107 protein-coding genes, 1 tRNA gene and 1 pseudogene (2 of these 109 only partly in view) are annotated in these 112,281 nt (G+C 59.0%); 67 read left to right on the top strand and 42 right to left on the bottom strand.

What is annotated here, in order from left to right; translation table 11 throughout:
* Window positions 1–446 carry the start of an alkaline phosphatase D family protein gene (locus ACYZUC_RS15130; protein ID WP_461996600.1) on the bottom strand. The gene continues 1,477 nt to the left of window position 1, outside the view, so only the first 446 of its 1,923 coding nucleotides appear in the window; it begins with the start codon at window positions 444–446; its stop codon lies off the left edge, out of view.
* Window positions 447–590: 144 nt separating this feature from the next.
* Between ACYZUC_RS15130 and ACYZUC_RS15125 the strand changes: the two genes are divergently transcribed.
* Window positions 591–1,196 carry a hypothetical protein gene (locus ACYZUC_RS15125; protein ID WP_461996599.1) on the top strand — a complete coding sequence of 202 codons (606 nt, stop codon included), beginning with the start codon at window positions 591–593 and terminating at the stop codon, window positions 1,194–1,196.
* A gap of 64 nt (window positions 1,197–1,260) precedes the next feature.
* Complete coding sequence (locus ACYZUC_RS15120; RefSeq protein WP_461996598.1) at window positions 1,261–1,473, top strand: hypothetical protein; 213 nt, start codon at window positions 1,261–1,263, stop codon at window positions 1,471–1,473.
* 215 nt (window positions 1,474–1,688) lie between these two features.
* Here the strand turns inward: ACYZUC_RS15120 and ACYZUC_RS15115 are convergent, their stop codons facing one another.
* Window positions 1,689–2,480 carry an MlaA family lipoprotein gene (locus tag ACYZUC_RS15115; protein WP_461996597.1) on the bottom strand — a complete coding sequence of 264 codons (792 nt, stop codon included), beginning with the start codon at window positions 2,478–2,480 and terminating at the stop codon, window positions 1,689–1,691.
* Window positions 2,481–2,647: 167 nt separating this feature from the next.
* Between ACYZUC_RS15115 and ACYZUC_RS15110 the strand changes: the two genes are divergently transcribed.
* The 4 genes from ACYZUC_RS15110 to ACYZUC_RS15095 all read left to right on the top strand — a co-directional run bounded on the left by ACYZUC_RS15110 (window position 2,648) and on the right by ACYZUC_RS15095 (window position 5,654).
* Entirely contained in the window at window positions 2,648–3,358 is a 711-nt protein-coding gene (locus ACYZUC_RS15110) for a response regulator (protein ID WP_008025454.1), read from the top strand.
* Window positions 3,355–4,713, top strand: a complete 1,359-nt coding sequence (locus tag ACYZUC_RS15105; RefSeq protein WP_461996596.1) for a sensor histidine kinase — start codon at window positions 3,355–3,357, stop codon at window positions 4,711–4,713. The genes ACYZUC_RS15110 and ACYZUC_RS15105 overlap by 4 nt, the downstream gene beginning before the upstream one ends.
* Before the next feature lie 55 nt (window positions 4,714–4,768).
* Window positions 4,769–5,221: a hypothetical protein gene (locus ACYZUC_RS15100; protein ID WP_461996595.1), complete on the top strand. Its 453-nt coding sequence runs from the start codon at window positions 4,769–4,771 to the stop codon at window positions 5,219–5,221.
* 91 nt (window positions 5,222–5,312) lie between these two features.
* Window positions 5,313–5,654 (top strand): potassium channel family protein, encoded by a 342-nt coding sequence (locus ACYZUC_RS15095; RefSeq protein ID WP_461996594.1) that lies wholly within the window; start codon window positions 5,313–5,315, stop codon window positions 5,652–5,654.
* Between the two features lie 156 nt (window positions 5,655–5,810).
* Here the strand turns inward: ACYZUC_RS15095 and ACYZUC_RS15090 are convergent, their stop codons facing one another.
* The 4 genes from ACYZUC_RS15090 to ACYZUC_RS15075 are packed head-to-tail and all read right to left on the bottom strand — an operon-like array spanning window position 5,811 to window position 10,937.
* Window positions 5,811–6,032, bottom strand: coding sequence for a formate dehydrogenase subunit delta (locus ACYZUC_RS15090; RefSeq protein ID WP_461996593.1), 222 nt, complete (start codon window positions 6,030–6,032; stop codon window positions 5,811–5,813).
* On the bottom strand, window positions 6,029–8,905 hold the full coding sequence (gene fdhF / locus ACYZUC_RS15085; RefSeq protein WP_461996592.1) for a formate dehydrogenase subunit alpha: 2,877 nt from the start codon (window positions 8,903–8,905) through the stop codon (window positions 6,029–6,031). Before fdhF ends, ACYZUC_RS15090 begins: the two co-directional genes overlap by 4 nt.
* Window positions 8,902–10,461, bottom strand: a complete 1,560-nt coding sequence (locus tag ACYZUC_RS15080; protein ID WP_461996591.1) for a formate dehydrogenase beta subunit — start codon at window positions 10,459–10,461, stop codon at window positions 8,902–8,904. The genes fdhF and ACYZUC_RS15080 overlap by 4 nt, the downstream gene beginning before the upstream one ends.
* Window positions 10,461–10,937 carry a formate dehydrogenase subunit gamma gene (locus tag ACYZUC_RS15075; protein WP_207285700.1) on the bottom strand — a complete coding sequence of 159 codons (477 nt, stop codon included), beginning with the start codon at window positions 10,935–10,937 and terminating at the stop codon, window positions 10,461–10,463. Before ACYZUC_RS15075 ends, ACYZUC_RS15080 begins: the two co-directional genes overlap by 1 nt.
* 408 nt (window positions 10,938–11,345) lie before the next feature.
* Here ACYZUC_RS15075 and ACYZUC_RS15070 point away from each other — a divergent pair, with 408 nt between their 5' ends.
* Window positions 11,346–12,095 carry a hypothetical protein gene (locus tag ACYZUC_RS15070; protein ID WP_461996590.1) on the top strand — a complete coding sequence of 250 codons (750 nt, stop codon included), beginning with the start codon at window positions 11,346–11,348 and terminating at the stop codon, window positions 12,093–12,095.
* 36 nt (window positions 12,096–12,131) lie between these two features.
* Window positions 12,132–12,500 carry a PH domain-containing protein gene (locus ACYZUC_RS15065; RefSeq protein WP_084320763.1) on the top strand — a complete coding sequence of 123 codons (369 nt, stop codon included), beginning with the start codon at window positions 12,132–12,134 and terminating at the stop codon, window positions 12,498–12,500.
* 105 nt (window positions 12,501–12,605) lie between these two features.
* Here ACYZUC_RS15065 and ACYZUC_RS15060 read toward each other — a convergent pair whose 3' ends face one another.
* Both ACYZUC_RS15060 and ACYZUC_RS15055 read right to left on the bottom strand, forming a co-directional pair.
* Complete coding sequence (locus ACYZUC_RS15060) at window positions 12,606–12,971, bottom strand: hypothetical protein (protein ID WP_461996589.1); 366 nt, start codon at window positions 12,969–12,971, stop codon at window positions 12,606–12,608.
* Window positions 12,972–13,163: 192 nt separating this feature from the next.
* Window positions 13,164–13,469: a DUF3077 domain-containing protein gene (locus ACYZUC_RS15055; RefSeq protein WP_461996588.1), complete on the bottom strand. Its 306-nt coding sequence runs from the start codon at window positions 13,467–13,469 to the stop codon at window positions 13,164–13,166.
* 732 nt (window positions 13,470–14,201) lie between these two features.
* On the opposite strand from ACYZUC_RS15055, the gene ACYZUC_RS15050 reads away from it, so the two are divergent.
* Both ACYZUC_RS15050 and ACYZUC_RS15045 read left to right on the top strand, forming a co-directional pair.
* Window positions 14,202–15,338 carry an ImmA/IrrE family metallo-endopeptidase gene (locus tag ACYZUC_RS15050; protein ID WP_461996587.1) on the top strand — a complete coding sequence of 379 codons (1,137 nt, stop codon included), beginning with the start codon at window positions 14,202–14,204 and terminating at the stop codon, window positions 15,336–15,338.
* Window positions 15,335–15,832 (top strand): DUF4411 family protein, encoded by a 498-nt coding sequence (locus ACYZUC_RS15045; protein ID WP_461996586.1) that lies wholly within the window; start codon window positions 15,335–15,337, stop codon window positions 15,830–15,832. The genes ACYZUC_RS15050 and ACYZUC_RS15045 overlap by 4 nt, the downstream gene beginning before the upstream one ends.
* Before the next feature lie 282 nt (window positions 15,833–16,114).
* On the opposite strand, the gene ACYZUC_RS15040 is transcribed toward ACYZUC_RS15045, so the two are convergent.
* From ACYZUC_RS15040 to ACYZUC_RS15020, 5 genes and pseudogenes are all read right to left on the bottom strand, one after another.
* Window positions 16,115–18,271, bottom strand: coding sequence for a hypothetical protein (locus tag ACYZUC_RS15040; protein ID WP_461996585.1), 2,157 nt, complete (start codon window positions 18,269–18,271; stop codon window positions 16,115–16,117).
* Window positions 18,272–18,510: 239 nt separating this feature from the next.
* Window positions 18,511–18,718 (bottom strand): annotated as a pseudogene (locus ACYZUC_RS15035) (hypothetical protein).
* Window positions 18,719–18,888: 170 nt separating this feature from the next.
* Complete coding sequence (locus tag ACYZUC_RS15030; protein WP_461996584.1) at window positions 18,889–19,950, bottom strand: S1 family peptidase; 1,062 nt, start codon at window positions 19,948–19,950, stop codon at window positions 18,889–18,891.
* Window positions 19,951–20,322: 372 nt separating this feature from the next.
* A complete protein-coding gene (locus ACYZUC_RS15025; protein WP_461996583.1) occupies window positions 20,323–20,652 on the bottom strand; it encodes a hypothetical protein in 330 nt (109 codons plus the stop codon).
* Between the two features lie 148 nt (window positions 20,653–20,800).
* A tRNA-Leu gene (locus ACYZUC_RS15020) sits at window positions 20,801–20,885 on the bottom strand.
* Between the two features lie 107 nt (window positions 20,886–20,992).
* Between ACYZUC_RS15020 and queA the strand changes: the two genes are divergently transcribed.
* From queA to ACYZUC_RS14990, 6 genes are all read left to right on the top strand, one after another.
* Complete coding sequence (gene queA, locus ACYZUC_RS15015) at window positions 20,993–22,042, top strand: tRNA preQ1(34) S-adenosylmethionine ribosyltransferase-isomerase QueA (RefSeq protein WP_192420785.1); 1,050 nt, start codon at window positions 20,993–20,995, stop codon at window positions 22,040–22,042.
* A gap of 14 nt (window positions 22,043–22,056) precedes the next feature.
* A complete protein-coding gene (gene tgt, locus ACYZUC_RS15010; RefSeq protein ID WP_162130724.1) occupies window positions 22,057–23,172 on the top strand; it encodes a tRNA guanosine(34) transglycosylase Tgt in 1,116 nt (371 codons plus the stop codon).
* Between the two features lie 43 nt (window positions 23,173–23,215).
* Window positions 23,216–23,554 (top strand): preprotein translocase subunit YajC, encoded by a 339-nt coding sequence (yajC, locus tag ACYZUC_RS15005; RefSeq protein ID WP_007916913.1) that lies wholly within the window; start codon window positions 23,216–23,218, stop codon window positions 23,552–23,554.
* Window positions 23,555–23,617: 63 nt separating this feature from the next.
* Window positions 23,618–25,486 (top strand): protein translocase subunit SecD, encoded by a 1,869-nt coding sequence (gene secD / locus ACYZUC_RS15000; protein WP_461996582.1) that lies wholly within the window; start codon window positions 23,618–23,620, stop codon window positions 25,484–25,486.
* A 9-nt stretch (window positions 25,487–25,495) separates the two neighbouring features.
* Window positions 25,496–26,410 (top strand): protein translocase subunit SecF, encoded by a 915-nt coding sequence (gene secF, locus ACYZUC_RS14995; protein ID WP_192228436.1) that lies wholly within the window; start codon window positions 25,496–25,498, stop codon window positions 26,408–26,410.
* A gap of 119 nt (window positions 26,411–26,529) precedes the next feature.
* Window positions 26,530–27,081 carry a glycine zipper 2TM domain-containing protein gene (locus ACYZUC_RS14990; RefSeq protein ID WP_008025488.1) on the top strand — a complete coding sequence of 184 codons (552 nt, stop codon included), beginning with the start codon at window positions 26,530–26,532 and terminating at the stop codon, window positions 27,079–27,081.
* Between the two features lie 357 nt (window positions 27,082–27,438).
* On the opposite strand, the gene suhB is transcribed toward ACYZUC_RS14990, so the two are convergent.
* Window positions 27,439–28,257 (bottom strand): type III secretion system regulator SuhB, encoded by an 819-nt coding sequence (gene suhB / locus ACYZUC_RS14985; protein WP_008014726.1) that lies wholly within the window; start codon window positions 28,255–28,257, stop codon window positions 27,439–27,441.
* Between the two features lie 303 nt (window positions 28,258–28,560).
* Here suhB and trmJ point away from each other — a divergent pair, with 303 nt between their 5' ends.
* The 21 genes from trmJ (at window position 28,561) to ACYZUC_RS14880 (ending at window position 47,489) form a co-directional block, all read left to right on the top strand.
* Window positions 28,561–29,331: a tRNA (cytosine(32)/uridine(32)-2'-O)-methyltransferase TrmJ gene (gene trmJ, locus ACYZUC_RS14980; protein WP_008025492.1), complete on the top strand. Its 771-nt coding sequence runs from the start codon at window positions 28,561–28,563 to the stop codon at window positions 29,329–29,331.
* Between the two features lie 2 nt (window positions 29,332–29,333).
* On the top strand, window positions 29,334–30,110 hold the full coding sequence (gene cysE, locus ACYZUC_RS14975) for a serine O-acetyltransferase (protein ID WP_008025494.1): 777 nt from the start codon (window positions 29,334–29,336) through the stop codon (window positions 30,108–30,110).
* 253 nt (window positions 30,111–30,363) lie between these two features.
* Window positions 30,364–30,855, top strand: coding sequence for a Fe-S cluster assembly transcriptional regulator IscR (iscR, locus tag ACYZUC_RS14970; RefSeq protein ID WP_008042436.1), 492 nt, complete (start codon window positions 30,364–30,366; stop codon window positions 30,853–30,855).
* A gap of 50 nt (window positions 30,856–30,905) precedes the next feature.
* Entirely contained in the window at window positions 30,906–32,120 is a 1,215-nt protein-coding gene (locus ACYZUC_RS14965; protein ID WP_008025496.1) for an IscS subfamily cysteine desulfurase, read from the top strand.
* Between the two features lie 86 nt (window positions 32,121–32,206).
* On the top strand, window positions 32,207–32,593 hold the full coding sequence (iscU, locus tag ACYZUC_RS14960) for a Fe-S cluster assembly scaffold IscU (RefSeq protein WP_003443374.1): 387 nt from the start codon (window positions 32,207–32,209) through the stop codon (window positions 32,591–32,593).
* A gap of 34 nt (window positions 32,594–32,627) precedes the next feature.
* Entirely contained in the window at window positions 32,628–32,951 is a 324-nt protein-coding gene (gene iscA / locus ACYZUC_RS14955) for an iron-sulfur cluster assembly protein IscA (protein ID WP_003227904.1), read from the top strand.
* Between the two features lie 8 nt (window positions 32,952–32,959).
* Window positions 32,960–33,481: a co-chaperone HscB gene (gene hscB / locus ACYZUC_RS14950; protein WP_008025499.1), complete on the top strand. Its 522-nt coding sequence runs from the start codon at window positions 32,960–32,962 to the stop codon at window positions 33,479–33,481.
* Window positions 33,482–33,532: 51 nt separating this feature from the next.
* Window positions 33,533–35,398 (top strand): Fe-S protein assembly chaperone HscA, encoded by a 1,866-nt coding sequence (hscA, locus tag ACYZUC_RS14945; RefSeq protein ID WP_226298660.1) that lies wholly within the window; start codon window positions 33,533–33,535, stop codon window positions 35,396–35,398.
* On the top strand, window positions 35,398–35,739 hold the full coding sequence (fdx, locus tag ACYZUC_RS14940; protein ID WP_192302617.1) for an ISC system 2Fe-2S type ferredoxin: 342 nt from the start codon (window positions 35,398–35,400) through the stop codon (window positions 35,737–35,739). The genes hscA and fdx overlap by 1 nt, the downstream gene beginning before the upstream one ends.
* 14 nt (window positions 35,740–35,753) lie before the next feature.
* A complete protein-coding gene (gene iscX, locus ACYZUC_RS14935) occupies window positions 35,754–35,954 on the top strand; it encodes a Fe-S cluster assembly protein IscX (RefSeq protein WP_008025505.1) in 201 nt (66 codons plus the stop codon).
* Window positions 35,955–36,042: 88 nt separating this feature from the next.
* Window positions 36,043–36,468 (top strand): nucleoside-diphosphate kinase, encoded by a 426-nt coding sequence (ndk, locus tag ACYZUC_RS14930; RefSeq protein WP_007916882.1) that lies wholly within the window; start codon window positions 36,043–36,045, stop codon window positions 36,466–36,468.
* 28 nt (window positions 36,469–36,496) lie between these two features.
* Window positions 36,497–37,639 (top strand): dual-specificity RNA methyltransferase RlmN, encoded by a 1,143-nt coding sequence (gene rlmN / locus ACYZUC_RS14925; protein WP_461996581.1) that lies wholly within the window; start codon window positions 36,497–36,499, stop codon window positions 37,637–37,639.
* A gap of 17 nt (window positions 37,640–37,656) precedes the next feature.
* Window positions 37,657–38,415, top strand: a complete 759-nt coding sequence (gene pilW, locus ACYZUC_RS14920) for a type IV pilus biogenesis/stability protein PilW (protein ID WP_461996580.1) — start codon at window positions 37,657–37,659, stop codon at window positions 38,413–38,415.
* Window positions 38,415–39,473, top strand: coding sequence for a RodZ domain-containing protein (locus ACYZUC_RS14915; RefSeq protein ID WP_461996579.1), 1,059 nt, complete (start codon window positions 38,415–38,417; stop codon window positions 39,471–39,473). Before pilW ends, ACYZUC_RS14915 begins: the two co-directional genes overlap by 1 nt.
* Before the next feature lie 3 nt (window positions 39,474–39,476).
* Window positions 39,477–40,586, top strand: coding sequence for a flavodoxin-dependent (E)-4-hydroxy-3-methylbut-2-enyl-diphosphate synthase (gene ispG / locus ACYZUC_RS14910; protein WP_010457850.1), 1,110 nt, complete (start codon window positions 39,477–39,479; stop codon window positions 40,584–40,586).
* 23 nt (window positions 40,587–40,609) lie between these two features.
* Window positions 40,610–41,899: a histidine--tRNA ligase gene (hisS, locus tag ACYZUC_RS14905; RefSeq protein ID WP_458377852.1), complete on the top strand. Its 1,290-nt coding sequence runs from the start codon at window positions 40,610–40,612 to the stop codon at window positions 41,897–41,899.
* 42 nt (window positions 41,900–41,941) lie between these two features.
* Window positions 41,942–42,583, top strand: coding sequence for a tetratricopeptide repeat protein (locus ACYZUC_RS14900; protein ID WP_461996578.1), 642 nt, complete (start codon window positions 41,942–41,944; stop codon window positions 42,581–42,583).
* A complete protein-coding gene (gene bamB, locus ACYZUC_RS14895; protein WP_461996577.1) occupies window positions 42,576–43,727 on the top strand; it encodes an outer membrane protein assembly factor BamB in 1,152 nt (383 codons plus the stop codon). Before ACYZUC_RS14900 ends, bamB begins: the two co-directional genes overlap by 8 nt.
* A gap of 139 nt (window positions 43,728–43,866) precedes the next feature.
* A complete protein-coding gene (gene der, locus ACYZUC_RS14890; RefSeq protein ID WP_461996576.1) occupies window positions 43,867–45,336 on the top strand; it encodes a ribosome biogenesis GTPase Der in 1,470 nt (489 codons plus the stop codon).
* A 225-nt stretch (window positions 45,337–45,561) separates the two neighbouring features.
* Window positions 45,562–46,710, top strand: a complete 1,149-nt coding sequence (locus ACYZUC_RS14885) for a pyridoxal phosphate-dependent aminotransferase (RefSeq protein ID WP_461996575.1) — start codon at window positions 45,562–45,564, stop codon at window positions 46,708–46,710.
* Complete coding sequence (locus tag ACYZUC_RS14880) at window positions 46,698–47,489, top strand: amidohydrolase (RefSeq protein ID WP_461996574.1); 792 nt, start codon at window positions 46,698–46,700, stop codon at window positions 47,487–47,489. Before ACYZUC_RS14885 ends, ACYZUC_RS14880 begins: the two co-directional genes overlap by 13 nt.
* A gap of 194 nt (window positions 47,490–47,683) precedes the next feature.
* On the opposite strand, the gene leuA is transcribed toward ACYZUC_RS14880, so the two are convergent.
* Window positions 47,684–49,363 carry a 2-isopropylmalate synthase gene (leuA, locus tag ACYZUC_RS14875; protein ID WP_008025530.1) on the bottom strand — a complete coding sequence of 560 codons (1,680 nt, stop codon included), beginning with the start codon at window positions 49,361–49,363 and terminating at the stop codon, window positions 47,684–47,686.
* Between the two features lie 388 nt (window positions 49,364–49,751).
* Between leuA and ACYZUC_RS14870 the strand changes: the two genes are divergently transcribed.
* On the top strand, window positions 49,752–50,108 hold the full coding sequence (locus ACYZUC_RS14870; RefSeq protein WP_461996573.1) for a hypothetical protein: 357 nt from the start codon (window positions 49,752–49,754) through the stop codon (window positions 50,106–50,108).
* A gap of 111 nt (window positions 50,109–50,219) precedes the next feature.
* Here the strand turns inward: ACYZUC_RS14870 and ACYZUC_RS14865 are convergent, their stop codons facing one another.
* The 3 genes from ACYZUC_RS14865 to ACYZUC_RS14855 form a co-directional block, all read right to left on the bottom strand.
* A complete protein-coding gene (locus ACYZUC_RS14865) occupies window positions 50,220–51,041 on the bottom strand; it encodes a peptidoglycan DD-metalloendopeptidase family protein (RefSeq protein WP_461996572.1) in 822 nt (273 codons plus the stop codon).
* A gap of 3 nt (window positions 51,042–51,044) precedes the next feature.
* On the bottom strand, window positions 51,045–52,424 hold the full coding sequence (xseA, locus tag ACYZUC_RS14860) for an exodeoxyribonuclease VII large subunit (RefSeq protein WP_461996571.1): 1,380 nt from the start codon (window positions 52,422–52,424) through the stop codon (window positions 51,045–51,047).
* A 76-nt stretch (window positions 52,425–52,500) separates the two neighbouring features.
* Window positions 52,501–53,448 (bottom strand): LysR family transcriptional regulator, encoded by a 948-nt coding sequence (locus ACYZUC_RS14855; protein ID WP_461996570.1) that lies wholly within the window; start codon window positions 53,446–53,448, stop codon window positions 52,501–52,503.
* Between the two features lie 100 nt (window positions 53,449–53,548).
* Between ACYZUC_RS14855 and ACYZUC_RS14850 the strand changes: the two genes are divergently transcribed.
* The 4 genes from ACYZUC_RS14850 (at window position 53,549) to guaA (ending at window position 58,377) form a co-directional block, all read left to right on the top strand.
* Complete coding sequence (locus tag ACYZUC_RS14850) at window positions 53,549–54,316, top strand: sulfite exporter TauE/SafE family protein (protein WP_461996569.1); 768 nt, start codon at window positions 53,549–53,551, stop codon at window positions 54,314–54,316.
* Between the two features lie 161 nt (window positions 54,317–54,477).
* On the top strand, window positions 54,478–55,026 hold the full coding sequence (locus ACYZUC_RS14845; protein ID WP_461996568.1) for a sugar ABC transporter ATPase: 549 nt from the start codon (window positions 54,478–54,480) through the stop codon (window positions 55,024–55,026).
* A 210-nt stretch (window positions 55,027–55,236) separates the two neighbouring features.
* Window positions 55,237–56,706 carry an IMP dehydrogenase gene (gene guaB / locus ACYZUC_RS14840; protein WP_008042411.1) on the top strand — a complete coding sequence of 490 codons (1,470 nt, stop codon included), beginning with the start codon at window positions 55,237–55,239 and terminating at the stop codon, window positions 56,704–56,706.
* 93 nt (window positions 56,707–56,799) lie between these two features.
* Entirely contained in the window at window positions 56,800–58,377 is a 1,578-nt protein-coding gene (gene guaA / locus ACYZUC_RS14835; RefSeq protein ID WP_008025547.1) for a glutamine-hydrolyzing GMP synthase, read from the top strand.
* A 71-nt stretch (window positions 58,378–58,448) separates the two neighbouring features.
* On the opposite strand, the gene ACYZUC_RS14830 is transcribed toward guaA, so the two are convergent.
* A complete protein-coding gene (locus ACYZUC_RS14830; protein WP_461996567.1) occupies window positions 58,449–61,502 on the bottom strand; it encodes a membrane-targeted effector domain-containing toxin in 3,054 nt (1,017 codons plus the stop codon).
* Window positions 61,503–61,709: 207 nt separating this feature from the next.
* On the opposite strand from ACYZUC_RS14830, the gene ACYZUC_RS14825 reads away from it, so the two are divergent.
* Together ACYZUC_RS14825 and tadA are read left to right on the top strand one after the other, a co-directional pair.
* Window positions 61,710–63,086, top strand: coding sequence for a multicopper oxidase family protein (locus tag ACYZUC_RS14825; RefSeq protein WP_461996566.1), 1,377 nt, complete (start codon window positions 61,710–61,712; stop codon window positions 63,084–63,086).
* A complete protein-coding gene (gene tadA, locus ACYZUC_RS14820; RefSeq protein WP_461996565.1) occupies window positions 63,086–63,583 on the top strand; it encodes a tRNA adenosine(34) deaminase TadA in 498 nt (165 codons plus the stop codon). The genes ACYZUC_RS14825 and tadA overlap by 1 nt, the downstream gene beginning before the upstream one ends.
* A 113-nt stretch (window positions 63,584–63,696) precedes the next feature.
* Here tadA and cmoB read toward each other — a convergent pair whose 3' ends face one another.
* The 7 genes from cmoB to ACYZUC_RS14785 all read right to left on the bottom strand — a co-directional run bounded on the left by cmoB (window position 63,697) and on the right by ACYZUC_RS14785 (window position 70,561).
* Window positions 63,697–64,653 carry a tRNA 5-methoxyuridine(34)/uridine 5-oxyacetic acid(34) synthase CmoB gene (cmoB, locus tag ACYZUC_RS14815; protein ID WP_461996564.1) on the bottom strand — a complete coding sequence of 319 codons (957 nt, stop codon included), beginning with the start codon at window positions 64,651–64,653 and terminating at the stop codon, window positions 63,697–63,699.
* Window positions 64,650–65,429, bottom strand: coding sequence for a carboxy-S-adenosyl-L-methionine synthase CmoA (gene cmoA / locus ACYZUC_RS14810; RefSeq protein ID WP_177318187.1), 780 nt, complete (start codon window positions 65,427–65,429; stop codon window positions 64,650–64,652). The genes cmoB and cmoA overlap by 4 nt, the downstream gene beginning before the upstream one ends.
* A 153-nt stretch (window positions 65,430–65,582) precedes the next feature.
* Entirely contained in the window at window positions 65,583–66,218 is a 636-nt protein-coding gene (locus tag ACYZUC_RS14805) for a lysoplasmalogenase (RefSeq protein ID WP_192228451.1), read from the bottom strand.
* A 2-nt stretch (window positions 66,219–66,220) separates the two neighbouring features.
* The gene (locus ACYZUC_RS14800; RefSeq protein ID WP_223415437.1) at window positions 66,221–66,613 is read right to left on the bottom strand and encodes a protease inhibitor I42 family protein; all 393 of its coding nucleotides are present in this window, start codon (window positions 66,611–66,613) and stop codon (window positions 66,221–66,223) included.
* A 218-nt stretch (window positions 66,614–66,831) separates the two neighbouring features.
* Window positions 66,832–69,249 carry an endopeptidase La gene (gene lon, locus ACYZUC_RS14795; RefSeq protein WP_461996563.1) on the bottom strand — a complete coding sequence of 806 codons (2,418 nt, stop codon included), beginning with the start codon at window positions 69,247–69,249 and terminating at the stop codon, window positions 66,832–66,834.
* A gap of 205 nt (window positions 69,250–69,454) precedes the next feature.
* On the bottom strand, window positions 69,455–69,958 hold the full coding sequence (locus ACYZUC_RS14790) for a L,D-transpeptidase family protein (RefSeq protein ID WP_461996562.1): 504 nt from the start codon (window positions 69,956–69,958) through the stop codon (window positions 69,455–69,457).
* Between the two features lie 51 nt (window positions 69,959–70,009).
* Complete coding sequence (locus ACYZUC_RS14785) at window positions 70,010–70,561, bottom strand: NUDIX hydrolase (RefSeq protein WP_008042386.1); 552 nt, start codon at window positions 70,559–70,561, stop codon at window positions 70,010–70,012.
* Window positions 70,562–70,707: 146 nt separating this feature from the next.
* On the opposite strand from ACYZUC_RS14785, the gene ACYZUC_RS14780 reads away from it, so the two are divergent.
* The 5 genes from ACYZUC_RS14780 (at window position 70,708) to purT (ending at window position 74,018) form a co-directional block, all read left to right on the top strand.
* Window positions 70,708–71,307 carry a CoA pyrophosphatase gene (locus tag ACYZUC_RS14780; protein WP_008025581.1) on the top strand — a complete coding sequence of 200 codons (600 nt, stop codon included), beginning with the start codon at window positions 70,708–70,710 and terminating at the stop codon, window positions 71,305–71,307.
* A gap of 54 nt (window positions 71,308–71,361) precedes the next feature.
* The gene (locus ACYZUC_RS14775; protein WP_008025583.1) at window positions 71,362–71,886 is read left to right on the top strand and encodes a gamma carbonic anhydrase family protein; all 525 of its coding nucleotides are present in this window, start codon (window positions 71,362–71,364) and stop codon (window positions 71,884–71,886) included.
* A complete protein-coding gene (locus tag ACYZUC_RS14770; RefSeq protein WP_461996561.1) occupies window positions 71,883–72,098 on the top strand; it encodes a DUF1289 domain-containing protein in 216 nt (71 codons plus the stop codon). Before ACYZUC_RS14775 ends, ACYZUC_RS14770 begins: the two co-directional genes overlap by 4 nt.
* A 170-nt stretch (window positions 72,099–72,268) precedes the next feature.
* Window positions 72,269–72,736, top strand: coding sequence for a preQ0 transporter (locus ACYZUC_RS14765; protein ID WP_461996560.1), 468 nt, complete (start codon window positions 72,269–72,271; stop codon window positions 72,734–72,736).
* A gap of 100 nt (window positions 72,737–72,836) precedes the next feature.
* On the top strand, window positions 72,837–74,018 hold the full coding sequence (purT, locus tag ACYZUC_RS14760; RefSeq protein WP_008042382.1) for a formate-dependent phosphoribosylglycinamide formyltransferase: 1,182 nt from the start codon (window positions 72,837–72,839) through the stop codon (window positions 74,016–74,018).
* 95 nt (window positions 74,019–74,113) lie between these two features.
* On the opposite strand, the gene ACYZUC_RS14755 is transcribed toward purT, so the two are convergent.
* From ACYZUC_RS14755 to ACYZUC_RS14745, 3 genes are all read right to left on the bottom strand, one after another.
* Entirely contained in the window at window positions 74,114–75,430 is a 1,317-nt protein-coding gene (locus ACYZUC_RS14755) for an MFS transporter (protein WP_008042381.1), read from the bottom strand.
* 237 nt (window positions 75,431–75,667) lie between these two features.
* Window positions 75,668–76,900, bottom strand: coding sequence for a transporter associated domain-containing protein (locus tag ACYZUC_RS14750; protein ID WP_461996559.1), 1,233 nt, complete (start codon window positions 76,898–76,900; stop codon window positions 75,668–75,670).
* Window positions 76,901–76,912: 12 nt separating this feature from the next.
* The gene (locus ACYZUC_RS14745) at window positions 76,913–77,725 is read right to left on the bottom strand and encodes a cytochrome C assembly family protein (protein WP_461996557.1); all 813 of its coding nucleotides are present in this window, start codon (window positions 77,723–77,725) and stop codon (window positions 76,913–76,915) included.
* Window positions 77,726–77,920: 195 nt separating this feature from the next.
* Between ACYZUC_RS14745 and ffh the strand changes: the two genes are divergently transcribed.
* From ffh to ACYZUC_RS14715, 6 genes are all read left to right on the top strand, one after another.
* Window positions 77,921–79,297 (top strand): signal recognition particle protein, encoded by a 1,377-nt coding sequence (ffh, locus tag ACYZUC_RS14740; protein ID WP_461996555.1) that lies wholly within the window; start codon window positions 77,921–77,923, stop codon window positions 79,295–79,297.
* 249 nt (window positions 79,298–79,546) lie between these two features.
* On the top strand, window positions 79,547–79,798 hold the full coding sequence (rpsP, locus tag ACYZUC_RS14735; RefSeq protein WP_007944872.1) for a 30S ribosomal protein S16: 252 nt from the start codon (window positions 79,547–79,549) through the stop codon (window positions 79,796–79,798).
* A 5-nt stretch (window positions 79,799–79,803) separates the two neighbouring features.
* Window positions 79,804–80,340, top strand: coding sequence for a ribosome maturation factor RimM (gene rimM, locus ACYZUC_RS14730; RefSeq protein WP_008025598.1), 537 nt, complete (start codon window positions 79,804–79,806; stop codon window positions 80,338–80,340).
* Between the two features lie 2 nt (window positions 80,341–80,342).
* Window positions 80,343–81,095 carry a tRNA (guanosine(37)-N1)-methyltransferase TrmD gene (gene trmD, locus ACYZUC_RS14725; protein WP_007897583.1) on the top strand — a complete coding sequence of 251 codons (753 nt, stop codon included), beginning with the start codon at window positions 80,343–80,345 and terminating at the stop codon, window positions 81,093–81,095.
* Window positions 81,096–81,140: 45 nt separating this feature from the next.
* Window positions 81,141–81,491 (top strand): 50S ribosomal protein L19, encoded by a 351-nt coding sequence (gene rplS, locus ACYZUC_RS14720; RefSeq protein ID WP_003175895.1) that lies wholly within the window; start codon window positions 81,141–81,143, stop codon window positions 81,489–81,491.
* 91 nt (window positions 81,492–81,582) lie between these two features.
* Window positions 81,583–81,996, top strand: coding sequence for an acyl-CoA thioesterase (locus ACYZUC_RS14715; RefSeq protein ID WP_008025600.1), 414 nt, complete (start codon window positions 81,583–81,585; stop codon window positions 81,994–81,996).
* A gap of 93 nt (window positions 81,997–82,089) precedes the next feature.
* Here the strand turns inward: ACYZUC_RS14715 and ACYZUC_RS14710 are convergent, their stop codons facing one another.
* Complete coding sequence (locus ACYZUC_RS14710; protein ID WP_461996549.1) at window positions 82,090–83,898, bottom strand: cation:proton antiporter; 1,809 nt, start codon at window positions 83,896–83,898, stop codon at window positions 82,090–82,092.
* Window positions 83,899–84,005: 107 nt separating this feature from the next.
* On the opposite strand from ACYZUC_RS14710, the gene xerD reads away from it, so the two are divergent.
* The 5 genes from xerD to ACYZUC_RS14685 all read left to right on the top strand — a co-directional run bounded on the left by xerD (window position 84,006) and on the right by ACYZUC_RS14685 (window position 90,256).
* Window positions 84,006–84,902, top strand: coding sequence for a site-specific tyrosine recombinase XerD (gene xerD, locus ACYZUC_RS14705; RefSeq protein WP_008025604.1), 897 nt, complete (start codon window positions 84,006–84,008; stop codon window positions 84,900–84,902).
* Window positions 84,903–85,192: 290 nt separating this feature from the next.
* On the top strand, window positions 85,193–85,924 hold the full coding sequence (gene dsbC / locus ACYZUC_RS14700) for a bifunctional protein-disulfide isomerase/oxidoreductase DsbC (RefSeq protein WP_461996547.1): 732 nt from the start codon (window positions 85,193–85,195) through the stop codon (window positions 85,922–85,924).
* Between the two features lie 134 nt (window positions 85,925–86,058).
* Complete coding sequence (locus tag ACYZUC_RS14695) at window positions 86,059–87,363, top strand: homoserine dehydrogenase (protein ID WP_027924910.1); 1,305 nt, start codon at window positions 86,059–86,061, stop codon at window positions 87,361–87,363.
* Window positions 87,364–87,429: 66 nt separating this feature from the next.
* The gene (thrC, locus tag ACYZUC_RS14690) at window positions 87,430–88,839 is read left to right on the top strand and encodes a threonine synthase (protein WP_008025609.1); all 1,410 of its coding nucleotides are present in this window, start codon (window positions 87,430–87,432) and stop codon (window positions 88,837–88,839) included.
* A 1,129-nt stretch (window positions 88,840–89,968) separates the two neighbouring features.
* The gene (locus tag ACYZUC_RS14685; protein WP_461996544.1) at window positions 89,969–90,256 is read left to right on the top strand and encodes a DUF3509 domain-containing protein; all 288 of its coding nucleotides are present in this window, start codon (window positions 89,969–89,971) and stop codon (window positions 90,254–90,256) included.
* Between the two features lie 171 nt (window positions 90,257–90,427).
* Here ACYZUC_RS14685 and ACYZUC_RS14680 read toward each other — a convergent pair whose 3' ends face one another.
* The gene (locus ACYZUC_RS14680) at window positions 90,428–91,291 is read right to left on the bottom strand and encodes a TIGR02285 family protein (RefSeq protein WP_461996542.1); all 864 of its coding nucleotides are present in this window, start codon (window positions 91,289–91,291) and stop codon (window positions 90,428–90,430) included.
* Between the two features lie 58 nt (window positions 91,292–91,349).
* Window positions 91,350–92,549: a CaiB/BaiF CoA transferase family protein gene (locus ACYZUC_RS14675; protein ID WP_461996540.1), complete on the bottom strand. Its 1,200-nt coding sequence runs from the start codon at window positions 92,547–92,549 to the stop codon at window positions 91,350–91,352.
* Between the two features lie 137 nt (window positions 92,550–92,686).
* Between ACYZUC_RS14675 and ACYZUC_RS14670 the strand changes: the two genes are divergently transcribed.
* From ACYZUC_RS14670 to ACYZUC_RS14660, 3 genes are all read left to right on the top strand, one after another.
* Window positions 92,687–93,229, top strand: a complete 543-nt coding sequence (locus ACYZUC_RS14670; RefSeq protein ID WP_461996538.1) for a YaeQ family protein — start codon at window positions 92,687–92,689, stop codon at window positions 93,227–93,229.
* A 58-nt stretch (window positions 93,230–93,287) separates the two neighbouring features.
* Window positions 93,288–94,997, top strand: coding sequence for a single-stranded-DNA-specific exonuclease RecJ (gene recJ, locus ACYZUC_RS14665; protein ID WP_008042360.1), 1,710 nt, complete (start codon window positions 93,288–93,290; stop codon window positions 94,995–94,997).
* A 267-nt stretch (window positions 94,998–95,264) separates the two neighbouring features.
* Window positions 95,265–96,371, top strand: coding sequence for an NADH:flavin oxidoreductase/NADH oxidase (locus ACYZUC_RS14660; RefSeq protein ID WP_461996536.1), 1,107 nt, complete (start codon window positions 95,265–95,267; stop codon window positions 96,369–96,371).
* Window positions 96,372–96,561: 190 nt separating this feature from the next.
* On the opposite strand, the gene ACYZUC_RS14655 is transcribed toward ACYZUC_RS14660, so the two are convergent.
* Window positions 96,562–98,187 (bottom strand): glucan biosynthesis protein D, encoded by a 1,626-nt coding sequence (locus ACYZUC_RS14655; RefSeq protein WP_461996534.1) that lies wholly within the window; start codon window positions 98,185–98,187, stop codon window positions 96,562–96,564.
* 415 nt (window positions 98,188–98,602) lie between these two features.
* Between ACYZUC_RS14655 and ACYZUC_RS14650 the strand changes: the two genes are divergently transcribed.
* Window positions 98,603–98,788, top strand: a complete 186-nt coding sequence (locus ACYZUC_RS14650) for a hypothetical protein (RefSeq protein ID WP_008029684.1) — start codon at window positions 98,603–98,605, stop codon at window positions 98,786–98,788.
* Window positions 98,789–99,023: 235 nt separating this feature from the next.
* Here the strand turns inward: ACYZUC_RS14650 and ACYZUC_RS14645 are convergent, their stop codons facing one another.
* Window positions 99,024–99,530 carry a BRO-N domain-containing protein gene (locus ACYZUC_RS14645; protein WP_461996532.1) on the bottom strand — a complete coding sequence of 169 codons (507 nt, stop codon included), beginning with the start codon at window positions 99,528–99,530 and terminating at the stop codon, window positions 99,024–99,026.
* A 300-nt stretch (window positions 99,531–99,830) separates the two neighbouring features.
* On the opposite strand from ACYZUC_RS14645, the gene ACYZUC_RS14640 reads away from it, so the two are divergent.
* Both ACYZUC_RS14640 and ACYZUC_RS14635 read left to right on the top strand, forming a co-directional pair.
* Entirely contained in the window at window positions 99,831–101,081 is a 1,251-nt protein-coding gene (locus ACYZUC_RS14640) for an AAA family ATPase (RefSeq protein ID WP_461996530.1), read from the top strand.
* Window positions 101,082–101,083: 2 nt separating this feature from the next.
* Complete coding sequence (locus ACYZUC_RS14635) at window positions 101,084–101,710, top strand: RloB family protein (protein WP_461996715.1); 627 nt, start codon at window positions 101,084–101,086, stop codon at window positions 101,708–101,710.
* A 56-nt stretch (window positions 101,711–101,766) separates the two neighbouring features.
* On the opposite strand, the gene ACYZUC_RS14630 is transcribed toward ACYZUC_RS14635, so the two are convergent.
* The 8 genes from ACYZUC_RS14630 to ACYZUC_RS14595 form a co-directional block, all read right to left on the bottom strand.
* Entirely contained in the window at window positions 101,767–103,251 is a 1,485-nt protein-coding gene (locus tag ACYZUC_RS14630; RefSeq protein ID WP_461996528.1) for an APC family permease, read from the bottom strand.
* A 253-nt stretch (window positions 103,252–103,504) separates the two neighbouring features.
* A complete protein-coding gene (locus ACYZUC_RS14625) occupies window positions 103,505–104,929 on the bottom strand; it encodes a gamma-aminobutyraldehyde dehydrogenase (RefSeq protein WP_461996526.1) in 1,425 nt (474 codons plus the stop codon).
* Between the two features lie 160 nt (window positions 104,930–105,089).
* Window positions 105,090–105,899, bottom strand: a complete 810-nt coding sequence (locus ACYZUC_RS14620) for an ABC transporter permease (RefSeq protein WP_084321912.1) — start codon at window positions 105,897–105,899, stop codon at window positions 105,090–105,092.
* The gene (locus ACYZUC_RS14615; RefSeq protein WP_461996524.1) at window positions 105,889–106,836 is read right to left on the bottom strand and encodes an ABC transporter permease; all 948 of its coding nucleotides are present in this window, start codon (window positions 106,834–106,836) and stop codon (window positions 105,889–105,891) included. Before ACYZUC_RS14615 ends, ACYZUC_RS14620 begins: the two co-directional genes overlap by 11 nt.
* A 1-nt stretch (window position 106,837) precedes the next feature.
* Window positions 106,838–107,875, bottom strand: coding sequence for an ABC transporter ATP-binding protein (locus ACYZUC_RS14610; protein ID WP_008029734.1), 1,038 nt, complete (start codon window positions 107,873–107,875; stop codon window positions 106,838–106,840).
* Window positions 107,876–107,996: 121 nt separating this feature from the next.
* Window positions 107,997–109,148 carry a putative ABC transporter substrate-binding protein YdcS gene (gene ydcS / locus ACYZUC_RS14605; RefSeq protein ID WP_461996522.1) on the bottom strand — a complete coding sequence of 384 codons (1,152 nt, stop codon included), beginning with the start codon at window positions 109,146–109,148 and terminating at the stop codon, window positions 107,997–107,999.
* Between the two features lie 222 nt (window positions 109,149–109,370).
* Complete coding sequence (locus ACYZUC_RS14600; RefSeq protein ID WP_081501770.1) at window positions 109,371–110,858, bottom strand: gamma-aminobutyraldehyde dehydrogenase; 1,488 nt, start codon at window positions 110,856–110,858, stop codon at window positions 109,371–109,373.
* A 100-nt stretch (window positions 110,859–110,958) separates the two neighbouring features.
* Window positions 110,959–111,873 (bottom strand): LysR family transcriptional regulator, encoded by a 915-nt coding sequence (locus tag ACYZUC_RS14595; RefSeq protein ID WP_008072897.1) that lies wholly within the window; start codon window positions 111,871–111,873, stop codon window positions 110,959–110,961.
* 187 nt (window positions 111,874–112,060) lie between these two features.
* Here ACYZUC_RS14595 and ACYZUC_RS14590 point away from each other — a divergent pair, with 187 nt between their 5' ends.
* Window positions 112,061–112,281 carry the 5' end (the start) of a tellurite resistance TerB family protein gene (locus ACYZUC_RS14590; protein WP_461996521.1) on the top strand. Its footprint extends 502 nt past the window's final position, so 221 of the gene's 723 nt are visible here — the first part of the coding sequence; its start codon is at window positions 112,061–112,063; its stop codon lies off the right edge, out of view.

The raw sequence follows: 112,281 nt of genomic DNA, 5'->3' as shown, positions 1-112,281 counted from the left end.
AAATGATCGACACAGAGCAAGCCGTCGGCGGCGGGATGATGAGGTTTACGGCAAGAGCCATGCAGCAGTTGGTCGATCCGCGAGCGCAAAACAAAATTCGGGCAGCGTGCTTCGCCATACAACAGATGCGGCGCCCATTCGGCGATGCCCGTCATTGCGTCATCAATCAGCAGGTCGTACTCGATCAACGTGTCGCAGGGCAGGGCGTTGTCGAGCGGCACATCGATCAAATGAATGAAGGCATGCGTACCGACGGGAATGATCGTGCATTGCCCGGCATCGAGGCGAATGTCGCCAACATCTTGCAGACGCAACGTCAGCGATAACGGCCGGGTGCCCACGAGCCACAGCACCAGGCGCGTGGGTTCCAGGCGCCGCAGCAACGGGCCGACGAGGACGGGCGGCAGAGCTTCAGGGCCGTCGGTTAATGGCAAAGACATGGGCATGCAGGTTCAACACTCCTGGCGCAAAGAGGCGCGCGATGATAGCGCAGCCAGTGGCCAGGATTGTCTGATGGCCACTGGCTTGCAGCTGAATCTGTAACAAGCGATGATCGCTTCAGCATCACACACTCATCAAAGGATTGAGTAATGACTCAAGGATTGAAGTCGGCAACACTCGCTGTGGTTATATCAGCACTGGCCGGTTGTTCGGCCGTCGGGGTGGTATCCAGTTCCGATCCTCATCAAAAACTGGCCGACGCTGACGCCCTGCTTGATCAGAATCGGCCACTGCCCGCCGAGCGCCTGATCGTCGAAGCGTTGGCCATCTGCAAGACGACCAGCGACCCTCTCTGCTTCGCTGATGCCTACCGCACCTACGGGCTGTTTTTCATGTCGCCAACCTTGCGGCAATGGGAAACCCACTACACCACCAATGCGTTCCTCGAGCCTGACGCCACGTTTGCAACGCGCTACGTGAAATCCAATGAATACTTCGAGAAGTCGCGGGCTATTTATGCACAGGCAGGACAGTTTGAGGTGGTGACCAACATCAACCTCAATCGGGGTTTCGCCTATGAAATGGCAGCCGACACGCGTTTGGCTTGTCAGGCTTACAACGACAGTCTGAACGCCAGCAAGGAAAACTCACGGCTCAAACCCGGGGCGATCATTCAGGTGCCGGCGAAATACGGGACGTTTGAAAACTACATCGCTATACAGAAAAGCCGCGCCGGGTGTGCCGTCGAAGGGTGATGGCGCGGACTGGTGATTCACCCAGGGAGGGCGGTGAGTCGGGATCGTCGTGCCGAGCTTTGTCATGGTTCCGGATCTGCTGCTGGGCTCGGACCTGATTGCGATGTTGCCCAGCCAGTGCCTGTCGATGCCGATGGCCAAGACGCTGCACACCGTGCAACCGCCGATTGAGGTTGAGGGGTTTGCGGTGCATCTGGCCTGGCATAAACGCCGCGATGAGGACGCGGCGGTGCAGTGCGTAGCGCGGGTGTTGGAGGAAGTGATCGCTGCTCACTGACATCCGCCTCACCGTTGGCGACCAGCCAGCGAAACAGCTCGCTCACCGACACCGTGTGACTGCGCTCGATCCAGCGCACCACCGCCGGGCCGTAGTGTTCGGTGTAGCGGCTGAGCACCAGTTGGCGACAGTCTGCGGACAGGCGCAGGGTGATTTCCCGGCAGTGCAGATTCGCCTCATCGTCGCGGGTCACGCGGTGTTGAAGAGTCAGGCCTTCAGAAACCATCGGCCGGTGCTCCTGTGCATTGCGCTTGAGTGTTCTTCGGCGAGCCTTGTTTGCCCTCGACCACGAAAGCGGCGCGATGCTCGGCGACCACGTTGCGCAACGCGCTGTAATAGTCCGGCAGTTTTTGCAGGCTGTCGGTCAGCGGCAGGACTTCGGCTCGACTATCGACGATGTCGCCGACGGTGTTGATCGTTGAGAGCGTGTCCACGGTATCGCTGTTGTCGCCGAACGGATCGACCACGAAACTCAGCACACGCCCGGCCGCATCGCGGCTGTTGGACGTGCCGAGCAACGGCAGTTCGACGATCGGCCCGTCGCCGATGCCCCACACGCCGAAGGTCTGGCCGAAGTCGGCTTTATGACGGGGAATGCCGGCCATGCCGGAGACGTCGACCAACCCCACCACGCCCACCGTGGTATTCAGCGCGAACCGCCCCAGCGTATTGACCGAACGCATCGGATTACCTTGCAGCAGGTCGTTGATAAACACCTTGGGCTCGCCGAAGTTCGCCACGAAGTTATGCACACCCGTCTGGAAAAAGTCCGGCGTGTGGCGATAGCCGCGAGCAACCGGCGCCAGGGCGTAATCATCCACCACCCGGTTAAACGCGAAGACCCCGCGATTGAGCGGTTCCGCCGGGTCGTACACCGAATAGGCGATGTCGGCGCAGCTCACTTCGGCGCTGGACGACGGCTGGCTGCTGCAGCCCGCCAACCCGGCGGCCAGCACGGCAATCGAGGTGTTGCGGGTCAGCCAGGGAGCACATTTGAAAGGCAACATGGACGCGAGTCTCGGGAGGAATTCGCGGCGATGCTGGGCCCCGAGCCTTGCGCAAAGATGTCCGGTTTATTGCGCCGCTGTCGTTTTATTGCAGGATTGAAATATATGACGCGCTGCCGTGAATGGTTTTAGATGACGGTTCCATCCGACCCCTTAAGTGACCTTCGGTGAACAGCCTTTTAATTGTCGACGACGACCTTGAAGTCCTCGATCTGCTGAAAAAATTCTTCGTCCAGCACGGCTACAGCGTCGAGGTCGCCACCGACGGCGCGTCGTTGTGGGCAGCCATCGAGCGCCAGGCGCCGGACCTGATCATTCTCGACGTGATGTTACCCGGCGACAGCGGGCTGATCCTTTGCCAGCAACTGCGCATCCGCCACGCGATCCCGGTGATCATGCTCACCGCCATGGGCGAACTGAGTGATCGGGTGGTCGGCCTCGAACTCGGCGCCGACGATTACCTGACCAAACCCTTCGACGCCCGTGAATTGCTGGCCCGAGTGCGTGCCGTGCTGCGCCGCGTGGAGGACCGTCGACCGCTGGCGCAGGAACGTCCACGGCCGCTGATCGACTTCGCCGACTGGCACCTCGACGTCACCCGCCGGGAACTGCGCTCGCCGGACAACGTGATGATCCCGCTATCGGCCGGTGAGTTCGATTTGTTGCTGGTCTTCGTCGAACACCCGCAACGCATCCTCACCCGCGAGCAATTGCTGGACCTGGCGCGCGGGCATTGTCACGACGCGTTCGACCGCAGCATCGACGTGCAAGTCAGCCGCCTGCGACGCAAACTCGAATCCGACACCAAGCGCCCGGCGATGATCCGCACCGTGCGCAACGGCGGTTACCTGTTCACTCCAAGTGTGACGCGGCGATGAACTGGCTGAAGCGGATTCGCCGGGACACGGTGGCGCGCTGGATCGCCCTGACCATCATTCTTGCCATGCTGATTTCGCTGGCGCTCAACGGGCTGTTTATCCAACTCGCCGGCGTCTGGGCACGGCCGCCGCTGACTGAAACCGGGCTGCTGGAAAAAATGGCCGCGATCACCCGCGTCATCAAGGCTGCCCCGGTACCCCTGCGCAGTCAGTTGGCACAAGCTGTCAGCGATGACGGCTTCACCGTCAGTTGGCACCTTGAACGGCGTGAGCTCAACCTGCCGACGGTGGAAGATCTGGATTACGAAACCGGCTCGACCCTCTTGCAGCCGTTGCTTAAATTCGCAGGTCGAATCCAGGCCTACGAGCCGGCTGACTGGACGGAACCTTCGGCGGACGCGCATTACGCGTTGCTGATCGAGCTGCCCGACTCATCCTGGGTGATGTTCTCTGCGCCCTCACGCAGTTGGGGCCTCGACGAAACGCCGCGTTACCTGATCGTCATCCTGCTGGTGCTGATCTCCACCGCGCTGGTCGCACTGATCGCCACCCGTCGCCTCGCCACTCCCTTGCAGCGCTTCGCCGAAGGTGCCCGACGCTTCGGCATCGATTTCCGCGCCCCGCCCATCGAACCCATCGGCCCGCAGGAAATCCGCCAGGCGATCCTCGCCTTCAACGCCATGCAGGCCCAGTTGCAACACTTCATCCGCGACCGCACGCAAATGCTCGCGGCCATCTCCCACGACCTGCGCGCACCGTTGACACGAATGCGCTTGCGCGGCGAATTCATCGAGGATGCCGAGCAACAGCAGCGGCTGTTTCGTGACGTGGATGAAATGCAGGCGATGATCAATTCGGCGCTGGAATTTTTTCGGGACGATGCGCGGCTTGAACCGGCGACCCAGTTTGATCTGGCGGAACTGCTGCAAACCTTGCGGGATGACTACCGGGATCAGGGTGTCGAGATCGCCTTCAGCGGGCCGCAACGGTTGGTGTATTTCGGGCGGCCGTTGGGGCTTAAGCGGGTGATGACCAATCTGCTGGATAACGCGATCAAGTACGCCAGTGAGCCGGGGATTGAACTGACTGCTGATGCGGGGGAAGTGCGAATCAACGTGCTGGATCGTGGTCCGGGAATTCCGCAGTCCAGTCTTGAGCAGGTGTTTGTGCCGTTCTTTCGCCTGGAAGGCTCGCGGAATAAAAGCACGGGCGGGGTAGGGTTGGGGTTATCGGCTGCGCGGGCGATTGTGTTGGAGCATGGCGGCGAGCTGAAGCTGCGCAATCGGTCGAAGGGCGGGTTGGCAGCGTTAGTGGTTTTGCCGGTGCATCCGGGGACAGGATTCGGACTACAGTGAATGATCCATGCAGTTCGCGGGCGCTGGGGAAGGCGCTGATCAGAGGAGAGGACCTATGAAACGGATCATCCTGCCGGCACTGGCCGCCATGATGTTGGTGCAACTTCCGGCCTATGCCATCAACGACAAGTACCGCAAACAACTTGAGCAATCCGGTTGCACCCAGGTCAGCGAGACTCAGGGCTGCGATATCCACAAGAGCAAAGCGGAAAACGCCAAGGCCGGATTCACCAACCCCGCGGCGGACAGCACAAATACCCAGACGCCTTACGCCGGGCAATGGGTCGCCAAGAGCGATGCCGGCGCGACCGTTGCCACGATTCGTATCGATGCCAAGGAGCAAGTCTGGGTCAACGGCAAGCGGGTCAATGCCAAGCGCACGGATGGCACGCTGCAGTTTCGCCAGGGCAAACTCACCTTCACCATTCAGGGCGATCGGCGGTTGCAGAATGAGGATTACTGGACCGACAGCGATGCCGGGACCAAGGGGCCGATTCAGATCGAGTAGTTATTACATCCTGGGACGCGGCATCGATTCCCAATACTTGTGCCAAGCTGATGAGTGTCAATCCGCCTGCCGCCCTCAGGAAACTCACGACATGAAGCCTGCAAATACGTCGAACATCCGCCGAGAGTTCTACAAAGCTGTCGGCTATTACCTTCGAGTTGTCTGGCCCATCCTTTCCACCATGCTGATCGTCATCGTCACGTGCGGCCTGATCATCAGCTACCTGGAAGGTTGGGATCCTTTCGACGGCATCTATTTCGGCTTCGTGACCGGCTTGACCATCGGCTATGGCGAGCTCGTGCCGAAGTTACCGCTTTCGCGGATATTGGCGATATTGCTCGGGTTCAACGGTGTGCTGCTCACGGCGATCTTTGCGGCGATCAGCGTGCGGGCGATTGAGATCGCGGTGCGGGTGACCGGTGGCGATGAATAAGTCGGAACACTACACACAACCCCTGTAGGAGTGAGCCTGCTCGCGATGGATTCATGGACGCCGCGCTTATCCGGGATTCGCGCGTTATCGTTGACGACCATCGCGAGCAGGCTCGCTCCCACAAGGTTTCACAGCGTTCCAGTTAATAGGCCAGATCTACGCTTCCCAACCCGCTCCGCTGACCGCCTCTTGCGCCAACGGATGCAAATCCGCCCCCTGATGCTCTGTCTGCCAGGCCAGCAACTCCCTGCGCATGCCCGGCGTCCAGTACATCTGCAAATGATTACGCACACCGAGTACGGCCTGTTTCCGGTCCGGTTCGGTGGCGAAGTACTGGGCGATCTGGTTGACCATCTTGATCAGGTTGGCAGTGCTCATCGGCGCACCTCCGCTTTAGCACCTTGACGGCGTTCCTTGAGCAAACGGTGCTGTTCGTCGGTGAATTCCTGGAAGCGTTTTTGCCACTCCGAAGGGTGGTAGACGCGGCTGACTTCCACGGCGGTGACCTTGTATTCCGGACAGTTGGTCGCCCAGTCGGAGTTGTCGGTGGTGATCACGTTGGCCCCCGATTCAGGGAAGTGGAACGTGGTGTACACCACGCCCGGTGCGACCCGTTCGGTGACTCGCGCACGCAGCACGGTTTGCCCGGCGCGGCTGCCGATGCCGACCCAGTCACCTTCGTTAATGCCACGGCTTTCGGCGTCGGTCGGGTGGATTTCCAGCCGGTCTTCGTCGTGCCACGCGACGTTTTCGGTACGCCGGGTCTGGGCGCCGACGTTGTACTGGCTGAGGATGCGTCCGGTGGTCAGCAGCAGCGGATAGCGGTTGTTGACCTTCTCCTCGGTCGGCACATAACCGGTGAGCATGAATCGCCCCTTGCCGCGCACGAATTGATCGATGTGCATGGTCGGCGTGCCGTCCGGTGCGGCGGCGTTGCACGGCCATTGCAGGCTGCCGTGGCGGTCCAGTTCGGCGTAACTGACGTTGGTGAACGTCGGCGTCAGGCTGGCGATTTCATCCATGATTTCCGATGGGTGTTTGTAGTTCATCGGGTAGCCCAAGGCGTTGGCCAAAGCCACGGTGCCTTCCCAGTCGGCCTTGCCGCCCAGAGGGTCCATGACTTTGCGCACCCGCGAGATACGGCGCTCGGCGTTGGTGAAGGTGCCGTCTTTTTCCAGGAACGAAGCGCCCGGCAGGAACACATGGGCGAACTTGGCGGTTTCGTTGAGGAATATGTCCTGCACCACCACGCACTCCATGGCCGACAAGGCCGCGGTGACGTGCTGGGTATTCGGATCGCTCTGGGCGATGTCTTCGCCCTGGCAATACAGGCCCTTGAAACTGCCGGCCAGCGCAGACTCGAACATGTTCGGAATGCGCAGGCCCGGATCGGGTTGCAGGGTTACGTTCCACGCCTGTTCGAACTGCGTACGGACCGTTTCGTTGGAGATGTGCCGGTAGCCGGGCAACTCGTGGGGGAAGGAACCCATGTCGCAGGAACCCTGCACGTTGTTCTGCCCCCGCAGCGGGTTCACGCCCACGCCTTCACGGCCGATGTTGCCGGTGGCCATGGCCAGGTTGGCGATGCCCATGACGGCGGTGCTGCCCTGACTGTGCTCGGTGACGCCCAGGCCGTAGTAGATCGCCGCATTGCCGCCGGTTGCATACAGGCGAGCGGCGGCGCGGATGTCAGCAGCGTCGACGCCGCAGACAGGGGCAAGGGCTTCCGGCGAGTTTTCTGCGCGGCTGACAAACTCGCTCCAGCGGGCGAAGTCATTGCCCTCGCAACGGGCGTCGATGAAGGGCTGGTCTTGCAGGTTTTCGGTGATGATTGTGTGGGCCAAGGCGTTAAGCATGGCGACGTTAGTGCCGGGGCGCAGGGCCAAGTGATATTCGGCGCGGGCGTGCACCGAATCCACCAGATCGATGCGGCGTGGATCGATAACGATCAGCCGTGCGCCTTCACGCAAGCGGCGTTTGAGTTGCGAAGCGAACACCGGGTGAGCGTCGCTCGGGTTGGCGCCCATCACCAGGATCACGTCGGCCTGCATCACCGAGTCGAAACTCTGGGTGCCGGCGGACTCGCCCAAGGTTTGTTTCAGGCCATAACCGGTCGGCGAGTGACAAACCCGCGCACAGGTGTCGACGTTGTTGTTGCCGAACGCGGCGCGTACCAGTTTTTGTACGAGATAGGTTTCTTCGTTGGTGCAACGGCTGGAGGTGATACCACCGATGGAATCGCGACCGTACTTTTGCTGCAACCGACGGAATTCGCTGGCGGCGTAGGTCACCGCTTCATCCCAGCTGACTTCCTGCCAAGGGTCGCTGATGTTCTTGCGAATCATCGGTTTGGTGATGCGATCCGGGTGGGTCGCATAACCCCAGGCAAAGCGCCCTTTGACGCAAGAGTGGCCGTGGTTGGCCTGACCGTTCTTGTCCGGAACCATGCGCACCAGTTGGTCGCCTTTCATCTCGGCGCGGAACGAGCAACCCACGCCGCAATAGGCACAGGTGGTGATCACGCTGCGTTCTGGCTGGCCCATCTCGACGACGCTTTTTTCCATCAGCGTCGCGGTAGGACAGGCCTGCACACAGGCGCCGCAGGACACGCATTCCGAGTCGAGGAAGTTCTCGCCACCAGCAGCGGCCACGCGGGATTCAAAACCACGCCCGGTGATGGTCAGGGCAAAGGTGCCCTGGGTTTCTTCACAGGCACGCACGCAGCGGTTGCAGACGATGCACTTGCTCGGGTCGTAGTCGAAATAAGGGTTGGAGGTGTCTTTCACGTCCTCCAGATGGTTCTCGCCTTCATAGCCGTAACGCACTTCCCGCAGGCCGACCTGACCGGCGACGGTTTGCAGCTCGCAGTTGCCGTTGGCCGAGCAGGTCAGGCAGTCCAGCGGGTGATCAGAGATGTACAGTTCCATGACGTTGCGGCGCAGCGTTGCAAGTTTTGGCGTCTGCGTATGCACGGTCATGCCTTCAGTGACCGGCGTGGTGCAAGACGCCGGATAGCCGCGCATCCCGTCGATTTCCACCAGGCACATGCGACAAGAACCGAAGGCTTCCAGGCTGTCGGTGGCACAGAGTTTCGGAATGGTGGTGCCCATCAGCGCAGCGGCGCGCATCACCGAGGTGCCTTCCGGCACGCTGATGCTGCGGCCGTCGATGTTCAGGGTGACTTGCACCTTGCTTTCGCGGGCTGGCGTGCCCAGATCGATATCGGTTTTCGGGTCGAAGAGAGTAATCATTGCTCGGCCTCCGAAGGCTGCAGACCGAAGTCGGCGGGGAAATACTTGAGGGCGCTGGTGACCGGGAAGGGGGCCATGCCGCCCAAGGCGCACAGCGAACCGTATTGCATCGTGTCGCACAGGTCCTTGAGGATGATCACCTGCGCATCGCGTTCGCTCTGGTCCGGCGCGGCCAGCATCCGGTCGATAACTTCAACGCCCCGGGTCGAGCCGATGCGGCAAGGCGTGCATTTGCCACAGGATTCTTCGGCGCAGAACTGCATGGCGAAACGGGCCATTTGGGCCATGTCCAAGGTGTCGTCAGCCACGACCACACCGCCGTGACCGACCATCGCGCCGATGCCGGCGAAGGCCTCGTAATCCAGCGGTGTATCGAATTGCGACGGCGGTACCCAAGTGCCGAGCGGGCCGCCCACCTGCGCGGCTTTCAGCGGCCGACCACTGGCAGTACCGCCGCCGTAGCCTTCCACCAGTTCCCGCAAGGTTAGGCCAAAGGCTCGTTCCACCAGGCCGCCGTGGCGAATATTGCCCGCCAGTTGGAAAGGCATCGTGCCCAGGGAACGGCCCATGCCGTAATCGCGATAGAACTGCGCACCCTTGGCCAGAATCAGCGGCACCGAGGCCAACGTCAGCACGTTGTGCACAAGCGTCGGCAGGCCGAACAGTCCTTGTAGAGCAGGGATCGGCGGCTTGGCGCGGACGATCCCGCGCTTGCCTTCCAGCGAGTCCAGCAGCGCGGTTTCTTCACCGCAGATGTAAGCGCCAGCACCGACGCGCACTTCCATGTCGAAGGCCAGACCGCTGCCGCCGACATTGGCGCCGAGGTAACCCGCTTCACGAGCAATGTTCAACGCTGCACGCAGAGTGGCCACGGCATCCGGATATTCCGAACGGACATAGATGTAGCCGAAGGTGGCGCCGACGGTAATGCCGGCAATGGCCATGCCTTCGATCAGCAGGAAAGGGTCGCCTTCCATCAACATGCGGTCGGCGAAGGTGCCGGAATCGCCTTCGTCGGCGTTGCACACAATGTATTTCTGCGCCGCCTGAGTGCCGCGCACCGTGCGCCATTTGATCCCGGCGGGGAAGGCCGCGCCGCCACGGCCACGCAGGCCTGAATCGAACACCGCTGTTGCGGTCTCTTCGCCACCAATGGCGACGGCCCTTGTCAGGCCTTCGAAACCGCCGTGGGCCCGGTAATCGTCAAGCGACAGCGGCCGGGTAATACCGGCGCGGGCGAACAGCAGGCGTTGTTGAGATTTGAGATAAGGCAGCTCTTCCACCAGGCCCAGGGCCAGTGGGTGAGCGGATGGGTCGCCTTTCAAGGCATCGAGCACGGACGGCACATCGTCTGCGGTCAGCGGACCGAAGCCGATCCGGCCTTGCGGGCTGTCCACTTCCAGCAGCGGTTCCAGCCAATACAAACCGCGCGAGCTGGTGCGCTGCAACTCCAGCGGCAGATTGCGTTCCTTGGCCTGAGTGATCAGCGCTGTGGAGACTTCATCGGCCCCCACAGCACGGGCAAGGGAATCACAGGGCAAATAAAGAGTCGGCATCACGCGTCCTCCCGGCAAGCGTCGAGCAAGGCATCGAGACGCTCAGCACTGAGCCGCGCATGCACCCGGCCATCCAGTTCCAGAGCCGGCGAACAGGCGCAGGCGCCGAGGCAATAAACGGGGCGCAAACTGATGTTGCCGTCGGCGCTGCTGCCGTGATCGTCCAGTTGCAGGCGGTCGCGCAACTGCGCGGCCAGCTCCTCGGCGCCACGGCTCTTGCAGGACTCGGCGCGGCACAGACGCAGAATATGGCGGGCCGGCGGCGCGGTACGGAAGTCATGGTAAAAACTGATCACCCCGCGAACCTCGGCCTGACTCAGATTGAGGGCATGAGCAATCTCGGGGACGGCCACATCGGGGATGTAACCGATGCGTTCCTGAATATCATGAAGAATGGGCAACAGTGCGCCGGGGGAGCCTTTGTGGCGCTCCAGCAGGCTGTTGACCAAAGGCAGGTGCAAACTCTCATCAGGCATTCAGCAATCCTCACGGTCACGGACAAACCAGGCGGTCGTCGTTCGTCCGAAAGTGTCGGCTGCGGCACTCACACCACGTCACGGTATCGTGGCAATTTCAGGCCGGTGGCCAGGGCACCCTGAATGGGCATCTTGTTGTGCCCGGCACGGTCTTCGCCGCACCTCAGTAAGGGCATAAAAGTCAGATTGCCACGCGGCTGTTGATTTGACTGCACCAATGCGACGTGTCCGGTTCTATCCACGACCTCTTATTGAGTCTAGAAGAACGTAGCCTGCGTGGAGGTTTCAGGATGCATGCACAGCGGCTCGCCGCAGGAAATATCGGCTGTCCCCTTTGCTGCCAGTGGACGGCAAGGCGGCAAAACAGTAGCGTTGCGCCACTTTCATCAACTTTGTAACGGACTACACATGGCCACTGTCACTCGAGTCTCGCGCCTGTTCTGCGCAATCACTTTCGCCGTCGTGATGACCCCGGCGCTCGCCGGCCTGTCGAGTGAAACCCCGCAATACGCCTGGGACGGCTACCTCTCCGATTGCCAGAAATTTCTGCAGGTGGTGGCCGAGGTGCAGGCCGGGCGCCAGACGCCCAAAGAAGCTAATCCCGCTATCAAGATGCGTCTGAGTACCCTTGAGTTCCATCGCTACTACCTATCCCCGTCAAGCCTTGGCTCCCCCGAATACGCTCGTTGTGAGAGCGGCATTCCCATAGCGGAAGAGATCGCGGACAAGGGCGAAATTGAACTCAGCAAAGACGTGGACGAGTATCTCGCGCAGGCCCAGATCAAACACCTGGCCTCCCCGGCATACAAGCGCGCTCGCTCTCTGGGCTTCACCGACGTCGGCGAAATCGGGGAACTCGACCAGCACGCCGAGCTGGATGGTGAAGCAAATCTGAAGACCTTGATGATCAGAGTCGATTCTGGTTGCGGCGAACATTTCCGCGCCGCGAAGTACGTCAAACCTTATGTGATCTACACCGTCGGTCCTGACGATGGCACCTGCGCCATTAACCGGAACGTCGCAGTGTTGGGCGGCAAAGTCGCGGAGTGGGGCGAGTACATTGATGAAGAAGCGATTTTTCAGTACGTGGGATGGAAGAAACTGCCCGGACAGGATGGATTCCCCGTCAACATTCGAGTCGTGAAAGTGGTGAAGTAATCCGCAGGGATTTTTCTTCGAACGGAGGATGGGCAGATGATCGACTTCAACAACAAAGGCTTCTTCAAACTCAAGCAAAACGAAGAATACGCAGAACGTGTCAGTGCACTGCTGCTGGAAGGCGAGCACGTCATCGACTCGTATAAATCCATGCGCGACGGCGTCGTCTTCACCAACAAACGCATCATCGCCGTCAACGTGCAGGGCCTCACCGGCAGCAAAAAAGACTTCACCTCACTGCCCTACAAAAACATCGTCGCGTACTCGGTAGAAACCTCCGGCACGTTCGACCTGGATTCGGAACTGGAGATCTACTTCTCGTCGCTGGGGAAAGTGAAATTCGAATTCACCGGCCGGACATCAATGGTAGAAATCTCCAAACTGATCTCCCAACACCTCCTCTAATCTGAATGCAAAAAAGCCCCGAAACCCCCGGGGCTAACGCCCCTCCTGTAGGAGCCAGCTTGCTGGCGATAGCGCCAAACCAGCCACCACCAACCCCAAAGCCACTCAACCAGAAACCAAATACGACCAAGCCTGCCCAAGCACAACCGCACCAACAAAAACACTCACCGCCCCGGCAAACAAATGGCGCAGAAACAGATCCTCCGGCTGCTCAAGCCTCGCAATAAGCCACATCCACGTCCCAACTAACGTGCCAAACCCAGCCATAATTGAATACAACATAAACGGCGCATCCGGCGACAGAATCCCGCTGGCAGCACGAGTCAACTGCTCCACCACCATCCCGACAATACAGCCACACACAAACCCCGCCAGATTAGCCAGCCACAGATTCAGAGTGCCACGACAGCGCACGATCCAAACCCACACCCCAATCCACGCACCGTAAATAGCCAGCGAATCAAACAACATTACTCACTCCACTCCTTGGTTAAAAAAATTCAGGGCCAACAACCCCCATCAGACAACCACACCCCCTGTAGGAGCCGGCTTGCTGGCGATAGCGCCAAACCAGCCACCACCAGTGGTCGAAATACACCGCCACCACCCCAAGCAACCCGCCCCCACAGACTTCCTACCTTATCGACTGACGGCTAAACCCCCTCAGCCTTCGCCCCCCGCCCGCTTGGACCCCGACAAAGAATCCCGATCCCGCGTCAACACCTTCACCGCATCATCCACCAGCGCCTTACTCATCGACGTCAAATAATGCGCAGCCCAGGCGTGGCGATCGGTGTCTTTGGCATAGGCAGCATCTTCGGTGAGCGTTTTGGCGAGGAACAGGAAATCGGAAGCCATAGATAACGCATCGCCGAGAGGGACGTCGCGGGTGACGTGGAAGAGTGGTTGATCGCGGCAGTAGATAGCGGGGGTTAGGCCGATGGTTTTTAGTTCGGGTTGGTTGGTCATTGGGCACCTCCAGTAACGGAGAGGCGATGGGGGAGGGGTGAAGCGTTACGCGATTGGGAATTGCGTAGAGGGGAAAGCCAAATTTTGTACGGATTGATGCTGCGCATTGCAAAGCTCCTTAATTTGAAGAGCTGCCACAATTCGTTACCAAGCGAATGGGTGGCAGCTGTGCGCAGGTTGGTAAACCGGGAAATCAAGGAAACCGGCACGTCCGAAGACGTCCCACGCACAGCCGCCATAACGCAGATCGCAGGCGAAAAAAAAGCGCCTGCGGACGCATAGCACTGTTGCGCAGTGATTTACCTCGGGTTACCAAGCCCGGTCGCTGAATTTGCAGCGACGGTGGGAGGGTATCGTGGAGACCTCGTTCCTGCAACCTTCAAAGTCACTGGTCATTAATCTGGTCAAACACCGCAAATACGGGTGACAAAGGAGGCAGCCGCGGGACTGGGGGCATGTCATGAAATGCATTGAAACGAAGTGACACCATCCGTCTGCGAGTTACAAATTTACGCTTCGGGTCCATGTCGATTTACCACATAATCCGGCGCTTCTACCGGTCTTCTCATCTCGGTAACTCTGCTTCTCTACTAATCTGTAGCCGCTGCCACCAGATTTTTAATAGCCAAGGAGAAAGGCAATGACAGATAACTGGAACAAGCGTCAGTCGGATGCATCTGCCAAGGATGCTCTTGAACGTTTACCAGCGTTGTCTGAATTGCCTGCGACCCTATGAGCCAAGCCGCCTTAGTAAATCCAAGCCTGCTCACATGGTCTCGTGAACGCGCGGGTCTCTCCACTGAGCAAGTTGCTAAAAAGCTGCCAGTGAAACCTGATCGAGTACAGGAATGGGAGGCTGGCGAGACCAAACCCACATTCCTTCAGGCTCAAAAGTGGGCGAGTGTTGCTCACATCCCGTTTGGCTTCCTGTTTCTTCCGCAGCCGCCCGTCGAACAACTGCCTTTACCTGATCTGCGGACCGTCGGTGGGATTGCGCCTCAACGTCCCAGCCTGGAATTGTTGGACACCGTCAGGGACTCCATACGTAAGCAGGATTGGTACCTGGAGTATCTGCAAAACCAAGAGCATCAGCCTTTGGCATTTGTCGGCCGCTTCAATAGCCGATCTCAAGTCACCGAGGTAGTGGACGACATCCGCCGGACCCTCGGCGTGAACCCTGACGCTGCTCGATTGGATTACGACAAGTACAGCCGTGCCTTGATTGATGCTGCAGAAGCGGCTGGCATTCTGGTTATGCGCAGTGGCATTGCTCTAGGGAATACCCATCGAAAACTTGAAGTTAGCGAGTTTCGGGGTTTTGCCATCAGCAATGCCTATGCCCCCGTTGTATTCGTCAACAGTTCCGACGCACCCACCGCTCGACTCTTCACTTTGCTCCACGAATTGGCCCATATCTGGATTGGCAGCAGCGGAGTGTCTGACGGGAACACCGCGAATGGTCGAGACGAGGAACGATTCTGCAATGCAGTTGCAGGTGAATTTCTGGCTCCCGAAGCCCAGTTCCGCGCCCTGTGGAACGCAGATGTTAACTGGGAAGACAACCTGGCTCCGTTGGCCACTCGGTTCCACATCAGTAAATTGGCGATCGGTCGCCGCGCATTGGATCTTGGCTATCTAAGTCAGGCGCAATACAGCGCTTACTATCGAATGATCCTCAGGGCCTTTCAGGACAAAGAAGGTGGAGCGGGAGACTACTACCGCAACGCCACCGCGAAAAACAGCCCTCGCCTAAGCAAGGCGGTGCTGATTGAAACAATGAGTGGCCGGATGCTGCTACGCGATGCGGGACATTTGCTCGGCGTGCAACCTGCCAAATTAAGGACTCTCGCCAGCAGGATCACGGAATGAATCATTTGCTCGACGCTAACACGCTGATCGAGGCAAAAAATCGTTACTACGGGATGGTTATCTGTCCGGGGTTTTGGCAGTGGTTATTGCTGAAAAATGAAGCATTGGCTTTATCCAGCATCGCCCCCGTTATGGATGAGCTAACCAAAGGGAATGACGGGTTGGCTGATTGGGCGAAGGAGAACGCTGGTTTCTTTCACATCACCAACGATGACGCTACGCAAGAAGCATTCGCGCAAGTGGCAGGGCTTGTGGCCGATCAGGCACCGAGAATGAAGATCGGCGCGATGGAAGAATTTTTAGCGGGAGCAGACCCTTGGCTTATTGCTAAGGCTATGACAACTGGCGCGACTTTAGTGACTCATGAAGTGCTGAATCGCGATGCTAAACGTAAATTCATCATCCCGAATATTTGTGAGCAGCTTAACGTTCCGTTTTTGAATACGTTTGAGTTGTTGCACAAGCTTGAAGCCAGGCTTGTGCTGCTTGTTTAATTGAAGTTCGAACTGAAATGAAAAGTGATTCGGCGTTAATGTGAATTGCCTGGTCCTCAAAACTTACTTCCAAATATTTTACCTGATTGTAGCGACGGACAACCCCGGAAAATTCGGGTCGCCCGCCCCGTCAGTTCATAGCTACAATGTAGGCGCGAGCTGGCTCGCGTAAAATTCAAGCCGGCCACCACAACGCTGCAAAGAAGGGGGCGGATTTAGTATTGGACCGAAAATAAATTCGTCCCGATATGAAAAAGTTGCTGCGGTAGGTAAGTCATTGTTTTAGGTTTGATTGGGTTTTGTTTTTAGTGAGTCGATCGCTTTGATAAACTCTGATTTAGTCTCAAATGTGTCTATGTTTCGTAAGGCTGTAATAATGGCTTGATATGCTATGGATACAAAATTTGCTAAGTTGTCTTGTTCTTTTGGAGATAGCAGTGTGGTTCTGGATTGTGCACTAAGCTTATAAGCATGCCTAACAATTTGCGAAATCGTAGCACGATCGTCTTCTGTCTGAGAAAGCACAAAGCTCAATCGATCAGCGATATTTGAAACAATAGGCTCCAGTGTATGCTTTAGGAACAACCTTTCCAGCGCGGAAAGGGTCTGGCTGAGCCTATCGGCTAGATCGGTAAGTGTCATGCTTTTACTATAGGTTATTAAACTTGCCCGCAGTGATGTCTCGAAATCGCTCAGTCCATCTGGATTGATTAATTTTGCTGCCCGGGTGAGCCCTTTTTCATTTAGATGCTCTATGTCTTTAATTGACAGTTTCCAGTAAGCAACATTTTTGCTGGTTAAGCTATCAGTTGATGAGAATGAGGATTCGGACAAAGTTATTATTTTTGAGCTTGGGACAATTTCCGACCCAAGCAATGCAGTAGGGCAAAGTACCCAAGACATCCCTGCTGAGGGGGAAAAAAATCTCAATAAGTTTAGAGCGTTCTGAGCAATGATATATCCTTTTTCTTTTGCCAGGATTGGTTCTGCTTCCAAGGTCACGACTACCGCCGCGAAACCTTGAAGTTCTTGCCGCATATGTGTGAACAGTGGCCGTACTCGCTCCTGATGTTCGAGCAGAAGGTTTGTTGTCATTCTCTCGATGGAGTCGATTTTCTCGGAAGTAATCGGGCAGATATGCACTGAGCCAAACTCTAGTGTTGACTCGATTTCTAAGTGTGCAATCGGGGCCCATACTTCAAGCGGTCTTGCACTTTCTATGCTTTTTGAAATTATCGCCTCAGAAAATGGCGTTTTATTATCGTTTCGGAAGTTTTCTTGAGCCCAGGTAATTAATTGGTTGTGGATGAATTTGCGACTTATTTTGTCTTTTGCCCATTGTGTTGAATATATGCCATCGTAAATCTCTTCAGCGTCTAAAAAGTCTTGGTCTGAAAGTCCGAAACTGCTTTCGCCTGATTTGACAAAAATTAAAACACTTTCACCATTGATGTCAACTCCATATTGGATAGGTGTTCCAATTATTTCGGCGTCTGTAATAGTGGTTGATATAGGGCGCTCGGATGGAAATTTTTCTGGTTCATTATTTTGGATGGTTATTTTACGTATTTTCAGTAAAAGTGTGTCGCTAGCTTCATTTATTATTTTTGAGTCTTTTTTTGTAAATCTGAATTCTTCTTCTGGTTCCAGCTTAATCGCACTGCTAGTTTCTAGAAGGTTGGGGGGTTGCTGTGTTCGTAAGTTTGTAAGTTTGTTGCTCGCGTCCGCATACAATTTCTGCAGTTCTTGCAGTCTCTCGATGTCGGCGGAGTGGTGTTCGCATAACAGTTCCTCGAGCCATGAGTGAAACGTATTAACCCGAAGGAGGTATTCTTCAGTGAAATGATGGATGTTGATATATTCCTCATTCTGCTCTAAATATTGTTTTGCGGCAGCGGTCCATCCCGACCACTCTGACAAAGACTTGGTGTCAAAGCGAATTCCCGTAGTTAGTTCTGCACCTAGCTCTGGCTTTGCTGGGTCTTGTTGGAGTAACAAGAACATATGTGAATTGGGTAGCCCCTTATGTAGCATGTAGTTTCTAAGGTCATGGACAAATTTTGATACTGGGTCATTTGTAAAGGTGCTAGTGATCTTGGTTTGGACGCTTTTTATTATTTCTGTTTTAGAGTAATTTTCTTCAAGGAAAACGCGGGTATGATCTACTAAGGTTTTTGATGATGCTGCAAAGTTGTGAATGTGGCGGCTGAGCTCTCGGTGGGCTTGTTGACCCGCTTCCTTGTTGTCCTGTGACATTAGAAATAGTCCCTCATCTGGGTCTCTGACTTTTTTGGTAGCCTCCATAAGCTCTAACGCGTTCATTTGGAAGATATTTAGTGAAAAGCTCCGGGTGTGAAGTTTGTTTAAGAACTTCATGCCGGGTGAGTCGTGGATCTGTTGGAAGTAAGAAAAATCTTCTGTAGAGATTTGGTCTGTCATGGCTGGTCCAAGTAATTGTTTTAGAAGGGCGAATGGGAGCTAGGTGTGCGGCTCTTATATTGTTGAATTTACTAAAAAATTTATACGCGGAAGAAGGAGGTTTTGAGTTAAATGCATCTGGGCGAAGGGGAACATAGCGGAACGAAAAATTAAAGTCGTGCCAGCATAAGTCTTCATTAGCCGAATCCATGCCTGCCCATGGCTTTCTAGGGGGCGGATTTCTTCAAGGCATGAAGCAGTCATTCCGGCGTTATCATCACCGCAAGTATCATCTTGATGAATTCTTCCTTACGGCCGATTGCCACCAGAACACCCCGAACATTTTCGGCAAACTCGGTCGAACCGCTGCTCAACCCAATTTGAGAGTCCGAGGATGGCGGCTTCCAAGGCGAATTGGTTTTCATTGATTTTGTACCGGAGGGATGGAAAAAGGTCTGAATTCGACATAGCGATTCCTCCTTGGAGAAGAGAGTGCAACTCCACTGCCGTAAGCCTCGTGATTCATGATCGCGATCGGCAACAATCGGCCAAAAGCGGATGCTCGGAAATCTGATCGCGGGCTTATGCAATGCCTGTTCAGCAACTGAACGTGACTGTTTGATATTCCATAGCCAATTTTATAAATCGAATGATGGCGGAATCGAAATAATGTCCCCTGTGCCGATTCGATTCGTGACTCTTCTGATTTCGCTACACCGATGAAGCATGTTAGACGATACTTCAGCATCTTCTCTCAATGCGTGCAGACTGAGCGGAGTATAAGGATCTTCTGCAAACACACCCCAGCACAAACGCCAACCAGGATTATCCTTATCCAAAGTGGGAGCGAGTCGTTCTAGATCGTGAGCCAGGCCAAAATGCGCAGCGTATCCCACTCCAACCAAGCCGGCCTCAGCTCGTAATGAACGGCTCACCATTCCTACTACTTCACCGTCACGGTTGAATACTGGACCTCCACTCATTCCTGGCGGCCAGTCGCTCTCCACAACAAACACAGGGGTTCTATTCGAGTTACTGGTTCCTTCAGGATGGACTTCAATGATCCGCCCGTAGGCACCAAACATTCCTTCGGATAACAGCGCTTGCTGAGTCGATTCGCTTACCTCGGCAAAGTCCAGTTCTGGAAAACCGACTGCTAACACGATCTCTCCGCGTTGGGGAGTCCAACCTCTAGACCTCACGGGCAAAGTTTGTGGCGGTCTCACGGCGGTGCCAAATTGCTCGGCCTTCAACAATGCAATGTCAATAGAAGGTTCACGCGTCGACTGTCCTCGCAGCTCAGCCATCGGGTCGCTTATCTCGGTCATCGGCACACACAGTCCCTCGACTGGGACGAAGCAATCCGGCGGGATACAAGCCGTTCCGAAGACGACGGCGTGCATGCTTAGAAACAAGAGGGGGCGACTAGCGCGATCTCTCTCGATGAAGTCAATCACATGGTATGCAGTCAGAAAGTTGCCAAACCCATCAATATGAAACGCGGTTCCAAGGCCGTATATCCGACCTTCAAGGTCTTGGCGAAAGACCGGGATAATGGCATTTCGAAGCCCAAACGGATCGTGAATTTCAAATGGCGAAAATGGTTTACCTTGAATTGGCTCGTATCTATGAATACCTTTTCCTGCATCTAGTAGAAGCGCCTCGCAGGTGCGAATGCTGAACGGTTCGAATCCTTCCATCCGTATTACCCTCTCTCAATGTCCAATCCTGACTGCCAACAACCAACACGAGACGGCTACGTCGCTGACTGAGTCAACTGATCTACTGCGCAAAGGAACCAGATGCCTGCGTGGAGAGCAAGGGAGATTTATAGTGCCGCATGTTCAAGCACCGCATCCCAGTCTGGAACACCTTTGCCACGGCGTCCAAAGATGGCTGCTCTAGGTCCGCTGCGCATCTTACGACTGGCCGATTTTGGCTGGAAGCGGGCTTGGCTAAAAGCTGGGTATAGGGGCGTGGAAAAAGGGATAGGATTAGGAGTGGATTAGCCTTGGCGACCAACAGCGGTCTGGCTATCGGGCGTTCCCACTTTTCAGGCTGCACGCCTTCCTTCATTGAATGTCTTTCAGATAATCCTTGAGCGCGATTAGCGGGCGGTCAAGCTGCTCCAGTGTCCGCGCAGAGTTGAAATCTGCTGCCAACCTGTGCAGTTCGCGCCCCAGTGGCGTTTCATCCCCGCCTATAGCGTCCAGCGCCACACCTACACAGTGCGTCACTCTAAACTGAATCCCCTCAACATCCCCCCGACGCACCAACAACCCAAAAACCTCCCGCTCATAATCACTCATGATCGGATCATCTCGCAGAATCGGACTCGACCCCTCCGTCTCATAAGCCAGCTTGAGACAGAACAGAGCAACAGTTTCCAGCAGCAGTTCCATGGGATGAATCCTTGATAAGTCGTACCGGCCGAGGACTAAAAAAGCCAAAAGCATCGCCAGCAAGCCGGCTCCTACAGGTCGGTGGGGTGTCAGGCACTTTTTGGCAGGCGAAAAAAAAGGCCTTGCTAAGCAAGACCTTTCTTAATTTTGGTGCCCCGAGGGAGACTCGAACTCCCACTCCTTTCGAAAACGGATTTTGAATCCGCCGCGTCTACCAATTCCGCCATCAGGGCTCAATGGCGGCGAAGTATAGAGATGAGATTACCGTCGGTCAATCAGGTACATAGAGAATTTTCACTATTTCGGCTAGACTTCCGGGCCCTGCTAGACGAACCCCATCATGCGCGTTGCTGACTTTACTTTCGAACTCCCTGATTCGCTGATTGCTCGCCACCCTTTGGCCGAGCGTCGCAACAGTCGCCTGTTGACCCTTGATGGGGTCAGCGGCGCCCTGGCACACCGTCAATTCACTGATTTGCTTGAGCATTTGCGCCCGGGCGATTTGATGGTGTTCAACAATACCCGGGTGATTCCGGCGCGGCTGTTTGGCCAGAAGGCTTCCGGCGGCAAGCTGGAAATCCTGGTGGAGCGGGTGCTGGACAGTCATCGCGTGCTGGCCCATGTGCGCTCCAGCAAGTCGCCGAAGCCGGGTTCGAAGATCCTGATCGATGGCGGTGGCGAAGCCGAGATGCTGGCGCGTCACGATGCGTTGTTCGAACTGGGGTTCGCCGAAGAGGTGTTGCCGCTGCTCGACCGCGTCGGGCACATGCCGTTGCCTCCTTATATAGACCGCCCGGATGAAGGCTCGGACCGCGAGCGTTATCAGACGGTGTACGCCGAGCGCCTGGGCGCGGTGGCGGCGCCGACGGCGGGGCTGCATTTCGATCAACCGCTGATGGACGCGATTGCGGCCAAGGGCGTCGAGACGGCGTTCGTGACCTTGCACGTCGGCGCGGGCACGTTCCAGCCGGTGCGGGTCGAGAAGATTGAAGACCATCACATGCACAGCGAATGGCTGGAAGTCGGCCAGGACGTGGTCGATGCCGTCGCCGCTTGCCGCGCTCGCGGTGGTCGCGTGGTGGCGGTGGGGACCACCAGCGTGCGTTCGCTGGAAAGTGCCGCGCGTGATGGCGTGCTCAAGCCGTTCAGTGGCGACACCGACATCTTCATCTACCCGGGCCGGCCGTTTCATGTGGTCGATGCCCTGGTTACCAACTTCCATTTGCCCGAATCCACGCTGTTGATGCTGGTTTCGGCGTTCGCCGGTTATCCCGAAGCCATGGCCGCTTATAAAGCCGCCGTTGAGCATGAATACCGCTTTTTCAGCTACGGTGATGCGATGTTTATCACCCGTAATCCCGCACCACGTGGCCCTGAGGACAAAGAATGAGTCGCCAAAGTCGTATGTCGTTTGAGTTGCTTGCTACTGACGGCAAGGCTCGTCGCGGTCGCTTGACCTTCCCACGCGGTACCGTCGAGACCCCGGCCTTCATGCCGGTGGGCACGTACGGCACCGTGAAGGGCATGCTGCCGCGGGACATTACCGCGACCGGCGCGGAAATCATTCTGGGCAACACCTTCCACTTGTGGCTGCGTCCTGGCACCGAAGTGATCAAGAAGCACGGCGACCTGCACGATTTCATGCAGTGGAAAGGCCCGATTCTTACAGACTCCGGCGGTTTTCAGGTGTTCAGCCTGGGCGCGATGCGCAAGATCAAGGAGGAGGGCGTGACCTTCGCTTCTCCGGTCGATGGCGCCAAAGTGTTCATGGGCCCGGAAGAGTCGATGCAGGTCCAGCGTGACCTGGGCTCGGACATCGTGATGATTTTCGACGAATGCACGCCGTACCCTGCTGACGAAGACGTCGCGCGTATCTCCATGGAGCTGTCGTTGCGTTGGGCCAAGCGTTCGAAAGAAGCCCATGGCGACAACACGGCCGCGCTGTTCGGCATCGTTCAGGGCGGCATGCACCAGGATTTGCGCATGCGTTCGCTGGAAGGCCTCGACAAGATCGGCTTCGATGGCCTGGCCATCGGCGGTCTGTCGGTGGGCGAGCCGAAGCACGAGATGATCAAGGTGCTGGATTACCTGCCGGGTCAGATGCCGGCTGACAAACCTCGTTACCTTATGGGCGTTGGCAAACCGGAAGATCTGGTTGAGGGTGTGCGCCGCGGTGTGGACATGTTCGATTGCGTGATGCCAACCCGTAATGCCCGCAATGGGCATCTGTTCATTGATACCGGCGTGCTGAAGATCCGTAACGCGTTCCATCGCCATGATGATTCGCCGCTCGATCCGACCTGCGATTGCTATACCTGCCAGAACTTCTCCCGCGCTTATCTGCATCACCTGGACAAGTGCGGCGAAATGCTGGGGAGCATGCTCAATACCATCCATAACTTGCGTCATTATCAAGTGCTTATGGCTGGTTTGCGCGAGGCTATTCAACAGGGTACATTGGCCGCCTTTGTCGATGCCTTCTACGCCAAACGCGGGTTACCTGTTCCGCCTTTGGACTGAGTTTTCTGACCCCAAGATTCAACATTTGCAACTGGAGTGCTAAATGAGCTTTTTTATCTCGAATGCCATGGCTGACGCCGCTGCACCGGCCGCTGCCGGCCCAATGGGTGGCGGTTTTGAGTGGATTTTCCTGGTCGGTTTCCTGGTCATCTTCTACCTGATGATCTGGCGTCCACAGGCCAAGCGCGCCAAAGAGCAGAAGAACCTGCTGAGCAGCCTGCAAAAAGGCGACGAAGTTGTGACCACCGGCGGCATCGCCGGCAAGATCACTAAAGTGGCTGACGATTTCGTGGTTCTGGAAGTTTCCGACACCGTCGAAATGAAGTTCCAGAAAGGCGCCATTGCCGCCACGCTGCCAAAAGGCACGCTGAAAGCGATCTAAGTTTCAACTTCTACTCAATCGACGGGGCGCGCAAGGCGCCCCGCGTCATAAGCGGGCGGCGTGATGCTGAACAAATACCCTCTGTGGAAATACATTCTGATCCTGGCGGTGCTGGCGATCGGTCTGATTTATTCCGCTCCCAATCTATATCCTGATGACCCGGCCATTCAGGTCAGCGGTGCAAGCACTGCGCTGCAAGTCAATCAGGCTGATCTGGATCGTGTGAGCGCTGCGCTCAAGGAATCCGGGATCAACGTCAAGGCGGCCACGCTGGCAGCCAACGGCAAGGGCGGTCTGATTCGTCTGACCAAGGCTGAAGACCAGCTGCCGGCCAAAGACGTCGTGCGCAAGGCGTTGGGTGATGACTACGTCGTTGCTCTGAACCTGGCACAAACCACCCCGCAATGGCTGCGCAGCCTGGCCGCGCACCCGATGAAGCTGGGTCTGGACTTGTCCGGTGGTGTGCACTTCCTGCTCGAAGTGGACATGGACAAAGCCCTCGACGCACGCTTGAAAGTGTACGAAGGCGATGTAAAGAGCCTGTTGCGTAAAGAGAAACTGCGCTATCGCAGCCTGCCGCAACTGGGCGGTGCCATTCAGCTGGGCTTCTCTGATGAAGCTTCCCGCGAACAGGCCCGTGCACTGATCCGCAAGAACTTCAACGATTTCGACATTGTTCCGGCCGACCTCAATGGTCAGGCGGTGCTGCGTCTGGCGATGACCCCGGCCAAGCTGGCGGAAATCCGCGAATACTCCATCAAGCAGAACTTGACCACGGTACGTAACCGCGTCAACGAGCTGGGTGTTGCCGAACCGATCGTTCAGCGTCAGGGCGCCAACCGCATCGTGGTTGAGCTGCCGGGCGTACAAGACACCGCAGAAGCCAAGCGTATCCTCGGCAAGACGGCCAACCTTGAGTTCCGTCTGGCTGCTGAGCCTGGCGCTTCGAAAGCCACTTCCGAATCCTTCGAGTTCCGTGAAGGCAATCGTCCTCCTGCGCTGATCGAGCGTGGCCTGATCATCACCGGTGACCAGGTAACGGACGCCAAGGCTGGCTTCGGCGAGCACGGCACGCCAGAAGTGAACATCCGTCTGGATGGTCACGGTGGCGAGCTGATGAGCCGCGCAACCCGTTCGAACGTCGGTCGCAGCATGGCGGTGATCTTCATCGAGCAGCGTCCGGTCACCACTTACACCAAGCAAGTGGTTGATGGCGTCGAGAAAGACGTGGCGGTGCAGTCGTTCAAGGAAGAGAAGAAGATCATCAGCCTGGCGACCATTCAGTCGCCGCTGGGTGCTCAGTTCCGTATCACTGGCCTGAATGGCCAGGGCGAATCGTCCGAACTGGCGCTGCTGTTGCGTGCCGGTGGTCTGGCGGCGCCGATGTACTTCGCTGAAGAACGCACCATCGGCCCGAGCCTGGGTGCGGACAACATCACCAAAGGTATCGATGCATCGCTGTGGGGCATGCTGTTTGTCTCGCTGTTCATCATCGCCATCTACCGCTTCTTCGGCATCATCGCCACCGTTGCGCTGGGTGTGAACATGGTGCTGCTGCTGGCCCTGATGTCGCTGCTGGGTGCAACGCTGACCCTGCCGGGTATCGCCGGTATCGTATTGACCATGGGTATGGCGGTCGACGCCAACGTACTGATCTTCTCGCGGATTCGTGAAGAGATCGCGGCGGGCATGACCGTACAGCGGGCAATCAACGAAGGTTTCGGTCGCGCATTTACCGCGATTCTCGACGCCAACCTGACCACCTTGCTGGTGGGCGGGATCCTGTTTGCCATGGGTACAGGTCCGGTCAAAGGCTTCGCAGTGACCATGTCCCTCGGGGTTTTGACTTCGATGTTCACGGCCATCATGGTCACCCGCGCGATGGTCAACTTGATCTTCGGCGGTCGTGACTTCAAGAAGTTGTGGATTTAAGGGGCTGCCATGTTACGTACAATCAACTTCATGGGCGTTCGCAACTTCGCGTTCGGCGTCACATTGTTCCTTACTGCGCTGGCCATTTTCAGTGTCTTCCACAAGGGCATGAACTGGGGGCTGGACTTCACCGGCGGTACGCTCATCGAGCTGACCTACGAGCGTCCGGCCGACGTCACCAAGGTGCGTGAGCAGCTGGTTTCGTCCGGTTATCACGAAGCCATCGTGCAGAACTTCGGCGCGACTACCGATCTGCTGGTGCGCATGCCTGGCGAAGACCCGCAGTTGGGTCACCAGGTGGCAGCGGCGTTGCAGAAGGTCGGCGGCGATAACCCGGCGACGGTCAAGCGCGTCGAGTTCGTCGGCCCGCAGGTGGGTGAAGAGCTGCGCGACCAGGGCGGCCTCGGCATGCTGATGGCGCTGGGCGGCATCCTGATCTACCTGGCGTTCCGCTTTCAGTGGAAATTCGCCGTCGGTGCGATCGTTTCCTTGATTCACGACGTGATCGTGACCATCGGTATCCTGTCGTTCTTCCAGATCACCTTCGACCTGACGGTGCTGGCGGCGGTGCTGGCGATCATCGGTTACTCGCTCAACGACACCATCGTGGTATTCGACCGGGTTCGTGAGAACTTCCGTGTACTGCGCAAGGCCAGCCTGATCGAGAACATCAACATCTCGACCACGCAAACCCTGCTGCGGACTATCGCGACGTCGGTTTCCACTTTGTTGGCGATTGCGGCACTGCTGTTCTTCGGTGGTGACAACCTCTACGGCTTCTCCCTGGCACTGCTGGTGGGTGTTCTGGCCGGTACTTATTCGTCGATCTACATCGCCAACGTGGTGTTGATCTGGCTGAATCTGAACTCCGAAGACCTGATCCCGACGGTGAATACCGAGAAGGAAGTCGACGACCGTCCATAACGGCCATCGCTTTCCAGCTGTCAGCCCAAAAAGGCGCGAGTTGAACTCGCGCCTTTTTTTATGCTCCAAGGCTGGGAGAAGCGCGGACATGTTCCGCGGGTGATGGTCAGGAGGTTCATGTGAACAAGTCGATGCTGGTTGGTGCTGTATTGGGTGCTGTCGGTGTGACTGCCGGGGGTGCTGTGGCCACCTATAGCCTGGTAAAAAATAATGGCCCTGAGTATGCGCAAGTACTCGCCGTTGAGCCGGTCAAGACGCAAATCAAGACTCCACGTGAAGTGTGCAAGGATGTAGCGGTCACCCGGCAAGCGCCGGTGAAAGATCAACACCAGATCGCCGGTACGGTGGTGGGTGCGCTGGCAGGCGGTCTGCTGGGTAACCAGATCGGCGGCGGCACCGGCAAGAAAATTGCCACGGTTGCGGGCGCGGTCGGTGGTGGTTACGCCGGCAACAAGGTACAGGAGGGCATGCAGGAGCGTGACACCTACACCACGACGCAAACTCGCTGTAATACGGTGAATGACATCAGCGACAAGGTTGTTGGGTACGACGTTCGTTATTCGCTGGACGGCAAGGAAGGCAAGGTGCGGATGGATCGTGATCCGGGCAACCAGATTCCGGTGGATAAGGAAGGTAAGTTGATCCTGACGCAGAATGAACAGGCGCATTGATGAGCTGATTGTCAGCCGCTGAAAAAGAAGCACCCTACGGGGTGCTTTTTTTGTGCCCAAAATTCACGCAGCCCCCTGTAGGAGCCGGCTTGCTGGCGATTGCGGTATAACTGTCGACATAAATGTTGAATGCCAGACCGTTTTCGCCGGCAAGCCGGCTCCTACAGGTTTTGTGTGCTGCATGAGGCGGTACGTCGGGCGCGGACTTGTAGGAGCCGGCTTGCCGGCGATAGCGGTGTATCCGTCGACATTAATATTGGATGTCAGGCCGCAATCGCCAGCAAGCCGGCTCCTACAGGGGGGAATTCCAGGCATAAAAAAAGCACCCCGCAGGGTGCTTTTTCTGTCGCTGGAAGCTTAGCGCTTCAGCGAGGCCGGCAGGTGCGGCTGGATCGCCGTCAGCACTGCCTTGAAGCACTTGGTGTTACCGGCAACGATGTGGCCTTTCTCAAGGAAATCGTGACCGCCGGTGAAGTCGCTCACCAAACCGCCAGCTTCCTGGATCAGCAGGGCGCCTGCAGCCATGTCCCACTCGGACAGGCCCGACTCCCAGAAAGCGTCGAAACGGCCGGCAGCCACGTAGGCCAGGTCCAGGCTCGCCGAGCCAGCGCGGCGGATGCCGGCGGTCTGGCCAACCAGGGCGCGGAACATGCCCAGGTAGTTGTCGAGGTTGTCCATCTGGTCGTCACGGAACGGGAAGCCGGTACCCAGCAGGGCGCCGTCCAGGCTGGTGCGGCCGCTGACGCGCAGGCGACGACCGTTCAGTTGAGCGCCGCGACCACGGCTGGCGGTGAATTCTTCCTGGCGAACCGGGTCCAGAACAACAGCGTGTTCCAGGCGACCGCGGTATTTGCAGGCGATGCTGACAGCGAAGTGAGGAATGCCGCGCAGGAAGTTGGTGGTGCCGTCCAGCGGATCGATGATCCACAGGTATTCTTCGCCTTCGATCCCGGTGCCGGCGTGCATGCCGGTTTCTTCACCCATGATCGAGTGGTTCGGGTAAGCCTTGCGCAGCGCGTCGATGATTTTCTGTTCAGCGGCGCGATCCACCTCGGATACGTAATCCTTGGCGTCTTTTTCGTCGACCTTGATGGTATCCAGGCGCTCGATGGAGCGGAAGATCAATTCACTGGCGCTGCGGGCGGCGCGCAGCGCGATATTCAGCATGGGCTGCATGGATGTGTCACCTAAGGTTGTTAAAGAAAGCCGGGCATTCTATCAGAACTTTTCTACAGGTGAAGGTCAGTGTTCGCTTTCATAGCTGAACGGTGTGCCCCGCCTCAGAAATACGGTCACTTTTGACGAGTGATCAATGTTGGCAGGCAAGGCGCCGCGCCGACTCATAGCGCTATGGGGAGAAGCGGCAACGCAGCATACCGACATTGAGCGCCGTCAAAAGTGAATCGTTATTTTTGAGGCAGGGCACCCTGTTGAGCTGTAAGATTCGGCTCCCGATTATTGTGTTCGAGAACGCCTCCCGTGCTGCAAAACATTCGTGTCGTCCTGGTCAATACCAGCCACCCCGGCAATATCGGCGGGGCTGCGCGTGCCATGAAGAACATGGGCCTGTCGCGGCTGGTGCTGGTCGAACCACGGTTGTTCCCCCACCACGAAGCCGATGCCCGTGCATCCGGTGCCGGGGACATCCTTGAAAACGCGCAAGTCGTCGCCACCTTGGAAGATGCCTTGGTCGGCTGCAATCTGGTGCTCGGCACCAGCGCCCGTGACCGTCGGATTCCCTGGCCGCTGCTCGATCCCCGCGAATGCGGGACGAAAGTGGTCGAGGAGGCCGGGCAGGGCGCCGAAATCGCCTTGGTATTTGGTCGTGAAGATTCCGGCCTGACCAATGAAGAGCTGCAGCGATGTCATTATCACGTGCACATCCCATCAGACCCTGAGTTCAGTTCGCTGAACCTTGGGGCGGCGGTGCAGGTGTTGAGCTATGAAGTGCGCATGTCCTGGCTCGCGGCCCAAGGCCAGCCGAGCAAGGTCGAGAAGGAAGAAGTGGCATCGGTCAAAAGCGCTGAGCTGGCGACCATGGATGAGCTGGAGCGATTCTATGAACACCTGGAGCAAACCCTGGTGGCCATCGAATTCCTCGATCCTGAAAAGCCACGGCACTTGATGGCGCGCCTGCGTCGGTTGTACGGACGAAGCTCGGTCAGCCGGGCGGAAATGAATATATTGCGTGGCATCCTCACGGAAACCCAGAAAGCGGCCCGTGGTGAGCTTCTAAAGCGGAAGGATTAATGATGTTCGAGCGTTTGCGTGAAGATATCCAGAGTGTTTTCCATCGTGACCCGGCGGCGCGTAACGCTTTTGAAGTCCTGACTTGCTACCCGGGCATGCACGCCATCTGGATCCACCGGTTGTCGGCAGCCTTGTGGCGCGCCGAGCTGAAATGGCTGGCGCGGCTGGTGTCGAACTTCGGTCGCTGGTTGACCGGGATCGAGATCCATCCGGGTGCCAAGGTCGGTCGTCGGTTCTTCATTGACCATGGCATGGGCATTGTCATCGGTGAAACCGCCGAGATCGGCAACGACGTCACCCTTTATCAGGGTGTGACGCTGGGCGGCACCAGCTGGAATAAAGGCAAACGTCACCCGACACTGGAAGACGGTGTGGTGGTGGGGGCTGGTGCCAAGGTGCTCGGCCCGTTCACCGTGGGTGCCGGGGCCAAGGTCGGTTCCAATGCCGTGGTGACCAAGGCTGTTCCGCCCGGTGCGACAGTGGTCGGCATTCCAGGGCGAATCATCGTCAAATCCGATGAAGAGCAGGACGCCAAGCGCAAGGCCATGGCCGAGAAGATCGGTTTCGATGCCTACGGTGTTGGCGAAGACATGCCGGACCCGGTGGCGCGTGCCATCAATCAACTGCTTGATCATCTGCAGGCGGTCGATGGTCGTCTGGAGGGGATGTGCGGGGCGCTGAAGGATCTGGGCAGTAATTACTGTGCGAAAGATCTGCCTGAACTGCGCGAAGAAGACTTTGCGTGTGTGAAGGACAAGGATCAGAGCCAGGCCAGCTAGACCGCGTCGACCCCTTCGCGGGCAAGCTTCGCTCCTACAAGGGTTTCGTTAATCCTGTAGGAGCGAGCGGGCGGCGATCCGACTTGCCCGCGAAGAACGATAACGCGCAATTGCTGGCTGTAACCGCCCAGCCTTTGTTATGATGCGGCCGCTCTTTTGCGGGTAAACCTGACTAAAGTACTAGGTCTTATAGTTGACTTAAATACTCGGGAATTGCATACTCGCCCCATTCCGAACTCCGTGGTAATTGTCCATGCGACTGACTACAAAAGGCCGATACGCCGTGACCGCCATGCTTGATCTGGCGTTGCATGCGCAGCACGGGCCCGTGTCCCTGGCCGATATCTCCGAGCGCCAAGGCATCTCCCTGTCCTACCTCGAACAGCTTTTCGCCAAATTGCGCCGCAGCAATCTGGTGTCCAGCGTCCGTGGTCCGGGCGGCGGTTACCAACTGTCCCGCGACATGCAGGGCATCCAGGTCGCCCAGGTGATCGATGCAGTAAACGAATCGGTCGATGCAACCAAGTGCCAGGGGCAGGGCGATTGCCATCAAGGCGACACCTGCCTGACCCACCACCTGTGGTGCGACCTGAGCCTGCAGATCCACGAATTTCTGAGCGGTATCAGCTTGGCTGATCTTGTTACTCGCCGTGAGGTACAAGAAGTAGCCCAGCGTCAGGACCAGCGTCGTTGCAACAGCAAGACGCCACGCCTGGACAAGATTGAAGCGTCCGCCGTCGAATGACAGCCAAAGAGCTAGCGGCACGCCAGCCAGCCTGATTTAGGAGATAGTCCATGAAATTGCCGATTTACCTTGATTACTCTGCGACCACCCCGGTTGATCCGCGTGTTGCGCAAAAAATGAGTGAATGCCTGCTGGTCGACGGAAACTTCGGTAACCCGGCGTCCCGTTCCCACGTGTTCGGCTGGAAAGCTGAAGAGTCCGTCGAAAACGCCCGTCGTCAGGTCGCAGACCTGGTCAACGCCGACCCGCGTGAAATCGTCTGGACCTCCGGTGCCACCGAGTCCGACAACCTGGCAATCAAGGGTGCGGCGCATTTCTATGCGACCAAGGGCAAACACCTGATCACCACCAAGATTGAGCACAAGGCTGTCCTCGACACCATGCGCCAACTGGAGCGTGAAGGCTTCGAAGTGACCTACATCGAGCCTCGCACTGACGGTCTGGTTACGCCAGAAATGATCGAAGCTGAACTGCGTGACGACACCATCCTGGTTTCGGTCATGCACGTGAACAACGAAATCGGCACCATCAACGACATCGCAGCCATCGGCGAACTGACCCGCTCCAAAGGGATCCTGTTCCACGTCGACGCCGCTCAGTCCACCGGCAAGGTCGAGATCGACCTGCAGAAGCTGAAAGTCGACATGATGTCGTTCTCCGCCCACAAAACCTACGGCCCTAAAGGCATCGGCGCGCTGTACGTCAGCCGCAAGCCGCGTGTGCGCATCGAAGCGACCATGCACGGCGGCGGTCACGAGCGCGGCATGCGTTCCGGCACCCTGGCGACCCACCAGATCGTCGGCATGGGTGAAGCCTTCCGCGTAGCCAAGGAAGACATGGCTGCCGAGAACGTGCGCATCAAAGCCTTGAGCGACCGTTTCTTCAAGCAGGTCGAAGACCTGGAAGAGCTGTACGTCAACGGCAGCATGACCGCCCGCGTTCCGCACAACCTGAACCTGAGCTTCAACTACGTTGAAGGCGAGTCGCTGATCATGGCGCTCAAGGATCTGGCTGTTTCGTCCGGTTCGGCTTGCACCTCGGCTTCGCTGGAGCCTTCGTACGTACTGCGCGCCCTGGGCCGCAACGACGAACTGGCGCACAGCTCGATCCGTTTCACCTTCGGTCGTTTCACCACCGAAGAAGAAATCGACTACGCCGCGCAGAAAGTCTGCGAGGCCGTTACCAAGCTGCGCGCTCTGTCGCCGCTGTGGGACATGTACAAAGACGGTGTCGACATTTCGAAAATCGAGTGGGCGGCACACTGATTTCAAGTCGCCGCAAACCAGGCCCTGTAAACTTAAGGTGGTCAGGGCTTCAAGAGCGACTCTCTGATGAGTGAGGATTAAGAATCATGGCTTACAGCGAAAAGGTCATCGACCACTACGAAAACCCGCGTAACGTCGGCAAGATGGACGCGGAAGACCCGGATGTCGGCACCGGCATGGTCGGCGCTCCGGCGTGCGGCGATGTGATGCGCCTGCAGATCAAGGTCAACGAGCAAGGCATCATCGAAGACGCCAAGTTCAAGACCTACGGTTGCGGTTCGGCCATCGCCTCCAGCTCCCTGGCGACCGAGTGGATGAAAGGCAAGACTCTGGATGAGGCAGAGACCATCAAAAACACTCAACTGGCCGAAGAGCTGGCTCTGCCGCCGGTGAAAATTCACTGCTCCGTACTCGCTGAAGACGCTATCAAAGCGGCCGTTCGCGACTACAAGCAGAAGAAAGGCTTGATCTGATTTTCAAGATTTTGCGACGAGTAAGGAGTCACCGATGGCTATCAGCATGACAGAAGCGGCTGCTCGACACGTGCGACGCTCCCTCGACGGGCGCGGCAAAGGTGAAGGGATTCGTCTGGGTGTTCGCACCACGGGCTGCTCCGGCCTTGCCTACGTGCTGGAGTTTGTCGACGAGGTGGTTGCCGAGGATCAGGTGTTCGAAAGTCACGGCGAGAAAGTGATCATCGACCCGAAAAGCCTGGCCTACCTGGACGGCACCGAGCTCGATTTCGTCAAGGAAGGGTTGAACGAAGGCTTCAAGTTCAACAACCCCAACGTACGCGGTGAATGTGGCTGCGGCGAAAGCTTCAACATCTGAGGCTTCTTGTGGGTACTCCTTGTCATTTCGCTTTATTTGAGCTGCAACCGAGTTTCAATCTGGATCTCGACCAGCTGGCTACGCGCTACCGTGAGTTGGCGCGCAGTGTTCATCCAGACCGTTTTGCGGATGCTTCCGAGCGCGAGCAACGGTTGGCGCTAGAGCAATCCGCGAGCCTCAACGAGGCCTATCAGACGCTCAAAAGTCCCCCGAAGCGCGCGCGATACCTGCTCGCCCTGAATGGTGGCGAGCTGCCGCTGGAGGTCACGGTGCATGATCCGGAGTTTCTTCTGCAACAGATGGAATTGCGCGAAGAGCTCGAAGACCTGCAGGACAGCGCCGACCTGAATGGCGTTGCCGTCTTCAAGCGTCGTTTGAAAGTTGCTCAGGAAAAACTGAACGACAGTTTCGCAGCCTGTTGGAATGATGCAGCGCAACGTGAACAGGCCGAACGCCTGATGCGGCGCATGCAGTTCCTCGACAAGCTCACCTACGAAGTGCGCCAGTTAGAAGAGCGCCTCGACGATTAACCCAGTGCCGCTCCGGTCGCACGCCTGATATACAGATAAGTCCTGATCACGATGGCCCTACTGCAGATCGCCGAACCCGGCCAAAGTCCTCAACCGCACCAGCGTCGTCTGGCTGTGGGGATCGACTTGGGCACTACCAATTCGCTGGTCGCTGCATTGCGCAGTGGTCTTTCCGAGCCTCTGGCCGACGCTGACGGGCAGGTCATCCTGCCGTCCGCCGTGCGTTACCACGCCGATCGCGTCGAAGTGGGCGAGTCGGCCAAGCTGGCTGCCGCTACCGATCCGTTGAACACCGTGCTGTCGGTCAAGCGCTTGATGGGTCGTGGTCTGTCCGACGTCAAGCAATTGGGCGAGCAACTGCCGTACCGCTTTGTCGGCGGCGAGTCGCACATGCCGTTCATTGAAACCATTCAGGGGCCGAAAAGCCCGGTCGAAGTCTCCGCCGATATCCTCAAGGTGTTGCGTCAGCGCGCTGAAGCGACATTGGGTGGCGAGCTGGTGGGTGCGGTGATCACCGTTCCGGCCTATTTCGACGATGCTCAGCGTCAAGCCACCAAGGACGCGGCCAAGCTGGCCGGCCTCAACGTGCTGCGTTTGCTCAATGAGCCGACCGCCGCTGCCGTGGCTTACGGTCTGGATCAACATGCTGAAGGCCTGGTCGCGATTTATGACCTGGGCGGCGGCACCTTCGATATTTCGATTCTGCGCCTGACCGGCGGTGTGTTCGAAGTGCTGGCCACCGGCGGCGACAGCGCCCTGGGCGGCGATGACTTCGACCATGCGATTGCCGGCTGGATCATCGAGAGCGCCGGTTTGTCCGCCGACCTCGATCCGGGTGCGCAACGTAACCTGCTGCAAACTGCCTGCGCGGCCAAAGAAGCGCTGACCAATGTTGCGGCCGTTGAAGTCGCTTATGGCGACTGGAAAGCCGAACTGACTCGCGAAGCTTTCAATGCGCTGATCGAGCCGATGGTTGCTCGCAGCCTGAAAGCCTGCCGTCGCGCGGTGCGTGATTCCGGCGTCGAGCTGGAAGACGTGCACGCGGTGGTCATGGTCGGCGGTTCGACCCGTGTGCCTCGCGTTCGCGAAGCCGTCGCTGAAGCCTTTGGTCGCCAACCGCTGACTGAAATCGACCCGGATCAAGTGGTGGCCATCGGTGCCGCGATCCAGGCCGATACGCTGGCCGGCAACAAGCGCGATGGCGGCGAACTGCTGTTGCTCGACGTGATTCCGTTGTCCCTGGGGCTGGAAACCATGGGCGGCCTGATGGAGAAGGTGATTCCGCGGAACACCACCATTCCCGTCGCTCGTGCCCAGGACTTCACCACGTACAAAGATGGCCAGTCGGCCATGGCGATCCACGTGTTGCAGGGCGAGCGCGAGCTGATCAGCGATTGCCGTTCCCTGGCGCGCTTCGAATTGCGCGGCATTCCGGCGATGGTCGCCGGTGCAGCGAAGATTCGCGTGACCTTCCAGGTCGACGCCGACGGCCTTCTCAGCGTCTCGGCCCGTGAGTTGGGTTCGGGTGTTGAAGCAAGCATTCAGGTCAAGCCGTCTTACGGCCTGACCGACGGCGAAATCGCCAAGATGCTCAAGGATTCGTTCCAGCACGCCAATGACGACAAGGTCGCCCGTGTGCTGCGTGAGCAGCAGGTCGACGCCCAGCGCCTGATCGAAGCGGTGCAAGCCGCCCTTGAAGCTGACGGCGAGCGTTTGCTCGACGCCGAAGAGCGCATGGTCATCGAATTGCAGATGCAGGAACTCACCGAACTGATGAAAGGTACTGATGGTTACGCCATCGAGCAGCAGACCAAGCGTCTGTCGCAAGTGACCGACGCCTTTGCTGCCCGCCGCCTGGACTCGACGGTGAAAGCCGCGCTGGCGGGGCGCAATCTGAATGAAATCGAGGATAACTGATGCCGCAGGTCATTTTTCTGCCACACGAGAAGTTTTGCCCGGAAGGCATGGTGGTCGAGGCTGAGCCCGGTACATCGATTCTCGAACTGGCCCATGAGCACCATATCGAGATGGAAAGTGCCTGTGGTGGCGTTTGCGCCTGCACCACTTGTCACTGCATCGTCAGAGAAGGGTTTGATTCGCTGGAAGAAGCGGACGAACTGGAAGAAGATTTCCTCGATCGTGCCTGGGGTCTGGAAGCTCAATCGCGTCTGGCCTGCCAGGCGATCGTCGGAACTGAAGACCTGACGGTCGAGATTCCGAAGTATTCGCTCAACCACGCCGCCGAAGCGCCGCACTGATTCAAGGAACTGTCATGAGTCTCAAGTGGACTGATGTGCTGGAAATCGCAATCCAGCTGGCTGAAAGCAAGCCCGATGTTGACCCTTTGTCGGTCAACTTCGTCGATCTGCGCAAGTGGGTGATGGAATTGCCCGAGTTCGACGACCTGCCTGAGCATTGTGGCGAAAAGATCCTCGAGGCCATTCAGGCCCACTGGATCGAAGAACGCGACTGAGCCACGCTGCAGGTTAGGCAATACCCAAGAACCCGCGTATAATTCGCGGGTTTAATTTTTCACAAATTACCGTTTCTGGAGTTACACCATGGCTGTTCAACGTACTTTCTCCATCATCAAGCCTGACGCTGTTGCAAAAAACGTTATCGGCGAGATCACCACTCGTTTCGAAAAAGCTGGCCTGCGCGTTGTAGCTTCGAAACTGAAGCAACTGTCCAAAGCCGAAGCTGAAGGCTTCTACGCTGAGCACAGCGCTCGTGGTTTCTTCGGCGACCTGGTTGCTTTCATGATCTCCGGTCCTGTTGTTGTTCAGGTTCTGGAAGGCGAAAACGCTATCGCTCTGAACCGTGAGCTGATGGGCGCTACCAACCCTAAAGAAGCTGCTGCCGGCACCATCCGTGCTGACTTCGCTGACTCCATCGACGCCAACGCTGTACACGGTTCGGACTCCGAAGCCGCTGCTGCTCGCGAAATCTCGTACTTCTTCGCAGCTACTGAAGTAACCACTCGCTAAGCATTGGCTTAAGAGTGAAGGTGAATCCATGACTACATCGACTGTAAAAACCAACCTGCTGGGTCTGACTCAACAGGAAATGGAAAAATTCTTCGACTCAATCGGGGAGAAGCGTTTCCGTGCCGGTCAGGTAATGAAATGGATTCACCATCTTGGCGTCGATGATTTCGACGCCATGACGAACGTCAGCAAGGCCTTGCGCGACAAGCTCAAGGTTATTGCCGAAGTTCGCGGTCCTGAAGTGGTCAGCGAGGACATCTCCACCGACGGCACCCGTAAGTGGGTGGTGCGCGTGGCGTCCGGCAGCTGCGTCGAGACCGTTTACATTCCCCAGGGCAAACGCGGCACTCTGTGCGTTTCGTCCCAGGCAGGCTGTGCCCTGGATTGCAGTTTCTGCTCCACCGGCAAGCAAGGTTTCAACAGCAACCTCACCGCCGCCGAAGTCATCGGCCAGGTGTGGATTGCCAATAAATCGTTTGGCAGCATCCCGGCGACCGCCGACCGTGCCATCACCAACGTGGTGATGATGGGCATGGGTGAGCCGCTGCTGAACTTCGACAACGTCGTTGCGGCCATGCATCTGATGATGGACGACCTGGGTTACGGCATTTCCAAGCGCCGTGTGACCCTGTCGACCTCCGGCGTGGTGCCGATGATCGATGAGCTGTCCAAGCACATCGACGTCTCCCTGGCGTTGTCCCTGCACGCACCGAATGACGCATTGCGTAACCAATTGGTGCCGATCAACAAGAAATATCCGCTTAAGATGCTGCTCGAGTCGTGCCAGCGCTACATGTCGTCCCTGGGCGAAAAACGCGTGCTGACCATCGAGTACACCTTGCTCAAGGACATCAACGACAAGGTTGAACATGCCGTTGAGATGATCGAGCTGCTCAAGAACATCCCGTGCAAGATCAACCTGATTCCGTTCAACCCGTTCCCGCATTCCGGCTACGAGCGTCCGAGCAACAATGCGATTCGCCGTTTCCAGGATCAGCTTCACCATGCAGGTTTCAATGTCACCGTACGCACCACCCGCGGTGAAGACATCGATGCCGCGTGTGGCCAATTGGTAGGGCAGGTGCTGGATCGCACCCGTCGCAGTGAACGTTATATCGCCGTGCGCGAGTTGAGCGCCGACAACGATATGGCTTCGAACGCTGCGAAATAATTCAAGAGAGGATCTCTATGTCCCTGCGCTTTGCGCTGCTTGTGCTGTTGGCCAGTCTTTGTACTGGCTGCGTCCTGTCGGGCGATTTCAATCCGATGAAGACCAGCAAGGGCCGCGATGAAGCGCGAGTTGCCTACGTGCAACTGGGCTTGGGCTATTTGCAGCAGGGCATGACCGAACGCGCCAAGGTCCCGCTGAAAAAGGCCTTGGAGCTGGACGGTTCGGATCCTGACGCCAATGCCGCATTGGGTCTGGTGTTTCAGGCCGAGATGGAGCCGGAGCTGGCGGATGAGCACTTTCGCAAGGCGCTTTCTTCCCGACCCAACGATGCCCGTATCCTGAATAATTACGGCAGTTTTCTTTTCGAACAGAAACGTTACAAAGAGGCTTACGAGCGCTTCGAGCAAGCCGCTGCCGATACCCTGTATCCTGAGCGTTCGCGAGTGTTCGAGAACCTGGGCATGACCGCTTCCAAGCTTGGCCAGCGTGATCTGGCCCAGCAGCAGCTGGAAAAAGCTTTGCGTTTGAACCGTCAGCAACCTCGTGCATTGCTGGAAATGGCTGAGTTGTCTTACGAAGACAGGCATTATGTGCCCGCGCGTGACTACTACGATCGTTTTAGCCTGCTCACCGAGCAAAATGCACGTAGTCTATTGCTCGGCGTTCGGCTGGCAAAAGTGTTTGAAGATCGCGACAAGGCCGCCAGTTATGGCCTGCAACTAAAACGACTCTATCCCGGTACGCCGGAATATCAGCAATACCTGTCGGAGCAATGATGAAAGCGGCGCATCCCGAAGTTGTAGCAGCGAATCGCGTTAACCCCGGTGAAACTTTGCGCCAGGCCCGCGAAAGCAATGGCTGGTCGCTGGCCGAAGTGGCCCTCAAGCTCAACCTCACCGTTAATTCCCTGAGCAATCTGGAAGCCGGCGCATTCGACAAGCTGCCGGGGCATACCTTTGCCCGCGGTTACATTCGCGCCTACGCCAAATTGCTCGGCATGGACCAGACCGTTCTGGTTCAGCAATTCGACCAATCCACCGGTACCGACTCCCAGGGCGCCAACGTCCACAGCCTGGGTCGGATCGAAGAACCGGTTCGGGTTTCCCACACCATTTTGCGAATCGTCAGCCTGCTGTTGCTGATCGCGGTGATCGGCGGCGGTTTCATCTGGTGGCAGGATCAAACCTCATTGCGCACCAAGGACCTGATCAGCCTGAGCCCGGAGCACGTTGAAGTCGAAGGCGCCGACGGCACCACCCAGATCCATCCGCTGGACGAGCCGGAAGACCAGGCTGTCGCGGAAGGTCAGGCTGAAGGCTCGACCGCTCTCGTATTGCCGCAAGCCGAGACTTCGACTGAAGCGCCGGCTGAAGCTGAACCCGCTACGCCTGTGGTCGCTCCGGCTGCCCCGGCGCCAGTTGCACCGGCGCATAGCACCGCGCCGGCTGCTCAGGCACCCGTTGCCCCGGCGCACAGCACCGCGCCAGTTGTCGCGCCTGCGGCCCCGACGGCTCCGGTTGTGTCGACCCCGCTTGCAACCGCCTCGGTGACGCCGACCATTCCTGCTCCGGCAGCGGCTGCTCCGGTTGCCGGCCAAGGCCAGGTTCAACTGCAATTCACCGCTGATTGCTGGACACAAGTCACCGACGGCACTGGCAAAGTGCTGTTGAGTGGTCTCAAGCGTAAAGGCGAGAACGTTTCCCTCAGCGGCAAGCCACCGTTTTCCGTACGCCTGGGCTTCGCCCGTGGCGCGCAGGTCAGCTACAACGGGCAGGTGGTTGATGTCGCTCCGTTCACCAGTGGCGAGACTGCTCGCCTGAAGTTGGGTCAATAAGTCATGCACGGCGAATCTCCAATCAAGCGTCGCGAATCCCGGAAAATCTGGGTCGGTAACGTGCCTGTTGGCGGCGATGCGCCCATCGCTGTGCAGAGCATGACCAACAGCGACACCAATGACGTCGCTGCCACTGTCGCCCAGATCAATCGTCTGGAAGCCGCTGGCGTCGATATCGTGCGCATTTCCGTACCGGACATGGACGCCGCCGAAGCCTTCGGCAAGATCAAGCAGCTGGTTAAAGTGCCATTGGTGGCTGACATTCACTTCGACTACAAGATCGCTTTGCGCGTAGCCGAACTGGGCGTTGATTGCCTGCGCATCAACCCGGGCAACATCGGTCGTGAAGACCGCGTGCGTGCGGTGGTCGATGCCGCCCGTGATCGCGGGATTCCGATCCGCATCGGCGTCAACGCCGGTTCCCTGGAAAAAGACCTGCAAAAGAAATACGGCGAACCGACCCCGGCCGCGCTGGTCGAATCTGCCCTGCGTCACGTCGAGCACCTTGAGCGCCTGAACTTCCAGGACTTCAAGGTCAGCGTGAAAGCCTCCGACGTGTTCATGGCCGTCGCTGCTTATCGCTTGCTGGCCAAGGAAATCGTCCAGCCGCTGCACTTGGGCATCACCGAAGCCGGTGGTTTGCGTTCAGGCACAGTGAAATCCGCCGTGGGCCTCGGTATGCTGCTCGCCGAAGGGATTGGCGATACTATCCGCATCTCGTTGGCGGCCGACCCGGTCGAGGAAGTGAAAGTCGGCTACGACATTCTCAAATCCCTGCACCTGCGTTCCCGTGGCATCAACTTCATCGCCTGCCCGAGCTGCTCGCGGCAGAACTTCGATGTGGTCAAGACCATGAACGAGCTGGAAGGGCGCCTCGAAGATCTGTTGGTGCCGCTGGATGTCGCGGTCATCGGTTGCGTGGTCAACGGGCCGGGCGAAGCCAAGGAAGCCCATATCGGCTTGACCGGCGGCACGCCAAACCTGATTTACATCGACGGCAAGCCGTCGCAGAAACTGACGAATGACAATCTGGTGGATGAGCTTGAACGCTTGATCCGCCAGAAAGCGGCCGAGAAGGTCGAAGCTGACGCAGCTGTAATCGCTCGCGGCTGATCGAACGAATTTAAGGATTTAAAGTGAGCAAGTCTCTGCAAGCCATTCGTGGCATGAACGACATCCTGCCCGAACAGACTCCCCTGTGGCGTCATTTCGAGGGCACCGTTTCGCGTCTGCTGGATAACTACGGTTACAAGCAGATCCGCATGCCGATCGTCGAGTTCACCGAGCTGTTCAAGCGCTCGATCGGTGAAGTGACCGACATCGTCGAAAAAGAGATGTACACCTTCGAAGACCGTAACGGTGATTCGCTGACCCTGCGCCCTGAAGGCACGGCGGCTTGCGTGCGTGCGGTGCTCGAGCACGGCATCACTGGCGGCGGCCAGGTGCAGAAACTCTGGTACATCGGCCCGATGTTCCGCCACGAACGTCCGCAGAAAGGCCGTTATCGCCAGTTCCACCAGATCGGTGTCGAAGTGTTCAACCTCGACGGTCCGGACATCGACGCCGAGCTGATCGTGCTGACCTGGCGCCTGTGGGGCGAGCTGGGCATCCGTGATGCGGTCAAGCTCGAACTCAACAGCCTGGGCACCAGCGAATCCCGTGGTCGTTATCGCGAAGCGCTGGTCGAGTTCCTGTCCGCTCACCTGGACAAGCTCGACGAAGACAGCCAGCGCCGTCTGAAGACCAACCCGTTGCGCGTTCTGGATACCAAGAACGCCGACACTCAAGCGATCCTGGTCGACGCGCCGAAAATGGCCGACTACCTCGACGACGAATCCCGCGTGCACTTCGAGGGCCTCAAGGCTCGCCTGGACGCCGCCGGTATTCCTTACGTGATCAACCCGAAGCTGGTACGCGGGCTGGATTACTACAGCAAGACCGTTTTCGAATGGGTCACCGACAAGTTGGGCGCTCAAGGCACTGTGTGTGCTGGCGGCCGCTACGACGGTCTGGTGGAACAGATGGGCGGCAAGCCGACCCCGGGCGTTGGTTTCGCCATGGGCATCGAGCGTCTGGTGCTGCTGCTTGAAACCCTGGAGCAGATCCCGCAAGAGATCTCCCGCCAGGTCGACGTCTATCTCTGCGCATTCGGCGAGGCTGCCGAGCTGGCGGCCCTGACGTTGAGCGAGAAGGTGCGCGATCAGTTGCCCAACCTGCGTCTGCAGATCAATGCCGGCGCCGGCAGCTTCAAAAGTCAGTTCAAGAAGGCCGACAAGAGCGGTGCGCTGTACGCGCTGATCCTCGGTGACGACGAAATGGCCCAGCAAGTGGTAGGTTTCAAACCCCTGCGTGGCCAGGGCGAACAACAAAGCATTGCCTGGGATGCGCTTGCTGCACACCTGGCCACCTGCGTCGTGCAGGGTTGAAGCTGTCATAAACAGCCGATTTAGCGATTAAGGAGTATTGGGGTGTCGAGTACCGAAGACGAAAACCTGGCGGATTTGAAGGACTGGTGGACACGCAACGGCAAGCCCCTGGTCACTGGCGGCCTGTTGGCGCTGGTCATCGTGTTCGGCTGGCAGGCCTTTCACAAGTATCAGAGCAATCAGTCGCAAGGCGCCTCGATGCTCTATCAGCAATTGCTCGAAACCACGCTGACGCCTGACGGCAAGCCTGATGCCGCCCGTGTTTCGGACCTGGCCGGCAAGCTCAACAGCGAATTTGGCGGCAGCGCCTACGCGCAATACGGCAGCCTGTTCGTGGCGAAAGTCGCGGTCGACAGCGGCAAGCTGGACGACGCTGCCACCGAGCTGAAAGCCATCGTTGCCAAACCGGCCAACCCGGCACTGGGCGAAATCGCCCGTCAGCGCCTGGCGCAGGTACTGGCCGCGCAGAACAAGGTCGATGAAGCCCTGAAACTGCTCGAAGGCGATGCCGATAAAGCATTCCTGGCCACTCGCGAAGAACTCAAGGGCGACCTGCTGGTGCAGTTGGGTCGTACCGACGAAGCGAACGCTGCGTATCAAAAAGCCAAGGCGGCACTGTCGGATGAAGCGGCAGTCGGTGGCCTACAAATCAAGCTGGACGATCTGGCCAAAGGGGATGCGTGACGTGATCCGTTGGAAACATGCAGCATTGCTGGCTCTGGCCGTTTTGGCCGCGGGTTGCAGCAGCAACAGTAAAAAAGAATTGCCGCCTGCCGACCTGGTCGACTTCAAAGAAGAAGTGGTCCTGCAAAAGCAGTGGAGTCGTTCGATCGGTGACGGTCAGGGCGAAACCTACAACATGCTGGTTCCGGCGATCGATGGCGATACTATCTATGCCGCCGACGTCACTGGCGTGGTAATGGCGATGGATCGCAGCAATGGCGACGTCAAATGGAAGAAAGACCTCGAACTGCCTGTTTCCGGCGCCGTTGGCGTAGGTTATGGCCTGCTCGTGATCGGTACGACCAAGGGCGAAATCGTTGCGATGGACGCCACCAACGGTGAAGAGAAATGGCGCGCTCGCGTGTCCAGCGAAGTGCTCGCGCCGCCGGCCAACAACGGTGACGTGGTAGTCGTTCAGACTCAGGATGACCGTCTGATCGGTCTGGATGCCTCCACCGGTAACCAACGCTGGTTGTATGACAGCACGCCTGCGGTCCTGACTCTGCGTGGCACCAGTGCGCCGATCGTGACCAACCGCCTCGCGGTGGCTGGCCTGTCGACCGGTAAAGTGGTTGCGCTCGATATCTCCAACGGCGTGCCGGTGTGGGAACAGCGGGTTGCGATCCCACAAGGTCGTTCGGAATTGGAGCGCGTTGTCGATATCGACGGTGGTCTGCTGCTGTCCGGCGGTACCTTGTACGTCGCCAGCTATCAGGGTCGCGTTGCGGCACTGGACCTGGAAAGCGGTCGTCAGCTCTGGCAGCGTGATGCTTCCAGCTATGCCGGCGTTGCGCAGGGCTTCGGCACTGTGTACGTGAGCCTGGCTTCGGGCACAGTCGAAGGCGTCGACGAGCGTTCCACCACAGCCTTGTGGAGCAACGACTCGCTGGCTCGCCGTCAACTGTCGGCTCCGGAAGTGTTCTCCAGCTATGTTGCAGTCGGTGACATGGAAGGCTATGTGCACCTGCTGAGCCAGGTGGACGGTCGTTTCGTCGGCCGCGAACGCATTGACAGCGACGGCCTGCGTGCCCGTCCGCTGGTGGTGGGTGACACGATTTATCTTTATGGCAACAGTGGCAAACTGGAAGCCCTGACCATCAAGTAATGTTTTGACTATGCTTGGGGTTAACCCCCAAGCGGCCCCGTTCTGCGGGGCTCGCAGCGCTTACAGGCGCTGCCCCGAGCACCAGCCGCTGCCTCGCAGCGGCTTTTGTATTTTCTGAAATAACGAAGTGGAGAGCCGCATGGTTCCCGTAATCGCCCTGGTGGGCCGACCGAACGTCGGCAAGTCCACCTTGTTCAACCGCCTGACCAGGACTCGCGACGCCATCGTCGGCGACTTGTCCGGTCTGACCCGTGATCGCCAATACGGTGAGGCCAAGTGGCAAGGGCGTTCCTACATTCTGGTCGACACCGGCGGTATCTCCGGTGACGAGCACGGTATGGACGAAAAAATGGCCGAGCAGTCGCTGCTGGCCATTGAAGAAGCCGATGTCGTTCTGTTCCTGGTAGATGCCAAGGCCGGTTTCACCGCCGCCGACCAGATGATCGCCGAGCATTTGCGCAAACGTAACAAGCGTTCGTACGTGGTTGCCAACAAGGTCGACAACATCGACCCTGAAATGGCCCGCGCCGAATTCGCTCCGTTGGGCATGGGCCACGCGATCCCGATCGCCGGTGCTCATGGTCGTGGCATCACCCAGATGCTGGAAATCGCCCTGAGCGACTTCCCGAAAGACGAAGAAGAGCTGGAAGAAGGCGAGGAAGAGGACGTTGCCGAAGGCGAGGAAGCCAAGCGCATTCCTGGCCCAAGCGAAAAAGACGGGATCAAGATCGCCATCATCGGCCGCCCGAACGTCGGCAAGTCGACCCTGGTCAACCGCATGCTCGGTGAAGACCGGGTCATCGTGTATGACCAGCCCGGCACTACCCGCGACAGTATCTACATCCCGTTCGAGCGTAACGACGAGAAGTACACGCTGATCGACACCGCCGGTGTGCGCAAGCGCGGCAAGATCCACGAAGAAGTTGAAAAGTTCTCCGTGGTCAAAACCCTGCAAGCGATCAAAGACGCCAACGTGGTGATCTTCGTGATGGACGCCCGCGAAGGCGTGGTGGACCACGACCTCAACCTGCTGGGCTTCGCCATTGAGTCCGGTCGTGCGCTGGTCATCGCGATCAACAAGTGGGACGGCATGACGCCGAGCGAGCGTGACTTCGTGAAGGTCGAGCTGCAACGTCGACTGTTCTTCGTCGACTACGCCGACATCCACTTCATCTCGGCGCTGCACGGCACGGGCGTGGGCAACCTCTACGCTTCCGTACAGAACTCGTTCAAGTCCGCGGTCACCCGCTGGCCGACCAACCGCCTGACCCAGATTCTGGAAGATGCGGTCGGTGAGCACGCGCCACCGATGGTCAACAACCGCCGGATCAAGCTGCGTTATGCGCACTTGGGTGGTGCCAACCCGCCGATCATCGTGATTCACGGTAACCAGATCGAGAAGGTGCCGAAGTCTTACGTCCGTTACCTGGAAAACACTTACCGTCGTGTCTTGAAGCTGGTTGGTACGCCGATCCGCATCGAGTTCAAGGGCGGCGAGAACCCGTACGAAGGCAACAAGAACTCGCTCACTGACCGTCAGGTCAACAAGAAGCGTCGCATGATGTCGCACCACAAGAAAGCCGACAAAAAGCGCCGCGACAAGCGTTGATTCAAGGCTGGCTCGCCTCTGTAGGAGCGAGGCTTGCCCGCGAAGAACGATAACGCGGTGTATCTGATACACCGCGGTGTGGCCTTCGCGGGCAAGCCTCGCTCCTACAGGGATCGCGGTTGCAGAAAGGGCGCTTTATGCGCCCTTTTTTTATGGGCGCCGTTTGGCTATCCTCGGGCTCTCCCGCGCCGCCGTTAGAGCCGGGTGTAGAGCAGGGAATCACCGATGATCACCAGTAAGCTGCCGAATGTCGGCATCACTATCTTCACGCAGATGTCTCAGCTCGCGGCGCAAACCGGGGCGATCAACCTGTCACAGGGTTTTCCCGATTTCGATGCCCCGCAAGCCTTGTGCGATGCGGTGGGTCGGCACATTGCCAATGGCCACAACCAGTATTCGCCAATGACCGGCCTGCCGGCCCTGCGTCAGCAAGTGGCGGCGAAGATCGCTCGCAGTTACGGCGTCAATGTCGATGCCGACAACGAAGTGACCATCACGCCCGGTGCCACCCAGGCGATCTTCTGTGCCATTCAGGCGGTTATCCACAGCGGCGACGAAGTGATCGTGTTCGATCCGTGCTACGACAGTTACGAGCCGTCGGTGGAGTTGGCCGGTGGTCGTTGCGTGCATGTGCAACTCGGGCTGAATGATTTCTCCATCGACTTCCAGAAACTGGCTGAAGCCATCACCCCGCGTACGCGGATGATTGTGCTGAACTCCCCGCACAACCCAAGCGGCGCGTTGATCAGCCGTGCCGAGCTCGATCAGTTGGCGGATCTGATCCGTGATCGCGACATCTACCTCGTCAGCGACGAAGTCTACGAACATCTGGTATTTGACGGTGTGCCTCACGTCAGCGTGCTGAATCACGAAGAGCTGTATCAGCGAGCCTTCGTGGTCAGCTCGTTCGGCAAGACCTATCACGTCACCGGCTGGAAAACCGGCTACGTGGTCGCACCGCCGGCCCTCACGGCGGAGCTGCGCAAGGTGCACCAGTACGTCAGTTTCTGCGGTGTGACGCCGTTGCAATACGCCTTGGCCGACTTCATGGCCGAACACCCGGAGCACATTGGAGAACTGCCGGGCTTCTACCAGGCCAAGCGCGATCTGTTCTGCGACTTGCTGACGCCATCGCGTTTCAGTTTCACCCGCGTCACGGGCACCTATTTCCAGTTGGTCGATTACTCGCAGATTCGCCCCGACCTCAACGACGTCGAGATGGCGCTGTGGATGACCCGCGAACACGGCGTGGCGAGCATCCCGATCTCGGTGTTCTACCAGACGCCACCCGAAGGCCAGCGCCTGGTGCGCCTGTGCTTCGCCAAACGCGAGGAGACCCTGCGTGAAGCAGCGGCAAAACTATGCGTGATCTGAGTGCATTGCCGAATCTGACCATCGCACTGATCCAGACAACCCTGGCCTGGCACGACCGCCAGGCCAATCTGGAGCATTTCGAGCAGTTGCTGGAACAGGCTCGCGGCGCGGACCTGATCATCCTGCCGGAGATGTTCACCACCGGTTTTTCCATGGAGTCCGAGACGCTTGCCGAGGCGGAAAACGGTCCCACCAGCAAATGGCTGCGGACCCAGGCGGCCAAACTCGATGCGGTGATCACCGGCAGCATCATCGTTCTGGCCGCTGATGGCAGTCATCGCAATCGCCTGTTGTGGGCGCGGCCGGATGGCGAAGTCTGGCATTACGACAAGCGCCACCTGTTCCGCATGGCAGGCGAGCACAATCACTACACGCCGGGCGAGCGCCAGGTGCAGTTCGAGATCAAAGGCTGGCGCGTCCGACCGCTGATTTGCTACGACTTGCGTTTCCCGGTGTGGAGCCGCGATGCCCAGGACACAGACCTGTTGCTGTACACCGCCAACTGGCCGGGTGCACGGCGCCAGCACTGGAACCGTTTGCTGCCGGCGCGGGCAATCGAAAACCTGTGCTACGTGGCGGCGGTGAATCGCATCGGGACTGACGGTAAAGGCTTTGCGTACACCGGCGACAGTCAGGTCCTGGATTTCCAGGGCGAGACATTGCTCAGTGCCGGTGAGGCGGATGGGGTGTTTCAGGTTGTTCTGGATGCAGCGGAACTGGCGGCTTATCGCACGCGGTTTCCGGCGAATCTGGATGCGGACACGTTCGAGTTCACCTGAGATTTTTGCTGTCTGACAGGGCCCCATCGCCAGCAAGCCGGCTCCTACAGAGGACCGCGTCGGTCAGAACAACTCGGTCAACTGTAGGAGCCAGCTTGCTGGCGATGGGGCCGGGACAGACAACATAAATATTGCCGGCAAACAAAAAGGCCCCAAGGTTTTCACCAAGGGGCCTTTTGCATTTCAGCGAAGGCTTACGCCGCTTTCGCTTCCGGCTGGCTCAACGAGCGGTTCAGCGCGCTGAACAGGGCCTTGAAGCTGGCGGTGGTGATGTTTTCATCGATGCCCACACCGTGCACCGCACGTTGTCCTTCCACACGCAGTTCGATGTAGGCCGCTGCCTTGGCGTTGGTGCCCGCGCCGATCGCGTGCTCGTTGTAATCCATGATCTCCACCGGAATTGGCAGACCGGCCACCAGCGCTTCCAGCGCGCCGTTGCCTTTGCCACGCCAGTGCAGGTTGGTTTCGCCCTGGCCCTTGCCGGAGACTTCCACTTCCACGGCGCTGTGACCGTTTTCTTCCTGCAGGCGATGGCTGACCAGCGCGTACGGGGTGTTGGCCTGCAAGTACTCGCTGTGCAGCAACGCGTGGATCTGCTGGGCGGTCATTTCGAGGCCCAGGCGATCGGTTTCACGCTGCACGACCTGGCTGAACTCGATCTGCATGCGGCGCGGCAAGCTGATGCCGTATTCCTGTTCCAGCAGGTAAGCGATACCGCCCTTGCCCGACTGGCTGTTGACGCGGATCACCGCCTCGTAGCTGCGGCCGATGTCGGCCGGGTCGATCGGCAAGTACGGCACTTCCCACAAAGCGTCCGGTTTCTGCTGGGCGAAGCCCTTGCGGATGGCATCCTGGTGGGAGCCGGAGAACGCGGTGTGAACCAGGTCGCCGACGTACGGGTGACGCGGGTGCACCTGGATCTGGTTGCATTCTTCGACGACTTTGCGCACACCGTCGATGTCCGAGAAATCAAGCTCAGGGTGAATGCCCTGGGTGTAGAGGTTCAGTGCCACGGTGACCAGGTCGACGTTGCCGGTACGCTCGCCGTTGCCGAACAGGCAGCCTTCAACACGGTCCGCGCCCGCCATCAGGCCCAGCTCGGTGGCGGCGACGCCGGTGCCACGGTCGTTGTGGGTGTGCAGGCTGATGATCACGCTGTCACGACGGTTGATGTGGCGGCCGAACCATTCAATCTGGTCGGCATAGATGTTCGGGGTCGCGCATTCGACGGTGGCCGGCAGGTTGAGGATCACCTTGTGCTCAGGCGTCGGGTTCCAGACTTCGATGACTGCGTCGCAGACTTCCTTGGCGAATTCCAGCTCGGTGGCGCTGAAGGTTTCCGGTGAGTATTCGAAGGTCCACTGCGTGTCCGGCTGCTGGGCCGCGTATTTGACGAACAGCTTGGCGGCGTTCACGGCGATGGCCTTGATCCCGTCCTTGTCCTGGTTGAAGACAATGCGGCGGAAGGAAGGGGAGGTCGCGTTGTACAGGTGAACAATGGCTTTCTTCGCCCCGCGCAGGGATTCGAAGGTGCGCTCGATCAGGTCTTCACGGCCCTGGGTCAGCACCTGAATGGTGGTGTCGTCCGGGATGTGATTGCCTTCGATCAGGGTGCGCACGAAGTCGAAGTCGGTTTGCGACGCAGCCGGGAAGGACGCTTCGATTTCTTTCACGCCGACCTGTACGAGGGTTTTCCAGAAACGCAGCTTCTTGACCGCGTCCATCGGCTCGATCAGCGACTGGTTGCCGTCGCGCAGGTCGGAGCTGCACCAGATCGGCGCGGCGGTGATGGTCTTCGACGGCCAGGTGCGGTCCGGAATGTCGATGGTCGGGAACGCGCGGTATTTCGAAGACGGGTCTTTGAGCATGCTCATCGGGAAATCCTTATTGTGTGGGCCGAAAAAAGGCGGCCTGCCGGTGGATCAAAAGTTCTTGGGGAAAAGCGTAAAACGAGGCGTCGCGATTCAGCCCGGCAGTCGTGCGCTGACGAGGCACAGGCTGCGGTGCTGGCGAAGCTGAATGAGGGTGTGAGAGGTTTTCATGTCTTCAACCCTAACCGCGAGGGTGAAGGATGGCAAGCAGTCGAAAAAAATTGAGAGGAATACTCGCTAGCGCGTATTTATCGAGATTTTATTGCTGTGAGTCCCCGTGATTGTTTGGTTTTTTGCGCGAGCTTTAAGCGATGCGCAATTGATGGTTTGAGCACCGGGCGGCGACAGTCGGGCTATTCTTAAAGCCTCGACTGGCAATCAGGAGTCGGTGATGAACGAGTCTGACTGGAAGCAGTATTGCGTGTTACGACCGGTGGCACATGAACGGATGTGCGTGCGGATTTTGTCGGATGTCGAAAAAGCGGTGCTGGATAAGAACCTCGCGCCCTACGAACGAATAGATGCCAGCGAGGAACTGCTTAAAGCCGGGCAAAAGGAGTTGTACTGGGCGTTTGGTGTTTTCAGGTTTTCGCGTCATGAAGCCCGCTCGCACTTGCTTGGGTTGTGCGCGCGGGAGTTGATCACGGCAGAGGAGTTGAGCTGGTTTTCAGTGGAGACGCAGGAGTGGGTCAAACACTGCCTGGCGGATCGAGAGGTCCATGGGATAGAGGACCTGGACGCGGAATAAGCGGCGTCAGTGATACCGCCTTCGCGGGCAAGCCTCGCTCCTACAGGAAATCACGCGATTACTGTAGGAGCGAGGCTTGCCCGCGAAGAGGCCGGTAGTCTCACCGACTGTTCAGGGTTGAAACGCGCCTATGAAAATCGCCGGATCCACCCGCGCATCATTCAGGCTGACATTCCAGTGCATATGCGGCCCGGTCGCCCGTCCAGTCGAACCGACCTTGCCGACCACACCACCACGCGCCAGTTGCTGCCCCACCTTCACATCGATCTTCGACATGTGACAGAACATGCTGATAAAGCCCTGCCCATGGTCGACAAACACCGTGTTGCCGTTAAAGAAGTAGTTACCGATCAAAATCACTTTGCCCGCTGCCGGGGTCTTGATCGGTGTGCCGGCGCCCACGGCGAAATCCAGGCCGGAGTGGGGATTGCGCTCTTCACCGTTGAAGAAACGGCGCACGCCGAACTTGCTCGACAGCGGGCCGTTGACCGGTTTGTCCAGCAGCAGGTTGCTCGGCGTATTCGGGCTGAACGTGCGGTATGCGGAAATCTGCTCGGCCAGTTCGCGCTCGATGCGCTTGAGATTGTCCGGGTCAGGATTGACCTGTTGAGTGTTTTTCAACGTGATGCGCTGTTCCGGATACTTCTTGTTGCCAACGGTGAAACTCAGGTTGCGGCCACCGCTGCTGATGGACTGGGCACCCGGTTTGACGGTCAACGGCACACCGACAATCGCCAGCCAATTGTCCTGTTCCTTGACCACCAGCACCGGTTTGCCCTGATAGCTGGCTTTCGGCGCCTGGGCCGCCGCACCCAGATCCACCACCGCCACGCCTCCCGGCACCGGTTTGTTCAACAGGCGGGTGATGTAGCTGTCGGCGTGGGCGTTGAAGGTCAGGCACAGCAACAGCAGTGGAGCTAAAAAACGCGGCATGGATCAATCCAGTAAAGAAAGGGTGACAGGCGTCAGGTGATTGTCTTCGACCCGCACTTGCAGTTCGCCTTCACCCAGTTTGGCTTTCAGGCGTTGGCCGTTGTGGGTTTGCGCGGCGTTGCGGATCGCGTTGCCGCGCTCGTCGAGCAAAATACTGTAGCCACGGCCGAGGGTCGCCAAAGGGCTGACCACATGCAGCGTCTGCACCTGACTTTGCAGTTGCAGACGACGGGATTTGAGGCCTTCGCGGATGGCCCGAGGCAGGCGTTCGGCGAGGCTGTCGAGGCGCTGACGCAACATCGCCAGTTGCCGCCCCGGATGTTGCCCGGCGAGGCGGGTTTCCAGGCGGATCAGCCGTTCGCGACGGGTATTGAGACTGCGTTCGAAGGCGCGGCGCATGCGCATGTCCAGATCATCCAGACGTTGCGCTTGTTGGCGCAGGCGTTCGCCGGGATGGCGCAAGCGACGAGAGATGCCTTCAAGGCGCAGTCGATCACGCATCAGGCGGTCGCGCATGCGCATCACCAGCCGGCGGTGCAGGCTTTCGACCCGACGCACCAGGTCGCTGGAATCCGGCGCCAGCAGTTCTGCGGCGGCGGACGGCGTCGGGGCGCGAACGTCGGCCACGAAATCACTGATCGATACATCGGTTTCATGGCCGACGGCGCTGACAATCGGCGTCACGCATGCATCCACGGCGCGGGCCACGGCTTCTTCGTTGAAACACCAGAGGTCTTCCAGCGAGCCGCCGCCTCGGGCCAGGATCAATGCATCGAAACCACGGGCGTCCGCCAGTTTCAACGCGCGGACAATCTGCGCCGTCGCTTCGCGGCCCTGCACGGCGGTGGGGATCAGCGTCAGCTGGATCTGCGGTGCGCGACGGCGGAACACGCTGATGATGTCGCGGATCACCGCGCCGGTCGGCGAACTGATGATGCCGATGCGCTGCGGATGCGCCGGCAGCGGCACTTTGCGCTCGGCGCTGAACAGGCCTTCGGCGCTGAGTTTTTCCTTCAACGCATCGAAGGCCAGGCGCAGTGCTCCGTCACCGGCCGGTTCGACGGTGTCGAGAATCAGCTGATAGTCGCCACGCCCTTCGAACAGCGAAACCTTGCCGCGCACCTTGACCGCCAGACCGTCCTTCAGCGCCTGACGAACCCGCGCTGCGTTCTGCCGGAACAACGCGCAACGTACTTGGGCGCCGCTGTCCTTGAGGGTGAAATACACGTGGCCGGACGCCGGGCGGGCGAGGTTGGAAATTTCGCCTTCGACCCAGATATTGCTGAACACGTCTTCAAGCAACACCCGCGCGCGGCCGTTGAGCTGGCTGACAGTCAGGACTTCACGGTCCAGGCCGAGTCTTGCAAAGGGATCTTTAATCATGGGGCGCAGTTTAAAGGCATTCGGCGATCAATCTCCATGATCTTGTGGGAGCGAGCTTGCTCGCGAAAGCGGAGTGTCAGTCGATATCAATGTTGACTGAAAGACCGCATTCGCGAGCAGGCTCGCTCCCACAATGGTCTGTGCAGACATTTATGAAGTGTTGAACCAGCGCCGTGGGATTCTGCCGGTAGGCGAGGGCGACGGTGCTGTGGCAATCCGGGTCGGCCAGGGGCAGGAAATGAATGTCGGGTGGCGCGATGTCCTGCATCGACTCCGGCAGCAGCGCGATGCCGAATCCGGCCTGGATCAATTGCAGTTGCGTGGTTTTGCGCGAGACCACCCGCGCCGCCTTCGGGAAAAATCCCTGGCGCATGCACAGCTCGGCGGACAGATAACTCAAACCGCCGCGCTGCGGGTGAGGGATGGAGATAAAGGCTTCATCCTTCAACTGCGCCAGATCGATGCCCTGAGCGGACTTATCCACTACCAGCCGATGATTGGGTGGAACGGCCAGCAGCAATCGTTCGCTATACAAAGGAACAATCTGCACGCCTTCACGCTGGCGCAACACCGGCAGGCGCAACAGTCCGACATCAAGTCGATTGTCGACCAACGCTTCAAGTTGCGCTTCGGAAGACAGTTTGACGATCTCCATGGACACGCCGGCCTGCTGATCCAGATAAGCACTGATACCCCGCAGCAGGCGACCACTCATGGGCACGGTGCTGGAGTGACTCAGACGCAAGGTCCCCAGTTGCCCGTTGCCCACTTGGGTGGCCATTTCACTGGCCTTGGTCAGCTCGTTCAGCAGGTTTCTGGCGCGCGGCAAGAACGCCTCCCCAGTGGCGGTCAGTCGCGGCTGGCGCGCCGTGCGTTCGAACAGCGGGGTTTGCAGGCGGGTTTCCATGTCCTTGATCTGCCGGCTCAAGGCTGATTGCGCAACAAACAAACGCTCAGCGGCTGCACTGAAGCTGCCGCACTCGGCGATTTCCACGAAGTAACGCAATTGACGGATTGAAAGCACGAGTCATGCCTTTTTGAGATGAGAGGTCGGCTTTGAAGATATTAGTCGCAAGGCTCGGTGCTGGCTAAAGTCATCACAGGTATTTGATAAAGGCGTGCAGATGAACGTGCTGGAGTTGTTACACCAATGGCCATTCGGCGCGACGGATTGGTTGGTGATTGGCCTTGGCATCGCCCTGGCTTACATCGTGTTTGGCATCGCCGGGTTCGGCACGGCGTTGGTGGCGGGGCCGATTCTGATTTTGTTCATGCCGCTGTCGAAGATTGTGCCGTTACTGGTGCTGCTGGATTTTGTCGCGGCGTTCGGCAATCTGCTGCCCTCGCGGCGCGATGTGGCCAGGCCTGAGTTGCTGCGGCTGTTGCCGTGCATGGCGGTGGGTTGCACGCTGGGCGTGATTTTTCTGCTGAACCTGAAATCCGACGTGTTGCTGCTGTTGATGGGGCTGTTTATCAGCGTCTATGCGGTTTACAGCCTGTGGGTCAAAACCCGGCCGACGCAGTTGTCTGCCGCCTGGGCAGTGCCGATGGGCACGGTGGGCGGGATGTTCGGGGCGTTGTTTGGCAGTGGCGGCTTTTTATATGCGATCTATTTGAACAGTCGGTTGCCGAAAGATGCGGCGCGAGCGACCCAGAGTGCGCTGATCAGTTGCAGCACTGTGGTGCGCCTGAGCCTGTTTGCTGTCGCGGGTGTGTATGCCGAGCTACCCTTGTTGGTATTGGCGCTGTGTTTGTTGCCGGCCATGGCGCTGGGGTTGTGGGTCGGCCGGCGGTTGACCATGCGATTGTCCCGCGAGGCGTTTGTGCGGCTGGTGACGTGGTTGGTGCTGGCCAGCGGGATTGCGTTGATCGGGCGGTATTTGAGTACTTGACCGGATTTCGTCAGGGATTAAGCTGCCGCCCGCTCGGACGCCTTCGCGGGCAAGCCTCGCTCCCACATTAGACTGCGATCAAATGTGGGAGCGAGGCTTGCCCGCGAAGGCGTCGGACGGCGCACCGCAGAATATCCATTTGACGCAGCAGGCTTGCACCCATGAATTCCCAAAGCATCATCGTCCCGAAAATCTCCACGCTGCCGGTGCACGAACCCCGGGCCAGGGCTGTCGTGCGGTGGCTGGTGCGCAAGGACATCATCAAGGAAGAGCTGACCACGTGCGGCCGCACCGGCAACCGCATGGGTCATGCGATCGCCGACGGTGCCCGCGCCGTGGTCCTGCACCCTGAAGCGCTGCCGTTCGGCGAGCCGGTCAATGGCCTCGAGATCATTACCAAGCGCTGCATCTACACGCCGGCCAAGGGCTTTCTTGAAGAGGCGGGCTGTGCCGAGTGCCGCAAGGAAGTCGGCGAAGCGCTGTTCGAAAGCCTCGAAGACTGGATGCCGGGGCGTACCGATAACTTCACCTGTCCCGAATGCGGGCATGAAGATGACATCAATGGCTTTCTGTTTTTGCAGGAGTGCGGGTTTTCCAACCTGGGGTTCATCTTTAATAACTGGGCTGAGGCTGGGTTCAAGCAGAGCTTTATCGATGAGTTTGCCGATTGGCTGGATCAACCCGTGAGCTGGGTAAAAGTTGAACTGTAAGTGAAGCCATAACCGTAGGAGCGAGGCTTGCCCGCGAAGCTTTTAGCGTCAGTGGTAACGCCTTCGCGGGCAAGCCTCGCTCCTACAGGATTTGTGGACAAATTCTTCCGTCGATCACTACGTCGATAATAGACAGAGTTTTACATTGAACCCGAGGGGGTGTCTGACTATAATGGCGCGCTTCCATTTTCCCGCTCGGGAGCCCCCGCGATGCTGCGTATCAGCCAAGAAGCTCTGACATTCGACGACATTCTCCTAGTGCCCGGTTATTCCGAGGTGCTTCCTAACGAAGTCAGTCTCAAGACCCGCCTTACCCGTGGCATCGAGCTGAACATTCCTCTGGTTTCTGCCGCCATGGACACCGTTACTGAAGCCCGTCTGGCAATCGCCATGGCTCAGGAAGGTGGCATCGGCATTATCCACAAGAACATGACCATCGAGCAGCAAGCTGCCGAAGTTCGCAAGGTCAAGAAGTTCGAAGCCGGCGTCGTCAAGGATCCGATCACCATCGAGGCTGACGCCACGGTTCGTGATCTGTTCGAACTGACCCGCATGCACAATATCTCCGGCGTTCCGGTACTGCACGATGGCGACCTGGTCGGCATCGTCACTTCCCGTGACGTGCGCTTCGAAACCCGTCTGGAAGCCACCGTACGTGAAGTGATGACGCCTAAAGAGCGTCTGGTCACCGTCCGTGAAGGCGCCAACAAGAACGAAGTCCGCGAGTTGCTGCACAAGCACCGCCTGGAAAAAGTCCTGATCGTCGACGACAAGTTTGCCCTCAAAGGCATGATGACCGTCAAAGACATCGAAAAAGCCAAGGCTTACCCGCTGGCCAGCAAGGACGATCAAGGTCGTCTGCGCGTGGGTGCTGCAGTCGGTACCGGTAAAGACACCGGTGACCGCGTTGCCGCGCTGGTCAATGCCGGCGTTGACGTGGTGGTGGTCGACACCGCTCACGGTCACTCCAAAGGTGTGATCGACCGCGTTCGCTGGGTCAAACAGAATTTCCCTGAAGTGCAGGTCATCGGCGGCAACATCGCCACCGGCGCTGCCGCCAAGGCCCTGGCCGAAGCTGGCGCTGACGCAGTCAAGGTCGGTATCGGCCCTGGCTCGATCTGCACCACCCGTATCGTCGCCGGTGTCGGCGTCCCGCAAATCAGTGCCATCGCCAACGTCGCCGCCGCCCTTGAAGGCACCGGTGTTCCGTTGATCGCCGACGGCGGCATCCGTTTCTCCGGTGACCTGTCCAAGGCCATCGTAGCCGGTGCTTCCTGCGTGATGATGGGCTCGATGTTCGCCGGTACTGAAGAAGCGCCAGGCGAGATCGAACTGTTCCAGGGTCGTTCGTACAAGGCTTACCGTGGCATGGGTTCGCTGGGCGCCATGTCCCAGGCTCAAGGTTCCTCCGACCGTTACTTCCAGGACTCCTCGGCAGGCGCCGAAAAACTGGTTCCGGAAGGCATCGAAGGGCGTGTTCCGTACAAGGGCACCCTGAGCGCCATCATCCATCAACTGATGGGCGGCCTGCGTTCCTCGATGGGTTACACCGGCAGTGCCGACATCGAAGAAATGCGCACCAAGCCTGAGTTCGTGCGGATCACCGGCGCTGGCATGGCCGAGTCCCACGTTCATGACGTACAGATCACCAAAGAAGCGCCAAACTACCGCGTAGGTTGAGCCTTCAAGCAAAAAGTTAAGTAACCGGGGCTGTTTTCAGCCCCGAGTTGTTTCTGATTCTCTTCACCGAACTGCATAGACGAGACTGACCACATGGCCCTCGACATTCACGCCCACCGCATCCTGATCCTCGACTTCGGTTCCCAGTACACCCAACTGATCGCCCGCCGCGTGCGTGAAATCGGCGTGTACTGCGAACTGCATCCGTTCGACATGGACGACGAAGCGATTCGCGAATTCGCTCCAAAAGGCGTCATTCTCGCCGGCGGCCCCGAGTCCGTGCACGAAGCCAACAGCCCTCGCTGCCCGCAAGCGGTGTTTGACCTGGGCGTGCCGGTCTTCGGCATCTGCTACGGCATGCAGACCATGGCTGAACAGCTGGGTGGCAAGGTCGAAGGTTCCGAACTGCGTGAATTCGGTTATGCCCGTGTCGACGTGGTCGGCAAGAGCCAGCTGCTGGACGGCATCGAAGACCACATCGACGCCGACGGCCTGTTCGGCCTCGACGTGTGGATGAGCCACGGTGACAAGGTCACCAAAATGCCGCAGGACTTCCACATCCTGGCCAGCACCCCGAGCTGCCCGATTGCCGGCATGTTCAACGATGACCTGCGCTACTACGGCGTGCAGTTCCACCCGGAAGTGACCCACACCAAGCAGGGCGGTCGCATCCTGTCGCGCTTCATCCTCGAGATCTGCGGCTGCGAAGCGCTGTGGACGCCGTCGAAGATCGCTGAAGACGCCATCGCCCAGGTTCGCGCCCAGGTCGGCACCGACAACGTCTTGCTCGGCCTGTCCGGCGGCGTTGACTCTTCGGTGGTTGCCGCGCTCCTGCACAAAGCCATCGGCGACCAGCTGACCTGCGTCTTCGTCGACAACGGCCTGTTGCGTCTGCACGAAGGCGAGCAAGTGATGGCCATGTTCGCCGAGAACATGGGCGTCAAGGTGATCCGCGCCAACGCTGAAGACCAGTTCCTGAACAACCTGGCTGGCGAAAGCGATCCAGAGAAGAAGCGCAAGATCATCGGCCGTACCTTCATCGACGTCTTCGATGCCCAGTCCAACAAACTGGACAACATCAAGTACCTCGCCCAAGGCACCATCTACCCGGACGTGATCGAGTCGGCTGGCGCGAAAAGCGGCAAGGCGCACGTGATCAAGTCGCACCACAACGTGGGCGGCCTGCCGGAAGAAATGAACCTCAAGCTGGTTGAACCGCTGCGTGAGCTGTTCAAGGACGAAGTCCGTCGTCTGGGCCTGGAACTCGGCCTGCCGTACGACATGGTCTACCGTCACCCGTTCCCGGGCCCGGGCCTGGGCGTGCGCATCCTGGGTGAAGTGAAGAAGGAATACGCCGACCTGCTGCGTCGTGCCGACCACATCTTCATCGAAGAACTGCGCAAGGCCGACTGGTACCACAAGGTCAGCCAGGCGTTCGTGGTGTTCCAGCCGGTGAAATCGGTTGGCGTTGTAGGCGATGGCCGTCGTTACGCCTGGGTCGTGGCCCTGCGTGCCGTGGAAACCATCGACTTCATGACTGCGCGTTGGGCTCACCTGCCTTACGAACTGCTGGAAACCGTCAGCGGCCGCATCATCAATGAAATCGAAGGCATCTCCCGCGTCACTTACGACGTGTCGAGCAAGCCACCAGCGACCATCGAGTGGGAATGATCCCGGTCTGATTGATCGCCTGTAACACCTGAAAGGCCCCGTGAATGTGAGTTCACGGGGCCTTTTGCGTATCAGGCCGCTACTGCGGGCAGGCGTCCTTCCAGCGTCAGGCCCATGCGGTTGAGTGCGTGGGCAAGGCTGAGCAGATTCGCGTAAGTGACTTGATGCACGCCCGCCCAGGCAGGGCGGTTGATCCGAAAACCGTTATCCATCGTCCGTTCGATTGTCGTTCGCACAATCTGGTTGTTGCGGCTGCGATGAATCAGCGTGAGTGTTTCCTCCGTCCTTTCAATGGTGAACGTGCCTTGGCGGAACAGCAGCTGATTGATCTGCTCGGGCGTTCGTTGAATGAGCTGCGTCGGCATCTGCAGGCTGATGTCGGCATACAGGGTGTCGGTATTGCCGCGCATCGGTCCAGTTCCCCCGGCAATCTCATGGCCTACTTCGATGCCATGGTCGATGTCCAGGTGCAGACTCTGATCGGGTTGCACTTCTTCAATGCGCAAACCGATACCACCCTCCGTTTCGCTGATGCCGGCCATTCCCCTGAACGTGTTGGTACTCTCCTGATCGGTGAGTACCAGCCATTTTCCGCCACCGTTGCGAGCTTGAGTGGCTTGCATGATTGTGTGAGTGAGATAGGTCCTGATGGATTGCCGTGATCTGAGGCCCATGGTCGTGTCTGTATAGCGATAACTTGCGAGGCAGTCAGTGGCTTGGATTCGAATACCGTTCTGTTGGGCCGTTTTGACGACCTCCAGCGGCGTGAACTGTCCTGCAGGATCACCTGGCAGCTTTTTCAGGTACATCTCCAGCATGCCATGCATATTTCCGGTTTCGGCGAAGTTGTTCAGGTCGACTTGACTGAAGTCGTTGAGCAGACGATGCATGTAGATCGTCTTGACGCCTTTCCTGGCCAGCGTCGGCATGTTTTCGATCAGGAATCGCATGCTGGCAATGCGATCCTGACTTTCACCGACCACCAGCCCCGGCGCTGTGTCGAATACCTTCTCGATGAGTTCGGTAACCGTCGTGGATTGCGTGATAACGGGCTGCACCGGGCGGGGAGGCAACGAGGCAAAGAAGTCCTTGGGTAACTGGAATCCGGTTGCATCCCTGACCAGCATTGTGCGGCGCCCGGCGACAAACTCTTCGTAAGGGGAGACTCCTCTTAATCCTCCATAAGGCGTGGCAACGACTTTTATATGGGTTTCCGATTTTCCCAACGCCAGGAAATTCAACGAGCGACCGTTGGGGGCATCGTATCGGGTCAAGTGTGCGTGATCATTCACTTTGGGCCGCACTGGAGCAGTGGGCCGGGAGGGGCCGGGAACAAGCTTGCTGGGGCCTTTTCCGCCACCCTTCAACCCGCTTTTCGGCGCCAGCTCCCATTCACCTTCGGCATTCAGACGTACGGGAATCGACCCTTTAAAGGCATTAGGGTTTTCCGGGTCGATGATGGCCCAGGTTCCGCCGCCGTTAACGTCTGCCTCATAACGCACGTAGTAAGGCTGGTCGTTTATCAGGATGGCGTTGGAAGGCTGTGAATCCAGTGTGTAGACACCCTGGAATTTTCCGCTGGTGGCCATTGGGGAGCTTTCGAGGATTTCGTTGCTTTGCCAGTGCTCTGGCACTTCAAACGCTTGCGCGGTTTCATCGGGCAGGGTGGGTAACACACCCGGTTGCAAGGGACCTTCCTCCGATTCTACGGACGCCTGCGGTTCTTGCGTGCCGACGGTTTCTTCCGGCTCGAGAGTCTTGTTCAAGTCCGCCATCTCGGCCGCTTCTGCTGCCTCAGCCGCAGCCCCGGTTTCGTCCAGCACACTGACCTCTTTGAGCAGCGGGAGATTGAACAACACATTGATGCCATCGAGCACCGCGCCAATCACGCCAGCCTTGCGTTCCGCTGCGGTTTTACCATTCACCGCCTTGTCGATGTTCAAACCCATGGCCGCGATGCTGGCCCCGATCACCGGCAATGCGATCGGCCAGCCAAGTACCGCCAATGGGCCGAATACATGCAGTGCGGCGGTGAGATAACCCAGCCATAGCTGCTTACGCATCTGTCCATTGCTCACCAGCGTCAGGTCAGCCTCTTCCATCATGGTCTGCTGGACAGCGCGGGTCTGCCAGGCGAACACATCACCGCTGATGGTGATGTCTTTTTGATTGATCAAGTGGTGATCGTATTTACCCCAGGTGCCAACCAGTTGATTCATCAGAGGGGTGATGTTGTCGTGGACCTCCTTGCGAACCGACAGCGGGAAATGGGTCATGAATTCGGTGCGGGGCTGTTCTTCGTTCATTTGCAGCAACATCCACCAGTGCATGTCCGTCACTGTCGGATGCACATGGAAGGGCTCTGCGGCGCCGGGAACGTAGGTGATCTGCCGACCGTTGGGCTCAACGATGCGCAGAATATCGGTGGCGACATGGCCTGCGACATCCAGCGCGCAAACACGAAGATCCGCAGGCGTAGCGGTTTGCGCTTTCAGGGTGGCCAAGGTGATCGGCCACGACGCGCCACCGACCACGGCCCTGATGACGGTCTGGAAGTCTTCCTCTTCGAGTTGCCCGTTTTGCCGCGACTCCACGGCTTTGCTGAGGTAGTTACATTTGGCCAGGGTGCGGAAGTCATCAAAATGGCTGGCCCAGAACGCATTCAGCTTATCCAGGTAGCGTTGACTGAGGTTCTTCTCCCACAGGTCTGCGAGGACTTTCCTGGGGTACATCCTTACTTCATTGGTTTCATTGAAAATACTGGCGCTCGCATCCGCGGTATAAAATCCGCCTTTGAAGTCCAGTTCGAGGGCGTCGTCCTGGTCGGTTACGCGGAACCGGTGGATGACCAGTTGCGTCAGGGTTAAAGACTCACTGATTTTTGGCTCGTACTCCCAACCCAGAAATGCCTTGGTACTGCTGGCTGATAAACCGGCAAAACGGTGCCACCAGACCTGATCCGGGTCCAGGCCGGTAATGCCATGCTTTTGCAGAATTTCACTGGCGACCGCATGGGCTTCCTCCTGCAAACCGGGGCAGGCTGTCACGACGACGGGCGCGATGAGTCTGAGTGTTTCCTGGTCGGCGGCATTGGTTGATGCGGGGGTATTTTGTTCGGTAGACATGCTCTCGTTCCTTGAGAAATGGGCCGCGATGATTGCCCGTTTCCATGCCGTCCGTGCACTACATATATATGCCTGGATAGACGGTCAGTGCGGATAAGACTGTGACCAGTCGCCGCGCCGCCCTTACTGTTTCTCAACCGCAGGTGTATCGTATTCGCCTTTTGCAGGTCCCCGGACCTGTCGCTGATACGTGAGGTAGTTGAGTTCATGTCCTTTACCCGTCGCCAAATCCTCGGTGGCCTGGCCGGTCTTGTTGTCGTTGGTGTCGGTGCGGGGGGCGCTTCGCGTTACTGGCTGGGCAAGATGGCCGATGCCGATGCGGGCCACGACTATGAGCTGATCGCGGCACCGCTGGACGTCGAACTGGTGGCCGGGCACAAGACCCAAGCCTGGGCGTTCGGCCCATCGGCGCCGGGCACCGAGTTGCGCGTGCGCCAGGGTGAATGGCTGCGGGTGCGGTTCATCAACCACCTGCCGGTGGCGACCACCATTCACTGGCACGGCATCCGCCTGCCGCTGGAAATGGATGGCGTGCCCTACGTCTCGCAGTTGCCGGTGCTGCCGGGTGAATACTTCGACTACAAATTCCGCGTGCCCGATGCCGGCAGCTATTGGTATCACCCGCACGTGAACAGCAGCGAAGAACTGGGCCGTGGCCTGGTGGGACCGTTGATTGTCGAAGAGCGCGAGCCGACCGGTTTCAAGTACGAGAAAACCTTGAGCCTCAAGAGCTGGCATGTCGACGATGTGGGCAATTTCGTCGAGTTCAGCATTCCCCGGGAAGCGGCCCGGGGAGGTACGGCGGGGCGTCTGGCGACCATCAATGGTGTGCCGCAGGCGGTCATCGATTTGCCGGCCGGGCAGATCACCCGCGTGCGCCTGCTCAATCTCGATAACACCCTGACCTATCGTCTCAACATTCCCGGTGTCGAGGCGCAGATCTACGCGCTGGACGGCAATCCTGTCGAGCCACGCCCGTTGGGCAAGGAATACTGGCTCGGGCCAGGCATGCGCATTTGCCTGGCGATCAAGGCACCGCCGGTGGGTGAAGAGTTGTCCCTGCGCAACGGCCCGGTACGTTTGGGCACGTTCCGCTCAGTGGCCACCAGCGATGCACTGACCGAGTGGCCGCCCGCGCTGCCGGCCAACCCGGTGGCTGAGCCGGACCTGGCCAATGCCGAGAAACTCAACTTCAATTTCGAATGGGTGGGCTCGGTGTCGGTGAATGTCGACAACGGCAAGCCGCCGAGCCTCTGGCAGATCAACGGCAAGGCCTGGGACATCACCGACAAGACCTGCGCCGACCGGCCGATTGCCAAGCTCGAGAAGGGCAAGAGCTACATTTTCGAATTGAAAAACATGACTCAGTATCAGCACCCGGTTCACCTGCATGGCATGAGCTTCAAGGTTATTGCCTCGAACCGGCACAAGGTCATCCCGTACTTCACCGACACCTATTTGCTGGGCAAGAACGAGCGGGCGCAAGTGGCGCTGGTGGCGGATAACCCTGGGGTGTGGATGTTCCATTGCCATGTGATCGACCACATGGAAACAGGCCTGATGGCCGCCATCGAGGTGGCGTGATGCGTCAGATTCGTCCCGCCGCGATCATTGATCGCAGCCGTGATCGTGACTTCATGCGCGAAGCGCTGGCGCTGGCCGCACAAGGCGCTGCGCTGGGTGAAGTGCCGGTGGGCGCGGTGTTGGTGCAGGACGGTGAAATCATCGGCCGTGGCTTCAATTGCCCGATCAGCGGCAACGACCCGAGCGCGCATGCCGAGATGGTCGCGATCCGCGCGGCGGCATTGGCGGCCAGCAACTATCGCCTGCCGGGTAGCACGCTGTACGTGACGCTGGAACCGTGCAGCATGTGCGCCGGGCTGATCGTGCATTCGCGGATTGCGCGGGTGGTGTACGGCGCGCTGGAGCCCAAGGCGGGGATTGTGCAGAGTCAGGGGCAGTTTTTTACCCAGGGCTTTCTGAATCACCGGGTGTTGTATGAAGGTGGGGTGTTGGCCGAGGAATGCGGAGCAGTGCTCAGCGAATTCTTCAAGGCCCGACGGGTCAAGCCCGCAGACTAGAGGCGACAATGAAGCAGCCTTCGCGGGCAAGCCTCGCTCCTACGGGGTTGTGTCGTACGCCAATTCCGCGGCCGACGCATAACCTGTAGGAGCGAGGCTTGCCCGCGAAGCTTTTATTTGCGGGCGACGATCACTGCACGCATCGGCGCCGGCAGCCCTTCAATCGTCTTGCTGTGATCCTCGGGATCGAGGAAATCACTCAACGACTGATACTTCATCCATTCCGTGCCGCGCTGTTCCTCGACCGTCGTCACGCTGACATCCACGCACTTCACGTCTGTGAAACCGGCACGCCGCAACCAGAGCATCAGCGCCGGCACCGACGGCAAGAACCACACGTTACGCATCTGCGCATAACGGTCTTCCGGCACCAGCACCTGCTGCTGATCACCTTCGATCACCAGCGTCTCCAGCACCAGTTCGCCGCCCTTGACCAGGCAATCCTTCAGCGCCAACAGATGCTCGATCGGCGAGCGGCGGTGGTAGAACACGCCCATGGAAAACACCGTGTCGAAGCCTTCGAGTTCGGGTGGCAGGTCTTCGAAGGGGAAGGGCAGGTGCCAGGCATTGGGCTCGGACAAATAGCGCTGAACCGCCTGGAACTGACAGAAGAACAACCAGTTCGGGTCGACGCCGATCACGCTGTCCGCACCGGCGCCGAGCATGCGCCACATGTAGTAACCATTGCCGCAGCCGACATCGAGGATGCGTTTGCCCTTCAGGTCCAGGTGCGGCGCGACGCGCGACCACTTCCAGTCCGAACGCCATTCGGTGTCGACATGCACACCAAACAGATCGAACGGGCCTTTGCGCCACGGCGACAACCCCATCAACGCGGTACGCATTTGCGCGCGGGTCTCAGCGTCGCAATCGGTGTCCAGGGTCAGGCCATCCAGCAGGTCGACTTCGCTCGGCTGGATTTTTGGCAAGGCGTCCAGCGCACTCTGCCAGCGCTCCAGGTCGCCATGACCCTTTTCCATTTTCTTGTCGAGTTGCGCCTGCAGGGTGTTGGCCCAGTCGGCCAGCGGTGTACCGGCCAGACGGCGGGCGAGGGGGGACAGATCAATCATGGCAAGGCAATCAACGAGGCAAAGTTAAGACACTGGAACCACGGCACGACTTTCGAGAAACCGGCAGCCAGCAGGCGCTCGCGGTGTTCTTCGAGGCTGTCGGGCTTCATGACGTTTTCGATGGCGCTGCGCTTCTGGGCGATTTCCAGTTCGCTGTAGCCGTTGGCGCGTTTGAACGCGACGTGCAGGTCGGTGAGCAGCGCGTGTTCTTCGGGGTCGTTGAAACGCAGCTTTTCCGAGAGAATCAACGCACCACCGGGAAGCAGCGACTGACGGATGCGGCTCAGCAACGCGGTGCGCTGCTCGGGGGCAATGAATTGCAACGTGAAGTTCAGCGCCACCACCGAGGCTGGCTGAAAGTCGAGGGCGAGGATGTCGCCTTCGATCACTTCCACCGGCAGCAACTCCTGGAACATCGAATCCTGACCGTTGAGGTATTCGCGGCAGCGTTCGACCATCGCCGCCGAGTTATCCACAGCGATCACCCGGCAACCGTCGGTGCGTACGTGACGGCGCAACGCCTGGGTCACGGCACCGAGGGACGAGCCTAGGTCATAGAGCACGCTGTTGGGCTGGGCGAATTGCGCGGCGAGCACACCGAGGTTTTCGACAATGGTCGGATAACCTGGCACCGAGCGCTTGATCATGTCCGGGAACACCCGCACCACGTCCTCGTTAAAGGCGAAGTCAGGCACCTGGGCCAAAGGCTGGGCGAAAAGGCGATCGGGTTCTTTGCTCACGGCGGTTCCAGCGGCGTATGTGGAAAAGGCCGGCATTTTAGCCAACTTGGCGCTGGGATGCGCGGGTTGTCTGATAAAGCGGTGGGCAGGCTGTGAGGTCTGTGTGTTCAGTGATGTCGCTTTCGCGAGCAGGCTCACTCCTACAAGGACAGCGCTGTACCTGTGGGAGTGAGCCTGCTCGCGATGAATTCAGCGCGGTTTCGGACCGAACGCCGAGGCGGTGATGCCCCACTGCCCCAACCAATAGCTGAGGATGATCACATAAGGAGCTGCATCGAACGGCGCAACAAACCGGTTGATGCCAATCACGCTGTCTGAAAACACAAACGCCAGCGCGCCGCCTGCCGCCAGCAGCGCCGAGCGTTTCGGCACATCGGTGCCCAGACGCGCCAGTGCCCGCCAAAGCATGGCGCTGATAGCCAGGCCGTAGACGATCACCGGGATCAGCAGCGGGCCCAGACCATTGGCAATCAAAATCCCCAACAGCACCGCACCGACGCCCAACGCGAGTATTAACGGCAACACCGCCAATCGCCGGCAATCACTCAAATACGCCTTCAGATAGGCAAGGTGCGCGACCAAAAACGCCCCGAGGCCGAACACAAACAAATCCCCCGGCCACGCGAGCAACACATCGCCGAGCAGGGAAAAGATCAAGCCCAGGCTGATCCACCGCCGATATTCGCTGGGCGGCGCATCGTGCAGCCAGCCGAGCAAGGCCAATACGGGCAACGGTTTGACCAGCAGGCAGAGCAGCGCGGCGTGCACGCTCAGGCCGTAAAGAAAGGTCACTGCGCCCATCAGCGCCAGAATCAGCCAGCCCATGATCAGTTAACCGAGATCGCGCAATCGAAGGTTTCCACCGCCGGCACTTCCGGCGCCCAAGGTTGTTGCGAAGTCAGGCGCAAGCGTCCGTCACCGTGTGCGAATGCCTGGAAACGCCAGGTAGAAACACCGGCAGCACCGACGACGCCAGCATCTTCCGGATTTCGATAGACCTCTGGCCCTAACGCGCGCAACACGCCGCCGGCCGAATCCTGGATCGCCCAGCGGTAACCCGTGGTCGGGTTGCTCGGCAGGGTCAGGATCAAGTTTTGCCCGTTATGCAGTTGCACGGGGCATTCGCTTTGTTTTTCCACAGTCACGTTCTGTTTCGGTTGCGTGGCGCACGCGGCCAGCAAGGCGAGGGCGAGGGGGACAAACAGGCGGGTGGGGGACATGAGGTCAGTGGCTCCGGCATTCACGACGAACGGCGAGCATAACTGAAGATGAGACAAAGTGTGACAGCTGCGGAAGCCGGCGCTGTCAGTGCTGACGCCATCGCGAGCAGGCTCGCTCCCACAGGGGATTCGCAGTGGACACGAGATTTGTGAACACCACCAACCACTGTGGGAGCGAGCCTGCTCGCGATAGCAATCGTGCAGGCGCTACGGGACTATCAGAACAACACCTTCGCCACATCCGCAAACCGCTTGGCGAAATGCACGGTAATCCCTTCCTTCAGATAATCCGGCAACTCATCAAAACTCCCACGATTCGGCTCCGGAAGAATCAACTCAAAAATCTTCTGCCGCCGCGCCGCAATCACCTTCTCGCGTACCCCGCCAATCGGCAAAACATGCCCGGTCAACGTCAGTTCGCCGGTCATGGCCACGCCTTTTTTCGGCGGCTGATTGCGTGCAAGCGAGAGCAGGGCACTGGCCATGGTCACGCCGGCGCTCGGGCCGTCTTTCGGGGTGGCGCCTTCTGGTACGTGCAGGTGGACGAAAGCCTCGTCGAAGAACTTCGGATCCCCGCCAAACGACTTCAGATTCGAGCTGACGTAGCTGTAGGCAATTTCCGCCGACTCCTTCATCACGTCGCCCAATTGCCCGGTGAGTTTGAAACCACGGTTGAGCGTGTGAATCCGCGTCGCTTCAATCGGCAATGTCGCGCCGCCCATGCTGGTCCAGGCCAAGCCAGTGATCACGCCGGTACCGGACAGCACTTGCTCGTTGCGGAACACCGGATGGCCGAGTGAGGTTTCGAGGTCTTTCGGGCCGAGCTTGATCACCGCTTTCGGCTCATCGATCAACTTCATCACCGCCTTGCGCACCAACTTGCCCAGTTGTTTTTCCAACTGACGCACCCCGGCTTCGCGGGCGTAACCGTCGATCAACGCCTTCAACGCGCTGTCACTGATGCTCAGGCTGCCTTTGGACACGCCGGCCTTCTCAAGCTGCTTGGGCCACAGATGACGCTTGGCGATGGCGATTTTTTCTTCGGTGATGTAACCCGACAGGCGAATCACTTCCATCCGGTCGAGCAACGGGCCGGGGATTGAATCGAGGGTGTTGGCGGTGCAGACGAACAGCACTTTCGACAGGTCCAGACGCAGGTCCAGGTAGTGGTCGAGGAATTCGACGTTCTGTTCTGGATCGAGGGTTTCCAGCAGCGCCGAGGCCGGGTCGCCCTGGTAGCTCTGGCCCATCTTGTCGATCTCGTCGAGCATGATCACCGGGTTCATCACTTCGACGTCTTTCAACGCTTGCACGAGTTTGCCCGGCATCGCACCAATGTAGGTACGGCGGTGGCCCTTGATTTCGGCTTCGTCGCGCATGCCGCCGAGGCTGAAGCGATAGAACGGTCGGCCAAGGGATTCGGCGATGGATTTGCCGACGCTGGTTTTACCCACGCCCGGCGGACCGACCAGCAATACGATGGAGCCGCTGATCTCACCTTTGTAGGCACCGACGGCGAGAAATTCGAGGATGCGGTCCTTGATGTCGTCGAGACCGGCATGGTGCTTGTCCAGCACCTTGCGTGCGTGCTTGAGGTCGAGTTTGTCCTCGCCATACACGCCCCACGGCACCGAGGTCGCCCAGTCGAGGTAGTTGCGGGTGACCGCGTACTCCGGCGAGCCGGTCTCGAGGATCGACAGCTTGTTCATTTCCTCTTCGATGCGTTTCTGCGCCTGCGTCGACAACACTTTGCCGACCAGGCGCTGTTCGAACTGCTCGATGTCGGCGCTGCGATCGTCCTTGGTCAGGCCCAGCTCTTGCTGGATGACTTTTAACTGTTCTTTGAGGAAGAACTCGCGCTGATGCTCGCCGATCTTGCGGTTAACTTCGGCGGAAATTTCTTTTTGCAGTCGCGCAACCTCAACTTCCTTGCGCAGCATCGGCAGGACTTTTTCCATGCGCTTGAGCATCGGCACGCAGTCGAGCACTTCTTGCAGCTCGCTGCCGGTGGCGGAAGTCAGGGCGGCGGCGAAGTCGGTCAGCGGCGACGGATCGTTGGGGCTGAAGCGGTTGAGGTAGTTCTTCAGCTCTTCGCTGTACAGCGGGTTGAGCGGCAGCAGTTCCTTGATCGCGTTGATCAGCGCCATGCCGTAGGCCTTGACCTCGTCGGTCGGCTCGGTCGGCTGATGCGGGTACTCGACTTCCACCAGGTACGGCGGGCGATGGTGCTTGAGCCAGGTGCGGATGCGCACGCGGGTCAGGCCTTGGGCGACGAACTGCAGTTTGCCGTTTTCGCGGCTGGCGTGGTGCACCTTGACCAGCGTGCCGTAGAGCGGCAGGGCCGAGGTGTCGAAATGGCGCGGGTCTTCCTGGGGCGTGTCCATGTAGAACAAGGCCAGGGAGTGATGATCGGATTTGCTTACCAGATCCAGCGTTTCAGCCCAGGGTTCTTCATTGACGATCACCGGCAGCACTTGGGCCGGGAAGAACGGGCGGTTGTGGATCGGGATGATGTAGACCTTGTCCGGCAGGTTCTGGCCGGGCAGGGCGAGGCCTTTGCCGGTGGAGTGGTGCGGGGCGTTTTCGGGGTCGGCGTACTCGCTCGGGTCTTCGGGGAATTCTTGCTGGTCGCTCATGGGGCACCTGCGCAATGGGGTATGGATCTTAGATGGGGCAGGTGGGGGGTGGTTTCAATGGCGGGGGGTGTTTCGTGATGTGCGTTCAGTTTTCCGACAGCTACACATCGCTAAGTGCTGGATCCTTCGGAGCCGCAAAGGGCGCGCCAATGAAAAAGCCCGCTGGACCGGTAATGGTCAGCGGGCTTTTTGAGAAACATGGGCGTTACGGGCGGATTTCGATCATCGTGCCGTCCGGCACCAGGCCCCATACCTCGCGCATGTCCATGTTGCGCATGGCGATGCAGCCGTCGGTCCAGTCCAGGGTGTGGAACAGGTTTTCAGGGTTTTCTTCGGTGTCCGGCGTGCCGTGGATCATGATCATGCCGCCGGGCTCGACGCCTTCGCGCCGGGCGCGCGCAGAGTCGCTGATGTTCGGGTAGGAGATGTGCATCGCCAGGTTGAATTTATCGCTGACCTTGCGCCAGTCCAGCCAATAAAAACCTTCAGGCGTGCGTTTGTCGCCTTCCATCAGTTTCTGCCCCTTGGGGCGTTTGCCCAGGGAGATGCGATAGGTCTTCAGCGGCTTGCCGTCGTTGATCAATTGCAATTGGTGGGCGGACTTGAGAACCAGGACTTTTTCGATGACTTTGCCGTCCAGTGTTTCCGCAACGGAAGCCTGGGAGACAGCGACGAACGACAAGCAAAACAGGGCAAGCAACCAGCGCATTGAAACGATATCCCTAAGAGGTGTCGTGGCTATTTTATTTATAGATGTTTTTTAGGTGATGGCAGGCTGAGCAAGCGGCGGGATCGACTCGGATCGTACAGGGTAGACCTCGGTCCGCCGGTCAGCGAAGAAGCATTCTAAGGTACGGCCCACCGTGCGGAAAGCCAGGTCGGACCACGGGATGTCGGCTTCGTCGAAAAGTGCCACTTCCAGGCTCTCGGGACCAGCGGAAAAATCCAGGTCCACCAGCTCTGCGCGAAAGAACACATGCACCTGACTGATGTGCGGCACATCGATCAACGTATAGATGCTCAAGTTACGCACCCGCGCGCAGGCTTCTTCGGCGGTCTCGCGAATGGCCGCCTGCTCGATGGTTTCACCGTTCTCCATGAAACCGGCGGGCAGGGTCCAGTAACCGAGCCGTGGCTCAATGGCGCGCCGGCACAGCAACACCTTCGAGCCCCAGGTCGCCACGCAGCCGGCGACGATATTGGGGTTCTGGTAGTGAATCGCCTGACAGCTGTCACAGACAAAACGCAGACGCGAATCGCCTTCGGGAATGCGCTGGGTGACCGGGTTGCCGCACTGACTGCAAAATTTCATGCTTGGGTTCCTGAATGCTGCGCCTATCTTGGCGTGCGGCGGTGTCTGTCGGCAAGTTGTCGTTTAGCGACACTCCGCAGTTCGGGGCTTGGGCGGTCGATGTGATTGGTGCATGATGCGAGGTAGCGAATAAATCGAGAAGACTCATGCTGGACGAGCTACTGCATCGAGTAAGCAACCACATCCCACGCACACTGGAAACCGACAAGCGTTTCCCGGAGGCCGCGGTTCTGGTGCCCATCACTCGCAGTGATGAACCGGAACTGGTTCTGACCCTGCGCGCCAGCGGGCTCTCGACCCATGGCGGCGAAGTGGCCTTCCCCGGCGGACGCCGCGACCCGGAAGATCCGGACCTGATTTTCACCGCGCTACGCGAGGCCGAAGAAGAAATCGGCCTGCCGCCAGGCTTGGTCGAAGTGATCGGGCCGTTGAGCCCGCTCATTTCCCTCCACGGCATCAAGGTCACGCCTTATGTCGGCGTGATCCCGGATTTTGTCGAGTACCTGGCCAACGACGCCGAGATCGCTGCGGTGTTCAGCGTTCCCCTGGAGTTCTTCCGCAAGGACCCGCGTGAACATACCCATCGCATCGATTACCAGGGCCGTAGCTGGTACGTGCCGAGTTATCGTTACGGCGAATACAAGATCTGGGGCCTGACCGCGATCATGATCGTCGAGTTGATCAACCTGCTCTATGACGCCAAAATCAGCCTGCACCAGCCGCCCAAGAGTTTTATCAACACCTGAAGCCATCGCTCGTATGGCGTAAAGTCGCGGCTGCCTGAGCCTGAGGACAACACGATGAAATACCGCCTGGGCGACGCCCGCGTCGACACCCATCCACAGAGCTGGGTTGCCCCCAACGCTGTGCTGGTGGGCAAGGTCAAACTGGAAGAGGGCGCCAACGTCTGGTTCAACGCCGTGCTGCGTGGCGACAACGAACTGATCCTGATCGGCAAGAACAGCAACGTCCAGGACGGCACCGTGATGCACACCGACATGGGCTACCCGCTGACCATCGGCACCGGCGTGACCATCGGCCATAACGCCATGCTCCATGGCTGCACCGTCGGTGACTACAGTCTGATCGGCATTAATGCAGTGATCCTCAACGGCGCGAAAATCGGCAAGAACTGCATCATCGGCGCCAACTCGCTGATCGGCGAAGGCAAGGAAATTCCGGACGGTTCGCTGGTCATGGGCTCGCCCGGCAAGGTCGTGCGCGAGCTGACCGAGCCGCAGAAGAAAATGCTCGAGGCCAGCGCTGCGCACTATGTGCATAACTCGCAGCGTTATGCCCGCGATCTGGCAGAGCAGGAAGAATGAACACGCCCGAACGCCCGGTGTTATCGCCCTGCGTGAATATTTGTGCGCTGGACGACGATGACATCTGCACCGGGTGTCAGCGCACCGTGGCGGAAATCACGGGCTGGAGCCGGATGGACAACGAAGAGCGGCGCAAGGTGTTGGGGTTGTGCCATGAGCGGGCGAAGTCCAGCGGGTTGATCTGGATGATTGGAGCTAAATCGGATAATTGAGGTGCGCCCTTCGCGGGCAAGCCTCGCTCCTACAGATCTGCGTCGAACACGTAATTGTGGTTTCACCCAAAACTGTAGGAGCGAGGCTTGCCCGCGAAGGCGTCAGCGCTGACACCACAACCTTCTCTGCAGTACTCTGTGCGCCAAATTGACAGGTACTCTCGCGCCCCATGCTCTTTCTGATCGCCTACATCAGCAGCGTCGTGCTGATCAACTACGCCTTTTCCACCGCGCCGCACCTGGACATCATCTGGTCCGCCTGGGGCGGTTTGGTCTTCGTCCTGCGCGACATGGTGCAAACCCGCTTCGGTCACGGTGCAATCGCGGCGATGCTGGCAGCGCTGGTGCTGTCCTATGTCACCTCCGATCCGTCCATCGCCCTGGCCAGCGCCACGGCTTTCGCGGTCTCCGAATGCATCGACTGGCTGGTGTTCAGCATCACCAAACGCCCGCTGCACGACCGCCTGTGGATAAGTTCGGCCCTGAGCATTCCCCTCGATACCTTCATCTTCTTCGGCATGATCGACGCGTTCACCCCGGCCGTGATCCTCACCGCCATGGGTTCGAAGTTCGCCGGCGTGACCGCTGTGTGGCTGATCATGGCGTGGCGCTTGCGCAAACAGGCCGTCGTCGGCTGAAGCCAAACCCTCAGGTTCATGTAAAATGCCGCGCTTTCTCCCCATGGGAAGCGTGCCAGGCACAGCGACCCTCGATGATCCGCTCCTTTGAGGACCTGAGATGACCCGTATCGGAACTCCATTGTCGCCAACCGCGACCCGCGTATTGATGTGTGGCTGTGGTGAGTTGGGCAAGGAAGTGGTGATCGAGCTGCAACGCCTGGGCGTTGAAGTGATTGCCGTTGACCGTTACGCCAACGCGCCGGCCATGCAAGTCGCTCACCGCAGCCACGTGATCAACATGCTCGATGGCGCCGCCCTGCGTGCCGTGATCGAAGCCGAGAAACCGCACTTCATCGTGCCGGAAATCGAAGCCATCGCCACCGCGACCCTGGTCGAACTGGAAGCCGAAGGCTTCACCGTGATTCCGACCGCACGCGCCGCGCAACTGACCATGAACCGTGAAGGCATCCGTCGCCTGGCCGCTGAAGAGCTGGACCTGCCGACCTCGCCGTACCACTTTGCCGACACCTTCGAGGATTACAGCAAAGCCGTTCAGGACCTGGGCTTCCCGTGCGTGGTCAAGCCGGTGATGAGTTCGTCGGGCAAGGGCCAGAGCCTGCTGCGCAGCGTCGATGACGTGAAAACCGCGTGGGATTACGCGCAAGAAGGCGGCCGTGCCGGTAAAGGTCGGGTGATCGTCGAGGGCTTCATCGACTTCGACTACGAAATCACCTTGCTGACCGTGCGTCACGTCGGCGGCACCACGTTCTGCGCGCCGGTCGGTCACCGTCAGGAGAAGGGCGACTATCAGGAATCCTGGCAGCCACAAGCCATGAGCCCGGTTGCCCTGGCGGAATCCGAGCGTGTGGCCAAAGCGGTCACCGAAGCCTTGGGCGGTCGTGGTCTGTTTGGCGTCGAGTTGTTCATCAAAGGCGATCAGGTTTGGTTCAGCGAAGTCTCGCCGCGCCCGCACGACACCGGCCTGGTAACACTGATTTCTCAGGACCTGTCGCAGTTCGCACTGCACGCGCGGGCCATTCTGGGGCTGCCGATTCCATTGATCCGTCAGTTCGCGCCTTCGGCTTCGGCGGTAATTCTGGTGGAAGGGCAGTCGACCCAGACCGCGTTCGCCAATCTCGGCGCGGCATTGAGCGAGCCGGACACGGCGTTGCGTCTGTTCGGCAAACCTGAAGTGAATGGTCAGCGCCGGATGGGTGTGGCACTGGCGCGGGACGAGTCGATCGAGGCTGCCCGGGCTAAAGCGACCCGCGCTTCTCAGGCGGTCGTGGTAGAGCTTTAAAAGCATCGCCAGCAAGCCGGCTCCTACAGGTCTGTGTGAATATCCATGTCACGCATCAATCTTGTAGGAGCCGGCTTGCTGGCGATTTCGATTGATCAGGCAACCCGATTCAAATCGTTGTGACGCGTCTCCTTCAGGCACAGCACCGCAATCAAACTCAGCACCGCCGCCCCCGACACATACCCGCCGACATAACTCAAACCACCCATCGCCACCAGCTTCTGCGCAAAGAACGGCGCCGCCGAGGCTCCGACAATGCCGCCCAGGTTGTAGGCTGCTGACGCTCCGGTATAACGCACGTGTGTCGGAAACAGCTCCGGCAGCAGCGCACCCATTGGTGCAAACGTCACGCCCATCAGAAACAATTCGATGCACAGGAACAGCGCCACGCCCCAGGTCGAACCCTGGGTCAGCAGCGGCTCCATCAAGAACCCGGACAGAATCGCCAGCACGCCGCCGATGATCAACACCGGTTTGCGCCCGTAACGGTCACTGGCCCAGGCCGACAAAGGCGTCGCGGCGGCCATGAACAGCACCGCGAAGCACAGCAGCGCGAGGAAGGTTTCGCGGGTGTAGCCCAGCGTCGACACGCCATAACTGAGCGAAAACACCGTCGAGATGTAGAACAGCGCGTAGCACACCACCATCGAACCGGCGCCCAGCAGCATCGGCGCCCAATACTGGCTGAACAGCTCGACCAGCGGGATCTTCACCCGTTCCTGACGGGCCATGGCATTGGCGAACACCGGGGTTTCGTGCAGCTTGAGGCGCACGTACAGGCCGACCATCACCAGCGCGGCGCTGAGCAGGAACGGGATCCGCCAGCCCCACGAACGGAACTGTTCGTCATCCAGCGTCATTGCCAGCGTCAAAAACAGCCCGTTGGCCGCGAGAAAGCCGATCGACGGGCCAAGCTGCGGGAACATGCCGAACCAGGCGCGCTTGCCCTTGGGCGCGTTCTCCGTCGCCAGCAATGCCGCGCCGCCCCATTCGCCGCCCAGGCCCAGACCCTGGCCGAAGCGCAGCACGCAGAGCAGGATCGGCGCCCAGGCCCCAATGCTGTCGTAACCCGGCAGCACGCCGATCAGCGTGGTGCACACGCCCATCAACAGCAAGGAGGCGACCAGGGTCGATTTGCGCCCGATGCGGTCACCGAAGTGGCCGAACAGTGCCGAGCCCAGTGGCCTGGCGAGGAACGCGATGCCGAACGTGAGAAAGGCCGAAAGCATCTGGGCCGTGCCGGAGGTCTGCGGAAAAAACACCGGACCGATCACCAGCGCCGCGGCAGTGGCGTACACGTAGAAGTCGTAGAACTCGATGGCGGTGCCGATGAAACTCGCGGTCGCCACGCGGGTGGCGGAGTTCGTCGGTTGCGCAGGCGTGGTTTCTGAATAGGTCGTGCTGGTCGTCATGCGGTAATCCCTGACAGTCATGTGCCCCAGTGGAGCGAATTATTATGGTCGAACACCCAGGGATGTGGGTTTGATGCGGGGGTGCGGGTAGCACGGGGGTGGGGCGGGGCTTGGGTAAGCGGTCTCGATTATGCCACGGTCTGACGACACAGTACTGTAGGAGCCAGGCTTGCCGGCGAAGGCGTTCTCAAGTACGCCTTCGCCGGCAAGCCTGGCTCCTACAAAGAATGAGTTGTGTCAGACAGTTGTGGGTGTCGCAGCCGTATGCCAGATCAACACGCGGGTCACGCGGTTGTCTTCGGTCTCCAGAATCTCCAGCCGATAACGCCCGATCTTCAGGCACACCGCACTGTCCGGAATTGTCTCCAGCGCCTCGGTCACCAGCCCGTTAAGGGTTTTCGGGCCATCGCTGGGCAAATGCCAGCCGAGGCTTTTGTTCAGGTCACGAATCGACGCCGCACCGTCGATCACCAGGCGTCCGTCGGCCTGCGGATGGATGTGCGGGTTGTGCAGGCTGTGCTGGCTTTCGAATTCGCCGACGATTTCTTCGAGAATGTCTTCCAGCGTGACGATGCCGAGCACTTCGCCATACTCGTCGACCACCATGCCCAGGCGCCGCTGCTGTTTGTGAAAGTTCAACAGTTGCAGCTGCAACGGTGTGCTTTCCGGTACGAAATACGGGTCGTGACACGCGGCCAGCAGCGCTTCGCGAGTCAGCAGGCCGTCGGGCAGCAGATGGCGAATCTGTCGGGTGTTGAGCACCGCCTCGACCTGGTTGATGTCACTGTGGAACACCGGCAGGCGCGTGCGCCGGTTGGCCCGAAGCTGTTCGAGGATTTCTTCGATGGAGTCGTCGAGGTTGATCCCGTCGACATCGCTGCGCGGCACCAGAATGTCGTTGACCGTGATGTTGTCCAGCGCGTGGATGCCGGACACCGCGTGCGGACGGCAAACCGGTTGTTGGTCGTCGTGACGATCCTTCGGCGTCTCGTCCTCGCTCTGCTGCACCACTTTGGCCTTGCGGGCAAACGGCCGCATCAGCAACTGGCTGATGCCATTGAGCAGCCAGGCGGCCGGGTAGATGATTTTCAGCGGCGTGCGGAGCAGGGTGTTGCCCAGCGCCAGGACCGCGTCGGGATAGCGGACGGCCAAGGTGCGCGGCAGGTAGTCGGCAAACACCAGCAGAATCGCGCCGGCTCCCAGGCACGCGGCCCATGGACCGTTTTCAGCCCAGGTGAAAATCGCCAGCAAGGTGCTGATGACCACTACCAGTGCACGGCACAGGGTGTTGCAGAAAATCAGGCTGTTGAGCGGAAAACTCAGCTTTGCCACCGGTTTGTCGCTTGCGCGCGAGGCGGTGCGCTGGGCCAGCAAGTGCTGGTGTGCCGCTTCAATGGCGGTGAACAGCCCCGACCATAAAATCAGCAGGGCCACTACGGCGAGCATCGGCCCTATGGGCAAGTCGTCCATTTATGCCGCCCGTCAGATGTGCAGGATGTATTCACGGACCAGCTTGCTGCCGAAATACGCGAGCATCAACAGGCAGAAACCGGCGAGGGTCCAGCGAATGGCCTTGTGTCCGCGCCAGCCGAGGCGGTTGCGGCCCCAGAGCAGCACGCTGAAGACGATCCAGGCCAGGCACGCCAGCAAGGTTTTGTGCACCAGATGCTGGGCGAACAGATTGTCGACGAACAGCCAGCCAGAGATCAGCGACAGCGACAGCAAGGTCCAGCCCGCCCAGAGGAAACCGAACAACAGGCTTTCCATTGTTTGCAGCGGCGGGAAGTTCTTGATCAGTCCGGACGGGTGCTTGTGCTTGAGTTGATGGTCCTGAACCAGCAGCAGCAAGGCCTGGAACACCGCGATGGTGAACATGCCGTAAGCCAGGATCGACAACAGGATATGCGCGAGGATTCCCGGCTCTTCGTCGATGATCTGAACCGTACCGGCCGGGGCAAACTGAGCCAGCAGTACGGTGGCGGCGCCCAGCGGCAACAGCAATATCAGTAGGTTTTCCACCGGAATCCGCGAGCAGGCCAGCAGCGTCAGGGCAATGACCGCCGCGGCGATCAGGCTGGCGGCGCTGAAAAAATCCAGGCCCAGGCCAATCGGTGTCAACAGATGGGTGAACAGGCTGGCGCTGTGAGCCAGCACGGCGAGCACGCCGAGCGTGACCAGCAGGCGTTTGTTCGCCTTGGCGCCGGTGGCCAGGCGAGAGCCCTGATAGAGAGTCGCAGCGGCATATAAGCAGGCGGCGGCGAGGGTAGTCAGTAAACTGGGTGACAAGGGGAGCATAAATCCTGTTAGGCAAGCCCGAAAGGCGCTGAGTTTGGCATAGAACCCACACGCCACGAAAGTGCGAGGTGTCCGCCAGTCGCAGTCTTCGCTATAATCCGCGACCTGCCCACGCCGCAGGCTCGCCGAGCATATGTTGATTCCGGTCTGGGCCGCCATTATCCCGGTCTACACAGGGCCTGAAAGGATCGCGCAATGTTTGAAAACTTAACCGACCGTCTCTCGCAGACGCTGCGCCATGTCACCGGCAAGGCCAAGCTGACCGAGGACAACATCAAAGACACCCTGCGCGAAGTGCGCATGGCGTTGCTCGAAGCCGACGTCGCCTTGCCGGTGGTGAAGGACTTCGTCAATTCGGTCAAGGAACGCGCCGTCGGCACCGAGGTGTCGCGTAGCCTGACGCCGGGCCAGGCCTTCGTGAAGATCGTCCAGGCCGAACTCGAAAGCCTGATGGGCGCCGCCAACGAAGACCTGAACCTGAGCGCCGTTCCGCCCGCCGTCGTATTGATGGCCGGTTTGCAGGGTGCCGGTAAAACCACCACCGCCGGTAAACTTGCGCGCTTCCTTAAAGAGCGCAAGAAGAAGTCGGTGATGGTGGTGTCCGCGGACGTTTACCGTCCGGCGGCGATCAAGCAGCTGGAAATGCTCGCCGGTGAAATCGGCGTAACCTTCTTCCCGTCCGACCTGAGCCAGAAACCGGTCGAGATCGCGCAAGCGGCTATTAAAGAAGCAAAGCTTAAATTTATTGATGTGGTCATCGTCGATACCGCCGGTCGTCTGCACATCGACGAAGAGATGATGGGCGAGATCAAGGCGTTGCACGCCGCGATCAACCCGGTCGAAACGCTGTTCGTGGTCGACGCCATGACCGGCCAGGACGCCGCCAACACGGCCAAGGCCTTCGGCGATGCGCTGCCGCTGACCGGTGTGATCCTGACCAAGGTCGACGGCGACGCCCGTGGCGGTGCCGCACTGTCCGTTCGTGCCATCACCGGCAAGCCGATCAAGTTCATCGGTATGGGCGAGAAGACCGAAGCCCTTGAGCCGTTCCATCCGGAGCGTATCGCTTCGCGGATCCTCGGCATGGGCGACGTGCTCAGCCTGATCGAACAGGCCGAAGCGACGCTCGACAAGGACAAAGCCGACAAACTGGCCAAGAAGCTGAAGAAGGGCAAGGGCTTCGACCTCGAAGACTTCCGCGATCAGCTGCAACAGATGAAGAACATGGGCGGCCTCGGTGGCCTCATGGACAAACTGCCGAACATCGGCGGTGTGAACCTGGCGCAAATGGGCAATGCCCAGGGCGCGGCAGAGAAACAATTCAAGCAGATGGAAGCCATCATCAATTCCATGACCCCGGCCGAGCGCCGCGACCCTGAGCTGATCAGCGGTTCGCGCAAACGCCGGATCGCCATGGGTTCCGGCACCCAGGTGCAGGACATCGGTCGCTTGATCAAGCAGCACAAGCAGATGCAGAAGATGATGAAGAAATTCTCCGCGAAAGGCGGAATGGCCAAAATGATGCGCGGTATGGGCGGTATGTTGCCCGGCGGCGGCATGCCGAAAATGTAAAGAATTCGCGCAGGGGCTTGCTCTTGCGCAGCCCACACGGAAGTGGGATCTCCAGCAAACCCGCACTTGGCGGGAGCTGACTGGCCGTTTTCAACGACGGCTCTATAGCAAATCTGGATGGCGTCCGATAGGCCGCCGGAAAAAGACATTTGCAAAAGTCCGGATATTCCTTAGAATATGCGGCCTTTCGGGCACCTATGCCCGCTGTGCCTTTAGATTTGCAGCACCGACTACAGGAACGATGTTCACATGCTAACAATCCGTCTTGCCCTTGGCGGCTCCAAAAAGCGCCCGTTTTACCACTTGACCGTAACCGACAGCCGCAACCCGCGCGACGGTTCGCACAAGGAACAGGTTGGTTTCTTCAACCCTGTTGCTCGTGGTCAAGAAGTCCGTCTGTCCGTGAACCAAGAGCGCGTAGCCTACTGGCTGAGCGTTGGTGCACAACCTTCTGAGCGTGTTGCTCAGTTGTTGAAGGACGCTGCTAAGGCTGCGGCCTGAGCAATATGAACGCGACGCCAGCCATTGCTGATGATTTGATCGTTATCGGCAAGATTTATTCTGTTCATGGCGTTCGCGGCGAAGTGAAGGTGTATTCCTTTACTGATCCGACAGAAAACCTGTTGCAGTACAAAACCTGGACGCTCAAGCGCGAAGGCAATGTGAAACAGGTCGAGCTGGTCAGCGGACGCGGGAGCGACAAGTTCCTGGTCGCAAAGCTCAAGGGTCTTGATGATCGTGAAGAAGCGCGTCTTCTGGCCGGTTATGAGATCTGCGTGCCGCGCAACCTGTTCCCTGAATTGACCGACGGCGAGTACTACTGGTACCAGCTGGAAGGTCTGAAGGTTATTGATCACCTTGGGCAATTGCTCGGGAAAATCGATCATCTTCTGGAAACCGGCGCCAATGATGTAATGGTGGTCAAGCCTTGCGCTGGCAGCCTGGATGATCGCGAACGCCTGTTGCCCTATACGGAGCAATGCGTGTTGGCCGTCGACCTTGCCGCAGGCGAGATGAAGGTGGATTGGGACGCGGACTTCTAAGCGTGGCTAACTTGCGCGTAGAAGTGATCAGTTTGTTTCCCGAGATGTTCTCCGCCATCAGCGAGTACGGCATCACCAGTCGGGCGGTGAAACAGGGGCTCTTGCAGCTCACCTGTTGGAATCCGCGAGACTACACGACGGATCGACATCACACTGTGGACGATCGCCCATTTGGCGGTGGCCCGGGCATGGTGATGAAGATCAAACCCCTGGAAGATGCTCTGGTTCAGGCCAAGGCAGCAGCCGGGGAGGCGGCGAAGGTGATTTACCTGTCCCCCCAAGGCCGTCAACTGACTCAGTCGGCGGTACGCGAGTTGGCGAATCTGGATGCATTGATCCTGATTGCCGGCCGCTATGAAGGCATTGACGAGCGTTTTATTGATGCTCATGTCGATGAAGAGTGGTCGATTGGCGACTATGTACTGTCTGGCGGCGAGCTGCCGGCGATGGTCCTGATCGATGCGGTTACACGACTGCTGCCTGGAGCTTTAGGGCATGCGGACTCCGCCGAGGAAGATTCCTTTACGGATGGTTTGCTGGATTGCCCGCACTACACCCGACCGGAGGTGTATGCGGATCAGCGTGTTCCCGACGTATTGCTAAGTGGCAATCACGCGCACATCCGGCGTTGGCGTTTACAGCAGTCCCTTGGTAGGACCTTTGAACGACGCGCCGATCTTCTGGAAAGCCGCTCGCTTTCTGGAGAAGAGAAGAAGCTGCTCGAGGAATACATCCGCGAGCGGGACGATAGTTAACAACGTATCGATGGTAAGTCCGTTGATTTACCTTAGGAGCACAGCATGACTAACAAAATCATCCTTGCACTCGAAGCAGAGCAGATGACCAAAGAGATCCCTACCTTTGCCCCGGGCGACACTATTGTCGTTCAGGTGAAAGTGAAGGAAGGCGACCGTTCGCGTCTGCAAGCGTTCGAAGGTGTTGTTATCGCCAAGCGTAACCGCGGCGTAAACAGTGCTTTCACCGTTCGTAAAATCTCCAACGGTGTTGGCGTAGAGCGTACTTTCCAGACCTACAGCCCGCAAATCGACAGCATGGCCGTTAAACGTCGCGGTGACGTACGTAAAGCCAAGCTGTACTACCTGCGTGACCTGTCCGGTAAAGCAGCTCGCATCAAGGAAAAACTGGCTTAAGTCCAGCTTCCGATGCAGAAAAAAGCAGCCTACGGGCTGCTTTTTTGTTGCCCGCCATTTATCCCGGAATTTCGTTTCAGGTTGTAGACCCATGACCGCTCGCGAGCAAGAAATCGAACGCCGCACCGAACTCTCGGTGAGCCGCGTGACCAAGGCGGTTTTCCCGTCGACCACCAACCACCACAACACCCTGTTCGGCGGCACTGCGCTGGCCTGGATGGATGAAGTGTCATTCATCACCGCCACCCGCTTTTGCCGGCTACCGTTGGTGACCGTTTCCACGGACCGCATCGACTTCAATCACGCAATCCCTGCCGGCTCCATCGTTGAGCTGGTCGGGCGGGTGATCAAGGTCGGCAATACCAGCCTCAAGGTTGAGGTTGAAGTGTTTGTTGAAAGCATGAGCTGTGATGGTCGCGAGAAGGCGATTCATGGGCAGTTCAGCTTTGTGGCGATTGATGAAGACAAGCGGCCGGTGCCGGTGTTGCCTGGGTTTGCCGCCTGACTTGATACCGAGGTGCGGCCTTCGCGGGCAAGCCTCGCTCCTACAGGGCTTCACTGTCCTTGTAGGAGCGAGGCTTGCCCGCGAATCGTTTTATCAAGCGCCGCCGACCTGCGGTTGAATTAACGCCACTACCGTCCACCCTCTCGAAGGCTTGATCGCGCTGTCTGGCGTCGCCACATGCACCCAACCGCTGTCATCCCGGGCAAATAGCAGCGTCGCACGCTCTCCATGCAGCGCCCGGTAATCCTCCCAGCCAAACCCCTCCGTCAGAGTTGTGCTGTACAGCTCGGCCCCCTGGTGCAGCAGATTAGCCAGTTTGTTGTAGGTCAGTTCCTCATTGCCCAGCAAACGCCCGCGATGTTCATGGCTGGCGCGGTGCTTGTCGGTGCGGTGGCTTTCCTGACCACTGGCGAGACCAAACAGTCGCTGATGGCCGAAATCGTGTCGAAAACGCATCGACGCCAACGTATTCAGTTCGCCGGACGGCGACAATGTCAGCAAATGCCCAAGCCCGACCAGATCCAGATGAGCATCGGCATGCTGCGACGCCGGGTTGCCGAAGTAGGTCGGCAAACCGTCCATGCGCGCCGCGCGAATATTCTCCCAGCTTGAATCCGTCAGCAGCACTCGACAGCCCAGCTGCTGCAAAGCTTTGCCCAAGGTACGTGCCGGGGCGTTGGCGCCGACGATCAGAAAACCGCTGGGCGCCGGTTCGGCAACTTTCAGCAAGCGCGCCAATGGCCGGGCCGTGGCACTTTGCAGCACCACCGTGCCGATGATCACCGCAAACGTCAGTGGCACCAGCAGCAACGCGCCTTCGAGTCCGGCCTCATCCAGGCGAACGGCGAAAATCGCCGAAACCGCCGCCGCCACGATTCCTCGAGGTGCGATCCACGACAGCAGCGCCCGCTCGCGCCAGCTCAAATTCGAGCCTGCCGTGGAAAGCATGACGTTCAATGGCCGTGCAATGAACTGAATGATCAGCAACAGAATCAGCACCAGCGGCCCGAGGCCGATCAAGGCGTTCAGATCGAGTCGCGCCGCGAGCAAAATGAACAGCCCGGAGATCAGCAGCACGCTGAGGTTCTCCTTGAAGTGCAGGATGTCCCGCACATCCACGTCCTTCATGTTGGCCAGCCAGATCCCCATCAAGGTCACGGCCAGCAAACCGGATTCGTGCATGACTTGATTGGCGGTAATGAAAATCCCCAGCACCGCCGCCAACGCCGCCAGGTTGTGCAGGTATTCCGGTAACCATTGGCGCCGAATGATCGTGCCGAGCACCCAGCCGCCCGCAATCCCGAATGCGGTGCCGCACAGAATCACTCCGCCGAAGGTCAGCAGGCTTTGGCTCAAGCCGTCACCCGACGTACGGGCGATGATGAAGCTGTAGACCACCACGGCGAGGAGGGCGCCGATCGGGTCGATGACGATGCCTTCCCAGCGCAGGATGTTGGCAATCGAGGCTTTGGGGCGTACCACACGCAGCATCGGTACGATGACCGTGGGCCCGGTGACCAGCGTCAGGCTGCCGAAGAGAATCGCGAGCAACCAGTCGAAACCCAGCAGCCAGTGCGTGGCGACAGCAATGACCACCCAGGTCGAGATCGCGCCAATCGTCACCAGTCGGCGTACGACGCTGCCGATTTCGCGCCATTCCGACAGGTGCAGTGTCAGGCTGCCTTCAAACAGAATCAGTGCCACCGCCAGCGACACCAGTGGCATTAGCAAAGGGCCGAACATTTCCTGTGGGTCGAGCCAGCCCAGGATCGGGCCGACCAGAATGCCGCTCAGCAACAGAAACAGGATCGCCGGCAATTTCAGTCGCCACGCCAGCCACTGACACCCCAGTGCCGCCGCACCAATACCGCCAAAAGCCAACAGAATCTGTTGCTCGTTCATTGAGTCTTCCTGTTCCTTGAAGTAGCGGGCTATGAAAGACTAGCGGTGGTTTTTACTGTTCACCTTTTTTTCGCGCGCAGTCTCAAGACTGCATGTTTCGAGTGCCCATGCCTGCCATCGATCATCCACTGATAGACCAATTCCTCGACGCGTTATGGCTGGAGAAAGGCCTTTCCGACAACACTCGCGATGCCTATCGCAGTGACCTGGCCTTGTTCAATGGCTGGCTGCAGGAGAAGGGGCTGGAGTTGATCAACGCCGGTCGCGAGCTGATCCTCGATCACCTGGCCTGGCGCCTGGAGCAGAACTACAAACCCCGTTCCACGGCGCGATTTCTCTCGGGTGTGCGTGGCTTTTATCGCTATCTGTTGCGGGAAAAGTTGATCGCGGTCGATCCGACGTTGCGCGTCGATATGCCTCAACTCGGTAGGCCGTTGCCAAAATCCTTGTCGGAAGCTGATGTGGAAGCACTGCTGAAAGCGCCGGATCTGAGTGAAGCGATCGGCCAGCGTGACCGCGCCATGCTCGAAGTGCTGTACGCCTGCGGTTTGCGGGTGACGGAACTGATCAGTCTGACGCTGGAGCAGGTCAACCTGCGCCAGGGCGTGCTGCGGGTGATGGGCAAGGGCAGCAAGGAGCGGCTGGTGCCGATGGGTGAGGAGGCGATTGTCTGGGTCGAGCGTTACATGCGCGACGCTCGTGGCGAGCTGCTCGGCGGGCGTCCCAGCGATGTGCTGTTCCCCAGTCAGCGCGGCGAGCAGATGACCCGCCAGACTTTCTGGCACCGTATCAAGCATCAGGCCAAGGTCGCGGGGATCGGCAAGTCGCTGTCGCCGCACACCTTGCGCCATGCCTTCGCCACACACCTGCTCAACCACGGTGCGGATTTGCGAGTGGTGCAGATGCTGCTCGGCCATAGCGACCTGTCGACCACTCAGATCTACACCCACGTCGCCCGGGCACGCTTGCAGGACCTGCATGCCAAACACCATCCGCGTGGATGATCACAATCCCTGCTGCGCGATCCCTGTAGGAGCGAAGCTTGCTCGCGAAGGAAGTCTGGACAACACGTTCATCCAGACAGCACGCGTTATCGTTGACCTCCTTCGCGAGCAAGCTTCGCTCCTACAGGGATCGCGGCGTTTTCGCCGGGCTGGCGTTGTCTTGTCACCCCACATTCGGCCACACAGCCCTTATGTGGTAGGCTTTGCCGGTTTGTACGATGGGCGGTTATGACCCGGTGTTTCGGCACGGGCGTTCTGGTCGTCCCATTTGTCCGCCTTCAGGAGTTCTCATGCGTCTGACCCAGATTTTCGCCGCCGCAGCCATTGCGTTGGTCAGCACCTTTGCCGTCGCCGATGACGCGGCCGAAAAAGCCATTCGTAAAAGCCTGGAAACCCTCCAGCTCGAAGTGCCGGTAGAAAGCATTTCCGCCAGTCCGCTGCCGGGCCTGTATGAAGTCAAACTGCAGGGCAGCCGCGTGCTGTATGCCAGTGCCGACGGCCAATACGTGGTTCAGGGCTACATGTTTCAGCTCAAGGACGGCAAGCCGGTCAACCTGACCGAAAAAGCCGAACGCCTGGGCGTTTCCAAGCTGGTCAATGCAATTCCAGTGGCGGAAACCGTGGTCTACCCGGCCATCGGCGAAACCAAATCGCACATCACCGTGTTTACCGACACCACCTGCCCGTACTGCCACAAACTGCATGCCGAAGTGCCTGAGCTGAACAAGCGCGGCATTGAAGTGCGCTACGTCGCGTTCCCGCGCCAGGGCCTGGGCTCGCCGGGTGACGAACAGCTGCAAGCGGTCTGGTGCTCGAAAGACAAGAAAGCGGCCATGGACAAAATGGTCGACGGCAAGGAAATCAAGGCCGCCAAGTGCGATAACCCGGTTTCCAAACAGTTCGCCCTCGGTCAGTCGATTGGCGTGAACGGCACACCGGCCATCGTTTTGGCCGACGGTCAGGTCATTCCGGGCTACCAGCCTGCGCCACAAGTCGCCAAACTGGCGCTGGGCGCGAAGTAAATTCGCATCGTCACGGCCAGCCTTTGACGATCATGGTCCGGCGGCAACATTTGCCGGGCCATTAATAGAGAGCCGCGAGCATGCGGCTGTTTTCACGGCCGGCCTTGAGTCGGCCGTTTTATGGGGAGTTCACAGTGAAACCGGTCAAAGTAGGCATCTGTGGGTTAGGGACCGTCGGTGGCGGTACCTTCAACGTACTTCAGCGCAACGCCGAGGAAATTGCTCGTCGTGCCGGGCGTGGAATCGAAGTGGCACAAATTGCCATGCGCACGCCAAAGCCTCAGTTCCAAACGACCGGTATTGCGATTACCAACGATGTCTTCGAAGTGGCCACGAACCCTGAGATCGACATCGTTATAGAGCTGATGGGCGGCTACACCGTTGCCCGCGAGCTGGTACTCAAGGCCATCGAGAATGGCAAGCATGTGGTCACCGCGAACAAGGCGCTTATCGCCGTTCACGGTAATGAAATTTTCGCCAAGGCTCGCGAGAAGGGCGTGATCGTTGCGTTCGAAGCGGCCGTGGCCGGTGGCATTCCGGTGATCAAGGCGATCCGTGAAGGCCTGTCCGCCAACCGGATCAACTGGGTCGCCGGCATCATCAACGGCACCGGCAACTTCATCCTCACCGAGATGCGCGAGAAGGGTCGCACCTTCGAAGACGTTCTCGCCGAGGCGCAGGCCCTGGGTTACGCCGAAGCCGATCCGACCTTCGACGTTGAAGGCATCGACGCGGCCCACAAGCTGACGATCCTGGCTTCCATCGCGTTCGGCATTCCGCTGCAATTCGACAAGGCCTACACCGAAGGCATCACCAAGCTGACTACGGCTGACGTGAACTACGCCGAAGCGCTGGGCTATCGCATCAAGCACCTGGGCGTCGCTCGCAGCACGGCGGCTGGCATCGAGTTGCGCGTGCACCCGACGCTGATCCCGGCCGATCGCCTGATCGCCAACGTCAACGGCGTGATGAACGCGGTGATGGTCAACGGTGACGCTGCCGGTTCGACCCTGTTCTACGGCGCCGGCGCTGGCATGGAGCCGACTGCTTCGTCGGTGATCGCCGACCTGGTGGACGTGGTTCGCGCCATGACTTCCGATCCGGAAAACCGCGTGCCGCACCTGGCCTTCCAGCCGGATTCGCTGTCGGCGCATCCGATCCTGCCGATCGAAGCATGCGAAAGCGCCTACTACTTGCGCATTCAGGCCAAGGACCATCCGGGCGTGCTGGCTCAGGTTGCGAGCATCCTGTCGGAGCGCGGCATCAACATCGAATCGATCATGCAGAAAGAAGTCGAAGAGCATGACGGCCTGGTGCCGATGATCCTGCTGACTCACCGTGTGCTGGAACAGCACATGAACGACGCGATCGCCGCCCTCGAAGCCCTGACAGGCGTGGTCGGTCCGGTCGTACGGATCCGCGTCGAGCACCTGAACTAAGCCGTTATCGTTCACCGGGCCTGCGTGCGGGCCCGGGTTTGCGAACACTGTCCATTGGAGTCAGTCATGCGTTATATCAGCACCCGCGGCCAGGCACCGGCCCTGAATTTCGAAGACGTCCTGCTGGCCGGTCTGGCCACTGACGGCGGTCTGTACGTCCCGGAAAACCTGCCACGTTTCACCCAGGAAGAAATCGCTTCCTGGGCCGGCCTGCCGTATCACGAGCTGGCCTTCCGGGTGATGCGCCCGTTCGTCACCGGCAGCATTCCTGATGCCGATTTCAAAAAGATTCTTGAAGAAACCTATGGCGTGTTCTCGCACAACGCCGTGGCACCGTTGCGTCAGTTGAACGGCAACGAGTGGGTGCTGGAGCTGTTCCACGGCCCGACCCTGGCGTTCAAGGACTTTGCCCTGCAACTGCTCGGTCGCCTGCTCGATTACGTGCTGGAAAAACGCGGTGAGCGCGTGGTGATCGTCGGCGCCACTTCCGGTGATACCGGTTCGGCCGCCATCGAAGGCTGCAAGCACTGCGAAAACGTCGACATCTTCATTCTGCACCCGCACAACCGCGTGTCTGAAGTGCAGCGTCGCCAGATGACCACCATCTTTGGCGAGAACATCCACAACATCGCCATCGAAGGCAACTTCGATGACTGCCAGGAAATGGTCAAGGCGAGCTTCGCCGACCAAAGCTTCCTCAAGGGCACGCGCCTGGTGGCGGTGAACTCGATCAACTGGGCGCGGATCATGGCCCAGATCGTCTACTACTTCCACGCAGCCCTGCAGCTGGGCGGCCCGGCCCGTTCGGTGTCGTTCTCGGTGCCGACCGGCAACTTCGGCGACATCTTCGCCGGTTACCTGGCGCGCAACATGGGCCTGCCGATCAATCAGTTGATCGTCGCCACCAACCGCAACGACATCCTGCACCGCTTCATGAGCGGCAATCAGTACGTCAAGGAAACCCTGCACGCCACGTTGTCGCCGTCGATGGACATCATGGTGTCGTCGAACTTCGAGCGTCTGCTATTTGACCTGCACGGTCGCAACGGCGCGGCGATTGCCGGGTTGATGGACTCGTTCAAGCAGGGCGGCGGTTTCAGCGTTGAACAGGAGCGTTGGACCGAAGCGCGCAAGCTGTTTGATTCGCTGGCTGTGGATGATGCGCAAACTTGCGAAACGATTGCTGAGGTTTACGAGCAGACGGGTGAGTTGCTGGATCCGCACACGGCTATCGGTGTGAAGGCTGCGCGTGAATGCCGTCGTAGCCTCGATATTCCGATGGTTATTCTTGGGACTGCTCACCCGGTCAAGTTCCCGGATGCGGTAGAGAAGGCGGGTGTGGGCAAGGCGCTGGAATTGCCGGTGCACCTGGCTGACCTGTTTGAGCGGGATGAGCGTTGCACGGTGTTGCCGAATGATCTTAAGGCTGTACAGGCTTTTGTCAGTCAGCATGGGAATCGTGGCAAGCCGTTGTAATCGGTTGGGGGCATATCCGTTGCTGCGGTAATGGCGGCTAATGGTTTCGCCCTTACGGCGAGTCACTTTGGAAAAGCCCCAAAGTAACCAAAGGGCTCTTGCCCCTTTCGTTCGGTGCCTCGCCTAGGCTCGGCATGCCCTCGCTCCGGTCCTGCTCCGTGGGCCCGCCGCCATCGGCCATCCATGGCCGGGGGCGGCTACCGCGGCATCCCTGCCGCGGTGCCCACTGCGCAGAACCTCCACTCGGCCTCTCGAGGGGGCGACTACCGCCACAGCCGCCGAGGCGGCCTGAAAGCCGACCTGGCTATCTGTTCGAACGCGTTGTTCTTCTCGGCTGCGCTCACCCATTCCGAATCTGTACACCGCCCCCCTGTAGGAGCCGGCTTGCTGGCGATAGCGTCCGTTCAGGCAATAAATACGTTGACTGACCCACCGCTATCGCCAGCAAGCCGGCTCCTACAGGGATTGTGTTCACACAGTTTGAAATTGTAGGAGCCAGCTTGCTGGCGATGGGCGTCAACGATAACGCGTGCTGCCTGAATGAACGCGTCGTCCAAACGCTTTTCGCCGGCAAGCCGGCTCCCACAGGAAATCGCGTACGCTTTTGCTTCTCACCACTCATCAGGCCGAGCGTTAGCTCGCCTTCCGCTTTTGATCTGAGCGCCCCCTCGAGAGGCCGAGCGCAGGTTCTGCGTAGTGGGCAACCCGGCATGGATGCCGGGTTAGCCGCCCCCGGCCAGGGATGGCCGATGGCGGCGGGCCCACGGAGCAGGACCGGAACGAGGGCATGCCGAGCCTAGGCGAGGCACCGAACGAAAGGGGCAAGAGCCCTTGGTTACTTGGGGCTCTTCCAAGTGACTCGCCGTAAGGGCGAAACCAATAGCCGCCCTCACCGAAGAACCGGATATTCACCCAATCCCAATCCCAATCCCAATCCCAATCCCAATCCCAATCCACCACCAAAACCCAGGCCATACACAAACCTGTCATCTACCCCGTGCATGCTCTACCCACCAGAGACGCCGACGCGCCTACACCTGGAATCCAGAACTTTCTTCTCGGGCCAATGGTCACTTAATGTGAACACGCCCCAGGCACTTTGTTTTCGGACTATTGAGTGGTGATCGAGATGGAAAGTATCAATCTATTGCTCGGTGAGGCTCTGAGCCCGTACCAGGTAACGTTGACCCCCTCGGGCGCTCACGGCGAATGCCTGGTGACACTGAAGAGTACAACCGGCGCCATCGTGGTCGAGCGGGAGTTCAATCAGGCCCAGTTGACCGACAAACGCCTGCTCACGGATGTGGTCGACGGCTTGCATCGCGATCTGATGATCGCCGAAGGACGCCTGGAACCCTGTGTTATCGCGGCGTTGCGCAATGCTGCACAGGACAAGGTCATGGCCAGCCGTAATTGAATTGTTTTTTGTGGGAACCTTCCCGGACCCAAGTCAGTCAGAGCATGTAACAGCAGGATCAAGCATTGTGCTCCGGTGCTTGTAGTCGTGCTGCCACTGGTCTTTTTATAGACCACGTTTAACCCCGAGATGTCTCCCCACTTCTCGGGGTTTCTTTTTGCCCGCGATTTGTCATTCCAGCGCCTGTTGCTCGAAATACTTCCTGGATTCTTCCAGATAGGCACCGCGACTTTCCGGGTCGAGCCATGCGGCGTACGCTTCGCTCAAGCGATCGCGGGGCATTTTGCGCAGCAATTGATTGATCTCGACAATCGCCTGCCGGCCTTTGGGCGTGTCAGTGCAGCCGATGTAACCGGACAAGAATTTCTCGGCGCCGCGAATCGGGTAGAACTGCAATTCATCCTCGGCGATCCCTTGCTGTTGGGCCTGATAGCGGATTTCCGGGCGGTATCCCAACAGCAGCCGCAAGCGCCCCAGGCGTTGCATCTGCAACAGGCTGCCCAAGGCGTCGTTGCCGTAGTGCGGGGTCAGCGAGTCAGGTGGTGCCTGTTTGAGCAGCGCGTCGAGGTAATCACCATAGTTACGCTCGGCGATAATGCCCAGCTTCTCGCCACCGCTCGCCAGGAAGGCCGCCAGGTCCAGTTCACCGTCCTGGATGAAGGGGGCAAGCGTCCCACTGTCAACGCGCCTTACGGCCACGCCGTTACTCATGGCCCGAAACACCGGAATGGAAAACGCGATCCAGCGTTCGCGTTCCTTGCTTCGGTTCAGCGCCGCATCGCAGGTAAGAGACGGCTCGTGGAGCATTTGCAAGGCGCGAGCACGGTTGACTCGCATCAAGGTGTGTTCGTATTGCGGCATGCCGGCGATCAACAGCGGCAACAGTTGATCGATGACGCCCTGGCCCTTTTTCGGTCCTTCGAAAATCGTCAGCGGTGGCAGATCCCGCAACAGCCAGATCATGGTTTCCTTGGGCTGCGCCATCGCCGACGAGGTCGGACCGATGAGCAAGGCTGTCGCCGCGAGCGCACACATCACCCTCCTGCCGTGCGACAGGCAGTCTATGATGAGCAGCGAAAGCAGGCGTTTCAGCTTAGATGGCCCCGTCTTCACGCAGCTTTGCGATCTGTTCCTTGTCGTAGCCAAGATCGTTGAGTACCTGCGCATTGTGTTCGCCCAACTGCGGCCCGACCCATTCCGAACTGCCGGGTGTCTCTGAGAGTTTCGGCACAATTCCCGGCATCTTGAAATCTTTGCCGTCCGGCAGCTTCGCCTTCAGGAACATTTCCCGAGCCAGGTACTGCGGATCACTGAACATGTCTTCGGCGCTGAAGATCCGGCTGGCGGGGACATCGGCCTGATTCAACTGCTCAATGACGGTGTCCAGCGGCAGCGCATTGACCCAGCGATCAATCACCCCATAAATTTCGTCGCGACGGCTGTCACGCCCGTCATTGCTGGCCAGCGCCGGGTCGTTGGCCAGGTCTTCGCGGCCGATGATCAGCATGAATCGCTTGAAAATCGCATCACCATTGGCGCCGATCTGCACATGTTTGCCGTCGGCGCTGGTGTGGATCGAGGAGGGCGTGATACCCGGCATGATGTTGCCGGTGCGTTCGCGAATGAAGCCGAACACGTCGAACTCCGGGACCATGCTTTCCATCATGGCGAAGATCGCTTCGTACAGCGCCACATCCACCACCTGACCCAGACCGCCGTTGACCTCGCGATGACGCAAGGCCATCAGCGCGCCAATCACGCCCCACAGCGCCGCAATCGAGTCGCCGATGGAAATTCCGGTGCGCACCGGCGGCCGGTCTTCAAACCCGGTGATGTAGCGCAGGCCGCCCATGGATTCACCGACCGCACCAAAACCTGGCTGATCCTTCATCGGCCCGGTCTGGCCGAAGCCCGAAAGGCGCACCATGACCAGTTTCGGGTTCAGTGCGTGCAAGACGTCCCAACCCAGACCGAGCTTTTCCAACACGCCGGGGCGAAAATTCTCGATCAGGATGTCCGCTTCACTGAGCAGCTTTTTCAGGATCGCCAAGCCGTCCGGGTGTTTCAGATTCAAGGTCAGGGACTTCTTGTTGCGTGCCTGAACGAACCACCACAGCGACGTGCCTTCATACAACTTGCGCCATTTGCGCAAAGGATCACCGCCGTCGGGGGATTCGATCTTGATGACGTCGGCACCGAATTCGCCGCAAATGCGCGAGGCAAACGGCCCGGCGATCAACGTACCCAATTCGATGACTTTCAGACCTGAGAGGGGTTTGGCGGTGAACGGCATGCTGGATCCTGTAGGACAAAGGCTTGGCTGATAGAGCGTTTTAGCACAGCCCGCCGTCAGTCGCTCAAGGTTGATGGCCGCGAAGCCTGCCGCATCGGTTAGACTTGCCGCCTTTCCACGTATCAAGAAGCCCGTTCATGGCCCAGCCGTCCACGACCTACAAGTTTGAACTGAACCTCACCGACCTCGACCGCAGCGTTTACGAGACGGTGAAGCAGACCATCGCCCGTCACCCTTCGGAAACCGAAGAGCGCATGACCGTGCGGCTGCTGGCCTACGCCTTCTGGTACAACGAGCAGCTGTCGTTTGGCCGTGGTCTGTCAGACGTGGACGAACCCGCCCTGTGGGAAAAGAGCCTGGATGATCGCGTCCTGCACTGGATCGAAGTCGGTCAGCCAGACGCCGACCGCCTGACGTGGTGCTCGCGTCGCACCGAACGCACCAGTCTGCTGGCCTACGGCAGCCTGCGCGTCTGGGAAACCAAAGTGATCCCGGCGATCAAGAACCTGAAAAACGTGCACATCGCTGCGGTGCCGCAGGACGTCCTGGAAACCCTGGCCAAAGACATGCCGCGCGTTATCAAGTGGGACGTGATGATCAGCGAAGGGACGATTTTCGTCACCGACGACCGTGGTCAGCACGAAGTCCAGTTGCAGTGGCTGAGCGGCGAACGCGGCTGATTTTTCGCCACGTCATCCGGTTTTATCCTACGTATTCAAGAGAAGTACCTGTCACCCCATGCGCATCGAACCTCGCCTGTTGCCCGACACCCTGCCATTCCTCGGTGACCTGCCGCCGCTGCTGACCCGTCTGTACGCGGCGCGGGGCGTGGTTTCAGAGGCTGAACTGGACAAGAGCCTGGCGCGGCTGATTCCGTTCCAGCAGCTCAAGGGCATCGATGCTGCGGTGGATTTGCTGGTGACCGCGCTGGAGCAGCGTCAGCGGATTCTGATCGTCGGCGACTTTGACGCCGACGGCGCGACGGCCAGTACCGTGGGCATGTTGGGCTTGCGCCTGCTGGGCGCGGCTCACGTTGATTATCTGGTGCCGAACCGATTCGAGTATGGCTACGGTCTTACGCCCGAAATCGTTGAGGTGGCGCTGACCCGCACGCCGCAGCTGCTGATCACCGTGGACAACGGCATCTCCAGCGTCGAAGGCGTGGCGGCGGCGAAAAAGGCTGGCCTCAACGTGCTGGTCACCGACCACCACTTGCCGGGCGATGAACTGCCGCTGGCCGATGCCATCGTCAATCCCAACCAGCCGGGCTGCGGATTTCCGAGCAAGGCACTGGCCGGCGTCGGGGTGATTTTCTACGTGCTGATGGCCCTGCGCGCACGCCTGCGCAGCCTCGGCTGGTACGAGAGCAGGCCGCAGCCGAACATCGGCGAGTTGCTGGACCTGGTGGCCCTCGGCAGCGTCGCCGACGTGGTGCCGCTGGACGCCAACAACCGGATTCTCGTCCACCAAGGCCTCGAGCGAATCCGCGCTGGACGTGCGCGGCCGGGGATCAAGGCGATCCTCGAAGTGGCGAAACGGGATCATGCGCGCATCACGTCCACGGATCTTGGGTTCATTGTCGGCCCGCGCCTGAACGCGGCGGGGCGCCTGGATGACATGAGCCTGGGCATCGAATGCCTGCTCACCGAAGACGCCGGGCTCGCCCGGGAAATGGCTGTCCAACTGGACGGCATGAACCAGGACCGCAAATCCATCGAGCAGGGCATGCAGCGCGAGGCGCTGGCCCAGCTCAAGGATTTGCCGGTGGAATCGATGCCGTTCGGCCTGTGCCTGTTCGATCCCGAGTGGCACCAGGGTGTCATCGGAATCCTCGCCTCGCGTATGAAAGAGCGCTATTTCCGTCCGACCATCGCCTTTGCCGATGCAGGCGATGGCATGCTCAAGGGCTCGGGGCGTTCGGTGCAGGGCTTCCATATTCGTGACGCCTTGAGCGTGGTGGCGGCTCAGCACCCAAATTTGATCAGCAAGTACGGTGGCCACGCCATGGCGGCCGGGTTGACCTTGCCGGAAGCGAATTTTCCGCTGTTCGCCGAAGCCTTTGACGCTGAAGTGCGTAGGCAATTGCGCGAAGAAGACCTGACCGGAAGACTGCTGTCGGACGGGACCCTGGCGGTCGAAGAATTTCACCTTGAGCTGGCGCGTGCGCTGCGGCATGCCGGACCTTGGGGGCAACACTTCCCGGAGCCGTTGTTCCATGGCGTATTCCAGTTGGTCGAGCAACGGGTTGTTGGCGAACGGCACCTCAAAGTGGTGCTGAGAAGCGAATGCGGCTCGGTGAAGCTGGACGGCATCGCTTTCGGAATCGACCGCGATATCTGGCCGAACCCGACCATCAAGTGGGTGGAGCTGGCCTACAAACTCGACCTCAACGAGTTTCGCGGGAATGAGACGGTCCAGTTGATGATTGCCCACATCGAACCGCGTTGACGCTATCGCCAGCAAGCTGGCTCCTACAGGGGGCGCACAAATCCTGTAGGAGCCGGCTTGCCGGCGATGGCGATCTATATGACACCCGATCCATCTGAACCCTCCACCATCCCCCAATGTCGACTAGGCTCTAAGCACTGCTTGATTTTCCTTGTGACGTCTTGTCGAATTTTTTGCCCGCGGGGGCGGGTGCTGCACCTTTTTCCTGTCACTCGTCGACTTTCAAACAGAACCCTGGAGCCTGCCCACTGATTCGAGAGGTGCCCCATGAGTCTGCTGCTTGAACCCTATACCCTTCGCCAATTGACCCTGCTCAACCGCATCGCGGTGTCACCGATGTGCCAGTATTCGAGTGTCGATGGCCTGGCCAATGACTGGCACCTGGTCCACCTCGGCAGCCGTGCTGTCGGCGGGGCCGGTCTGGTTTTTACTGAAGCCACGGCAGTGACCGCCGATGGACGCATCACCGCCGAAGACCTCGGCTTGTGGAATGACGAACAGATCGAACCCCTGCAACGCATCACGCGTTTCATCGCCGCCCAAGGCGCTGTCGCCGGTATTCAACTGGCCCACGCCGGGCGCAAGGCCAGCACCCATCGGCCGTGGATCGGCAAGCACGGTAGCGTCAAACCTGAAGAAGGCGGCTGGACGCCGGTCGGTCCTTCGCCCATTGCCTTCGACCCACAGCACACACCACCGAAGCAGCTGAATGAGGGTGAAATTGCCGAGGTCATCCAGGCGTTCGTTGATTCAGCGAAACGGGCGCTGATTGCCGGTTTCAAAGTCGTCGAGGTTCACGCGGCTCATGGTTACCTGTTGCATCAATTTCTATCGCCCTTGAGCAATCAGCGGCGCGATCAATACGGTAGTTCGTTCGAGAATCGAATTCGGCTGGTGCTGCAAGTCACCGAAGCGGTGCGTGCGGTGTGGCCTGAGGAGTTGCCGGTGTTCGTACGGGTCTCGGCCACCGATTGGGTGGAAGACGGCTGGAATCCGGATGAAACCGTTGAACTGGCGCGTCGCCTCAAAGATTTGGGTGTGGACCTGATCGATGTGTCGTCGGGCGGCACGGCGGTCAACGCGGAAATTCCTACAGGCCCCGGTTATCAAACCCGCTTCGCCGAACGAGTGCGCAAGGAGTCAGGCATCGCCACCGGCACCGTAGGAATGATTACCGAGCCGGCCCAGGCCGAGCACATTCTGCGCACCTGTCAGGCGGACATTATCTTCCTCGCCCGTGAGCTGCTGCGCGACCCGTACTGGCCGTTGCATGCGGATGATGATTTGGGTGGACACAAGGCCATCTGGCCGGCGCAGTATCAACGCGCGACGCATCGGGATCAGCCGATTCATGAGTCGGATTTGCGAGACTGAGTGATGCGCTAAAAGCAAAAAGCCCCGATCAATGTGATCGGGGCTTTTGTGTTTCTGTGCAGGGAGGTTTGTTGGCTGTCAGGCCGCCTTCGCGAGCAAGCCCGCTCCCACATTGGAATTGCGTTGTGCACAAAACCAATGTGGGAGCGGGCTTGCTCGCGAAGAGGCCCGGCCAGACAACCCTTTAACTTCAGGTGTACTTACGCTTCTCCGGCGCCGGCGGGAAATACTGATACAACCAGGTCTCGCTCAACGTCCGGTCATTGGTGCGAATAAACAACCGCAGCTCCACCGGGGCCACACTGTCATTGGTCGGGAACCAGTCAAAGGTAATCCGGTAGCCCTTGATGTCATCCAGCACCAGCACGTTGAAATCTTTGACCTCGCCGTTGGAGCACGTCACCACCGGTTCAATGCCCGTACCTTCCGGCAAGCGATCCAGCCCGCCACCGGTGAAGTCCACTGCAAACCGGCGCGCCCAGACTGGCGGGTAATGCTCGCCCGGCGCCCAACCTTCAGTGAAGCCGCCCATGCCCGAACGAGTCGCGTTGACCCGCGCCAGCGGCGTGCCGACCGGCGGCAACGCGCTCCAGTACAGCTTGTAGCCGTAGTTCAGGGAGTCACCGGCCGCGACCGGTTTCTTCGGGGTCCAGAACGCAACGATGTTATCCAGGGTTTCGCCGGTTGTAGGAATTTCCAACAGATCGATAGAGCCTTCGCCCCACGCGGTTGTAGGTTCTACCCACAGGCTCGGCCGTTTGCTGTACCAGTCGACCGTATCCTGATAACTGGCGAACTCGTGGTCGGTCTGCACCAGGCCGAAACCTTTCGGGTCGGTGTCGGCGAAGGCATTGAATTGCAGGGTCGCCGGGTTGTTCAGCGGACGGCAGATCCACTCGCCGTTGCCGCGCCACATCGCCAGGCGATCCGAGTCGTGGATCTGCGGGTGGATGGTGTCGCACATGCGCCGCTCGTGGGTGCCGCAGCTGAACATGCTGGTCATCGGCGCGATGCCCAGTTGTTCGATGGCGGTACGCGCATTGATGTGGGCGTCGACAGCCATGACGACCTGACTGGCCTGGCAATCGATATCAAAACGGTAGGCACCGGTGGCACTCGGCGAGTCCAGCAGGGCGTAGACCACGAAGCGGGTGCTGTCCTTGTCCGGCGTCTCGAACCAGAACTTGGTGAAGTCGGGGAATTCTTCGCGCTTCTTGGCGTAGGTATCGACCGCCAGACCGCGCGCCGACAGGCCGTATTGGCCAGTGGCATCTACCGCACGGAAATAACTGGCGCCGAGGAAAGACAGCACGTCGTGCCGGTCCAGTTCCGGGGCCTTGAACAGTTTGAACCCGGAGAAGCCTAGATCGCCCGTGAGCTGCTTGGTATCGACCGTGGTGTTTTCATAGTTGAACAGCGAAGGGCGGAAATGCACCTCCCGCGCCTGGCGTGTCTTGGGATCGACGCTATACATGCGCACCGGCTGCTTGAAACCCATGCCGACGTGGAAAAACTGCACATCCAGCTGACCTTTCAAATCCTTCCACAGCGAATGATTGCCGTCGTAGCGGATCGCGTTGAAATTTTGTGGGGTCATGGTCGCCAGGGTCGGCGGCAGCACCTGCTTGGTGTCCTGATAGCGGTTGCCGGCAAGCTGCTTGGCCTGGATTTTCAGGGCTTCGAAATCGAACGCCTGAGCCTCGCCGTCAGCCGTGCCATTACCGGCCCAGGCCCGCGCAGCCAACAGGCCGGAGGCGGACAAACCGGTGTAGGCAGCGATGGCCATGGACGCTTTGAGCAAATTCCTGCGATGCATAAGTACAACCTGTCGTGAACAATCCCGCGCCGTTCCTGGCACGTGCTGGATCAGAAATGGAGGTTCGGACATGCCTTCGGCCAAACGCAACGGACTTTAAACAGATGCCAAATAGCTTAAACCGTTCGGTGGCAGAGCAAAAATGATTGATGGCGTGACGATGGCGCGGCAATGAAACAAGACGTTTCGGTTAACGTTTCCCACAGAGATTTCTGATTTATGCGGCATTTCTGCTTTTTTTGACTAATTACTCTAAAAACCGCTTTTCAGCGCCAATTTACTTCCTATTCTATGGGCATAACCGGTTTCTGCCCTCAGGCCGGTGGGATTCAGTTGGCACGAGGTGACCGCTGAAAAAGGGTAGGGCGATGCGGTTTTTGAAATTTTCTTTTTGACGTAGAGAGGGACATCGTCCATGTCGAAAGTACAAGGCATCACTGAAATGTTGGGGATCTTTCCGTGCCTGGGTATGGGGCGGCGAAGGCGCCGGCTTAATTCCGAGGAGTTGAAACTGGTGGAGCGGTATCGCGAGTTGTCGGAGAACGACCGGATTGCGATGCGGTATCTGGTGGATGCGATGCGGAGTGTTTCGCGGTTTTGACGATGATGGTTACCGTGAAAGCCATCGAATAGATGTACCAAAATCAAAGGGGTGGACCGTAAGGTCTGCCCCTTTTTCTTGGTGATTTCACTGGTTTGAAAACCCACTTGATCCTCAATGTGGGCACGGTCCCCTGTAGGAGCCAGCTTGCTGGCGATGGTCGTTAACGATAACGCGCGCTGTCTGGTTCAACGCGGCGCCCTTGCGTCCATCGCCAGCAAGCTGGCTCCTACATTCAGCTACAGGTGCCCATGATCGGAAACGGTCGCTGCGCCTGCACCAGATCAGGCATGTCCCGCCATTTGATCCACGCTGAATCCTGCCAGTGCAACAGCGGCACCGAGAGCCCGCCCCATTGCAATGAACTCAGGCTTGGAATGTTTTCGACTGATGCCGCGTTCGACTCACGCAGCGCAGGTATGACTTCGTTACTCAGCCATTGGCGCAGGTTGCGGTTTTCCGGGACGAAATGGTGGACCAGCAATGCGTACATTCCAGACTCGCTGACCATGAGCGATTCGACCGTTTTGCCGTTCTTCAGCAGCCAGACATATCGGCGTTGATCGGGATCGAGTTTATGGGGGAGTCGTTGGTCGAGCGGGCGGCCCATCAAACGTCCCAGGTCATGGACGCAGAACCAAGCTTGGTTGGCTTGGATGATGGCGTGGAGGAAGCGGTTGTGGCGGGGGAATACGGTTGGAACGAAATGAGGATGAACTTCAGTGGGATTTAGCGTGTGCATTTCTTCGACTCCAAGTTGAAAAGGGAGCCGCCACTCAGATGAGCGCGGTTGCGCCATGTTGATTGCGTTCCAGCTTCGACACCGGGCCGCTAAATTTCAGCGACGGGATAAGCCTATCTTTCAGTCTCTCGCGGTGCCTAGCCTTCTCTGGCGACGCTTGTCGTAGGAATCAGAGTCTTTTCAGGAAGGCTCGATCTGTAGGAATTTCCTGTTTTTACTTGAAGTGCAGAGGCACCGCGCCGCACTGATCGTTTTTCCTATAGGTTTTCCGCTTTCAGTCATGAACTGCGGGTTTACTGCATGTTGATCGAATTTTCAGTGGCCAATTACCGTTCCTTCCGTGAGAAGCAAACATTGTCCATGGCCGCAACACCGCGCCTGAGTAAAAAACGTAACGTGTTCAAGCCTGCCGTAGAGGGAGAAAAGCTACCTGACTTGTTGAAAGTGGCCGCCATTTACGGACCTAACGCGTCAGGCAAATCTTCGCTGGTCCGAGCCATGGGAATCATGGGCCATCTGCTTGCTTCTTCAGCCACGTCAAATGATGAACCTCTACCGGTGTCACCGTTTCGCTTCGACCCGCAGCTCAAGGACACACCAAGCTTCTTTGAATACAACTTCATTCAAAGTGGGGTTCGCTATCGGTTAGTTCTGCGCATGACGGCGCAGCGGATAACCGAAGAACAATTGGTTTCATATCCAAACGGCAAGGAAACGCTGCTGTATGACCGCCGTTTCGATGGTGAGGGTGAGAAGTATGTTTTCGGCACAAGCCTTGAGGGCGGCAAAGAAGTGCATAAAGCCTGGCAACGCCTGACCAGCCCCAAGATGTTGTTTATTTCGCAGGCCGTTGCGAACAGCAGCGAAGAGCTGACGCAGTTGCGTCGGCCGTTCAGCTGGTTTCAAACCGGCCTCCTCGTTATTGAGCAGAACAACATGATTGGCCTGTCTGCCGCTTCGATACGGTTTCTGCAGATGGCGTCGAATTACACGTGCGACTTACGAGACTTTCTAAAAGCAGTGGATATACCTGTGACCAATATTCAGCTCAATACCGACGCGGATTCTGTCCAGACTGACAAAAAACTCACGCTTAAAGAATTTTTCGCTGCGGCACAAAAAGACAAAGTGACCCTGACGCATACAAGTCTTTTGGGAAGAGCCGACTTCGATTTTTCGGAGGAGTCGGGCGGTACCAAAAACCTGATTGGGTTCTGGTTGCCGTGGTTCATGATCAATCATGCAGACGGGAGCGGGGTGCTGTCTGTCGATGAACTGGACAGCAGCCTGCATCCCGCCATCGTCGCGGAGTTGATTGAGAAACACCTGGATAGCGGGCGGGACACTCAGTTGATTTTTACTACTCACGACACACACTTGATGAATGCCAAGACACTTCGACGTGATCAGTACTGGATCACCGAACGCGATGCCAATGGTTCAACCGATCTGTTTTCCGTTCACGATTTTGAGGGGCGAGAGGGCGAGGATGTCGAGAAACGCTATTTTGAAGGTCGATACCGCGGTCTGCCGTTGATAAGGCGGGGATGACCATGGTGCGCTCGGCAAGATCATTTGATCGAAAGGCATCGCGATTCAGGCCGCAACCCAAAGTGTTGGTGCTCTGCGAGGACAGCCAGTCAGGAAAACGATATCTGCAAGAGGCCGCATTTCATTTCCGTGCCAACGCCTTGGTTGAGATCGTCCACTGCGGAGTCACACACCCCAGTGGCATCGTGGAAAGAGCCATCTCCCGTCAGAAACGCTTCGACAGGGTGTTTTGTGCGCTGGATCGAGATACGCACCCATGTTTTGAACGAGCCATCGATATGGCGAAGGCGCATCCAAAAATCCACGTCATAGCCTCATACCCCTGTTTTGAGTTTTGGCTACTTCTGCACTTTGGGTTCAATCGAAAGCCGTTCAGAGCTGTTGGGAAAAACTCTCCGGGCGATTTGGTGACCAAGAGCCTCAGAGAAAAACCAAGTATGGATAAATACGAGAAGGGCAAAGACACCAACTATTTCGCTAAACTGCTGGGCGAGCCGTTCCAAAAGGCGAGAACCCTGGCCCCCAAGGTTCTTGAGGACGTCGCTGTTAGTGGCGAACCCAACCCCAGCACCGAGATTCATTTGCTGATGGATGAATTCGAAGCGCTCTCCAAACCGCAAACTCTCTAGCAACATGAAGCCTGCCACATCGCTGCGGGCAGGCTGTCAATTGAAGAGCAAATGCCTTAGTGACTAACCTTCCAGGCATCCCCAGCAGGCGCCGTACCATGGTCATACGGCTTGGCAATCCACATGTAAACCAGCCCCAACCCAATCACGATCGCCGTGCTCAGCACCATCGCATAGTTGATGTACCACGCCGCATCCGGCGTGCGCGGCCAGGCCATGTTGATGATGGCGCCGACGCCGTAGACCAGCGCGCCGATGTTCACTGCCCAGCCCCATGCGCCGAGGGTGAATTTGCCGCTCGGTTTCCAGCCTTTCAGGCGAGCATAAAGGGCTGCGAGGACGATCATCTGGAACGCGAGGTAGATGCCGATCGCCGCGAAGCTGACGATGGTGGCCACCGCGTCTTGCAGGAAGAAGCCCAGAATAATGATCAGCGCCGGCAGAACGCCGGAGACGAACAGCGCAGCAACCGGAACCTGGGTTGTAGGAGAGATCTTCTTCAGCAGTGAGCTGCCGATGACCATTTCGTCCCGGGCGTAGGAGTACAGCAGACGACTCGCCGCCGCTTGCAGGCTGATGACGCAGGAGATGAAGGAAATCATCACCACGCCCATGACCATTTTCGAACCGACCGGGCCGAAGGCGTTGTTGAGGATGGTGCCGACCGGGTCTTTGTCGGTGCCGTTGATCACCGCTTGCATGTCCGGCACGGCGAGGATCAGCGCCAGGCAAGCAAACATCGCCGCAACGCCGCCGATGTAGATGGTCATGCGCATGGCCACCGGGATTTTCTTGCTCGGGTTCGGGGTTTCTTCGGCCACGTCGCCGCAGGCCTCGAAGCCGTAGTACAGGAACATCCCCGCCAGCGAGGCGGTGAGGAAGGCCGGCAGGTAGGAGCCGTTGATGCTGATGTCGAAGGTGTTGAACAACACGCTGATCGATTGATGACGTTCGAAAATCAGCAGGTACATGCCGACGATCACCGCGCCGACCAGTTCGCAGAGGAAGCCGAACATGGCGATTCGCGCCAGCACTTTGGTGCCGCTGAGGTTGACCAACGTGGCGAACAGGGTCAGCACCAGGGCGATGACGATGTTGGTGTTGTTGCTCGGTTCGAAGCCCATCATCGCGGCAAGGTAAGGCCCGGCGCCGACCGCAACGGCGGCGATGGTCACACACAAGGCGATGGAGTAGATCCAGCCGACCATCCACGCCCAGCGTTTGCCCACCAAGCGGCGAGCCCATGGGTAGACGCCACCGGAAATCGGGAACTGCGAGACCACTTCACCGAAGATCAGGCACACCAGCAATTGGCCGCAACCGACCAGCAAATACGCCCAGAACATCGGTGGTCCACCGGCGGCCAGGCACAGGCCGAAGAGGGTATAAACCCCTACGACCGGTGAGAGGTAAGTGAAGCCCAGGGCGAAGTTTTCCCACAGGCTCATGCTGCGGTTGAAGTTGGAGGTGTAACCCAGCTTTCGGAGTTGCTCGGCATCGCTGTCGGCAACGGCTGCGGAGAGTTCAGGTAGTGCACTCATGGTGTGTTAGCTCCGGAAAATCGGCAGATTTCGGATGTCCGAAACCGTGGCAGGGCCGTGACGGCGCTGCCCGGATCGGTGGTTATTGTTTTTTTGGTCTGGCCTTGAAGCCTGGTGATGCGTATTGACGGTTTCTACCTTGAAACCGAGGTGACACCTTCGCGGGCAAGCCTCGCTCCTACAGGATTGAGGGTGTTCGCAAAAATTGCGTACGACGCAAAACCTGTAGGAGCGAAGCTTGCTCGCGAAGCTTTTAGTGCTTGAACATCACATGCCGCACAACGGTGTAATCCTCCAACCCATACATCGACATGTCCTTCCCGTACCCGGACAGTTTCTGACCGCCATGGGGCATTTCGCTGACCAGCATGAAGTGCGTATTCACCCAGGTGCAGCCGTACTGCAAGCGTGCCGACAGGCGATGCGCGCGGCCGACGTCCGAGGTCCAGACCGACGACGCCAGGCCGTAGTCCGAATCGTTGGCCCAACCCAGCACCTGCGCTTCATCACTGAATTTGGTCACCGACACCACCGGCCCGAACACCTCACGGCGGACGATCTCGTCGTCCTGTTGCGCGTCGGCCAGCACCGTTGGCTCAAAGAAGAAGCCGTTGCCTTCAACCACCTTGCCGCCGGTGATCAGACGGATGTGCGGTTGCGCCACGGCGCGGTCGACGAACCCGGCTACCCGGTCGCGGTGCTGCGCGGTGATTAGCGGGCCAAGCTCGGTCGACGGATCATCCTGCACGCCGTACTTGATGCTGCTGACTGCCGCACCGAGCTTCTCGACGAATTTTTCGTAGATGCCGGTCTGTGCGTAGATGCGGCACGCGGCGGTGCAGTCCTGGCCGGCGTTGTAAAAACCGAAAGTGCGAATGCCTTCCACGGCGGCGTCAATGTCGGCATCGTCGAAGATGATCACCGGAGCTTTGCCGCCCAGCTCCATGTGCATGCGTTTGACGCTGTCGGCGGTGCTGGAAATGATGTTCGAACCGGTGGCAATGGAACCGGTCAGCGACACCATGCGCACTTTCGGGTGGGTGACCAGTGGGCTGCCGACAGTAGGACCTCGGCCAAACACCAGGTTGAGTACGCCGGCCGGGAAAATTTCCGACGCCAGTTGTGCCAGGCGCAATGCAGTCAGCGGGGTTTGTTCCGACGGCTTGAGCACCACGGTATTACCGGCGGCGAGGGCCGGGGCGATTTTCCAGGCGACCATCATCAGGGGGTAGTTCCACGGCGCGATGGAGGCGATCACGCCTACCGGGTCGCGGCGGATCATCGAGGTGTGCCCGGCCAGGTATTCACCGCCCGCCGAACCGCTCATGCAACGGCTGGCGCCGGCGAAGAAACGGAACACGTCGGCAATCGCCGGGATCTCGTCGTTCAGCGCAGCGCTGTAGGGTTTGCCGCAGTTGTCGGATTCGAGTTTGGCCAGCTCTTCGCCGTGGGCTTCGATGGCGTCGGCGAGTTTGAGCAGTAACAGCGAGCGTTCTTTCGGCGGGGTGTGCGACCAGCTTTCAAACGCGGCATCGGCAGCGCGTACGGCAGCGTCGACCTGGGCTTCGCTGGCTTCGTTGATTTCCACCAGCACGCGACCGAGGGCCGGGTTGAACACCGGTTGGGCGGGGCCTTCGCCGTCGAGCAGTTGGCCGTTGATCAAGAGTTTGGTTTGCATGGCGTTGTCCTCTTTGAATCTATTATTTTTCTGCCGAAACCGGATCCTGTGTAGGCGCGAGGCTTGCCCGCGAAGCTTTTGGCGCTCTCGAGGACGCCTTCTCGGGCAAGCCTCGCTCCTACACAGGATTCGGTTTCTACAGTGGATACTGAGTTGTTCGTTACTTCCCGCCACTGCCCGCGACGCTTTCACCGCCACGGGTCAGGTAATAGGCGCCGAGAATCGGCAGCATGGTCACCATCATCACCAGCATCGCGACGACGTTGGTCACCGGCACGTCCCGTGGGCGGCTGAGCTGGTTGAGCAGCCACAGCGGCAAGGTGCGTTCATGGCCGGCGGTGAAGGTGGTGACGATGATTTCGTCGAACGACAGCGCAAACGCGAGCATGCCGCCGGCCAGCAACGCCGAGCCGAGGTTCGGCAGGACGATGTAGCGGAAGGTCTGCCAGCCATCGGCGCCGAGGTCCATCGAGGCTTCGATCAAACTGTGCGAAGTGCGGCGCAAACGGGCGATGACGTTGTTGTAGACGATCACCACACAGAAGGTCGCATGGCCGACGATGATGGTGAACATCCCCGGCTCGATCCCCAGCGTCTTGAACGTCGCCAGCAGCGCGATCCCGGTGATGATCCCCGGCAACGCGATGGGCAAAATCAGCATCAGCGAGATGCCTTGCTTGCCGAAGAAATCCCGCCGGTACAGCGCAGCCGATGCCAGCGTGCCGAGCACCAGTGCGATCAACGTCGCGACGGAGGCGATCTGCAGCGACAGCTTGATCGCTTCGAGCACGTCGGGCCGCGAGAACGCCACGCCGATCCACTTCAGGGTGAAGCCCTTGGGCGGAAAGCTGAATGCTGCGTCTTCGGTGTTGAAGGCGTAGAGGAAGATGATCAGGATCGGGAAGTGCAGGAACACCAACCCGCCCCAGGCTGCGATGCGCAGACCCAAAGATGCTTTCTCAGAGTGCATCGAAGGCCCCCAGTCGTTTGACGATGGTCAGGTAAATGGCGATCAACACAATAGGCACCAGCGTGAAGGCCGCGGCCATCGGCATGTTGCCGATCGCACCTTGCTGGGCGTACACCATGCTGCCGACGAAGTACCCCGGCGGGCCCACCAGTTGTGGCACGATAAAGTCGCCCAGGGTCAGCGAAAACGTGAAGATCGAACCGGCCGCGATGCCCGGAATCGACAGCGGCAGAATCACTTGCATAAAGGTTTGGCGCGGCTTGGCACCAAGGTCGGCGGAGGCTTGCAGCAACGACGGCGGCAGGCGTTCCAGCGAGGCCTGAATCGGCAGAATCATGAACGGCAGCCAGATGTAGACGAACACCATGAAGCGCCCCAGGTGCGAGGTCGACAAGGTGCTGCCACCCACGCCCGGAATGCCCAGCACAAACTGCAACACCGGCTCCAGCCCAAGGTGTTGAACGAACCACTGCGCCACGCCGCCCTTGGCCAGCAGCAACGTCCACGCATACGCCTTGACGATGTAACTGGCCCACATCGGCATCATCACCGCGATGTAGAAAAACGCCTTGGTCTTGCCGGTGGTGTAGCGCGCCATGTAGTAGGCAATCGGGAACGCAACGATGGCGCTGGCAATCGACACCACAACCGCCATGCTCAGGGTGCGCAGGATGATGTCGAAGTTCGACGGCTGGAACAGCGCGGCGAAGTTCGCCAGGGTCAGGTCGGGCGTGACCGCCATGGTGAAGTCGTCGAAGGTGTAGAAGCCTTGCCACAACAGCACCAGCAGCGAGCCGAGGTAGATCGCGCCGAACCACAACAGCGGCGGCACCAGCAGCAGCGACAGGTAAAAATTCGGTCGGCGATACAGCAGGTTGGAAAACCTGCGAAACGGCGAACCGTTGTCCGGGGTTTGAGGGAGCGCCACGCTGGTCATCTCACACCCCGCCGGCAACGGTGTCGTGCAGCGGGATCATCGCTTCCCGTGCCCAGCGTGCGCTGATGCGTTGCCCGGTCTGATGTTGCGCGCTGACGTCCAGCCATTGATTGTTGGCCTGGCTGATGTTCAGGGTCTGGCCGTTTTCCAGTTTCAATTCATAACGGGTGGCGCTGCCCTGGTACTGAACGTCGTGGAGCAAACCACTGACTTCGATTTCGTGGCTGGCCAACGGGCCGTCGGCGAAACGCACGTGTTCCGGGCGAATCGAAAACGGCTGTGGATTGCCGCTGAGCTGCTGCGCCAGATCGCCGCGAATCACGTTGGAGGTACCGACGAATTCCGCGACAAAGGTGGTTGCCGGTTTCATGTAGAGGTTGCGCGGCGTGTCGACCTGCTCGATGCGACCCTTGTTGAAGACGGCCACACGGTCAGACATCGACAAGGCTTCGGTCTGATCGTGGGTGACGAAGATGAAGGTGATGCCGAGCTGGCGTTGCAGCTTTTTCAGCTCGCTCTGCATTTGTTCGCGAAGCTTCAAGTCGAGGGCGCCGAGGGGTTCGTCGAGCAGCAGCACCCGAGGGCGATTGACCAGTGCGCGGGCCAGGGCCACACGCTGGCGCTGACCGCCCGACAGTTGCACCGGTTTGCGCGCGCCGTAGCCGCCGAGGGCAACCATGTCGAGGGCTTCTTCAGCGCGTTTTTGGCGCTCAGCTTTGCCGACGCCTTTGACTTTCAAACCGTAAGCGACGTTGTCGAGTACGTTCATGTGCGGGAACAGGGCGTAATCCTGAAACACCGTGTTGACGTCACGCTCATACGGCGGCAGCCCGGCGGCTTCGTTGCCGTGAATCCGGATCGAGCCTGCGCTCGGTTGTTCAAAACCGGCGATCAGGCGCAAACACGTGGTTTTTCCCGAGCCGGAAGGGCCCAGCATGGAGAAGAACTCGCCGTCCTGGATGTCGATGGAAACCCGGTCTACGGCTTTCACTTCGCCGAACAGACGGGAAACGTTGGTGAACTGGACTGCAAGCGTCATGGTGCGGTGCTCCGAAATATCAAATCTGAAAAGCATCGCTGGCAAGCCAGCTCCTACAGGGGATACGCGTACTTTGTAGGAGCCGGCTTGCCGGCGATAAGGTCCGAAGGACCTTCAGGCGTCAGCGACCGCCCATGATCGCGATGTAGTCCTGGGTCCAGCGGCTGTACGGCACAAACTTGCCGCCTTCAGCCTGCGGGGTTTTCCAGAAGGCGATCTTGTCGAACTGGTCGAAACCGTTGGTCTTACAGCCTTCGGCGCCGAGCAATTCGTTGTCTTTGCACGCCGCCGGCACCGCAGGCAACGAGCCGAACCACGCCGCTACGTCACCCTGGACTTTCGGTTGCAGCGACCAGTCCATCCACTTGTAGGCGCAATTCGGGTGCTTGGCCTCGCTGTGCAACATGGTGGTGTCGGCCCAGCCGGTTGAGCCTTCTTTCGGAATCACCGAGGCCACCGGCTGCTTGTCCGCCACCAGGCCGTTGACCATGTAGCCCCAGGTGCTGGACGCCACGACGCCTTCGTTCTTGACGTCACTCATCTGCACGGTCGCGTCATGCCAGTAGCGGTGGATCAACGGCTGTTGCTTGCGCAGCAGATCCAGTGCCGCCTTGTACTGCTCTTCGTTGAGTTCGTAAGGGTTCTTGATGCCCAGTTCCGGCTTGATGGATTTGAGATAGAGCGCCGCATCGGCAATGTAGATCGGACCATCGTAAGCCTGGACCCGGCCCTTGTTGGATTTGCCATCCGGCAGGTTCTGTTCCTCGAACACCACTTTCCAGCTGTCCGGGGCGGTCTTGAACACGTTGGTGTTGTACATCAACACGTTCGGGCCCCACTGATACGGAGTGCCGTAGGTTTGTTTATTGACGACGTACCACGGGCCATCCTTCAGACGTGGATCGAGGTTCTTCCAGTTTGGAATCAACGCGGTGTTGATCGGCTGCACGCGTTTGCCGACGATCAGCCGCAGCGACGCATCGCCCGACGCGGTCACCAGGTCGTAACCGCCCTTGGACATCAGGCTGACCATCTCATCGGAAGTGGCAGCCGTTTTGACGTTGACCTTGCAGCCGGTTTCCTTCTCGAAACCGGTCACCCAGTCGTAGGCCTTGTCGCTTTCGCCACGTTCGATGTAGCCAGGCCAGGCGACGATATCGAGCTGACCTTCGCCGGCGCCGACGGCTTTCAGCGGTTCAGCGGCCTGGATACTTGCACTGGCCAGCAGCGCGGTGGTGATTGCACTGAGCAGTGCGGTCTTGTGCACGAACATGGGAATTCCCTCTTCTTTAATTATGGTCGGGGCAGTTTTGAACGTGGTTCAGCGTTGTAAACCCGATCCTTGTAGGAGCCGGCTTGCTGGCGATTAGTCCTTCAAACCTTGCGGTGTCCTAACGGACGCCTTCGCTGGCAAGCCAGGCTCCTACAGGGATTCGCGTTATTCCAACGTTTCTACATCTATGCCTTTACGGCTAATTGTTAGCGTAGTGCGCTTTTATAAATGCTGTCCGTGGCGCGCCATGATGTGCCGCACCACGCTGTAGTCCTGAAGCGAATCACTGGACAGGTCTTTGCCGTAGCCCGAGCGTTTCAGGCCGCCATGGGGCATTTCGCTGACCAGCATGAAATGGCTGTTGATCCAGGTGCAGCCGTACTGCAAGCGCGCGGCGACCTGCATCGCCTTGTCCAGGTTCTGGGTCCAGATCGAGGAAGCCAGGCCGTATTCCGAATCGTTGGCCCAATCCACGGCTTGTTCGAGCCCATCGAAACGGGTCACGGTGACCACCGGCCCGAACACTTCGCGCTGGACGATTTCATCGCTCTGCTTACAGCCGGCCAGCAGCGTCGGTTGGTAATAGAAGCCGGCGCCGGAATGCACGGCCGCGCCGGTCACGCGCTCGATGTGCGGTTGGCCCAGGGCACGCTCGACGAAACTGGCCACGCGGTCGCGTTGGCGGGTGCTGATCAGCGGCCCGATTTCGTTGTCGGCATCGCGTTTACCGGCGAAGCGCAGGCTGCTGACCGCCGCGCCGAGTTCGGCCACCAAGCGGTCATGAATGCCGGCCTGTGCATAAATGCGGCAAGCAGCGGTGCAATCCTGGCCGGCGTTGTAGTAACCGTACGTGCGCACACCTTCGACCACCGCCTGAATATCCGCATCGTTGCAGACGATCACCGGGGCCTTGCCGCCGAGTTCGAGGTGCGTGCGCTTCAGGGTTTTCGCTGCGGCCTGCAGGATTTTTTGCCCGGTGACGATATCGCCGGTCAGCGACACCATGCGGATTTTCGGGTGGCTGACCAAGTGGCTGCCCACGCCTTCACCGCCGCCGCAAATGATGTTGATCACGCCGCGTGGGAGGATCTCGGCCAGCGCGGGCGCCAGGGCCAGAATCGACAGCGGCGTGTGTTCGGAGGGTTTGAACACCAGCGTGTTGCCGGCAGCGAGGGCCGGGGCGATTTTCCACGCGGCCATCATGATCGGGTAGTTCCACGGCGCAATCGAGGCGACCACGCCAATCGGATCGCGACGGACCATGCTGGTATAACCCGGCAAGTATTCGCCGCTGAGCTGGCCGGTCTGACAGCGCACCGCACCGGCGAAAAAGCGGAATACGTCGACCGTCGCGCTCAAGTCGTCCTGGCGCGCCAGGTGCAACGGTTTGCCGCAGTTCAGGGATTCGAGGCGGGCGAGCAGGTCGGCTTGTTTTTCGATGGCGTTGGCGATGTCCAGCAGCAGGTTCGAGCGCTGCTGCGGCGTGGTCCGCGACCAACTGGCGAACGCGCGGTGCGCAGCGAGGATCGCGGCTTCGACTTGTTCGGTGCTGGCCTCGGCGATGTGCGTTATCACCTCACCGGTGGCCGGGTTGAGGATCGGCTCGACAAAACCCTGACCCGCGACCAATTCGCCATCGATCAACAACGCGGTGAACAACGGGGTCTGCGCGCCAGCCATTTTTCGGGTTCTCTTTTCTTGTGTGGCCATGCTGCTCCCTGTGACTGGGGCCCGGCCGTCTTATAGATGTTCCAAGACTAGTGCCCGGATCCGAGGTCGACAAATACTAAATACTGAAGGTGGCGTTCGATTAAATAGATGGCTTGCGCCCGCCGTGCGGCTGCTCGCGCGCGACGGTCAGGAACGGGTCGACCAGTGCCGGTCGTGCCGTACCGCGGCGCCAGGCCAGGCCGACGTCGAGGGTCTGGCTCAGGTCGGCGATCGGGCGGGCTTCGATGATGTCGCCCTCCAATGACCATGGGCGATAGGTCATGTCGGGCTGGATCGACACGCCCAATCCGGCGGCCACCAGGCTTCGCACCGCTTCGGTCGAGGCGGTTCTCAGGGTGATGCGCGGTTGAAGCGACGCCGCCGACCACATGCGCTGGGCGTTGCGGTCCATTTCATCAACGTTCAGTTGAATCAGCGGCTCACGGGCGACGTCGGCCAGGTTGATGCTGTCGTGTTCCAGCAGCGGATGCTGGGCCGGCAGCCATAAACGGTGAGGCGAATGGGTCAGCACTTCCGTTTGCAGGGCGTGGCGGTCTTCGAGGTTGGAGAGGATCAGCACACCGACATCGATTTCGCCGCTGACCAGTAAATGCTCAATGTACGGGCGTTCGTCCTCCATCACGCGGATCTCGACATTGGGGTAGGCGCGTTGAAAGCGGGTGAGCAGGTCAGCGAGGTAATAACCGGCGACGAGACTGGTTACGCCGATGATCAATTGCCCGGCGACCTGGTCGGTGCTTTGTTGCAGGCTGCGTTTGGCGTTGTCCACCGTTGCCAGAATCAGGTGTGCCTGGCGCAGGAACTGATGACCCTGGTGGGTCAGCGTCATGCCCTTGGCATGGCGGTTGAACAGCCCGACGCCGATTTCCTGCTCCAGTTGCTGGATGGCCAGGGTCAGTGTCGATTGGGAAATGAACGCAGTTTGCGCGGCGGCAGAGATCGAGCCGGTCTCGGCCACGGCGATGAAATGACGAATTTGACGCAAAGTCATCATGAAGAAGTACCCGGTGGGCGGTTTTTATAGATTCGCTTGAGTGTATATCTTTTTAATCGATGGGCTTTTTAGCGTTACAGGAAATGAGCAACATCTGGAAGCACTCTCGCCGGGAGGGGCTGGGCACTTTCGATCTAGGCTGGTGGCCTTATGTGTCCGGTTAACCCCTTTTGTGGAGGCGGCAAGAATGAATACCCGTGGATTGCTCGATCAATTACTCAAATCCGGCCAGGACCTGCTGCAGAGCAAAACCGGTGGCGCGCAGAACAAGGCGTCCAGCGGTGGATTGGGCGGATTGCTCGGTGGCAGCGGTGGTTCGGGCGGCCTCGGCAGTCTGCTTTCCGGCGCGGGTGGCGGCGCATTGGCAGCGGGCGCTATGGGCCTGTTGATCGGTAACAAGAAGGTGCG

It is taken from the genome of Pseudomonas sp. GT1P32, assembly GCF_054897805.1.
The sequence above is the reverse complement of the archived record's forward strand: the minus strand, read 5'-3'. Positions and strand labels throughout refer to the sequence as shown.

What these genes read in the sequence shown, in the direction of transcription:
- ACYZUC_RS15090 (WP_461996593.1), bottom strand. Translation starts at nt 6,032, where the DNA reads ATGAGCACTGCCAACCTGATCAAGATGGTCAACCAGATCGCCCAGTAC.
- ndk (WP_007916882.1), top strand. Translation starts at nt 36,043, where the DNA reads ATGGCTGTTCAACGTACTTTCTCCATCATCAAGCCTGACGCTGTTGCA.
- guaB (WP_008042411.1), top strand. Translation starts at nt 55,237, where the DNA reads ATGCTGCGTATCAGCCAAGAAGCTCTGACATTCGACGACATTCTCCTA.
- hscA (WP_226298660.1), top strand. Translation starts at nt 33,533, where the DNA reads ATGGCCCTACTGCAGATCGCCGAACCCGGCCAAAGTCCTCAACCGCAC.
- tadA (WP_461996565.1), top strand. Translation starts at nt 63,086, where the DNA reads ATGCGTCAGATTCGTCCCGCCGCGATCATTGATCGCAGCCGTGATCGT.
- ACYZUC_RS14680 (WP_461996542.1), bottom strand. Translation starts at nt 91,291, where the DNA reads ATGTGTGCGCTCGCGGCGACAGCCTTGCTCATCGGTCCGACCTCGTCG.
- ACYZUC_RS14660 (WP_461996536.1), top strand. Translation starts at nt 95,265, where the DNA reads ATGAGTCTGCTGCTTGAACCCTATACCCTTCGCCAATTGACCCTGCTC.
- rplS (WP_003175895.1), top strand. Translation starts at nt 81,141, where the DNA reads ATGACTAACAAAATCATCCTTGCACTCGAAGCAGAGCAGATGACCAAA.
- ACYZUC_RS14865 (WP_461996572.1), bottom strand. Translation starts at nt 51,041, where the DNA reads ATGCCGCGTTTTTTAGCTCCACTGCTGTTGCTGTGCCTGACCTTCAAC.
- ACYZUC_RS14625 (WP_461996526.1), bottom strand. Translation starts at nt 104,929, where the DNA reads ATGCAAACCAAACTCTTGATCAACGGCCAACTGCTCGACGGCGAAGGC.
- ACYZUC_RS14850 (WP_461996569.1), top strand. Translation starts at nt 53,549, where the DNA reads ATGAACGTGCTGGAGTTGTTACACCAATGGCCATTCGGCGCGACGGAT.
- lon (WP_461996563.1), bottom strand. Translation starts at nt 69,249, where the DNA reads ATGAGCGACCAGCAAGAATTCCCCGAAGACCCGAGCGAGTACGCCGAC.
- ACYZUC_RS14745 (WP_461996557.1), bottom strand. Translation starts at nt 77,725, where the DNA reads ATGCTCCCCTTGTCACCCAGTTTACTGACTACCCTCGCCGCCGCCTGC.
- ACYZUC_RS14620 (WP_084321912.1), bottom strand. Translation starts at nt 105,899, where the DNA reads ATGCACTCTGAGAAAGCATCTTTGGGTCTGCGCATCGCAGCCTGGGGC.
- ACYZUC_RS15045 (WP_461996586.1), top strand. Translation starts at nt 15,335, where the DNA reads ATGAATCATTTGCTCGACGCTAACACGCTGATCGAGGCAAAAAATCGT.
- ACYZUC_RS15075 (WP_207285700.1), bottom strand. Translation starts at nt 10,937, where the DNA reads ATGCCTGATGAGAGTTTGCACCTGCCTTTGGTCAACAGCCTGCTGGAG.
- cmoA (WP_177318187.1), bottom strand. Translation starts at nt 65,429, where the DNA reads ATGCCGGCCTTTTCCACATACGCCGCTGGAACCGCCGTGAGCAAAGAA.
- rimM (WP_008025598.1), top strand. Translation starts at nt 79,804, where the DNA reads ATGAACGCGACGCCAGCCATTGCTGATGATTTGATCGTTATCGGCAAG.
- ACYZUC_RS14710 (WP_461996549.1), bottom strand. Translation starts at nt 83,898, where the DNA reads ATGAACGAGCAACAGATTCTGTTGGCTTTTGGCGGTATTGGTGCGGCG.
- ACYZUC_RS14755 (WP_008042381.1), bottom strand. Translation starts at nt 75,430, where the DNA reads ATGACGACCAGCACGACCTATTCAGAAACCACGCCTGCGCAACCGACG.
- ACYZUC_RS14630 (WP_461996528.1), bottom strand. Translation starts at nt 103,251, where the DNA reads ATGAGTGCACTACCTGAACTCTCCGCAGCCGTTGCCGACAGCGATGCC.
- secF (WP_192228436.1), top strand. Translation starts at nt 25,496, where the DNA reads ATGTTACGTACAATCAACTTCATGGGCGTTCGCAACTTCGCGTTCGGC.
- ACYZUC_RS14675 (WP_461996540.1), bottom strand. Translation starts at nt 92,549, where the DNA reads ATGCCGTTCACCGCCAAACCCCTCTCAGGTCTGAAAGTCATCGAATTG.
- ACYZUC_RS14800 (WP_223415437.1), bottom strand. Translation starts at nt 66,613, where the DNA reads ATGTCCCCCACCCGCCTGTTTGTCCCCCTCGCCCTCGCCTTGCTGGCC.
- ACYZUC_RS15070 (WP_461996590.1), top strand. Translation starts at nt 11,346, where the DNA reads ATGGCCACTGTCACTCGAGTCTCGCGCCTGTTCTGCGCAATCACTTTC.
- iscR (WP_008042436.1), top strand. Translation starts at nt 30,364, where the DNA reads ATGCGACTGACTACAAAAGGCCGATACGCCGTGACCGCCATGCTTGAT.
- ACYZUC_RS14830 (WP_461996567.1), bottom strand. Translation starts at nt 61,502, where the DNA reads ATGTCTACCGAACAAAATACCCCCGCATCAACCAATGCCGCCGACCAG.
- ACYZUC_RS15095 (WP_461996594.1), top strand. Translation starts at nt 5,313, where the DNA reads ATGAAGCCTGCAAATACGTCGAACATCCGCCGAGAGTTCTACAAAGCT.
- rlmN (WP_461996581.1), top strand. Translation starts at nt 36,497, where the DNA reads ATGACTACATCGACTGTAAAAACCAACCTGCTGGGTCTGACTCAACAG.
- der (WP_461996576.1), top strand. Translation starts at nt 43,867, where the DNA reads ATGGTTCCCGTAATCGCCCTGGTGGGCCGACCGAACGTCGGCAAGTCC.
- cysE (WP_008025494.1), top strand. Translation starts at nt 29,334, where the DNA reads ATGTTCGAGCGTTTGCGTGAAGATATCCAGAGTGTTTTCCATCGTGAC.
- ACYZUC_RS14650 (WP_008029684.1), top strand. Translation starts at nt 98,603, where the DNA reads ATGTCGAAAGTACAAGGCATCACTGAAATGTTGGGGATCTTTCCGTGC.
- ACYZUC_RS14770 (WP_461996561.1), top strand. Translation starts at nt 71,883, where the DNA reads ATGAACACGCCCGAACGCCCGGTGTTATCGCCCTGCGTGAATATTTGT.
- ACYZUC_RS14595 (WP_008072897.1), bottom strand. Translation starts at nt 111,873, where the DNA reads ATGATGACTTTGCGTCAAATTCGTCATTTCATCGCCGTGGCCGAGACC.
- ACYZUC_RS15055 (WP_461996588.1), bottom strand. Translation starts at nt 13,469, where the DNA reads ATGACCAACCAACCCGAACTAAAAACCATCGGCCTAACCCCCGCTATC.
- queA (WP_192420785.1), top strand. Translation starts at nt 20,993, where the DNA reads ATGCGCGTTGCTGACTTTACTTTCGAACTCCCTGATTCGCTGATTGCT.
- ACYZUC_RS14790 (WP_461996562.1), bottom strand. Translation starts at nt 69,958, where the DNA reads ATGCGCTGGTTGCTTGCCCTGTTTTGCTTGTCGTTCGTCGCTGTCTCC.
- ACYZUC_RS15080 (WP_461996591.1), bottom strand. Translation starts at nt 10,461, where the DNA reads ATGCCGACTCTTTATTTGCCCTGTGATTCCCTTGCCCGTGCTGTGGGG.
- ACYZUC_RS14965 (WP_008025496.1), top strand. Translation starts at nt 30,906, where the DNA reads ATGAAATTGCCGATTTACCTTGATTACTCTGCGACCACCCCGGTTGAT.
- secD (WP_461996582.1), top strand. Translation starts at nt 23,618, where the DNA reads ATGCTGAACAAATACCCTCTGTGGAAATACATTCTGATCCTGGCGGTG.
- iscX (WP_008025505.1), top strand. Translation starts at nt 35,754, where the DNA reads ATGAGTCTCAAGTGGACTGATGTGCTGGAAATCGCAATCCAGCTGGCT.
- ACYZUC_RS15060 (WP_461996589.1), bottom strand. Translation starts at nt 12,971, where the DNA reads ATGTTGTTTGATTCGCTGGCTATTTACGGTGCGTGGATTGGGGTGTGG.
- ACYZUC_RS14610 (WP_008029734.1), bottom strand. Translation starts at nt 107,875, where the DNA reads ATGACGCTTGCAGTCCAGTTCACCAACGTTTCCCGTCTGTTCGGCGAA.
- suhB (WP_008014726.1), bottom strand. Translation starts at nt 28,257, where the DNA reads ATGCAGCCCATGCTGAATATCGCGCTGCGCGCCGCCCGCAGCGCCAGT.
- ACYZUC_RS14805 (WP_192228451.1), bottom strand. Translation starts at nt 66,218, where the DNA reads ATGGGCTGGCTGATTCTGGCGCTGATGGGCGCAGTGACCTTTCTTTAC.
- ACYZUC_RS14750 (WP_461996559.1), bottom strand. Translation starts at nt 76,900, where the DNA reads ATGGACGACTTGCCCATAGGGCCGATGCTCGCCGTAGTGGCCCTGCTG.
- ACYZUC_RS15040 (WP_461996585.1), bottom strand. Translation starts at nt 18,271, where the DNA reads ATGACAGACCAAATCTCTACAGAAGATTTTTCTTACTTCCAACAGATC.
- ACYZUC_RS14685 (WP_461996544.1), top strand. Translation starts at nt 89,969, where the DNA reads ATGGAAAGTATCAATCTATTGCTCGGTGAGGCTCTGAGCCCGTACCAG.
- xerD (WP_008025604.1), top strand. Translation starts at nt 84,006, where the DNA reads ATGCCTGCCATCGATCATCCACTGATAGACCAATTCCTCGACGCGTTA.
- iscA (WP_003227904.1), top strand. Translation starts at nt 32,628, where the DNA reads ATGGCTATCAGCATGACAGAAGCGGCTGCTCGACACGTGCGACGCTCC.
- ACYZUC_RS14670 (WP_461996538.1), top strand. Translation starts at nt 92,687, where the DNA reads ATGGCCCAGCCGTCCACGACCTACAAGTTTGAACTGAACCTCACCGAC.
- ACYZUC_RS15025 (WP_461996583.1), bottom strand. Translation starts at nt 20,652, where the DNA reads ATGGAACTGCTGCTGGAAACTGTTGCTCTGTTCTGTCTCAAGCTGGCT.
- ACYZUC_RS14785 (WP_008042386.1), bottom strand. Translation starts at nt 70,561, where the DNA reads ATGAAATTTTGCAGTCAGTGCGGCAACCCGGTCACCCAGCGCATTCCC.
- iscU (WP_003443374.1), top strand. Translation starts at nt 32,207, where the DNA reads ATGGCTTACAGCGAAAAGGTCATCGACCACTACGAAAACCCGCGTAAC.
- ACYZUC_RS14845 (WP_461996568.1), top strand. Translation starts at nt 54,478, where the DNA reads ATGAATTCCCAAAGCATCATCGTCCCGAAAATCTCCACGCTGCCGGTG.
- ACYZUC_RS14635 (WP_461996715.1), top strand. Translation starts at nt 101,084, where the DNA reads ATGGTGCGCTCGGCAAGATCATTTGATCGAAAGGCATCGCGATTCAGG.
- ACYZUC_RS15125 (WP_461996599.1), top strand. Translation starts at nt 591, where the DNA reads ATGACTCAAGGATTGAAGTCGGCAACACTCGCTGTGGTTATATCAGCA.
- ACYZUC_RS14615 (WP_461996524.1), bottom strand. Translation starts at nt 106,836, where the DNA reads ATGACCAGCGTGGCGCTCCCTCAAACCCCGGACAACGGTTCGCCGTTT.
- yajC (WP_007916913.1), top strand. Translation starts at nt 23,216, where the DNA reads ATGAGCTTTTTTATCTCGAATGCCATGGCTGACGCCGCTGCACCGGCC.
- ACYZUC_RS14870 (WP_461996573.1), top strand. Translation starts at nt 49,752, where the DNA reads ATGAACGAGTCTGACTGGAAGCAGTATTGCGTGTTACGACCGGTGGCA.
- ACYZUC_RS15065 (WP_084320763.1), top strand. Translation starts at nt 12,132, where the DNA reads ATGATCGACTTCAACAACAAAGGCTTCTTCAAACTCAAGCAAAACGAA.
- thrC (WP_008025609.1), top strand. Translation starts at nt 87,430, where the DNA reads ATGCGTTATATCAGCACCCGCGGCCAGGCACCGGCCCTGAATTTCGAA.
- ACYZUC_RS14915 (WP_461996579.1), top strand. Translation starts at nt 38,415, where the DNA reads ATGAAAGCGGCGCATCCCGAAGTTGTAGCAGCGAATCGCGTTAACCCC.
- ACYZUC_RS14715 (WP_008025600.1), top strand. Translation starts at nt 81,583, where the DNA reads ATGACCGCTCGCGAGCAAGAAATCGAACGCCGCACCGAACTCTCGGTG.
- ACYZUC_RS14885 (WP_461996575.1), top strand. Translation starts at nt 45,562, where the DNA reads ATGATCACCAGTAAGCTGCCGAATGTCGGCATCACTATCTTCACGCAG.
- ispG (WP_010457850.1), top strand. Translation starts at nt 39,477, where the DNA reads ATGCACGGCGAATCTCCAATCAAGCGTCGCGAATCCCGGAAAATCTGG.
- recJ (WP_008042360.1), top strand. Translation starts at nt 93,288, where the DNA reads ATGCGCATCGAACCTCGCCTGTTGCCCGACACCCTGCCATTCCTCGGT.
- tgt (WP_162130724.1), top strand. Translation starts at nt 22,057, where the DNA reads ATGTCGTTTGAGTTGCTTGCTACTGACGGCAAGGCTCGTCGCGGTCGC.
- cmoB (WP_461996564.1), bottom strand. Translation starts at nt 64,653, where the DNA reads ATGATTGATCTGTCCCCCCTCGCCCGCCGTCTGGCCGGTACACCGCTG.
- ACYZUC_RS15115 (WP_461996597.1), bottom strand. Translation starts at nt 2,480, where the DNA reads ATGTTGCCTTTCAAATGTGCTCCCTGGCTGACCCGCAACACCTCGATT.
- purT (WP_008042382.1), top strand. Translation starts at nt 72,837, where the DNA reads ATGACCCGTATCGGAACTCCATTGTCGCCAACCGCGACCCGCGTATTG.
- ACYZUC_RS14825 (WP_461996566.1), top strand. Translation starts at nt 61,710, where the DNA reads ATGTCCTTTACCCGTCGCCAAATCCTCGGTGGCCTGGCCGGTCTTGTT.
- ACYZUC_RS15100 (WP_461996595.1), top strand. Translation starts at nt 4,769, where the DNA reads ATGAAACGGATCATCCTGCCGGCACTGGCCGCCATGATGTTGGTGCAA.
- pilW (WP_461996580.1), top strand. Translation starts at nt 37,657, where the DNA reads ATGTCCCTGCGCTTTGCGCTGCTTGTGCTGTTGGCCAGTCTTTGTACT.
- ACYZUC_RS15105 (WP_461996596.1), top strand. Translation starts at nt 3,355, where the DNA reads ATGAACTGGCTGAAGCGGATTCGCCGGGACACGGTGGCGCGCTGGATC.
- bamB (WP_461996577.1), top strand. Translation starts at nt 42,576, where the DNA reads ATGCGTGACGTGATCCGTTGGAAACATGCAGCATTGCTGGCTCTGGCC.
- fdhF (WP_461996592.1), bottom strand. Translation starts at nt 8,905, where the DNA reads ATGATTACTCTCTTCGACCCGAAAACCGATATCGATCTGGGCACGCCA.
- ACYZUC_RS14765 (WP_461996560.1), top strand. Translation starts at nt 72,269, where the DNA reads ATGCTCTTTCTGATCGCCTACATCAGCAGCGTCGTGCTGATCAACTAC.
- ACYZUC_RS14655 (WP_461996534.1), bottom strand. Translation starts at nt 98,187, where the DNA reads ATGCATCGCAGGAATTTGCTCAAAGCGTCCATGGCCATCGCTGCCTAC.
- ACYZUC_RS15050 (WP_461996587.1), top strand. Translation starts at nt 14,202, where the DNA reads ATGAGCCAAGCCGCCTTAGTAAATCCAAGCCTGCTCACATGGTCTCGT.
- xseA (WP_461996571.1), bottom strand. Translation starts at nt 52,424, where the DNA reads ATGATTAAAGATCCCTTTGCAAGACTCGGCCTGGACCGTGAAGTCCTG.
- leuA (WP_008025530.1), bottom strand. Translation starts at nt 49,363, where the DNA reads ATGAGCATGCTCAAAGACCCGTCTTCGAAATACCGCGCGTTCCCGACC.
- ACYZUC_RS14640 (WP_461996530.1), top strand. Translation starts at nt 99,831, where the DNA reads ATGTTGATCGAATTTTCAGTGGCCAATTACCGTTCCTTCCGTGAGAAG.
- ACYZUC_RS14600 (WP_081501770.1), bottom strand. Translation starts at nt 110,858, where the DNA reads ATGGCCACACAAGAAAAGAGAACCCGAAAAATGGCTGGCGCGCAGACC.
- ACYZUC_RS15120 (WP_461996598.1), top strand. Translation starts at nt 1,261, where the DNA reads ATGGTTCCGGATCTGCTGCTGGGCTCGGACCTGATTGCGATGTTGCCC.
- guaA (WP_008025547.1), top strand. Translation starts at nt 56,800, where the DNA reads ATGGCCCTCGACATTCACGCCCACCGCATCCTGATCCTCGACTTCGGT.
- ACYZUC_RS14645 (WP_461996532.1), bottom strand. Translation starts at nt 99,530, where the DNA reads ATGCACACGCTAAATCCCACTGAAGTTCATCCTCATTTCGTTCCAACC.
- ACYZUC_RS14780 (WP_008025581.1), top strand. Translation starts at nt 70,708, where the DNA reads ATGCTGGACGAGCTACTGCATCGAGTAAGCAACCACATCCCACGCACA.
- ACYZUC_RS15030 (WP_461996584.1), bottom strand. Translation starts at nt 19,950, where the DNA reads ATGGAAGGATTCGAACCGTTCAGCATTCGCACCTGCGAGGCGCTTCTA.
- rpsP (WP_007944872.1), top strand. Translation starts at nt 79,547, where the DNA reads ATGCTAACAATCCGTCTTGCCCTTGGCGGCTCCAAAAAGCGCCCGTTT.
- ACYZUC_RS14775 (WP_008025583.1), top strand. Translation starts at nt 71,362, where the DNA reads ATGAAATACCGCCTGGGCGACGCCCGCGTCGACACCCATCCACAGAGC.
- dsbC (WP_461996547.1), top strand. Translation starts at nt 85,193, where the DNA reads ATGCGTCTGACCCAGATTTTCGCCGCCGCAGCCATTGCGTTGGTCAGC.
- ydcS (WP_461996522.1), bottom strand. Translation starts at nt 109,148, where the DNA reads ATGTTCGTGCACAAGACCGCACTGCTCAGTGCAATCACCACCGCGCTG.
- ACYZUC_RS14880 (WP_461996574.1), top strand. Translation starts at nt 46,698, where the DNA reads ATGCGTGATCTGAGTGCATTGCCGAATCTGACCATCGCACTGATCCAG.
- fdx (WP_192302617.1), top strand. Translation starts at nt 35,398, where the DNA reads ATGCCGCAGGTCATTTTTCTGCCACACGAGAAGTTTTGCCCGGAAGGC.
- ffh (WP_461996555.1), top strand. Translation starts at nt 77,921, where the DNA reads ATGTTTGAAAACTTAACCGACCGTCTCTCGCAGACGCTGCGCCATGTC.